The organism is uncultured Aquimarina sp., assembly GCF_947495315.1.
In the GTDB taxonomy this organism is placed as follows: Bacteria; Bacteroidota; Bacteroidia; order Flavobacteriales; family Flavobacteriaceae; genus Aquimarina.
In genome coordinates this window covers 461,371-545,811 of sequence record NZ_CANLYD010000002.1, presented here as the reverse complement: position 1 = coordinate 545,811, position 84,441 = coordinate 461,371, and the positions used below count along the sequence as shown (strand labels likewise).

The 84,441-nt window shown below is 33.3% G+C and carries 66 protein-coding genes and 1 tRNA gene (1 of these 67 only partly in view); 25 read left to right on the top strand and 42 right to left on the bottom strand.

All coding sequences use genetic code 11. The features are described 5' to 3' along the window. The first annotated feature begins 193 nt into the window (after positions 1-193). The 7 genes from Q0910_RS05810 to Q0910_RS05780 all read left to right on the top strand — a co-directional run bounded on the left by Q0910_RS05810 (position 194) and on the right by Q0910_RS05780 (position 7,872). Positions 194-1,060, top strand: a complete 867-nt coding sequence (locus Q0910_RS05810; RefSeq protein ID WP_299213483.1) for an oxidoreductase — start codon at positions 194-196, stop codon at positions 1,058-1,060. A gap of 61 nt (positions 1,061-1,121) precedes the next feature. Further along, a complete protein-coding gene (locus tag Q0910_RS05805; RefSeq protein ID WP_299213481.1) occupies positions 1,122-2,039 on the top strand; it encodes a response regulator transcription factor in 918 nt (305 codons plus the stop codon). A gap of 170 nt (positions 2,040-2,209) precedes the next feature. After that, positions 2,210-2,701 carry a hypothetical protein gene (locus tag Q0910_RS05800; RefSeq protein WP_299213479.1) on the top strand — a complete coding sequence of 164 codons (492 nt, stop codon included), beginning with the start codon at positions 2,210-2,212 and terminating at the stop codon, positions 2,699-2,701. A gap of 390 nt (positions 2,702-3,091) precedes the next feature. Continuing rightward, a complete protein-coding gene (locus Q0910_RS05795; protein WP_299213477.1) occupies positions 3,092-3,841 on the top strand; it encodes a DUF6794 domain-containing protein in 750 nt (249 codons plus the stop codon). Between the two features lie 184 nt (positions 3,842-4,025). Continuing rightward, the gene (locus Q0910_RS05790; protein ID WP_299213475.1) at positions 4,026-4,835 is read left to right on the top strand and encodes a CPBP family intramembrane glutamic endopeptidase; all 810 of its coding nucleotides are present in this window, start codon (positions 4,026-4,028) and stop codon (positions 4,833-4,835) included. A 258-nt stretch (positions 4,836-5,093) separates the two neighbouring features. Further along, positions 5,094-6,842 carry an alpha/beta hydrolase-fold protein gene (locus Q0910_RS05785; RefSeq protein ID WP_299213473.1) on the top strand — a complete coding sequence of 583 codons (1,749 nt, stop codon included), beginning with the start codon at positions 5,094-5,096 and terminating at the stop codon, positions 6,840-6,842. Positions 6,843-7,128: 286 nt separating this feature from the next. Continuing rightward, a complete protein-coding gene (locus tag Q0910_RS05780; RefSeq protein WP_299213471.1) occupies positions 7,129-7,872 on the top strand; it encodes a hypothetical protein in 744 nt (247 codons plus the stop codon). Positions 7,873-8,075: 203 nt separating this feature from the next. Here the strand turns inward: Q0910_RS05780 and Q0910_RS05775 are convergent, their stop codons facing one another. The 3 genes from Q0910_RS05775 to Q0910_RS05765 are packed head-to-tail and all read right to left on the bottom strand — an operon-like array spanning position 8,076 to position 14,360. Further along, positions 8,076-8,366 carry an antibiotic biosynthesis monooxygenase gene (locus Q0910_RS05775; RefSeq protein ID WP_299213469.1) on the bottom strand — a complete coding sequence of 97 codons (291 nt, stop codon included), beginning with the start codon at positions 8,364-8,366 and terminating at the stop codon, positions 8,076-8,078. A 16-nt stretch (positions 8,367-8,382) separates the two neighbouring features. Next, positions 8,383-8,775 (bottom strand): GNAT family N-acetyltransferase, encoded by a 393-nt coding sequence (locus tag Q0910_RS05770; protein ID WP_299213467.1) that lies wholly within the window; start codon positions 8,773-8,775, stop codon positions 8,383-8,385. 56 nt (positions 8,776-8,831) lie between these two features. Next, entirely contained in the window at positions 8,832-14,360 is a 5,529-nt protein-coding gene (locus tag Q0910_RS05765) for an MG2 domain-containing protein (RefSeq protein ID WP_299213465.1), read from the bottom strand. Positions 14,361-14,595: 235 nt separating this feature from the next. Here Q0910_RS05765 and Q0910_RS05760 point away from each other — a divergent pair, with 235 nt between their 5' ends. Beyond that, on the top strand, positions 14,596-15,564 hold the full coding sequence (locus Q0910_RS05760; RefSeq protein WP_299213463.1) for an MBL fold metallo-hydrolase: 969 nt from the start codon (positions 14,596-14,598) through the stop codon (positions 15,562-15,564). A 60-nt stretch (positions 15,565-15,624) separates the two neighbouring features. On the opposite strand, the gene Q0910_RS05755 is transcribed toward Q0910_RS05760, so the two are convergent. Continuing rightward, complete coding sequence (locus tag Q0910_RS05755) at positions 15,625-16,614, bottom strand: TIR domain-containing protein (RefSeq protein ID WP_299213461.1); 990 nt, start codon at positions 16,612-16,614, stop codon at positions 15,625-15,627. A 127-nt stretch (positions 16,615-16,741) separates the two neighbouring features. On the opposite strand from Q0910_RS05755, the gene Q0910_RS05750 reads away from it, so the two are divergent. The 3 genes from Q0910_RS05750 to Q0910_RS05740 all read left to right on the top strand — a co-directional run bounded on the left by Q0910_RS05750 (position 16,742) and on the right by Q0910_RS05740 (position 20,241). Further along, entirely contained in the window at positions 16,742-17,815 is a 1,074-nt protein-coding gene (locus Q0910_RS05750) for a PA0069 family radical SAM protein (protein WP_299213459.1), read from the top strand. 50 nt (positions 17,816-17,865) lie between these two features. After that, positions 17,866-19,617, top strand: coding sequence for an AraC family transcriptional regulator (locus tag Q0910_RS05745; protein ID WP_299213457.1), 1,752 nt, complete (start codon positions 17,866-17,868; stop codon positions 19,615-19,617). A gap of 243 nt (positions 19,618-19,860) precedes the next feature. Then, positions 19,861-20,241 carry a hypothetical protein gene (locus Q0910_RS05740; protein WP_299213455.1) on the top strand — a complete coding sequence of 127 codons (381 nt, stop codon included), beginning with the start codon at positions 19,861-19,863 and terminating at the stop codon, positions 20,239-20,241. Positions 20,242-20,398: 157 nt separating this feature from the next. Here Q0910_RS05740 and Q0910_RS05735 read toward each other — a convergent pair whose 3' ends face one another. From Q0910_RS05735 to Q0910_RS05720, 4 genes are all read right to left on the bottom strand, one after another. After that, on the bottom strand, positions 20,399-21,052 hold the full coding sequence (locus Q0910_RS05735) for an HD domain-containing protein (protein WP_299213505.1): 654 nt from the start codon (positions 21,050-21,052) through the stop codon (positions 20,399-20,401). A gap of 13 nt (positions 21,053-21,065) precedes the next feature. After that, positions 21,066-22,067, bottom strand: a complete 1,002-nt coding sequence (locus tag Q0910_RS05730; RefSeq protein ID WP_299213453.1) for an acyl-ACP desaturase — start codon at positions 22,065-22,067, stop codon at positions 21,066-21,068. Between the two features lie 10 nt (positions 22,068-22,077). Beyond that, on the bottom strand, positions 22,078-22,821 hold the full coding sequence (locus tag Q0910_RS05725; RefSeq protein ID WP_299213451.1) for a lysophospholipid acyltransferase family protein: 744 nt from the start codon (positions 22,819-22,821) through the stop codon (positions 22,078-22,080). 207 nt (positions 22,822-23,028) lie between these two features. Further along, complete coding sequence (locus Q0910_RS05720; protein ID WP_298542054.1) at positions 23,029-23,439, bottom strand: BrxA/BrxB family bacilliredoxin; 411 nt, start codon at positions 23,437-23,439, stop codon at positions 23,029-23,031. A gap of 209 nt (positions 23,440-23,648) precedes the next feature. On the opposite strand from Q0910_RS05720, the gene Q0910_RS05715 reads away from it, so the two are divergent. Both Q0910_RS05715 and Q0910_RS05710 read left to right on the top strand, forming a co-directional pair. Continuing rightward, entirely contained in the window at positions 23,649-24,383 is a 735-nt protein-coding gene (locus Q0910_RS05715) for a TerB family tellurite resistance protein (protein ID WP_299213449.1), read from the top strand. A 73-nt stretch (positions 24,384-24,456) separates the two neighbouring features. Then, positions 24,457-25,500: a transglutaminase-like domain-containing protein gene (locus Q0910_RS05710; RefSeq protein WP_299213447.1), complete on the top strand. Its 1,044-nt coding sequence runs from the start codon at positions 24,457-24,459 to the stop codon at positions 25,498-25,500. 1 nt (position 25,501) lies between these two features. On the opposite strand, the gene Q0910_RS05705 is transcribed toward Q0910_RS05710, so the two are convergent. From Q0910_RS05705 to crtD, 5 genes are all read right to left on the bottom strand, one after another. Next, positions 25,502-26,650, bottom strand: a complete 1,149-nt coding sequence (locus tag Q0910_RS05705) for a lycopene cyclase family protein (protein WP_299213446.1) — start codon at positions 26,648-26,650, stop codon at positions 25,502-25,504. A gap of 26 nt (positions 26,651-26,676) precedes the next feature. Next, on the bottom strand, positions 26,677-27,240 hold the full coding sequence (locus Q0910_RS05700) for a PIN domain-containing protein (RefSeq protein WP_299213444.1): 564 nt from the start codon (positions 27,238-27,240) through the stop codon (positions 26,677-26,679). Next, the gene (locus tag Q0910_RS05695; RefSeq protein WP_299213442.1) at positions 27,230-27,685 is read right to left on the bottom strand and encodes an excisionase family DNA-binding protein; all 456 of its coding nucleotides are present in this window, start codon (positions 27,683-27,685) and stop codon (positions 27,230-27,232) included. The genes Q0910_RS05700 and Q0910_RS05695 overlap by 11 nt, the downstream gene beginning before the upstream one ends. Before the next feature lie 90 nt (positions 27,686-27,775). Next, positions 27,776-28,402, bottom strand: coding sequence for a carotenoid biosynthesis protein (locus Q0910_RS05690; protein ID WP_299213441.1), 627 nt, complete (start codon positions 28,400-28,402; stop codon positions 27,776-27,778). A 4-nt stretch (positions 28,403-28,406) separates the two neighbouring features. Then, positions 28,407-29,888 (bottom strand): 1-hydroxycarotenoid 3,4-desaturase CrtD, encoded by a 1,482-nt coding sequence (crtD, locus tag Q0910_RS05685; RefSeq protein WP_299213439.1) that lies wholly within the window; start codon positions 29,886-29,888, stop codon positions 28,407-28,409. A gap of 127 nt (positions 29,889-30,015) precedes the next feature. Here crtD and Q0910_RS05680 point away from each other — a divergent pair, with 127 nt between their 5' ends. The 3 genes from Q0910_RS05680 (at position 30,016) to Q0910_RS05670 (ending at position 32,174) form a co-directional block, all read left to right on the top strand. Continuing rightward, entirely contained in the window at positions 30,016-30,528 is a 513-nt protein-coding gene (locus Q0910_RS05680; protein ID WP_299213437.1) for a GNAT family protein, read from the top strand. Positions 30,529-30,546: 18 nt separating this feature from the next. Further along, on the top strand, positions 30,547-30,963 hold the full coding sequence (locus Q0910_RS05675; RefSeq protein ID WP_299213435.1) for a hypothetical protein: 417 nt from the start codon (positions 30,547-30,549) through the stop codon (positions 30,961-30,963). A gap of 287 nt (positions 30,964-31,250) precedes the next feature. Continuing rightward, the gene (locus Q0910_RS05670) at positions 31,251-32,174 is read left to right on the top strand and encodes a DMT family transporter (protein ID WP_299213433.1); all 924 of its coding nucleotides are present in this window, start codon (positions 31,251-31,253) and stop codon (positions 32,172-32,174) included. A gap of 74 nt (positions 32,175-32,248) precedes the next feature. Here the strand turns inward: Q0910_RS05670 and Q0910_RS05665 are convergent, their stop codons facing one another. From Q0910_RS05665 to Q0910_RS05650, 4 genes are read right to left on the bottom strand one after another with little or no spacing between them, the layout of a single operon-like run. Next, positions 32,249-32,470 carry a hypothetical protein gene (locus Q0910_RS05665; RefSeq protein ID WP_299213431.1) on the bottom strand — a complete coding sequence of 74 codons (222 nt, stop codon included), beginning with the start codon at positions 32,468-32,470 and terminating at the stop codon, positions 32,249-32,251. Between the two features lie 7 nt (positions 32,471-32,477). Beyond that, complete coding sequence (locus Q0910_RS05660) at positions 32,478-32,630, bottom strand: hypothetical protein (protein ID WP_299213429.1); 153 nt, start codon at positions 32,628-32,630, stop codon at positions 32,478-32,480. Positions 32,631-32,670: 40 nt separating this feature from the next. Further along, positions 32,671-34,767, bottom strand: coding sequence for a ferrous iron transport protein B (feoB, locus tag Q0910_RS05655; protein ID WP_299213427.1), 2,097 nt, complete (start codon positions 34,765-34,767; stop codon positions 32,671-32,673). 14 nt (positions 34,768-34,781) lie between these two features. Next, complete coding sequence (locus Q0910_RS05650; RefSeq protein WP_299213425.1) at positions 34,782-35,009, bottom strand: FeoA family protein; 228 nt, start codon at positions 35,007-35,009, stop codon at positions 34,782-34,784. A 330-nt stretch (positions 35,010-35,339) separates the two neighbouring features. Between Q0910_RS05650 and Q0910_RS05645 the strand changes: the two genes are divergently transcribed. After that, positions 35,340-36,995 carry a hypothetical protein gene (locus Q0910_RS05645; protein ID WP_299213423.1) on the top strand — a complete coding sequence of 552 codons (1,656 nt, stop codon included), beginning with the start codon at positions 35,340-35,342 and terminating at the stop codon, positions 36,993-36,995. A gap of 75 nt (positions 36,996-37,070) precedes the next feature. On the opposite strand, the gene Q0910_RS05640 is transcribed toward Q0910_RS05645, so the two are convergent. Then, complete coding sequence (locus Q0910_RS05640) at positions 37,071-37,739, bottom strand: SCO family protein (protein WP_299213421.1); 669 nt, start codon at positions 37,737-37,739, stop codon at positions 37,071-37,073. A gap of 156 nt (positions 37,740-37,895) precedes the next feature. On the opposite strand from Q0910_RS05640, the gene rseP reads away from it, so the two are divergent. Next, on the top strand, positions 37,896-39,212 hold the full coding sequence (rseP, locus tag Q0910_RS05635) for an RIP metalloprotease RseP (protein ID WP_299213419.1): 1,317 nt from the start codon (positions 37,896-37,898) through the stop codon (positions 39,210-39,212). Positions 39,213-39,304: 92 nt separating this feature from the next. Then, positions 39,305-39,378, top strand: a tRNA-Asn gene (locus Q0910_RS05630). Between the two features lie 124 nt (positions 39,379-39,502). Here the strand turns inward: Q0910_RS05630 and Q0910_RS05625 are convergent. The 7 genes from Q0910_RS05625 to Q0910_RS05595 all read right to left on the bottom strand — a co-directional run bounded on the left by Q0910_RS05625 (position 39,503) and on the right by Q0910_RS05595 (position 58,178). After that, positions 39,503-41,227, bottom strand: coding sequence for a carbohydrate-binding protein (locus Q0910_RS05625; RefSeq protein WP_299213417.1), 1,725 nt, complete (start codon positions 41,225-41,227; stop codon positions 39,503-39,505). 350 nt (positions 41,228-41,577) lie between these two features. Next, positions 41,578-43,971 (bottom strand): Ig-like domain-containing protein, encoded by a 2,394-nt coding sequence (locus Q0910_RS05620; protein ID WP_299213415.1) that lies wholly within the window; start codon positions 43,969-43,971, stop codon positions 41,578-41,580. A gap of 16 nt (positions 43,972-43,987) precedes the next feature. Beyond that, complete coding sequence (locus Q0910_RS05615; RefSeq protein ID WP_299213413.1) at positions 43,988-48,262, bottom strand: glycoside hydrolase family 19 protein; 4,275 nt, start codon at positions 48,260-48,262, stop codon at positions 43,988-43,990. A 144-nt stretch (positions 48,263-48,406) separates the two neighbouring features. Further along, the gene (locus tag Q0910_RS05610) at positions 48,407-54,202 is read right to left on the bottom strand and encodes a glycosyl hydrolase family 18 protein (protein ID WP_299213411.1); all 5,796 of its coding nucleotides are present in this window, start codon (positions 54,200-54,202) and stop codon (positions 48,407-48,409) included. 291 nt (positions 54,203-54,493) lie between these two features. Further along, positions 54,494-56,302, bottom strand: a complete 1,809-nt coding sequence (locus tag Q0910_RS05605; RefSeq protein ID WP_299213409.1) for a sodium:solute symporter family protein — start codon at positions 56,300-56,302, stop codon at positions 54,494-54,496. An 89-nt stretch (positions 56,303-56,391) separates the two neighbouring features. Continuing rightward, positions 56,392-57,120 (bottom strand): LytTR family DNA-binding domain-containing protein, encoded by a 729-nt coding sequence (locus tag Q0910_RS05600; RefSeq protein ID WP_299213407.1) that lies wholly within the window; start codon positions 57,118-57,120, stop codon positions 56,392-56,394. Next, the gene (locus tag Q0910_RS05595) at positions 57,117-58,178 is read right to left on the bottom strand and encodes a histidine kinase (protein WP_299213405.1); all 1,062 of its coding nucleotides are present in this window, start codon (positions 58,176-58,178) and stop codon (positions 57,117-57,119) included. The genes Q0910_RS05600 and Q0910_RS05595 overlap by 4 nt, the downstream gene beginning before the upstream one ends. A 212-nt stretch (positions 58,179-58,390) precedes the next feature. Here Q0910_RS05595 and Q0910_RS05590 point away from each other — a divergent pair, with 212 nt between their 5' ends. From Q0910_RS05590 to Q0910_RS05565, 6 genes are all read left to right on the top strand, one after another. Next, positions 58,391-61,513: a SusC/RagA family TonB-linked outer membrane protein gene (locus Q0910_RS05590; RefSeq protein ID WP_299213403.1), complete on the top strand. Its 3,123-nt coding sequence runs from the start codon at positions 58,391-58,393 to the stop codon at positions 61,511-61,513. Positions 61,514-61,543: 30 nt separating this feature from the next. Beyond that, the gene (locus Q0910_RS05585; protein WP_299213401.1) at positions 61,544-63,079 is read left to right on the top strand and encodes a SusD/RagB family nutrient-binding outer membrane lipoprotein; all 1,536 of its coding nucleotides are present in this window, start codon (positions 61,544-61,546) and stop codon (positions 63,077-63,079) included. Between the two features lie 95 nt (positions 63,080-63,174). After that, a complete protein-coding gene (gene nagB, locus Q0910_RS05580) occupies positions 63,175-65,085 on the top strand; it encodes a glucosamine-6-phosphate deaminase (protein ID WP_299213399.1) in 1,911 nt (636 codons plus the stop codon). Between the two features lie 122 nt (positions 65,086-65,207). Then, positions 65,208-66,080, top strand: a complete 873-nt coding sequence (locus tag Q0910_RS05575) for an N-acetylglucosamine kinase (RefSeq protein WP_299213397.1) — start codon at positions 65,208-65,210, stop codon at positions 66,078-66,080. A 3-nt stretch (positions 66,081-66,083) separates the two neighbouring features. After that, a complete protein-coding gene (locus Q0910_RS05570) occupies positions 66,084-68,423 on the top strand; it encodes a family 20 glycosylhydrolase (RefSeq protein WP_299213395.1) in 2,340 nt (779 codons plus the stop codon). A gap of 341 nt (positions 68,424-68,764) precedes the next feature. After that, complete coding sequence (locus tag Q0910_RS05565) at positions 68,765-68,905, top strand: hypothetical protein (RefSeq protein ID WP_299213393.1); 141 nt, start codon at positions 68,765-68,767, stop codon at positions 68,903-68,905. Positions 68,906-69,027: 122 nt separating this feature from the next. On the opposite strand, the gene Q0910_RS05560 is transcribed toward Q0910_RS05565, so the two are convergent. The 17 genes from Q0910_RS05560 to Q0910_RS05480 all read right to left on the bottom strand — a co-directional run. Continuing rightward, positions 69,028-69,915, bottom strand: coding sequence for a thiopeptide-type bacteriocin biosynthesis protein (locus tag Q0910_RS05560; RefSeq protein ID WP_299213392.1), 888 nt, complete (start codon positions 69,913-69,915; stop codon positions 69,028-69,030). Continuing rightward, a complete protein-coding gene (locus Q0910_RS05555) occupies positions 69,915-72,149 on the bottom strand; it encodes a lantibiotic dehydratase family protein (RefSeq protein ID WP_299213390.1) in 2,235 nt (744 codons plus the stop codon). The genes Q0910_RS05560 and Q0910_RS05555 overlap by 1 nt, the downstream gene beginning before the upstream one ends. Positions 72,150-72,166: 17 nt before the next feature. Beyond that, positions 72,167-73,390, bottom strand: a complete 1,224-nt coding sequence (locus tag Q0910_RS05550) for a lanthionine synthetase C family protein (RefSeq protein WP_299213387.1) — start codon at positions 73,388-73,390, stop codon at positions 72,167-72,169. A gap of 146 nt (positions 73,391-73,536) precedes the next feature. Then, entirely contained in the window at positions 73,537-73,689 is a 153-nt protein-coding gene (locus Q0910_RS05545; RefSeq protein WP_299213385.1) for a hypothetical protein, read from the bottom strand. Between the two features lie 241 nt (positions 73,690-73,930). Continuing rightward, a complete protein-coding gene (locus Q0910_RS05540; protein ID WP_299213383.1) occupies positions 73,931-74,089 on the bottom strand; it encodes a class I lanthipeptide in 159 nt (52 codons plus the stop codon). A gap of 161 nt (positions 74,090-74,250) precedes the next feature. Beyond that, positions 74,251-75,879: a helix-turn-helix domain-containing protein gene (locus Q0910_RS05535; protein ID WP_299213381.1), complete on the bottom strand. Its 1,629-nt coding sequence runs from the start codon at positions 75,877-75,879 to the stop codon at positions 74,251-74,253. A 454-nt stretch (positions 75,880-76,333) separates the two neighbouring features. Further along, positions 76,334-76,492: a hypothetical protein gene (locus tag Q0910_RS05530; protein WP_299213379.1), complete on the bottom strand. Its 159-nt coding sequence runs from the start codon at positions 76,490-76,492 to the stop codon at positions 76,334-76,336. Positions 76,493-76,568: 76 nt separating this feature from the next. After that, complete coding sequence (locus Q0910_RS05525) at positions 76,569-76,724, bottom strand: hypothetical protein (protein ID WP_299213377.1); 156 nt, start codon at positions 76,722-76,724, stop codon at positions 76,569-76,571. 206 nt (positions 76,725-76,930) lie between these two features. After that, the gene (locus tag Q0910_RS05520) at positions 76,931-77,074 is read right to left on the bottom strand and encodes a class I lanthipeptide (RefSeq protein WP_299213375.1); all 144 of its coding nucleotides are present in this window, start codon (positions 77,072-77,074) and stop codon (positions 76,931-76,933) included. A 144-nt stretch (positions 77,075-77,218) separates the two neighbouring features. Further along, positions 77,219-78,943 carry a helix-turn-helix domain-containing protein gene (locus tag Q0910_RS05515; protein WP_299213373.1) on the bottom strand — a complete coding sequence of 575 codons (1,725 nt, stop codon included), beginning with the start codon at positions 78,941-78,943 and terminating at the stop codon, positions 77,219-77,221. Between the two features lie 223 nt (positions 78,944-79,166). Beyond that, on the bottom strand, positions 79,167-79,334 hold the full coding sequence (locus Q0910_RS05510; RefSeq protein WP_299213371.1) for a hypothetical protein: 168 nt from the start codon (positions 79,332-79,334) through the stop codon (positions 79,167-79,169). A 259-nt stretch (positions 79,335-79,593) separates the two neighbouring features. Then, on the bottom strand, positions 79,594-79,980 hold the full coding sequence (locus Q0910_RS05505; protein ID WP_299213369.1) for a thiol-disulfide oxidoreductase DCC family protein: 387 nt from the start codon (positions 79,978-79,980) through the stop codon (positions 79,594-79,596). Between the two features lie 27 nt (positions 79,981-80,007). Continuing rightward, complete coding sequence (locus Q0910_RS05500) at positions 80,008-80,676, bottom strand: ABC transporter ATP-binding protein (protein WP_299213367.1); 669 nt, start codon at positions 80,674-80,676, stop codon at positions 80,008-80,010. Continuing rightward, positions 80,673-81,887 (bottom strand): FtsX-like permease family protein, encoded by a 1,215-nt coding sequence (locus Q0910_RS05495; protein ID WP_299213365.1) that lies wholly within the window; start codon positions 81,885-81,887, stop codon positions 80,673-80,675. The genes Q0910_RS05500 and Q0910_RS05495 overlap by 4 nt, the downstream gene beginning before the upstream one ends. Positions 81,888-81,956: 69 nt before the next feature. Then, complete coding sequence (locus Q0910_RS05490; protein WP_299213363.1) at positions 81,957-82,790, bottom strand: phospholipase A; 834 nt, start codon at positions 82,788-82,790, stop codon at positions 81,957-81,959. Then, positions 82,766-83,896 carry an ABC transporter permease gene (locus Q0910_RS05485; RefSeq protein WP_299213361.1) on the bottom strand — a complete coding sequence of 377 codons (1,131 nt, stop codon included), beginning with the start codon at positions 83,894-83,896 and terminating at the stop codon, positions 82,766-82,768. The genes Q0910_RS05490 and Q0910_RS05485 overlap by 25 nt, the downstream gene beginning before the upstream one ends. A 32-nt stretch (positions 83,897-83,928) precedes the next feature. Continuing rightward, positions 83,929-84,441: the final stretch of an ABC transporter permease gene (locus Q0910_RS05480; protein WP_299213360.1), read on the bottom strand. The gene runs 597 nt beyond the window's last position; only the last 513 of its 1,110 coding nucleotides appear in the window; the start codon falls outside the window, past its right edge — the gene reads right to left on this strand; the stop codon is at positions 83,929-83,931.

Below are 84,441 nucleotides of genomic sequence, written 5' to 3'. Positions count from 1 at the left end.
CCTTGCCAACTAACTAGTTAGTTGAGGGCCAAGACGCTGCTGACCGCAGCTCTTGCCCACAACGTTGTGCTTAATTTGAAAACAGCAAGCGACACAACAAATAATTTTCAGCTACAACCATAAAGGATTTGGATACATTAAGCATAAATAACACAGATAAATTTGTCTTATTATTTAATTAAAAAAATAAAATATGAATTTATCAGGTAAAACAGCAATCGTAACAGGTTCAAACACAGGTATTGGATATGAAACCGCCTTAGACTTGTACAAAAAAGGAGCAAAAGTATATGTTGCTTGTCGTAATCAAGAAAAAGCAATAAAAGCTATCCAAAAAATGGAGGCTGACGGAGGAACAGGCGAATTAGTCTATGAACACTTGGATTTGGCTAGTTTGCGTTCTGTGAAAGCTTTTGCAGACAATGTGATACAAGCTGAATCAAGTCTAGATTTGTTGATTAACAACGCAGGAATTATGATTCCACCACAATCAACAACTGAAGATGGTTTTGAGATTCAATTCGGAGTAAACTTCGTTGGCCATTTTGCCCTTACGGGTCACCTTTTTAATTTATTAGAATCAACAACAGGTTCGAGAGTTGTCACATTAAGTAGTATCGCTCATAGAGGTGCAGCTATTGATTTTGATAATTTCCGATTAGAAAAAGAGTATAGCAATTGGAGAGAGTACGGACAAAGCAAATTGGCAGATATCATTTTTGCACTAGAATTTGACAAGCGATTGAAAAGTAATGGTAGTCAAATCAAATCTTTAGCTGCACATCCAGGATTTAGTAAAACAGATTTACAAGTGCATATGGATAAGGATATGCTTGCGTCTCTTGACCTAATGACTGCTAAAGAAGGTGCTCAACCTACATTAGCTGCTTGCTTACGTGAAGATGCAAAAGGAGGACAATATTGGGGGCCAGATGGACATAATGAACAAAAAGGGAAACCAGCTTTAGCAAAAATTGATGCAGCTGCTTTAGACGAAACCCTAAGTGCTAAATTATGGGATTGGGCTAAAGAAACAACAAAAGTAAATTTTCCTTTTTAGGTAGTTTTTGTAATTAAAACTGTACAATGAAAAAGTGTTATTAACTTTAATTATTTTATAAATGTCAATTCCAACTAGGCTAAAGACTATAAGTGAACTTCATCGTTTCAACAACATTTCTTCGCCTAATCATCCATTGATTAGTCTGATAGATTATAGCGAAATAAAACCAACACCTGTAAACAATGAATTGAAATGGGTACAAGAATTTTACACGATTTCAATAAAGCGAAATGTAGTTGGTAAATATCGTTACGGTCAAGAATCGTATGATTTTGATGAGGGGTTAATGACCTTTTTCTCACCAGAGCAAGTTATTTCAGTCGAACTTATAGAAGAAGATTTGAATAATAAACCTTCAGGATGGATTTTAGCCATCCATCCTGATTTTCTATTTGGGACTTCTTTATCAAAAAGCATAAAAAAATATACCTTTTTGAATTATTCCGTTCGTGAGGCACTCTTTTTATCCGAAAAAGAAGAAAATACAATCTTCGAAATATTTCAAAAAATAAAAGGTGAATATCAAGCAAACCTTGACCAGTTCAGTCAACAAATCATTATAAGTCAATTAGAATTATTACTTAATTATGCTGAGAGATTTTATCAGCGTCAATTTTTGACACGTAAAATTTCTAATCATCAAATATTGGATAGATTGGAAATTATTTTAGAAGAATATTTTAAAAAAGAAATTGTTTTTGACAAAGGCTTGCCTACAGTTCAAGATGTTTCACAAAAATTAAATCTTACAGCAGATTATTTAAGTACTATGCTAAAAAGTTTAACAGGACAAACAACACAACAACATATACACAATAAATTAATTGAAAAAGCCAAGATAAAGTTATCTACGACAAATTTATCTGTAAGTGAAATTGCGTATGAATTGGGTTATGAACATTCACAATCGTTCAACAAATTATTTAAATCCAAGACCAATCAAACGCCATTGGAATTTAGAGCTTCATTCAATTGAATAAAAAAACGAACGCACAACAATGTATATAAAAAATAGACGAAAAAGTACTGATTTCATGCCTTTGGGCTCTCATCAAACTTTATGTTTAACCGAAAGTTTTGTGCTTCGAAATCGCCTACTTTTCATATATTAAACGTACCACATATAAGCAAACTCAACAAACCTTAATGGAAGCATTTAAATATCTAATTTTATTAACAATTCTAATTATCATAATTGGTTTTGGATTTTATATTTTATTAAAAGGAGTTATAAAAAAAAATAACGGATTAAAATATTCTAGTTTAATATTTATTGGAATTCCTTTATTTGTTATACTGTATAATTTATTTCCAACCTTTTTGACTAACAAACCAACTGACAAAGAATTAATCGGAATTTATAGAATTGTGAGTGCTGAGAATGGAATTCCAGAATCTGACTACAATAAATACTCTCTAAGTTTAAAAAAAGACGGAACTTTTGAATTCACCAAAACACCTGGAATTAATCTTTGTGAAAACGGAAATTATGACCTCGATTATGAACTTGTAGGCAATGAGCTTTCTTTTCAATGTGGACAGAATTGGACATCTGCTTGTATAAAAAGAAAAATAATCGGATTTGAAATAGAATTTTTTAATAGTGAAAAAGAAATAAGGTTTAAAAAAAATGAATAAATCTCTAAAAAAAACATTCAGAATCTATAAATATTTTTCTATTATTTTTATAGTTGGTTTTTTAGTATTTGCTATAATTGATAATTATAATAAAATTATTGAGTATTGGAATACTAGTCCGTTAATTCTTATCATCATCTGGTATTTGATAGTTTACTTTATTGTTTTTTCAATTTTATTTTGGGCTTTTTCAATTATTACCGTTTTTATCTATCACAAAATGTTAAACAAATAGAAATACGTGGTACAAGCCGTGTATAATTAATTGCTTGGTCACTGCCAACTTACGAACATTCCTGCGGAATATTCTATCTGTGATTTATTTGCTAAATTAGTTGCTTAACCACGCAACTAACCATACACAAGACCGTTACCATTAATTAAAAACTATTGAAAAAATCACTATTCTTAATATTAGTTTTGACATTTTTATCTTGTCAAAAAAAGACAAAGATTCCTTCTGAACTAATATATTCTTTCCAATATTTAAATGACAATTGGAGCAAAAACGAGATTAACGAATTCAAAAAAATATCTGAAAATGATACCACTCCAAGGAATTATCATTTTAGGATTGGAATGCAGATAAGAAACAATCTTCTTAGACATAATCGAAAATCGGACTCAATAGTGAAATTTTTCAATGACCTAAAAATTGAACATTATGATTATATGTCTGGTATTATTTTGACATCCTATCACAGATATCTGAATAAAACAGATATCAAACTTATGGATCAAGTAAATGAAATTGTAGAAAGTCTTAAACCAACTGTAGATTGTCAAAATAGACGAAAAAGAAAAGCTGAAAAACTATATGCCAAATATAATATTAACGATAGCATTCGTATTCAAATGCCCGTAAGTGAAATGACAAAGAATAGTGTGGTTAGCTACGATTGTCCAAACGATGAATGGAAATTTGACAAGGAAAAACATTTACTGATTGATGGAATAATTACAAGAAAATATATTAGAAAGGACTCATTCTCTGATAATCCAAAAAAAGCATATAAAGATTACCACTTAAAATTGAGAATCTTAAAAATGAATAACCCCGAAATAAAATACTTTATAAATAAAATAGTTAAGGGTGACGAAATTGACTTTTCTTTAGAAGATTCATTTAATGTAAAATAAAAAATAATGGTAACATTATATCATCATAGCAGTTAAGTGATTAATCTAATGGTTGTTGTATTTTTGTTAAGGCGCAATGCTTACAATAAGGAAAAGTTAGCAACCAATGCGCAGAAAAATCGAAAAGCAGGGTAACATTTTGCCTTGCTACGGCACATATATTAAACGTTAACCACAATTATAAATGAACATCCTAAAAGCAATTTTACTTACTGCCTTATTAATGGGATTAGAAGTATTAATTTCTTTCGGAGTTTATGAATTCATAGAACCAAAAGTAACTAATTCTTTAAGTTCGAATAGCTTGATTCATTATTTCGGAATAACGGGACAAATACCAACTGTAATTGCTTACTTCATCGTTTTCTACTTGTCTTACAGAGCTATCTTCAGCTATAATAAAGGAATTGAAAAGGCGAAAGGCATAAAACCGAAACATCTACTTTATTTAATTTTAATTACCATTGGACTTGAATTCTTTGACCGACCATTATTTGACTTTAGTAAAATTTACGCCTATTTCAGTGATACGGAATTAGAACCATTCGAATTTTCAGAAAGTTCGAACTTGAAAATTTTTTATCGCGGAATATCAGTTCTAATAATTGCACCAATCTTCGAAGAACTTTTCTTTCGTAAATTTTTATTCGGAGAACTATTAAAAAAACACTCATCTATCGTTTCAGTAATCGTTTCGAGTATTTGTTTCTCTATCATTCATCTACCCAGTTATCGAAACTTGCTACCAACATTTATTTTTGGAATTATAGCCTGCCTCATTTATAAAAAAACTAGAAACATATTTTATACAATAATCCTACACTTTTTGACCAATTTAAGTTGGTTATTATTAGTGTCTTTTGGAAAATCTTATTATGAATGGAGTTATGGACTGAATTACAATTTCAATTATTGGTTGTTATTCATTTTTGGAATAGGATTGTCGTATATTGGAATTAAAAAAATAACGGTGGCTAACAAAGAACTAAGTTAGCACGAGTTGTGTACATAACCCTAAGTTTTTAGCTTTAAACTAAGTCCACCAAATCTTTTGATTTGGCTTTAGAACAAAAAAGAAAAAACAAAATAAAAAGTTTTGGCTAAGTGCTAAATCGAAAATTTACTACTTTTAATTCGCGTACTAACCATAGTAGAGACGTAATTGTAAAGAAGGTTGGATAAATATGTAGGCGTAGTCCTATTTTAAAAAATCCAAAACGTAAATCAAGTACATATCAAAACCAACAACAAAATGAAAAAACCTGACATCATATCCGCGAATGTATTCTTGTTTGTTATTTTACTCATTGCCCCATTTTTTTTCTCTTGTTCTAATGCTGATACTTCAGGAGACATCCAATTTTCCTTTCCAACGGAACATTACGATGAAGCATTGGATGGAAGATTAATCGTTTTGATTTCAAAACAAATCGAAACAGAACCTCGATTTCAACTTAGGGACGACTCCAAAACTTGTCAAGCTTTTGGAATGGATATTAACAACTGGAAACCTGAAGAGTCGCTACAGTTTGACACGGGAGCATTTGGATATCCAATTCGTAGCTTTAAAGAGTTACCATCAGGTGAGTTCTTCGTACAAGTCTTATTTCACAAATACGAAACCCTTCAACGGGCAGATGGGCATATAGTGAAATTACCTATGGATAGAGGCGAAGGACAACAATGGAACAAAGCGCCAGGCAATCTCTATTCTACTCCTCAAAAAGTCACGATCAAGAATGGGCAGTTTCCTTCTATCGCTATAAAATTAGATCAGAAAATACCTCCAATCCCCGAACCTGAGAATACAAAGTATGTAAAGCATATAAAAATTAAAAGCAAGTTGTTGAGTGATTTTTGGGGAAGAGATATGTATTTGGGAGCTCATATACTGTTGCCCGAAGGATGGGAAACACACCCTAATGTTAAATATCCGCTTGCTATCATGCACGGGCATTTCCCGAAAGATTTTGGAGGATTTCGAACGACTCCACCCGATCCCAATTTGAAGGCAGAATATAGTGAGCGTTTTAATGTTGAAGGGTATAATTTGATGGTCCAACAGGAAGCGTATGATTTTTATAAAACCTGGACAGGTCCTGATTTCCCTAGAGTCATTGCAATTAAAATCCAACACCCAACACCGTACTATGATGATTCGTATGCTGTAAATAGTGCCGCACAAGGGCCTTATGGAGATGCGATTACTTATGAACTTATTCCGCATATCGAGCAACAATTTAGAGGAATAGGAGAAGGTTGGTCACGATTTGTTTACGGAGGAAGTACAGGTGGATGGGAGTCTCTTGCTGTACAGGTAAAATATCCCAAAGAGTATGGGATGTGTTTTGCAGCTTGTCCAGACCCAATTGATTTTAGGGCGTATTGTTTGGTGAATATATACGAAGACAAAAACGCATACTACAAAGAAGGTACATTCAAAAAAACACTGGTCCCTGGTCATCGAGATTATTTGGGAAATGTAGATGCTAGCTTAAGAGATATGAATTATCGAGAATTAATATTGGGTACAAAAGCTCGGTCAGGACAACAATGGGATATTTGGGAAGCAACATATTCGCCAGTAAATGAAGAGGGGTATCCTAAAAGAATCTGGGATCGCCTAACTGGAGAAATAGATAAAGAAGTAGCTTCGTATTGGAAAGAAAACTACGACCTCTCTTATATTTTGAAACGAGACTGGGCAAAAAACGGTAAGGATTGGGAAAATAAAATTCATTTGTATTGTGGTGATATGGACAATTATTATCTCAACAATGCAGTATATCTCGCCGAAGAAATCCTATCAGAAACCACTGCTCCCTATTATAATGGTGAAGTAGATTATGGTGACAGAGCAGAACATTGCTGGAACGGCGATCACGATAATGGAAATCATATTAGTAGACTGCGATATCACCGTATGTTTATCAAAAAATATGTAGATAAAGTTCATAAAGTTGCTCCTAAAGATGCCGACTTGAAAAGTTGGAGGTATTGATTTTTTTTCTAAGTAGAAAATGTTTTGATGAAGGAGATATTAAGTATATAACTTTTTATCCCAATGAAAACTGTAAATCAATTTATGAACGATAAATGACATCGAAAGAAATTTGAAGGGAGCATAAACAACAAACTTACAATAATGTATAATCGGCTTTAAAACAAACGTTTATACCAAACATTGACCGTAATTAGTGCCAAAATCTTGTTCTTTTTTAACCGGACCAAACAATTTAAAATTGATAAAGCAGACAATATTGGCATTTAAGTATTAGTAATTACAAATGAACAGAAAAAATCTAATTTTAATAATTGTTATAATTCTAATGGTGTTCGGATGTAGCCAGGTGTTCAAAAAAAATACGAATAGTAGTTCTTCTGATTCAAGATCTGAAAAGAAACCTTATATGACATTAGATGCTGCAAAAAGCGTTGTTGATAATCTTGAAGATTTGGGTTATTATAAATATACCAACGCTATAGATTTGGACACTTTAAAAAATGACCTTATTTCTTCCCTTGCTGAATACGGAGTTTTATCTACTATTTATGACGAAAAGAATTTTATTCCTCTTGATAATCGTTTATTCCTTTTTGACGGAGAAACATTGTTCGAGGAAGGAGGCTTTATGGATGCGATTAATAGTATGCAACCGTTATTCAATAAACTGAATCTAAAATTGGAAATAACTAATCATTTGGAAGAATGGGATAATAATAATAAGTGGTTAAATCATAGAGTTACAATAAACGGAATTGAATATGTGATTTTTAGAAATTTTAAAGATTACGGATGGGGAGAAGCTGCACAAAGATTTGCAGAGATAATTAATGACCAATTAAAATCCCAAAACATTGATGAAAGACTTTATCTGATTAACGGAGCGAATGATGGTCAATCGATCTATTTAACAAAAAAAGAATATAACCTAATAAATAGAACAATAGATGATGATTTATGGAAACCACTTAAAGTAAATAAATGGTGTAAAGTTTTTCAAGTTGATCCATCGAAATATAAAAATTAACTACTTCCAACACTATGATGTCATAGAAAGTTTTAGTAATGGTTTTAAAAGGTTCTTGAATATTTGTTATGGAGTCAAGATTTTATGATAAGTAAGTTATAAAATCTGCGCAGAAAACGTAAATCGCAAGGTGCCATTTTACTCTGCTATAATACATATAGTAAACATGAGCTTCTAAAACAAATTCTTAGATCCGGTTCTTATCAAACAACCGATTTATAATGTTCAACTACTGGAAATGGATCATAAAAATGATGCAATAATCGTTTCCATTCCTGATATTCTGATGATTGTCTAAATCCAACCTCATGGTCTTCTATCGTTTCCCATGATACCAATAACAAGTATTTATCTATCTCTTCTACACATTTTAGCAAATCTAACTTAATAAACCCTTTCATAGAGGAAATAATTTTTCGAGCTTCGCTAAAGGTTTTTTCAAAAGTCTTAGATTCACCTTGTTTTATATATAAAATTGCTTGTTCTAATATCATTTTGTAAAATATAAAATCATAGGCTCATCGTTAATGCCTTAGTTTTAGTGAAGCCAAATTCATTATAAAAAACTTCTAATTCCGGTTTTGTATTCAAAAATACTTGTTCGACATCCTGTACCTGATCTAATAGTTCCTGAACAATACGTTTTCCCAAACCTCTTTTTCTGTAACTAGCTTCTATTACAATATCGTCTAACAAAGCACGATAAATTCCATCCGAAAGTGCGCGTCCAAATCCGATGAGTTGTTCCGTATCCGTATCTCGAACTACTACAAATACTTCTGTTTTTTGTAATAGCTTTTCAACACCTTCTAATGATCGATTCTTTGCCCAACTAGTTTGCTTAAAAAGATCTTTAAGTTCTCCCACTTCCGGAAGTTTTTTGTTGTTAATAGTATACTGCATCACTTTTTTATAGAATAACAGATGTAAGCTAACATCGACTACATACTACTTAACTTCTATTTCACTACCTCAATCCATTTACCTTTGGTACGCACTAGATAGTCATTATCATACATGGCTTCAGATTGAACACCTGGTAAATAATACTTTCCTAAATAAGAAGCATTCAATAGTAATGTTACTGTTTTACTTTCTTTTGGTTTTAGATCAAAATAGAAATTAACACGATCGTCCCGAATATCCGTATAGGTAACCTTATTAGTCCTAAAAGATCCAAAATCGGTGAAACGAGTATTGACTACTTCCCATCCCGATGGAAAAATTTCTGTCAAAGCGATATCTTTTACATTACTTCCAGAAGTATTGGTTATCGTTACCTCTGCAACAAAATCGGTTCCTTGGGATAACTTAGTAACATCAATGATGCTGCCATCTCTATTTTTATAATCTACAATCGCTTTAAAATTACTTTGTATTACTTTTTCCTCACCAACAGGTAGAATTCCGCTAGTTGCTAGTTGCACAAAAATGGTGTTATCCTTATTATTTTTAAGAAGCAACTTATTGTTTTTAGCAATAGACAATTCACCTGAGGATTGTAAAGTCTTATTGGTATTCGCACTATTGGATTTTCCGTTAAGTGTGTAATTAACTTCTATTCCCTTCCCTCCTACATAGGTTGCATATTTAGCCATAGCCATTAAAGCGTATGAACTAGTCTGGGTACTCATCCAACGTTTTGAAGACAATTCCTTAGCCAATGCTTCTGCCACTTTTTGTGCTTTTGCTTTTTGATCTAACAACACCAATGTCTCTAAAGCCATCGCTCGATTTCTGTTTGTAGATCCATATGTATGGTAATAGTTTTTTCTTGGCTGAAAATCAATATTGGAACTATTCAATAATTTGTCTGCTGCACTCTTCTGTCCAATCAATCCATAGGCTGCGGCTAATCTTAATTTAGCATCGTTAGAAAGGTTAGATGTCTCTCTTAATCGATTCATAGATGATAAGTCAGGGCTTCCAGCTAAAGCTAGCGTATACAATCTATATGCTTGCGCAAGATCACTGCCTCCACTTCTCCATCTTTTTGATTGTTGTTGTTGATAATTAATCCAATTACTTTTAAACCCAATTGGTAAGACGTATCCCTTTTTATTAGCTTCCAGTAAAAAGTGTCCTGCATAACTCGTTCCCCAATCATTGGCATTGCTGTATCCTGGCCAATATGACATTCCTCCATTTGGTTGGATAAAGCTTTTTAGCCTATAGATAGCAGCTTCCATATTACGTTGAATTTTATTTTTCTTCTCTGAAGGCAACGTAAACACATCACCTAAATACAATTGTGGAAATGCTGCTGATGTAGTTTGCTCAACACATCCATGAGGATATCTAATCAGATACTTTAATCTACCTTCAAAATTCATAGGTGGTAATGAAGAAAGTTCGATCGTAGTACTATTGCTTCCGTCAACTCCGAAAGATGCAAAATCCAACTCTTGCTCACTATTCGGTTCCAGGACTATCGAAGTAATCTCTGTAGTCATTGGATTTGGGTTGATAATATCAATTGGAACACTATAAGAAGCTTTTTCTCCATTTCCGCTGGCAACCACTTCTATATCTGTAATCGAAGCACCTTCTATCACTTCAATATCAAAATACACCATTTTTTCGTCAGGCTGCGCGAAATTAAGACGTTGGCTAGTTTCTCCGACAACTGTAAATCCTTTATTAGGTTTTAGTGTCACATTTACATCTTTCACTTTGTCTTCCATAGCAAAAACAGTAACGGGAATTGTCACTTTTTCGCCTGGTGTAATTTTTCTAGGAATTGAGGTCAATACCATTAATGGTTTTCTTACGGGAGTGGTTTTTTCAACACTTCCATACGCTGCATTTGTAGCGTCTGAAGCTACAATCATCGTTCTAACGGAACCAATATATTTTGGGATTTTGATTTTATGAGATTTAGTTTCTCCTTTTTTAAGCTCAAAAGGGCCTTTATAAACAACCATCGGTTTAAATCGATTTGCTTTTTTAGACTTACCGCCTCCAGCTTCTCCATCACCTCCGATGCTAAAGATTTGGTTAATACTTCCTCCGTAGGCTCCAATTACATCATCATATACGTCCCAGGTTTTTACTCCCAATGCTTCTCTGGCGTAGAAAGTATTCCATGGATTAGGTGTTTTGTATCTTGTTAGGTCCAATAATCCTTCATCCACAATCGCTATCGAATAGGTCATCGCTTTTCCACTTGTTTCGCTAATTTTCACATCAATAGTCTCTTCTGGACGCAAAACATCGGGCATTTTTACAACAGGTGTAACCCTTGTAGCAGGATTTTCTACAGAAATTGGTATAACACCATATAATCGTATTGGTAGATCATTAGCAGTAGAACTATGCGGTTGTAATAATGTTATGTGTATATATACATTTGGTGTATACAGATCCTCTATTGGTAATTCGAATTTGGTTTCTCCTTTTTGTGGAGTAACCCATAGTGATGATAATACTTCAGTACCATTTTCTACAGTAACCAAAGCTCTTCCACCTTCACTGGATGGAAACGTCACTGTTGCTGTTTCTCCAACATTATAAGTGCTTTTATCTGCAGAGAACATTAACATCGTTGCTGCAGATGGATCATTTTTATTAGCTCTGCCAGCCCAACCGGGCCAATCTACGTATATTGCCTTTCCGGTTGCATGGCCATCATTTGGATCTACAACTCTTACCAGGTATCTTCCCCATTCGGGATATTTAATTTCGAAATTAAAATTGGCTTTACCGCTACTATTAGTCGTTACTTTAGTTTTAAATACTTCATTACGATACGATCCTCGATTATAAGAGGATAGATTATCTTCTGAAGTATCCCACCACCATCTCCAGTTTACTTTGTAAACATAAACTTCAAGGTCTTTAACTGATTTTGGGTTCCCTTTTTTATCCACAGAGACTACTTCAAAATTGTGCTGTGTATCTGTAAGTAACATTCCTCTTGCTTTATCTCCTTTTGGAACGTTTAATCCAATATAGGTTTCATAAGGCGAAAAATCCTTCGAAATAACATCGGTACTAAAATCGCCACCGGTTTCATATACTTTGGTTATAAATGACGCTCTTAGCATTCCGGCTGCTTTACTCTCTAATGTCGGTTTTATAGAAAAGTTTACTTTTCCTTCTGAAGAAAGTTTACCCCTAAACACTTCTTGTTCATCTGTCCCAAATCTCCTTGACGGATCATCAAAGATATATCCGGGAAATGTCTTGAAACTGGTTCTCTTAGGGCTAAAACGAGCATTAATATCTGTTTGAAGGTTCTTAGCTATTGCTCCGTGCAGCCATAATACTTCTAAATCACCCGTTATACTTTTATTTGCTCCCAGTACTTCATCATCAAAATTTGCTTTAATCTTAAGGCGATTAGGTTTAATCGTTTCAATTTTTAAGGATTTAGAAAAGCTTGCTCCTCCAACATTTACCTTGGCCTGCCAGTTTCCGGTAGGTGCTTCATCAGACGTTTCTACTATAAACTTATAGAAATTACCAATTCCTTCTGTCTTGGTTTCCTGATGTATTACTTTTCCGTAAGGATCTTTTAATTCAAACTTAACCGGATGTCCTTTTGGTAGCTTATTAGCGTTATCATTTAGCATAAACGAAATGAATAATGTATCTCCAGGACGCCAAACACCCCGTTCTCCGTAGATATATCCTTTAATTCCTTTTTGTAATCGTACTCCAGAAACATCAAATTTACTAACAGACAATGCATTACCATCATTTAATTTAACATACGTTTGTTGCTTGCCTGATGTAGCAATAGCAAAAAACGCAGGTTTATCAGCATCATATCCTGACATACCTTGCGCATCTGTGGTAGCGACTCCAATTTCTTGTTGCTGATAGTTATAAAATGCAACTTTTACATTAGGAATCGGATTTGTGGTAAGGATATCATTAACAGTAACTGTATATGAGTTGTTCAATCCTTTTTTTATGATTACTCCCAGATTGGAAGCCAGTACATTTGCTGCAACCTTTTTATTTCTGTAAAACGAGTTGCTACAAGGATCATCTCTTTCGTTCCAATCATAATCATAATATTCATCATAGTAATACTGAGAACTATCCCAGAAGCTAGATTCTTCTTCCTCGTCATCATAATTCTCAGAAAGTTCATCAATAGAGGTTTCATCTGCAGCTGCTCCATCACATTTATAAAGAGAATATGCTTTCTTATACTTTAACTCTACTCTATAAATAGCTCCTGGATCTGGCGAAATCAATTCTTTTAGATCTATAGCAAAGGCGTTCCATTTACTTAAATTTAACGAGGCATTTTCCTGAAGGTTGATCAATTTTTTAGCAACCGGTCTAGCCACGCTTCTTAGATTACTCGAACCATCGAGATTGTTATTCTGTAAAAATTGAAGGACATTATTCTCAAATACTTTAACGACTTGAACCTCTACGGCCCGCAGGTTTATTGCTTCGAAATTAAACTTTAGATTCTCTGAAGTCGGCAGAATTACACCGCTCTGCAATAATTTAACTTCCGGTTTAGGTTGCTGAAACGAAATATTTTCGGAATAGGTATTCTTTAGTTTGTAGTTATCAACACTTTTAATTCCTTCAAAAACTGTTACTTCTAATGTTCCTTTTAACTCCTGTTTTGGATATACTTTTAGATTCTGACCTTTTACTGTATATTTTAGATCTTTCGCTCCGGCTATAGTGACTAACCCATCAAAGTTTTGATTTTTTTTCAATGGATCGGAAAAATTGATCTCTACATATTGGCCTTCAAAGTTAGAAACAGATACACTAATAACGGAAAAGTTATTCTTTCCAGGTATATTCAACACATCCTCTCCTTCTGTATCTATATCAAATGATTTTCCAGACCATTTTATGGCTACTTCTGAGTCTTCTTCAAAACGCTGTATACTGTCAATTCTAAAACTAAACTGACGACTCTTATCTAGTGACTCTCCAAAAGTAACAGGAACATTTTTGCCTTTTTGCGTAGCCGTAATTAACTGTTTTGCTGTATCAAAACTTAATTGATCGCTCGCAGAAATTGTTCCATTAACGTACTGCCAATCCTTACTATAAGATTGTAGATTATCCGTGATTACGGAAAACTGTTGTTTTAATGTTTTAACACTAAAAACAAATTCTCCATCCAGATCATCCTTTAAATCTTTCACTAAACCTTCTAAATTCAGTGTAAACGTATATTCTGTATCTTCTTTAAAACCTTTTTCTGGTTGAAAAGCAATCGTTTGATTATTTACAGCAAACACTCTTCCCTTTACATTTGGTGAAACCGAAAGTACTTTATCAGAAAGCTCTTGATTATCATCCCAACCTTCTACAGGTGTCTGCAAAACCACGTACACATTATCCAAAACCGAAATTACCCCTGTGGATACATCCGAAATATACTCCTGATATTTATTAAGTTCTGAGGCATTTGCTTCGGCTATGGCTTTGGCATCTTTCTTTTTACAAGAAAACAGAAGCACGGTAAATAAGAAAAGATACAGGATACGTGATAATCGCATATTAAATGATTTTAGTTGACTTTATAAATGTAAGACATTTTTAAACGCGGTTATCCCCTGAAAATAGTGAATTTTGGATTTTAATTAAAAAGAAGAGTTTATCTGCAGATTCATAGTTGGAAGTGATATGTATAATGATAAAGGATATATATATATGCACTCAATGTAAAGGGCAACGTATTTTTGTTGTATAAACCAAAAATACCAACATTTACACATATAATAAAATAGCATTATGAAAAATTCAATCGCTTTGATTATTGTTTTGATAGTAAGTTCTCTAGCCTTAGCTAGAACAATAGATAGCGACTCCTTACTTAGACCAAAGCAAGGTAAGTTTAATACAGAATTTATTATAACCAAAGAAATATCCAATATGGAAACAACAGATCAAAATATCAGGATTCCTAAAAATCAAAAAAGTATTGAAAGCATAAGGTTGCTTCGTAATGCAACTCTTGTTATAAACTTTGGTGGAAAAAAACTACTTATAGATCCAATGTTTGCTGAAAAAGGAGCATTTCCTGCATTTGATGGAGCTGGAAATGATTTCAGAAACCCAATGGTTGATTTACCAATCAGTGAAAAAGAAATTAAACATATTGTAGATGAAACAGATGCCGTTTTTGTTACTCATACTCACCTAGATCACTGGGATCCAAAGGCACAACAATTAATACCTAAGGACAAGTTGATATTTGTTCAGCCGTCCGATGAAGACTTGATTAAGAGCCAAGGTTTTACAAACGTAAAAGTGATTCAAAGAGAGACGATCTGGGAAGAAATTACTATATCGAGAACTGGAGGACAACACGGTTTTGGTAAAGTAGGTAAACTTATGGGAAAAGTTTCTGGTTTTGTTTTCGCTACATCAAATAAAAAAATATACGTTGCAGGAGATACCCGATGGACAAAAGAAGTAAAATCCGCAATATCGCAATATAATCCTGATATCATTGTATTAAATGCTGGTGGCGCGCAATTCATTGAAGGCAATAAAAAGGGAGATCCAATTACAATGACTCCAGAAGACATCATAGAGGTTTATAAAAATTCTGATAATGCTGAGATATTAACTGTACATATGAACACATTAAACCATTGCTTCGTTAAAAGAAGAGATCTTAAAAAACGACTTATCAAGCAAGGAATCGAGCAATTAATCCAGATACCGGAAGATGGAGAAACGTTCATAATCAATTGATAAAATTTCAATTCTTTATATCCATAGAGGACTTATAGCCTCTATGGATATTTAATTATATTATGATTTAATCGAGCTATTCTTATAAAAATCAATTAAAGCAATCCTACCCTGAAAAAACCGAAAGGTCAAATGCATGATATTTCCTCCATTATCTTCTAAAGTGATTGCTTTATTAAGTTCAAAATCATACGGTTGATCTTTTCCACCTTCGATAGCAATATTATCAGCATATAAACTCAATCCTTTATCAGGCTTCAATACGGGTTCTACTTTACCCGAGATACCGGGAATATAACCTGATTTATTGATAATAACCGAACCTGAGTTATTAGATTTTTCAATTGTAACTTTGATATCTTCCTTTGGATTCATGCTATGGAAAATTACGGCTGGATATTCTGAATGTGCTATAAGAACGGTATATAACTTTCTGGTTCTAATCACAAAATGAGCTAATCCATTCTCATCTGTATAACCTTCCAGATACGTAGAATTGTTTGCCACAAGTACCACTTTTGCGTGTTTAACCAATTGCCCCTTTTCGTCTACCACTTTAATTGTAAAAATAAAGGGTTTGGGGTTGATCATAGTAGAGAGTTTCGACCATCGGTTTCTGAAAAATGTCTGATCCTTCTTTAACTTATTTTCGATAAGAATGGCTAATTCTTCAGGAGTCTTATTTTCCAGATTAATATAACCGATTGTTTTGAGAATTCCAGGGATTTCTGTATTATCAAATCTAGCAGGTAATATATATTCTCTGCTTTCCTGAAATGCCCTCGCTTGCATCGAAACTCTCTCATGATTTGTCCATAATTTTTTATTATAAAAGCTAGATACAAACAGTACGGTATACCTTGCTTTATTTTGATAAATCTCTGATAAATATTCATATAAATTTTTTCCCCACAAATTAGCTTCCTCAAATAAATCATAAAACACTTTAATGCCTTTAGTCTTCAAGCTATTCGCTACCTCCTCCACATATGCTCTATTCTCTCCTGCGAAAGATAAAGCAACATCATATTCATAACTTTTATTCTTCATCACTGACTATTTTTTTAACCTAAATCTGACCTATTACAAAATTACTCTCTTTATTTGGAATTATTCCATTTTTTATTGGAAATATTCCAACAAAAGTTTTACTTTTAAACCGTAAAAATTATAACTTTTGGAACCAAAAAAACATATAAAAGGGAGAGGTGCGCAAGAAAAAACACATAATCGTTTTTCTGCCAACCACTATGAACTAAGGGATGATTTTCTTAATTACCTTCAAAAAGAAGGAGAGCCTATACACGATCATAAAACCACTTTTATCGAAACTTTTCCTAAAACGATCGTGAACAAAGTAAGCAGTCCTGATGTTGGTATGGTCTATTCTCTCAATCCATATCAAGGATGTGAACACGGATGCGTATATTGTTATGCTCGAAATTCTCACGAATATTGGGGATATGGAGCGGGGTTAGATTTTGAAAGCAAAATTTTAGTTAAGAAAAATGCTCCTGCACTATTAGAGAAAAAACTAAAAAGCAAAAACTGGAAAGCATACCCCATTGCGCTCTCAGGGAATACCGATTGTTATCAACCAGTAGAAAAAAAACTAAAAATAACTAGACAACTTCTTGAAACATTTCTGAAATATAGACATCCTGTAGGTATCATCACGAAAAATGCATTGATACAAAGAGATATTGATATTCTTTCTAAGCTTGCAGAAGCTAATCTGGTATCAGTGTTTTTATCTATAACATCACTTAATGAAGAAACCAGAAGAATATTAGAACCCAGAACTGCGAGTATTAGAAAGCGATTAGAAACCTTAGAAAAACTAAATGAATTAGGTATACCTACTAACGTCATGATGGCTCCAATTATTCCATCTATCAATAACCATGAAATACTAAGTCTTTCTAAAGAAGTTTCAAAACGAGGAGCAAAAAGTATAGGATATACAGTTGTACGATTAAACGGTGCTATTGGGCAGATCTTTACTAAATGGCTAGAAAACACACTCCCTGATCGCAAAGACAAAATTTTACATCAGATTATGGAATGTCATCAAGGAAACCTAAATGATAGTCAATTCGGGAGAAGAATGAAAGGATCCGGAAACATAGCCGATCAGATTCATCAAATGTTTGCCATTGCCAGAAAAAAATACTTCCCAGAAGAAAATAAAACATCTTTAAACTGCAATTTACATGAATCGTATAAAGATGGTCAATTGAAGTTATTTTGAAGCTTTTTTAGTTATTTTTGAGACTTCACCCAAGGTTATAGCCATTCTTTATGAGATTTCATCGTCTATTTATCTTTTCTGTTATATTATTTTTTAACAATATAATTGCCCAAGTTGATGATATTATAGTTGCAAAAAATGTGGAAGACATTCGTCTTCAAATAGAGGCACTGGATGAAAGTAACGTTGATGAAATTATTTCCTTAAGCAATATCCTATACAAAATAGCTTTTGACAATAAAGATCCTAAAGGAATGATCGATGCTCTGGTTCACTTGAGTGTTGCAAATCTCAATTCTGGAAATAATGAACTTGCCATAGAATACCTTGATAACGCCTCCTCAATTGCCCAGCAAAACCAGATGATGGATGAGGGTGTTTTGCTAATGAATCTTAAAGCGAACCATTATTTTGATATTGAAGAATATGATAAATCAAGTGCTGCCTATTCAAAAGCACTATCAATGGCAGAAGAGATCAAAAACCTGTCTTTTATGTCAGTAATCAAAACCAATCTTGCTTTTATAAAGCTTAGAACCAGCGACTACAAAACAGCACTTAAAGAACTAAAAGACAGTGAAAATGAACTTCTCTTAAACCCTTTTAAAAGAACAAAAAAAAGGGTGAACACCGGAATAATGTTGTTTAATGCCAGAATATCCGAAGCTTATATCAAATTAAATCAATTGGATTCTGCATTATACGCCAATGATAAAGGGTTAGCGCTTACAAAAAAAGTAAAGGTTAATAATATACATATTGACCTACTCATGCATCGGGGCATTATATATCAGAATAAAAAGGATTACCAGAATGCGTTAAAATTCTTGGAGCAAGCAAAAAGTCTTTGTTATGAAGCAAATGATATTGTTTTTTTAGGAAAGATTCTTAACCTAATAGGCGCGTGTAAGCTCAATCTCGGAAATAATGAAGAAAGCATTAAGGTTCTATTAGAATCTTTAGAAATTCTTACTCAAAAATATAGTAATTCTGATGAAATAAGCAGATGCTATAAACTGTTGGGACAGGCCTATAAAAATACTGGAGATCTGGAAAAATCCAATGCATACTACGAGAAGCATATTTTAAGTTTAAGTAAACTCAATAACAAAAAATCCTACGCATCTAGAAAAGTTCAGGATATCGCACTAAGCGATTATCAAAATGAGATTTCTAATCTCGAAAATCAAAAACAGATACAAAAAAATAAACTAACATATTCCCAAATTGGATTAGTCATAGTCATAATAGGATTAATTTTGGTGGTTTTCTTTTTTCAAACTGCAAAAAAGAACAATAAAAACAAATTTGAAGCCTTACTTGCCAAAATAGAAAAACAAGAAAGCGAGGACTCTTCTATTATAGCAATTAATGATGCGATGACTCCTATTATAGACACTAAAGATGCTAGATTAGAATCACAATCGAATCAATTAGACATTAGTGATGAGTTATATGAACAAATCCTTCTTGGATTAAAAAAGATGGAGTCACAAGAATATTTCCTAAAAACAGAATGTAATCTATACAATGTCGCTAAAAAGGTTAATACAAATACTTCGTACTTATCAAAAGTAATTAATAAACATTTTGGCAAAAACTTCAACACTTACATCAATGATCTAAGGATTAACTATGCCATCCTTAGATTAAAAAACGATTCTAAGTTTAGATCATATTCTATAAAATCGATTGCAGAAGAAGTAGGTTATAAAACTGCAGATTCTTTTTCTAAATACTTCAAAATTCATACTGGACTTCTTCCTTCTTTTTACGTAAAACAACTAAAATCCAAAAAATAGCTTCTTCTTTTCAGGATTAAAATCAGTTAAAAACACCCTATATTCATAAATTTAGGGCTTGCTTAGTTCTTTCAAGACCAAATATATTTTCCGATATCAAACTATTGAAAAACAAATGTTTACATGTTTAAAAGCAACCCGGTTTTCTTTAAAACGGGTTTCATTTCCTTGTTATTACTGTTTTTTTAAAGGTACTTTGACAAAGTAATAATCAAAACAATTATTACGCTAAAGACATTAATAATGAAAAAACAAGTTGTTTTATTTTCTATTGGAATAATAGCTGGAATTTTAGCTTATTCAATATTCTATGGACATAAAGTAGAAGATAAATCAAATGCGATTCTAAAGGTCTTACAATCAAATTGCGAATGTGACCAGGTCAAGCAATTCTTATATGTAAAAGGTCTAGCAAATTCTGAGAAAGGAATTTCTACGGAAACCGCAGAGTATGAATTAAAAAACTGTAAGTATTCTGATCTGAATTCTGAGGCCAACAGAATAAATCAATTATTAATAAAAAAAGTCGACGGATATCAAGAAATTGACAGATTTACTTTGGAATTTGTAAATCAATATTCTTCAAAACTTGTAACAATCAATAACGGAACTATAACTCACTAATCATGATAGCACTCACAAAAATTTTAATAGACTTCATCCTTAACTATTTTCTTTTTATCGTAGAGTTTGTAGTTAGCATTTTTGCATAATCAAAAAATGAACAATCAAATTAAATCAAAAAACGGATAGGTGCATACTATAATAGGTAGACAATTCATCAATGTCTGCCTTCCCACTCTTTATAGAACTGATTTAAAAAGACTTCCATAAAACGATGCCTATCCTCTGCCAATCTCTTACCGGTTTTGGTATTCATTCTATCTTTAAGTAGCAATAGCTTTTCGTAGAAATGATTAATCGTTGGAGCAGTAGAACTTTTATATTCTTCTTTTGTCATATTAAGATTAGGTACTATTTCTGGATTATATAGCGCTCTATTCTTAAATCCTCCATAGTTAAAACACCTGGCCACTCCTATAGCTCCGATAGCATCCAGTCGATCTGCATCTTGTATAACATCCAATTCGGGAGAAGTAAATTTTTGGTTAGTATTCCCTCCTTTAAAAGAAATGTTTTCTATAATAAGAACTACATGATCTATGATGTCTTTATCCACTTCTAGATTTTCTAAAAACTCACTTGCCACTTTAGGGCCAACCGTTTCATCTCCATTATGAAATTTAGAATCAGCGATATCATGGAGTAATGCTCCCAAAGAAACTATCAAAAAATCAACATCTTCATCTTTGGCTATGGTTTGTGATGTTTTAAACACCCTTTGGATGTGAAACCAATCGTGTCCTCCTTCTGCTCCCTCAAGTGTGTTTTTTACAAAATCAATAGTCTTACTTATGATCTGATCTTCAATCATACGCATTTACTACTTATTTAATCAATGCAGGTTGTACCCATTTGAATTCAAAAACTTCTTCTGGAATTACTAATCTTTCACTAATACGTTGCATTCTAGCAGGTAATCTCATCACAAAATCACGTGCTTTTTCAGCATCATCTGTAAGATCTACTAGTTTGTCAATCTCCCATTTATCAATCAGACGTTGCATAATGTCTATATAATCCTGAGCAGTATATACGCCTAATCGTTGAGCTGCATTAGAAAACTCTTCAAAAGCACTACCAATAGTATTCCCAGATTCTCTTAAAAACACTGCCGGCATTACAATTTTATGTTTCATCATATCACTAAATGCTACCATCATCTGACTAGGGTCTACCTCAAAAATGTTTTTTACAAACTCGCTATAGGCGTTAAAATGACGCATTTCATCACCTGCAATAATCTTACACATTTTAGCAAGCGATTTGTTTGAATACCCTCTGGCCAACTTAGCCACTCGACTATGAGAAATATTTGTAGCTAATTCCTGGAAACTGGTATATATAAAATTCTTGTATGGATCTCTATCCGTACCAATATCAAAACCATCATTAATTAGATGCTGTGTAGTACGTTCTACCTCTATCATATTTACTCTTCCTGACAGATATAAATATTTATTTAAGGTATCTCCATGTCGATTCTCTTCGCTGGTCCAATAACGAACCCATCTAGACCAACCATTTCCTCCTTCGCCTTCGTGCTGATTAACTCCCTCAACGTCCATTAACCAAGATTCGTAGGTTGGAAGTGCTTCTTCTGTAATAGTATCTCCCACTAAAACTACCCAAAAATCGTATGGAAGTTCTTTTGCTAACTCTCTCAACTCTTTAACCTCATCAAAGAAAGTATCTTCATTCTGTGAATCAGGCAAAAAATCAGTTGGTTGCCATACACTATCTATTGGAATCAAAAATTTATCGATAAAAGACTCTATCTTCTTTTCCAACAATTGCATTACTTCTAATCTAATATTATCTATAGCCATGACTATTTATTTACGTTTTTATAGTAGAAATCACTCTCTTTTCTGTAATTTCTAGTAATTCTTCTGTCGTTTTATCGGCAGTTTCTACCGGTTCTTGCACCTCTAAAGTAAGGTGTATTCCTGTTCCCATAGGAAAATTGCCAAATCGAACTAACTTCCAACTATTATTGATGGTAACCGGAACCACCAAAGCTTCTGGAGCATTCTTAAGTAATATTTTTAATCCGGTATGAGCAAATTGCTTTGGCTCTCCATTTCTGCTTCTTGTCCCTTCAGGATAAATTACTGCAGAAAATTTATTTTTAGCAATAAACTTTCCAAATTTAGAAATTGCTGGTATCGATTGTTTTGCATTCTTTCGATCAATTAATGCGTGTCCTCCATGTCTTAAATTAAAAGAAATACTTGGAATTCCTTTTCCCAATTCAATTTTCGAAATAAATTTTGGTTTATGGGTATGTAAATACCAAGATATCAAAGGAACATCAAACATACTTTGATGATTTGAAACAATAATCAACGAACGATCTCTGGGTAACTTATATTGATTTTTAAAACTTATCCTTACTCCCAAAACATGCAAACAACGCAACAAACAAAGATTCATCAAGTTTATTACACCTCTATGCCCTTTTGCCCCTCCTAGTTTAACTCCTAGCCATTGTAATGGATGAAAAACCAACAGTGTTAACCCAAAAAATAAATAGAAAACTATCGAAAGCGGATATGAAATTATCCTTTTTAATGCCCCCATACCTTCTCTTAGCAATTAATAATTTTTGACTTGTGTTACTATAGTGCAAGGTCTGATATTATTTTTAGTTAGCCAATTCTTTAGTCCATAAAATTACGATCACTAAAGGATTAGGAAATAATTCTTACCTTAAAAATGATATCAAACCAAAAACCACTTACAGCTGTAAGTGGTTTTATCTATATTTTAGAATCAACTTATAGTAGTCTAGCAATGCTCGTTATAAGCATCTTTTAAATTTTCTGCTATCATATCTGCAGGTCTTCCTTCGATATGATGACGCTCTAGCATATGTACTAGTTCTCCATTCTTAAACAAAGCCATCGATGGTGATGAAGGTGGAAATGGCACCATATATCCACGGGCTTTATCCGTTGCTTCACGATCAACTCCCGCAAACACAGTTACTAAATTATCTGGTTTTTTATTATTGGCCAAAGATGCTTTTGCTCCTGGTCTCGCATTAGCTGCTGCACAACCACAAACCGAATTCACAACCACTAGAGTAGTTCCTTCTTTTGTAATTGCAGCTTCTACATCTGCTGCTGTTTGTAATTCATCAAAACCTATATTTGTTAGGTCCTCACGCATTGGTTTTACTAAATCTGCTGGATACATATTTCTTAACTATTTTTTTATTTAAAACTTTGATGCAAAGATACAAATAATGTACCACATCCATATGACTGCCAAGTAGTCGGAAAAGATCTCCAATACTATCTTATTATTATTTTTAGTAACAAAACTTAATAGTATCTTACTAATAGTATATAAATGAAATTGTGTAAATAATTGAATTATCTTTACACCTTCAAAATTGACTATGAATGATTAAATGGATTGCCGCTTTAGTAGGAGGTGTATTTTTCAGATTCCCTGGAGCGATACTAGGTTTTATTTTAGGCAGCTTATTTGATGCCACAAGAAGCAAAGGAAGTAAGGGTTTTACTCAAGTATTCACTCAAGAAAAACAAGTAAGCCCGGGTGATTTCGAACTTAATTTGCTTTCTCTTTCATCTATCGTAATAAAAGCAGATGGTCGCGTTAACCAAACTGAACTAGATTATGTACGTCAGTACTTTGTAAGTGCTTACGGCAAAGAACGTGCTAATGCCACCTTTAGAACTTTTAATGAAATAATAAAAAACAGGGAGATCTCTGCCCAGCGAATTTGTATGTTTCTTACCCAACGTACCCGATATGCTGCCAGACTCCAGATTCTTCATTTTCTATTTGGAATTGCTAATGCAGATGGAAGTGTTAGCGAAGCTGAAGCTATAGAAATTCAAAAAATGGCTGGTTTTATGCGCGTGAATTTTAGTGATTTTGAAAGCATCAAGGCAATGTTCTTTAAAACAGGTGGTCACGCCTATAAAATTCTGGAGATTGAAAAAACTGCTTCGGATACAGAAGTAAAAAAGGCATATCGAACGATGGTCAAAAAATACCATCCAGATAAAGTACAACATATGGATCCGGTTCATATCAAAGGTGCTGAAGAAAAATTTAAAGAAGTACAAAAAGCTTATGAGCAGATCCAAAAAGAACGTGGCCTAATATAACTAATAGTTCTTTTTCAGAATTAAACTATTAATTGTAACTTATTTGGTTTAATAATTGATGCTAAAATAATATATGTATAAGCTGGTATTTCTTATTTTATTTGGCCTACTATCTTTTTACCAATCCAATGGTCAAGACTTTGATAGGATTGATTCTATTGTCAATCTATATCCTAAAAAATTTAAGACTTCAAAAAAGCTTGCAGATCAAATTTCAAAAGATTTTGATTCTGAATTAGATAAAGCGAAAGCGATATTTTCCTGGATAACAAAAAACATATCGTACGACTACAAAGAATCCGGAAAATATTATACCGATTATGCTAATACATACAAATCAGTTCGACATAATCCTTTCCCGAGTTTTCGTTCTACTAATTATATGGATTATGACAAAACAAAATCAGGATCCAAAAAGCATTTAAAGACTGAAAAAAAATACAGAGAAAAAATTTCTAAAAGAGTTATATCAAACGGAACTGCTGTTTGCGAAGGTTATACTCAACTTTATAAAGATCTTTGTGATCATCTTGAAATTACTTGTTTTTATGTTTTAGGAAAAGCTAAAAATCAAATAAATCACATCGGAAAAGAATACCGGATCGATCATGCGTGGAATATCGTAGAAATTAATTTCAAAAAGTATCTAATTGATGCCACTTGGGGAAGTACTGGTTATTACGATATTGATGCTAAAAAATTTGTAGAAAAACCTAATTATTTTTACTTCGGAACAGCACCTGAAGTATTTATAAAAGAGCATTATCCGGATTTTTATGAGAATAGTTTATTAACAGAAAGTATCGACAAAGAAACATTTTCTGATGCTCCATTATTATACAACCACAGAAAATCACAAGATTTTAATTTAATCACTCCTTCTACAGGAATTCTTAAGAAAGAAGATCACACCATTCAGGAGTTTATTGTTGAGTATAAGGAACCTGTGCACTCCATTATATACCTAATCAATAACACACAGTTCAATTATACAGGAGAAATATCATACAATGAAGGAAAAGTTGGATTCAACATTGATCTAACTGTTATTCCTAATGCTAAAGAACTTATCATAGTTATAAATGAAATCCCAATGGTTGGTTTTAAAATTGAATAAATCAATTCTGTTTAAGCAACCGATTCCAGATCATTTTTAAGAACTTTACTACAGGCATAGTCGACATAATCTTTAGATCTTCTAAAAAAGATGTTTCCTCATCCAAAAACTTAAGAATCTTAATTGTTTTATTTCTTCTAAATAACCTCGAAAATAAGGCAGCTCCGTTTTGATTTTCTTTTGACAAAAAATCCAGTAACAATAAATCATAGTACCAGAATTTAGTTCGTTTTTCGAATCTAGATAGGTCATCATTCTTCTTAAGAAACGCAACAAGTTTTCTTACCCTTTTCTCTGAATTATGAAATGTAAAACCGGTACTGGGTTTTGTCCATCCACCAGCTGTTCCTATATGAATTATATTCCTAGAATTTTGTTTTCTAAATTCATAACAGGTCATTGGAATACAACCTTTCTCTTTTTCCGTAATTTGGTATTCTTTGATTCCTTTGGACTCTAAATATACTTTGATTTCTGTTTCGTAAGCTGATTTAGAAAGAAGGTCCTTAGAGAATAATGTATATTCAAACAAAGCCTCAGTTTCAGAAGTTGGCAAAAAATACATAAACCGTGTATTACCCTTCTGATCTACTGTAAAATCCATAAAAGTAGCTGTTTCTTTATCAAAAACAGGAGTTTCAGTCTTTACGAACCATCCGATAAAATGCTGATTTAATAACGGATATTGTTGTTGTGTTTTATACGCTGAAGATAATAGAACACTATTGAAAACTTTGTCTCCTAAGTACTTTTTTCGATCTGTTTCTACTTCTACAACACCACCTTCATCAACAAGACCAATTAATTTATCTTGTACCAAAGTAACATTAGATTTTTCCTGTAAGAATGAAAAAACAAAATTGTAAAAATCCTTGCTTCGAATGAGTTTATATTGATATGGAGAAATATCTATAGCATCAGAGAATTCAAGGCTACCGAAGAAAATACGATTCCAATTTTTACTAACTATATCGTCCCAGGTTCCTTTTTCTTCTTCCCAAAAACACCAGGTACGATCATTTTGATTTTTTATTTCTTTATCAATTAAGAGTATCTGTTTTTGATCAAAAAAACCATCTGTCAACATATGATATACCAACATCAAACCCGATGCTCCTGTACCTGTGATGATGTAATCATATTTTTGCATATTATGAAATACTTGGATTGCTAATTTTAGAGTAATGAGTGTAAATAATCTGCCGTATTTTTAAGATTACGGTTTCGTAAAATATCCAAAACCTCATATTCATCCAAATCTGGATTTCTTCTATTAATAACTAATTCTCGAAAAGCCTTTATAGCATCTTTAGTATTTAAATCAATAATATCAGTTAGAAAATCATCTGCATCCTTAGCCACTAATCCAAAAGACTGAAGATATTCTTCGGGAAAATCTTTTAGATTATTAGTTACGATTACATTTGCATTTGTCTTTATTGCCGCAGCGAGAACATGTTTATCTTTAGGGTCTGGCAATTCTAAACCATCTATTAATGATGTATAATTATGGACTAAAGCATCAGGGAATGCTTCATTAGCTCTTTCAACTCTTTTTTTAATTTCATTCTCACTAACATTTTTCCTCCTCATAACTATCTCCCATTCTTCGAAAATATGTGCGCTCCATTTAGGGGTAAATAAATCATGATGAGCAAACCAAAATAATAGATCTCTAATTTCTACAGGATAAATTACATTAGTATCTAAAACACTAGTAAATCGAATACTATGAATCATATAATCCCAATTCCTCGTCCGACTTCATTATTTCTCGTAAAAGACCTTTTTGTTTAGCTTTTATTTTCCTTTTATAGTTTACTATATCTTCAAATTTAACGCGTCTATGCTTTCCAACTTTCGTGAAATTAATTTGACCTTCTTCCAATAGCTTTACGAGATGTGGTCTAGAACACCCTAAAAACTCAGCCGCAGCTTGAGTAGTCATTTCAGTCGCCATCGGCACAATAGAAACTGGCTTACCTTGACTTAGTCCTTTTAAAACTTTTGCCAATAATTTTAGTGCGTGTAGCGGAATTTTTATTTTTTCCCGTGTTTCTTCGATTTCAATTTCTGGATTCTCAGATTTTAACTCTTCTAATACAGCAGCAAGAGCATTGTAAGATTCTTTTGCTACTAATTGTTCGTCTTTAGATGGTTTTCTAATATCAATTAGGGATTCCATTTGGTTTATATTTTGTTATTAGCAAGACAATAATAATCGAAATAAACGAAACGGCCATATAAAAAAGGGTTAAATTTTTGTATGCTTGAATCAAACAAACAAAAATGTGGTAAAAAAGATAAATATAGCTAGGAAAACATGAATCGATACCCCATAATGTAAGATTTTATAAACTTTTTGAAATAAAAGATGTGCTATAAATGCAGTAACCAGCCATCCAACATAGTTTTGTAAAGGAACTACTCCATTCTTAAACTCCCAAAAATCAAATCTTGGTGCGGAAACTTCAATAATAACATCCAGAGCAACCATTAGCACTGCTCCAATAAATGAAGAAACTAACACATTAGGATGTATTTTTTTTGAAATAGCCGAAGTACAATAAACCAATAAAGCCCAATTTGCTCCTATAATCCATGGAACTCCCAAAATTTTAATCCCTAAGTTTTCACCATATTGATAATTGCCAAAAATCAATCCGTAATTCACCCCTAAATATTCTGTAATCATTCCGATACTAAAAGGAATTAATAGCCCTAAAATCAAAAATTTACTGAATTTAGAATTCCAAATAATCAGCCCTAAATACAATAACAAATTAAGGGGTGTTAAGGGCAAAAACCAATCTTGATATCCAATAAGAATCCCTATAATTCCCGAAATATTGAATAACCAAATCAGTATGATAGAAATAAGTAACCTTCTTTCTGGATGCATGTTTTTAGAATTTAAAATCGTTCTGGATTAATTCGGAAACTATTTTTCCAGACAGTAAACATAATGGAATTCCGCCACCTGGATGCACGCTGCCTCCACAGAAATAAAGATTCTTAATACTTTTTGAAAAATTAGGATGTCGCAAAAAAGCAGCATATTTATTATTGCTACTAGAACCATATAACGACCCCTGATATGATTGAGTGTTACGCTCTATACTTCTTGGATCCAAAACTTGTTCTGTTTGGATTAATTCCTCAATATTACAGCGTAAGACTCCTGAAAGTTTATCCAGAATATTTTTTCTAGATTGATCTATTATTTCATCCCATTTTTGCCCTTCGTTACCAGGAACATTGATCATTACGAACCAGTTCTCACATCCTTCTGGAGCATCATTTACTTCGTTTTTAGATGTAATATTGATATAAACTGTCGGATCATTAGAAACTTGTTTCTTTTCGAAAATATACTGGAACTCTTCTTTATAGTTTTTTGAGAAAAAGATGTTATGTAAATCCAATTTAGGAAACTCTTTTTTTATCCCCCAATAAAAAATCAGCGCAGAACTTGATCTAGGTTGTTTTAGTGTTTTTTCTGGAGGTTTCTGATCAGGTAGCAGTTTCCGATAGGTTGGAACTATATCCATATTTGATATTATGATATCAGCTTCCAAATACTTATTACCTATTGTAACTCCTATTGCTCTTTTCTTTTTTACAACGATTTGATCTACTTTGGATTCAAAATGAAAGGTAACACCAAGATCAAGTGCTAATTGATAAAGACTTTTGGTAATACTATGCATTCCTCCTTTTGGAAAAAATGTTCCGTAGTACTGTTCTAAATGAGGAATCATGGACATAATTCCTGGAGTGAGATAAGGAGAAGATCCATTATATGTTGCAAATCGATCAAAAAACTGAACCAACTTTGGATCCTTAAAACTGCTGCTATTAAGATTATGCAAATTAGTATTGATTCCCAAATTTCCTATTCTTGTAATCGCTTTTATAGTATCAAAAGATAGATACGTAGACAATTTATGTAGGGATTTTTCAAGAAATAGAGATGACGTTAAATCATATTTCAGCTTACTATTTTTAAAATATCGAAGTATTTCAGTTTCGTCTACATCGAATATCTTTTCTGCTTCATTTGCAAATTTTGTGGCATCTGCTAAAGCAGAAAATCTAGTTCCATCTTCATAAAAGTAATTGCAAACCACTTCTTTCTTTGAATACTCAAAATAATCTGAAACTTTTTTCTTAGAATCAGTAAATAACTCAGTTACGAATTGTGGCATCGTAAATAATGAGGGGCCACAATCGAAACGATAGCCATCCCTATGGATTTCGGTTAACTTACCACCAGGATACGTATTGGTTTCATGGACTTCTACATCAAAATTTTGGTTACGTAAACGAATTGCCGCAGCTAGTCCCGCAATACCAGATCCTATAATTATTACTTTCTTATTTGACATATTCTGAACGTAAAGATATTAGTAAAAAACAGAAAGTGATTATATTTTGAATAATTTGGTATGGTTTTTTATCTATCTTTAATTTAAAATATATGTCTAAGCACATTTTCTCAATAAATTTACTAATTTGAAGGATAAAAAGATTAAAATAAGAGGATTAGAATTATCAGATAAATCACAGCTAGCAAAACTTGCTAATAATGAAAATATCTGGAATAATTTAAGGGATTATATTCCACATCCTTATAACGAAAATGATGCAGAATCTTTTATTTATCTAACACAAGCACAAAATCCAAAGCAAAGCTTTGGCATTGAATTTAAAAACGAACTTTGTGGTGTAATAAGTTTAATAATACAAGAAGATGTTTACCGAAAATCTGCTGAAATAGGATATTGGATTGGAGAACCATATTGGGGAAATGGAATTGCTACGACAGCTGTAGCCCTAATTACCAAATATGGGTTTGAAAAATTAAATTTAATTAGAATTTTTTCAGGTATATTCGAGCATAACATAGCGTCTATGAAAACATTAGAGAAAAACGGATATAGCAAAGAAGGGATATTCCAAAAAGCTGTTGTTAAGAATGGTAGAATTCTAGACGAGCATAGATATTTTATATTAAACCAAGAATAAAATAAACACTTAATGATAATGAAACGATTCATCTATTTACTTTTAGTTTTTAGTCCTCTTTTTATAAAAGCTCAAAACACTACAAAAAAGGTAAAACCTCCCAAAATAATTACTAAGCTACAAATAGGTAAGAAAGCTAATTTTGAAACCAAGAGCATACAATTCATAAAAGTAACCGAAGATTCGCGTTGTCCAACGAATGTTACCTGTGTTTGGCAAGGACAAGCAAAAGTTCTCATTGGAATATATGAGAATGATACTCTTTTAGAAGAAAAACTAATGATTGTTGGAGCGAAAGGGGTTTCACCAGACAACAACAAAGAAATCTTAAAATCAGGAAATAAAACTATCTATGGATATAATCTAAGTCCATATCCATCCGGTGACCAAAAAACAGATCCTTCTGATTATTATTTGGAGATGATTGTTATGTAAATAATAGTTATTAGATATTACTTTAAGTATTTATATTTTATTGTGATATGATTAACTCAACAGCCTATTTAAATACTTTTAAAAAAATTAAAATAAGGTTTCTCACACTATATGGATTGGATCCCGTTTTTTAATGAGATTACTTCAACTAACTATTTTAAATGCGTTTTCAAACTTTTTAAAACACAGTACTGGGTGGATCCCGTTTTTCAACGGGATTAATTCAACCAACCATTTTAAATGTGTTTTTCAAACTTTTTAAAATCGGGTTTCATTAACTTTACAGGATGATTTCTAATAAAGCCAAAGCTCATATTGCATTATTATGTGTTAATATGATCTATGGAGCCAATTATCTTATCGCAAAAGGATTAATGCCGGATAAAATAGAAGCTTCCGCTTTAGTTTGCCTTAGAATTAGTGGGGCTGGCTTCTTGTTTTTCATCCTAAAGCTTTTTATCAAAGAACAAGTGCAAAAAAAAGATATCCCCAGATTACTGCTTTGCGGGTTATTAGGAGTTGCTACAAACCAATTCTTCTCTATGAATGGGTTGAGTTTGACTTCTCCTGTAGATGCGGCCATTATTGTTACGGCAATGCCCATATTTACAGTCATTATCAGCTACTTTTTATTAAAAGAACCGTTAACACTACCAAGGATTATTGGTATATGTATTGGTGGAGGAGGCGCGGTTCTGCTCATATATTTAGGTAACTCCGGTTTAGGAACAGGATCCTTAAAAGGAAATATATTCATAGGAATTAATGCATTAGCATTTGCTTTCTACTTGGTCCTTGTAAAACCACTAATGGCAAAATATAAACCTATCACTGTTATCGTTTGGACTTTTTTCTTTGGTTTTATCTTTATGTTCCCTTTTTGTATTAATCAATTACTAGAGACAGATTTTGGATCCTACGAAACTTCTAATTGGATATCCTTATTTTATGTGATAATTGGACCCACATTTTTAGCATATTTATTGAATATGTTTGCCTTACAATTTGTAAAACCTACTGTTTCTAGTAGCTATATATATGTCCAACCAGCTGTGGCAATGTTATTAGTTGCTGGTATAGCCTATTTTGTAGTTAACAGTCAATATAAAGGAGATATTACTGTTGCAAAACTGTTATGCTGTGTTTTAATTTTTGCAGGTGTTTATTTGATTAGTAGTAACGGCTCCTTAAAATGGTTACGAAAGAAATAGATTATACCATTTTTGACTTAAAATTACCCGCTAAAATTTGCTTTATTTTGAATATTTTTAAATCAGAACTGGTATTACTTTTTAATGAGATATTTTACCAATAAACTTACCGGAATCACAATTCCGATCGCTAAAACCGCATATAGAATTCCTAGATTTAGAACAAAATATAATAAAGAAAATATAAGAAATAATACTAGCAGAAATAATGATCCTCCTCTTAGATCTGAAATGAACTGCTTTTTATTTGACTTATAGTCAAACCAATATGCTATTAAAATAATTATAGTTGTCATGATTCAATTAGTGACAACCACAACCACCTTTAGCACAAGAACCAGGTGTTTTTTTATTTGCAGAAGAAACCTGAGGTTTCCAAAAGAATTTTTTAATCAAAAATCCTATTGCTATTGCAAATACAATAAGTACTAATATGTTTTGGATAAGAATATTCATATTCAATCTGTCGAATAAAGATACAAAAAACTAATATTTTTTATTTTAAAACTTGATATGCTATTAATGCTGCGCCATATGCTAAGATACTCATAAATATAAGTTGTGCCATCGGCCATTTCCAACTATTCGTTTCTCGTTTCACAATAGCTAAGGTACTCATACACTGCATAGCAAAAGCATAAAATAGCAATAAAGAAATTCCGCTAGCCAAATTAAATAGAGGTCCTCCGGTTATCGGACTTATCTCAGCAGCCATTCTGTTTTTTATGGTTTCCTCTTCATCACTACCCACACTATAAATTGTCGCCAGTGTTCCTACAAAAACCTCTCTGGCAGCAAAAGAGCTAATAATTCCGATCCCAATTTTCCAATCATACCCAAGAGGAGCTACAATTGGTTCTATAGCCTTACCTGCATAGCCAATAAATGAATATTCCAGTTTATAAGATGCTGTTTTTTGATCCAATTCTTCCTGTGAAACATCTGGATACTTTAAGGATACTATTTCTTCTGCATTATTAAAGTTTTCATTGGGGCCAAAACTTGCTAAAACCCATAAAACTATGGAGATTGCTAAAATTATTTTTCCGGCTCCAAAAACAAATGCTTTCGTTTTTTCGACCACATTAATAACTACATTTTTAAATAAAGGTATTTTATATCCTGGCATCTCAATAACAAAATAGTTTTTGCTTTTGATCTTAAGCATTTTATTCAATAACCAAGCAGACCCAACGGCTGCTCCAAAACCAATAAAATACAATAACATTAGTGTTAGACTTTGATAACTAAATATCCAGCCTACTTTCTCATCAGGAATAACTAATGCGATAATTATTAAATATACGGGTAGTCTAGCAGAACAGGTAGTAAACGGAACCACCAAAATCGTGATAAGGCGTTCTTTCCAGTTCTCAATATTTCGGGTGGCCATAACTGCCGGAATTGCACAGGCTGTCCCTGAAACTAAAGGAACTACACTTTTTCCGCTTAATCCAAATTTTCGCATTACCCTATCCATAAGGAACACCACGCGACTCATATACCCGCTTTCTTCCAAAATGGATATAAAAAGAAATAAAAAGGCTATTTGCGGAATAAAAATTACGATTCCTCCTAATCCTGGTATGATACCTTCTGTGATTAAATCTACAAACGGTCCAGATGGCAATGTTGATTTAGCAGCTTCGCTTAACCAGGCAAATCCTTCATCAATTAAATCCATTGGATACGAAGACCAGTCATAAATAGCCTGAAAGATTAATAGCAATATGGCAAAGAAGATAAAATACCCCCAGAATTTATGAGTTAACACTCTATCCAGCTTAGCACGCATTCCTGTTGCTGCCTTTTCATCAACGACTAAGCCTTTTTTAAGAACTCCATTAATAAATTGATACCTTTTAATAGTCTCTTTTTGTTGAAATCGCTTCAGTTCACTCTCGGATTTAATCTCAAAATCAGGCGCTACTGAAGGCTTCTGCTTATCAATTTTTCTGAAGTTTACGTCTTGTGTAATTACCAACCAAAGTTTATAAAGTGATTGATTAGGAAATGCCTTCTTAAGTCTGTCAAAATATTCAGGATCAAAAGTTAATGCATTAACACACGGTTTGGTTGGCAAAGAAGTATAAGAAAGAATTAGTTTTTTAAGTTCATCAATACCTTGATTTTTTCTGGCACTTACCAAGGCTATTTTGGTATTTAATTCTTTCTCGAGTAGAGGAATATCTAATGAAATTCCTTTTCTCTTCATACGATCTGCCATATTAATGACTAAAATGGTGGGGATCTCTAAATCTTTTATTTGTGTAAAAAGCAGTAAATTTCTTTTAAGATTTTCTACATCACTAACTACAATAGCCACATCCGGAAAATCTTTATCTTTTTTATTCAGAAGAATTTCTATGACAACATTTTCATCTAATGAGGATGCATTAAGGCTATATGTTCCTGGCAAATCCAGTATATGAGCTTTTACTCCACGAGGTAATTTACAAACCCCTTCTTTCTTTTCTACTGTAATCCCAGGATAGTTACCGACTTGCTGGTTTAATCCTGTTAGCAAATTAAAAACAGATGTTTTACCTGTATTTGGGTTTCCGATAAGTGAAACTTTAATCTGCTTGGTCATAAAAAGTAATCCTGTTAAATAATTTCAATCTCAATCTGTGAAGCAATTTCTTTACGAATGGCAAGATGACTACCATTGATAGTAAGGTACATGGGACATTGAAACGGTGCTGTCTGCAACAACTGCACTTCATTACCTGGCAGACATCCCATTTCTAATAGCTTAAGAGGGATAATATCCGAAGTTATTTCCTTAATCAACGCACGCTGACCCCGTTTGAGATTTGCAATAGTTATTTTCAAGTGTTTATTTAGATTAATTTTAAACAAGGCAAAAGTAGTGGAAAAATACGTATTGAAAAAGCTATCTTATCCAAAAACAGATAATAAATAGTTAAAAAACAACCTTTATTCTCTCCTTTCTATAATAGAACTTTCAAAATCACAGTTTTTAACCCTATCCATAATAGGGTGAATCACCCAAAATCAGTCCGAAATCTTTGAATTTCAAAATTATCGGACATTCATCAATACTTCTACTTATAATTTCGTCCTATCTAAATTTAGAAAAGGTGGAAACTGAAAAGCCTTACAAAAGAGTAAGTATATAACAACTCATAAAACCTTACAATAATGAGAAATTTAAAATATTGCATTTGGTTGTATTCATTTGTCTTGCTTCTGTTTTCTTGCGAGAAAACCGATGTTAATGAATCAAAAACCAACGGCTTAGAACAACTTTCAAAAATTTCAGATTCTAAAGCTAAAATCACCTTATCGAATGGAAATATAGTTCGCTTTCAAAAAATTGATGATGGAGAGCTTAAGGGAACCTTTATATTAGAAGAAAGTGATTGTAATGAATGTTCTGTATTAGAAAATATTACTAAACTCGCAGGAAAAGAATTATCAGACCAAGAAGCATTCTGGGCCCTTTCTGAACCGGGAACTCAGGTTCCATCTTTTCTAAAAATAGAAAATGGAGGAACATCTGCTAAAAATAGTGAATTGCAGGAGCAAGGATGGGCCAGAGGAGTTACTACAGACTTTCCTATAGGAAATGAGGGCAATCCTACTCGGGTAATTGCTTGTAAAAATAGTGATTTTACAAGTTCAATTGCTTATGGTTTTTTAGGAACCCCAGAATTTATAGCATTAGATAAGACTCCTAATAACTATTTTGGTTTTGTTAATGATTGTGCTAGTATACCGGCTTCATACTGCAATAAAGGACCAAGATATAAACTCCATGCTGTGATGAATGGAATCAAAAAATGGAAAGGTAAGATCTGTAGTAAAGCAGTTCAAAACAGGGACAATGATCATATTGCCTCCAATACTTCTGGTGGTTTTTGTCAAAGCCCTCCTTGCAATGCATATGTGGGTCCTGAATTATATTTTGAATACTATTCTGGTGGAAAGTGGAAATCAATGAAAAATCCAAATGGATTATATCCTGAAGGCTTCGAAGTTCCTGCAAATACAACCAAAGTATATACATATTCCTGGAATACAAAAACAAATACCTCTTTTCGTCTACGTGTAAAAAACGCAATGGGTAAAGATCAATTCGATTTTATGATGGATAAACCAGATCCAGTGATTGATCCTCCAGGAGGTGGCGGAAACCCTCCTACTCCCGAAGATTTTCCTCAATTACCAGATTATATTCAATTATCTTATGGAACTCAGGGGATGCAAAACTATCGTATCGAGTTAGATTTCACCAACATCATAGATGATAAACCTACTATTAAAATACCCGTTCAGTTTTTGCCTACACTTCCTGAATATGATGGAGAAGTAATTTTTCCAAATAATTTCTGCGGAATCAAAGTATCTAAGGCCTCGCGTTTTATTTGGTCCGATAATGGAGGCCAAGTAGTAGAAACTCATCCCTATAATTATGTTCCAGAAAACACATCTGTTCAGTCATTATTTGGCAATGAATATTATTTGAATGATGGGCAAGGAATAAGATTAACGGGGCCTATTGGAGCTTGTGAAGAAGCCAATGAAAATTGGGTATTCCCTTTCCCATTAACTCAAACAGAAACAGTAATGAATCAACCTCTTAAGCTAGTTATAGAGTTAGAACAAGATTCTGAAATTGAATTCCTGAATTACAATATCAAACCTCAGGAACCTCTTGATATTGATGAGTTATTTGAGGAAGTTGATTTTAATGAACTTATAGAATTCTTTAACGAAACATTTTATGAAGGATTCCAAGAATGGATTGATGAAGTATGCGATGAAAATCCCGCTGATTGTCCACTACAGGAATAATACATCTGATTCATTTTAATAATAAATCTATTTACTTATTGTCACATTAAACATTCAGGTGTTTAATGTGACAATTTATTTTTCCTTCTTTAAAACTGCTATATCTTCCAGCAAACGTTCTATTTCTTCTTCTTTGGTTCCATCATAAAAACCACGAATACGTTTCTTCTTATCTACCAATACAAAATTTTCGGTATGGATCATATCATAAGGACCGCCATCTCCATCAGTTTTTGCAACTAAATACGATTTTCTTGCTAAATCATAAATATGCTTTTTACTACCAGTTACCAAATTCCATTTTGTATCATCCACTCCTTTTTCTAAGGCATATTTTTTTAACTGTGGTACACTATCTGTTTCAGGAATAACGGTATGTGATAATAATAGGGTTTCCTGATCATCTTTTAATTCTTCTTGGATCTTTTTCATATTTCCTGTCATTATTGGACAAATCGTCTGACAGGTTGTGAAGAAAAAATCAGCTACATAGATTTTATTTTCATAGTTTGCTTGGGTTACTTTCTCTCCATTCTGATTCAACAAGTTAAAATCCCCTATTTTATGGTATTTTCGAACATGTTGTACGGTACTATCAACCAATTCTAGACTCACCATATCCGGTTCATACACTCTAAGGGCGCGCTTTGGTTTTAGAATAGAATAAATAATAGAAATAATAATCGCGGATAGAATAAATAAGACTATGGCAAAGAATTTGTACTTAGCAAAGAATCGAAGCATACTTATATTTTAGAGTTACAAAATTACAAGGATTATCTTTTACAGAATTACAGTTTTCCCTAAAAAAATATTAAAACCTGAATCTGTAGACTAGATTTCTTTCATAAGCTACTCTAAAAGGTTACTTTTGCGTGATTTAATTTTGAATAAGGCCATATGAGTCCCATTATTGTAAAAGCATTACAGCTACTATTAAGTTTGTCCATTCTAATCGTTCTTCACGAATTAGGGCACTTTATTCCAGCTAAATTATTTAAGACCAGAGTAGAGAAATTCTATTTGTTTTTTGATGTAAAATATTCGCTATTTAAGAAAAAAATCGGTGAAACGGTTTATGGTATTGGATGGCTACCTCTTGGTGGTTATGTAAAAATTGCCGGGATGATCGATGAGAGTATGGACAAAGAGCAAATGGCTGGTCCACCTCAACCTTGGGAGTTTAGATCTAAACCAGCTTGGCAACGATTAATTATTATGCTTGGTGGTGTAACTGTAAATATTGTTCTTGGATTTTTAATATATATGGCAATAATTTTTACCTGGGGGACTTCTTATGTTACTATAGAAGATGTTCCTGATGGATATGAAGTTGCTGAAATTTTTGAAGGGTATGGTTTTCAGGATGGTGACCGAATACTTCAAGTAAACGGAGAAGATTTTAAAGATGCCAGAGATATTAACATGTATCTTTTCTTAAGAGATGTAAAAAACATTACCGTTTTATCCGCTGACGGAAATACAAAAACAATAGATATTCCAGAAAATATTGGTCAAACAATGTTTGAGGAGGGCGTTATGAAGCCATTTGGTATTAGAACCAAAACTGTATTGGATACTGTAGTGGTTGATAGACCTGCATATGCTGCTGGACTTAGAAATGGAGATAAAATCTCATCTGTTAACGGAAAGAATATTACTTGGTGGCACGAATTTAAAAAAGAAGTGAGTGCTAACAAAGAAAAAGAAATTGATATCACCTACCTAAGAAACGGGTCTGAGAATACTATTACTGTAAAAACTGATGAAGAAGGAACAATAGGAGTATTACCTGTTTTTTACAAAATAAACCGAGAAGAATACTCGTTTGGTCAAAGTATTAGCAAAGGGTTTGATTATAGTTATTGGAAGCTTCATGACTATATCGCACAATTTAAATATGTATTCACTAAAAAAGGAGCTACACAGATTGGTGGTTTTGCTGCCATAGGCAATCTTTTCCCACCTGTATGGGATTGGGCTGCTTTTTGGAGTACAACGGCTTTTATATCGATTATTTTAGCCTTTATGAACATTCTACCTATACCTGCACTGGATGGTGGACATGTGATGTTTTTATTGTACGAAATTATAGCTGGTAGAAAACCAAACGACAAGTTTATGGAGTATGCACAACTTGTTGGTTTTGTAATCCTGATTGCTTTATTGCTTTTCGCAAATGGTAATGATATCTACCGCGCAATTTTCGGAAATTGATAAAAAATTAAAAAAATCTTTTTGAGTATCAAAAATTAGTATATATTTGCACTCGCAAAAGAGAAAAACACTTCTCTATTGTTAACCAAAATTCCTCCTTAGCTCAGTTGGTTAGAGCATTTGACTGTTAATCAAAGGGTCCTTGGTTCGAGCCCAAGAGGGGGAGCAAAATTAAGCCTTAACTTATTCAAGTTAAGGCTTTTTTGTTTTCACAACTTCCCTCACGCCATTAAGACTTAAAAGGGAAAATAAAGCAGGTATCTATTTTGAATCAATAATTAACTTTAGAATTATTGTTTTATGATCCTTCCGGAATAATTTTGATCAGCTCCTTTCACTTTATAGATGTACACTCCAGGTACCAATGAACTTAAATCTGCTTTAGCAACGTTTTCTGTTTTTGATTCTACTTTTAAGAGCTTTTTCCCGCTTAAATCATAGAGTTCGAATGTACCATAATTTAATCCCTTGATATACATAAAATCTCTTACCGGATTAGGATATAGTACTACCTGAGATGTATTTTCTTTTATAGCTTCTGTATTTCTTATTAAAGCTGGATCATAAGATCGGACATTATCCTGTTTTGTGATTTTTATCCAATTCACGTTCCATCCACCAGATATAGCATACATACCAAAAGGATAGGTCCCTGCATTTATATTAACTGTATGAGATACCGTAATCCAGTTTTGCCATCCTCCTGTATTAGGGATATTGACTTGTCCAAGAACCGTAGCACCTCCATTTATATCAGCAGATAAAATCCCTCCACCAACTGCACTGGCGACGCGATATTCTATTTTATAACTACCTGAAGAAGGAAAATTAATATTAGCATACGCTACCCAATCACCAGTATCGATATATCCAACATTTTGACCTCCTTCTGAACAGTTTTCATTCTGAACACCTGACATAGAAGTATAATTCTCTGCTTCAATTGTTTGACTAGATCCACCTCCATTTGATTTTGAAATTATAATAGAGGTAATCTGATCATTAAACCCATCATTAACAAGGCAACTCGTATCACCTGTTTTTATAATTGAAGTTCCTGTAAAGTTATCATCAAAGTATAATGTAGCTTGATATCCTGACTGTACTTTTACTGAAGAAATATCATCATCTCCAATTCCTAATCCAATTAATTGACCTCTTGTATACGTACCTTCTCCTAAACCTATAGCGTATCCGCCATACGAACAATGTTGATATACAGTAGCTATACCTCCTGTTGGAGGAGGATTAACTCCTGCTTGATATACTCGCACATAATCTACTGCCATGCGTGCCGGTAATTTGCCGTCATCAACTGAAAATCCGGGCCAATTACCTCCTACTGCCATATTGAGTAATAAAAAGTACTCGTTATGAAACTCGCTGGTCCCGTTAATACCATTGCGTATATCAACTTCATGATATTGATTTCCATCAACAAACCATTTAATACTACTCTCATCCCATTCTACCGAATACAGATGATAATTAGTAACATTTACTGCTGTATGCCCTCCATAATTTGCATAATTACCATTACTATCTTGCCAATGAATGGTTCCATGAACATCTGGTGAATCATTAATATGTTCCATAACATCAATTTCTCCGCATGCAGGCCAACCTACAGAAGAAATATTACTTCCTAACATCCAGAACGCAGGCCAGAGTCCTTGCCCCATAGGCAACGCTATCCTCGCTTCTATTTTACCATATTTAAAGTTTCTTTTGCCTTGGGTTTTCATTCGCGCAGAAGTATAGTTAGCTCCTTCAAAATTTTCTTTTCTAGCTGTAATAATTAGTTGACCATTCTCTACAGTTGCATTCTCACGACGATAATATTGCAATTCGTTATTTCCCCATCCAGAAGAACCTCTTCCAGTTTCAAAAACCCAATCGGAGCTGATTTGATTAGTGAACTCATCTTGCCAGACCAAGTTCCAGCTTTGAGCAACAAGTATAGGTGTAGCCCCTGTAAAAAAGGCTAAAAAGAGTAATGTGCTGATTGTTTTCATTTTAAAGTTTTTAGTTAGGTTAATATTTGATTGGCCATGTTAGAGATAAATAGGTAATACTTATACCCGTTATACTTTGAATTTACTGTAAAAGAAAATCAACTATTTTTTGTCTGTGTGAAGAAGAAAAAATAAGCATAGCCATAGCTACGGTTAATTTTTATTCTAAAACATAGGCGCAAAAGAGTATTTTATTGCCTTAAATTCAAAGTGTAAATGGTATTATATCCAATCTATTATCTCTGTCATTCTAATAGGAGAAGAAGGTTAGTTTAAATTTTTATGTTTAATTGCACTTCGACAAGCTCAGCATAACATTATAACTTCTTACCCTAAAAATATGGTTGTATTTATTCTTTTATAATTTTTCCGGAATAGCTTTTATCGGCCACTTTTATCTTATAGATGTATATTCCTGATTCTAATGTATCTATTCCCGGTATCTGAGATGAAGCCCTTTTATCGGTTTGCACTCCTATATATTCAAATACCTTTACTCCTATATGATTATACATTTCTAAGGTATATTCAACAGAGGCCTTTGCATCAAACTGCATCTGTAGTCTATCTTGTAAAGGGTTTGGATATAAAAGAGCTTTGGATTGTATAGATGTAGTTATTTGACGTGACTCTAATCCATCCAAGTATTCTCTTACTGGATTAGAAAAGGCAAAACTTCCGAATTGATCCCAATTAATGGACCAACTCATAACTCCTCTAAGCTTAGGATATGTTTGGGACAAAGAATACTGTCCTCCAAATGAATTACCTTTTATTATATAATCCAAAGCATTAATCACACCTTGTGAACCTGTATATCCGTTTCCTGCGTTTACAGTTGCAGGTACTCCTATAAGTATTTGATCCGATCTCAATGCTGGAAAGAATTTACTGTTGTCTCCGGTAATAGGAAACCCCTTTAGTAACATATCCACTAAAGAAACATAGAAATCTGCATTGCCCATACTGTAAAAACGATCATCTAGTGCTGTAATCGACCCCGAGTTATAGTACTGCACTTGTAAAAAGGTTAGCTTATCCCGCAATGCATGAATTAAAGGTAAATATGCTCCCGCCCGACGATCAGCTCCCTGCGAAATTCCACCATAAAATGAATATCCCAACTGAACAAAAAAGGTTTCGGGTGCCATCGTAAGGATGAAATTATCACCAAAATGATTGCAAACACTTTTTACTGCATTGATGGTATTTACTAATACAGGAGTTGTAGGATTTCTAAAATCAGTATCTCCTAGGTCAAGAGATAGTGATTGACCCTCAAAATCTATATCCATACCATCAAAATCATATTCTTCGATAATAGAGATCATAGAATTCACAAATTTATCTCTGGAAGAAATAGTATTTAAGCGTACTTGTCCTTCTGCTCCACCAATAGAAATGATTACTTTTTTACCTATTCCTTTCAGAAATTGGATGTCTGATTTAAAATCATTTTCGGTATAATTTATAGTACTAAACTCAGGAGCTAATTCAAAGCCTAGTTCACCATCCGTTGATGATATTTTTGGTTCTGCAAAAGAAACATTAATGACATCCCAATTGGAGGAAACATCTCTAAGACGAATTAAACCCGAACCATTCTGAAAATTATGCCAATATCCATTTAATATTCTTGCAGGAAGCCCTGTATCTGGAGGTAAAACATCACCTACAGAAATAGTAATTGGATTTGAATCACTTGCTGATCCTTTATCATCTGTTGCACGAACTGTAAGCGTATGATTCCCGGTCACAGCTGTCCAATTGGCTGTATAGGGTGTTGCGGTTTGTTCTTCTATTTTGTTTCCATCTACAAAAAATTCTACTTTACTAATGGATCCATCTGGATCACTTGCAGCTGCAGTAATAATAACGGATTGTCCTATTTCAAATGTTTCTCCATTAAATGGTTGCGTAATCTCTACTACTGGTGATTGGTTATCAGGTGGATTTACATCACAGGTACCAAGTTCTTTCCAAGCGCTTGGCCAAGCCCAATCTGCAGAGCCTCCAGGTGTATATACTCCTCCAATACTACACCATCCTCCGACCAGACACTCATATTCTTTTCCAAAATTCTGAACAATATCCCCAGTTGCGTATGATGCTCCATCTACGTAAGAAGCAGTATCACAATTTCCGCCATCTCCTCCTGAACTTTCTACAGTAATAGTAACTGGTGAAGATATTTGCGAAGCTTCATCATTGTCAAAAGCTTTAGCATTCAAAGTATAATTTCCGACAGTTAGATTATTAATCGTAAAACTAAAAGGTGCTGAAGTATCTTCTCCTAATAGTGTATTATTATTAAAAAATTCTACTTTGGTAATTATACCATCTGCATCTGAAGCATTTGCTGTGACAGTAATTGTGTTACCTTCAGAAAAAGTGCTTCCACTTGATGGAGAACTGATTGTTATGGTTGGTAGTATATTTGAATCTCCTCCATCACAAGTTCCGAGATTTCGCCATTCATCATCTCTTCCTGAATAGGTTTCTGGATTCCGGTTTTGATTCCACCATTTAGCTTCATAAAGCATCCCATTATAACTAACACGGTTTCCACCCACATAGGTTGCAGTTGCACTCCAAGTGCTAATTCCTTCGCAGTTAGCTATTATAATATCATCTTTTGGCTCATAACTCTTTGCGGATATACCGGAGAAAGACCATAGACACAGTATTACTATGACCCAAAATAAGTGCCTAGATAATTGTTGTTGATTATATTTCATTTTCATCTTATTAACTTTTAGGTTATCTTTTTACTATTTTAAGGGTTTTAACTTCCTCGCCTATACTAACCCTAAGAAAATATACTCCTGAAGGAAGTTCTGAAACATTCTCTACCATCTGTTGTTCTCCTTTATTTATAATTTTGGCGGGAATATGCATCAGGCGATGACCATTAAAATCCACTATATCCATTACTAGCTGCGTTTTATTTTCTGAGTTTATAACTACTCGGAGTTCATCTTGAAATGGATTTGGTGATACAGCAACTTGTACTTTATGCTTCTCTTTGTTCAAACTACTTCTTATTCTTAAAGTTTCTTGTTCTGGCTCTATTCCGAAATAAGATTGCATTGTAGCACAACCACATTCTGAGCAATCATCAGTAGTATCAAGATCATTATTTACATTTAAAATTCCGGTATATCGCTCATAAAAACCAATACGCCCTAAAACTTTAGGGATTTCAGTGCCACTACCACATTCTAATCCACCATTAATGATATTTACGGTCATACCAAAACCTGGTTTTCGGTTGCGTTCCTGATCATATACTGACGGCACCCAATTACTTACCATCACATCGTGTGCTGAAGGTTTAGGATATTGCGGTGTCATCCAAAACCAAATTGCTGTTTGAAATGCTAAAGCAGCATCCTGAAGTACCCGCTCTGGGTTATTAAGCATAACATTCTTATCACCAAACAGAAATTCACTTACCTGGCCATAATTATAATTCCAGCTTAACTGAATAGGACCACGACCATGATAGGATTTACCCGGAGCAGGCGGATAATCAATATTGCCTTCATCCCGATATCCAAGGTTACCAGTACCTTCATATCCTTGTTCTTCTCTAAAATGTAACCCCCAGGAATATGGCCCTCCCGGAGCAGTGGCCCATCCTCCTGTAGTCTCCTGAGAAATATTAGCCAGGAATGCAGCTAATTCTCTTTTTATAATGATTTCGTTTCCTTCACCAGCAAAACTTCCATAATCCACGACTTGAGTGATAATTGGTTTTGACTGATTCCATTCAGCATCAAAATCAGAATCTATACGAATTACAATGGATTGATTAGTACTTTTATCTCTTCGCGTTAATTTATATAGGTTTGTTCCTTTTCTGCGCTCAAAGGTAATTTCTATATTATCCATTCTTACTATAGCTTCGACAAAGGATTCATACGTGAAAAAATCTCTTGCCGGATCTATTTCATATGTACCTAAATCTGTACCATATCTATAAGGAAAGAACTCATTGTATTCTTCTTTTGAAATTAAAAAATCTCCATGCGATGTTTTTCTAACAGTTACTTGAATCGTAAAATTGGTAACTCCTTCTTCATTATCTGTTGCTTGTCCTTCATAAGTATATGTATCGTAATTGTTAAACCTCCAATCCGATTGATATATATCATTCTCTTCAGCTTGTAATGACAATGTACCACCTCCTGCTTCAACTGTAATAACATTAATAGTACCATCAGGATCGATCGCTTTTACTTGTAACGGAATCGTAATAGGTAAGGTTTCTGCATATATCACTGATGGAGTTAATATAGTCACCTGTGGTAGTTGATTAATCGGTGTTCCTGTACAAAGCCCTAATTGCTCCCAGGCAAAAGACCAAGCCCAGCCTTCTTGTGGAGTATAAGAACCTCCTACAGAGCACCACCCTCCAACTTTGCATTTATATTTATTACCTAAGTACTGTACTTCATCTCCTGTTTGGTATGTATTTCCATCGATATATAATTCCAGATTGCAAGTGTCACCATCTCCTGTATCTTCATTTACAACAATAGTTACTGGATTAGATGTTGTTGTACCACCCTCGTTATCTACTGCCATTGTTCTCAATTCGTGAGTTCCATCTATAGGAGAAAATGTAATTTCAAAAGGAACTGTATTATCTTGTCCTATCACCACATTATCCATAAAAAAAGTGACTTCACTAATACTACCGTCGATATCAACCGCTTCTGCTATAACTGTTACCTCGTCTCCCGATTGATATTGAGCTCCTTCAGTAGGGTTTACTATATTTACAATAGGCAACTGATTCTCTATATCTCCATCACAAACTCCTAATTCTTCCCAGGCACTTGGCCAAGCCCAATCTGCAGAGCCTCCTGGTGTATAGGCTCCTCCAATACTGCACCATCCTCCGACAAGGCATTTATATTTTTTACCAAAATTTTGCACCTCATCACCTGTTTGATAACTTGCTCCATCCTGATACGGAGGGATACCACAACCAACTCTTATCGCTTGTTCTGATTGCTCTAAACTATCGGAAATCGCATTGCAATTCCCAATTTCTTTCCAAGCATTGGTCCAAGCCCATCCTTCACCTGGAGCATAAGGCCCTCCAATACTACACCATCCACCAACAAGACACTCATATTCTTTGCCTGAATTTTGAACCTTATCACCATTACTATATACTGTACCACCAACATATTGTGGTGTATTACAGTTGCCTCCATCCCCGGATCCATTTACTATAATTGAAATTGGGGAAGAATTTGTAGAAGCTCCTTCATTATCATAAGCCTTAACTTTTAGAGAATATGTTCCTTCCTGAATTGAAGAAATCATATACTCGTAAGGAGTTGAAGTATCTGTATGAATAAGTATATCATTGCTAAAAAACTCTACTTTAGTAATATTTCCATCGTTATCTGAAGCATTTGCAGTAATAGAAACTAAACTTCCTTCGTCAAAGATTTGATTATTGGAAGGTGAAAAAATGCTACAAACTGGTAATTGATTATTAGGGGATGTATCTTGAGAAAAATCCAGTCGATTGAGATTAAAATCATCCGTATCCATTACAATTCGTAATACTTGCTCTCCTTTAGAAAGAGAGGCATTTACTGAAACGGTTTGCCAATTTTGCCATCCACCTGTATTCGGTACGTTTATTGGACCACTAATATTCTGTCCATCCAGTTCCAGGTGAAACTTTTTTCCTGAAGTAATAGCTGCTACTCGGCAATCTACTTTGTAATTTCCTCCTGTCTGAATATCAACCGTATATTCTAACCATTCACCTGTGCTTACCCATCCAACGTTAAACCCTCCTTCTGAACTGGATTCTATATCTACTGCTTCATTGCGGTAGGCACCACCTTGATTAGAACTTGAAGTATCATTATACGCAACTGATTGTCCACCAAGATCATAATTTTCTGCTTTAATAACACCGGGAATGCTAGCCGGACTTCCCAAATACGGAGATTGGGTATCACCCCCATCACCTCCAGGAAAATCATCCGCTGGGAATTTTATTTTATCTCTAATCCAACTACCTGCAGGCTTAAGATTTTCTGTAGTCCATATTCCACTTGAACATGTTCCTGATTGCCAAGAAGCTCCTGATCTAAAATCATCAGAGTAGTTCCAGCTTGTCCAGCTGATCTTCTTTTGACGCATCAAATCGATAAATTGTTGTGTCATTGCAAAATCATTTGGTCCATCACCGGTAAACTCCTGACTACCAAATTCTGTTACAAATACCGGAAGTTGATTAGAGGCTTGATCTAAAGTACTTAAGTATGCGTCTCTATGACTATTTGCATAAAAATGGAAGGTATACATTACATTATCAAACTGTAATGGATTGTTGATGACGTCTTGTAATGTTCCTTCTCCTGATACTCCAAAAGTTGCCCATCCATGTGTCCCTACAAGAACTACTGCATTATTATCTATACTCTTAATTACAGGGATGATTTGGTCTGCATATGTCTTGATACGATTCCAGGTGACACCAGAACCATTAGGTTCATTACAAACATCATAGATAATATTATTTTTATCTTTATGCTGGTTAGCAATATCTGTAAAGAATCGTTTAGCATTTTCCAAGTTTGCGTTTGGATCTCCAGGATTCAATTGATGCCAATCTACTAGAGCATACATTCCGCGTTCCGTAGCTTCTTCTATCAATCTAGAAACCTGATTTGTAAATCCTATCGGATCTGTCTCATAACCTCCTTCTTGTACGTATAATGAAATCCGGAGAATATCTGCTTCCCAATCATTGGCAAGTACATCTAATGAACTTTCCGTCAAGCAATTACCCCAACCATACCATTGAATTCCATGGGTACTCATACCACGCAGTTGTATCGGGTTATTATATTGATTACACAATTGAGTTCCGCAGACTTTGAGTTGTCCGTTTTTCTCTATTGGGCTTTGTGCTTGTATTTTTGCTCCAAAGAAAAGAATCCACATGAAAATATGGATCAAAATCTCATGTTTTGAAATTATAAATTGAGGTTTCATAAGGTTTCATTTAAGAGTATTAAGTTAAGTTCTTCTCTGATGAAGATGTTTACTCAAGAAGTAGTTGTTAATAGCAAAATTCACCTCTCATCATTTTTAAACGTAGACGAGAGGTAAATTTCAAAAAAACATTATGGGGAAATGTTACTGTTTAATCAGTTTCATTGTTTTTACTTCTTTACCCATCCAGATTTTCAAGAAGTAGATTCCATTTGGAATACCATCGGTATCCCACTGCATACTATGATTTCCAGAAGAAAGTTTTTCGTTTTCTTTTAACACGGCAATCTTCATACCGATCTGATTATATATAACTGCAGTAATTGGTTTATTTTTATTTAACTCAAATGAGATATTTACCTTTGATGTAAAAGGATTAGGATACATCTTCAAGCTTTCTTTTTCCAGTATTTGTTCTGGAGCTCTCTGATCCAAAGCATCTAAATAAGCTCTATGAGGATTAGAAAATCCAAAGCCTGCGACAATATCCCAGTTAATAGACCAAGTCATCAACCCTCTAAAGTTAGGATAACCTGTAGGGTTTCTAAGTTGATAACTTCCTCCAAAAGACTGACCTTTTATTAGGTAATCCAATGCTTTATGCACTTCTGCGGGTGCTGTATATCCACTTCCTGCCGCGCTTGGATTAGCTGGTAATCCTATGGCTACCTGATCTTGTCTTAAAGCAGGGAATTGATTTCCTCCAGCCGGAAACCCTTGTAACAGCATCTCTGCCATAGCTACGTGAAAATCAGCATTAGCTGACGAATAACAAAGCCCGTCCAATCCTAACATACATCCTGTATTATAATGCTGCACGTGGATATAATCCATCTCATTTCGTAATCCGTAAATAACAGGTAAATAAGCACCACTAGCTCCACCGTATGCACTAAATCCTCCTTGTACATATAAGGTTTCTGGAGCCATACTCAAAACAAAATTATCGGCACCTACATTATTTCGTACTTGCTTAGTTGCATCAATTAAATTAACGATCTTCGGAGTTGTTGGACTTCTAAAATCAGTATCTCCGGCTGCCAAAGAAAGTGAACTCCCTTCTAAATCAATGTCCAGTCCATTAAACCCATACGTATTGATAATAGTGGTCATAGAATTTACAAATTCATTCTTTTCTGATGCTGTGTTTAATTCTACTGTAGCATTTGCTCCACCAATAGAAATCAACACTTTTTGTCCTCTTGCTTGTACAGTTGCAACATCGTTTATAAATTCTGAGGCACTACCATAAATTTCATAAGGACTAAAAGTCATATCAGATCTACTGCCAAACTTTGGTTCTGCAAAGGCAATACAAATAACATCCCACTTCTCGGATACATCCCTTAGTTTTGGAGTCGAAGAACCATTATTAAAATTATGCCAGTATCCTACCAAGATTCTTTTTGGTAAATCACCAGGTATTGGATCTACAGATCCTACAGAAATACTTACTGTAGATTCCCCTGTAGCATCACTATCATCAGTAGCTTTTGCCATCAGTGTATAATTTCCTGTTGAAGCGTTGTTCCAAGTAAAACTATAGGGACTAGTTGTATCTTCTCCTATCAAAGTTCCATTTCTAAAGAACTCTACTTTTGTTACATCTCCATCAGTATCTGATGCTGAAGCATTAATTACAATTGTACTCCCTTCAGCAAATGACTGTCCGTTTGTTGGTTGCGAAATAAATACGGTTGGAGCTTCATTTCCTGTATCTCCATCACCACACTCTCCTAAAAGAGTCCATGCATCTTGCCAATAGGTTCCTTCTCCAGGGCCATATGCCCATGCGACACCGTTACACCATCCTGAATATGGATATGGTCTACATTCATATTTATTACCATTATTTTGAACTATACTGCCTGCAACATATCCTCCATTTTCCACGTATTGAGGTTCATTACAACCTCCTCCTCCATCAGTATTCACGGTTATATTTATTGCTGAAGATGTGGTTGATGCTCCTTCATTATCAGTCACCATAGCGGTAATAGTATGATTGCCATTCGTTGCTGTCCAATTTGCTGAATATGGAGCAGAGGTATCTTCGTTAATTATATTTCCATCTAGGTAAAAAGATACTTTAGTTACGTTACCATCAGTATCATTTGCGTTAGCTTCAATACTAATAGTATCACCAACGTTAAAAGAAGCTCCATCAGCTGGACTCGTTATATTTACTGTTGGTGAGGTGTTGTTATCACCAGTAACCGTAATAGAAATTGCTGTGGATGTTGTAACAGCGTTGTCATTATCTGTTGCACGTGTAGTAATCGTATGACTACCATTTGTTGCTGTCCAATCTGCAGCGTACGGAGCAGCGTTATCAGAACTAATCATATTTCCATCTACATAAAAGTCAACCTTGGTTACACTACCATCGGTATCTGATGCTGAAGCTGTAATAGTAACCATATTTCCTACAGTAAAAGTAGCCCCTGAATTTGGTGCAGTAATTGTTACTTGCGGAGCTACATTATCCGGCTCGCAAGGATTCCCTGCTACCTGATTGATTGCCGCTAATAAAGAGGTATTAGCATCTGTAGTATCATGTGAAATCTCCCACATCATAATACCTCCTGCACGATCTAATGCCATTTGTGTTTTCGCTTTAATAGTAGGAATTCCGTTATAGTTATTTCCTTGAAAAGTATCGCTATTCGGATCCGCTCCCTGAGCTAATAACGAAGCATAACTTTGTGCCTGTGGACGACTGTAAAAAGGTACACCAAGTACTGCTTTTTCTTTTGGCAATCCTCTTCCTAGCCAATAATCTAATCCACCTTGAGCCTGCCCCATTGAACCGTGATCTGGACCATCATACGCCATTATATTCAAGAAATCTACATCATCAAAAACTCCGCTTAACACTCCATCAGCGTTCCATCCTGAAACTACTACTGCAGCAGTTAACAATTTTCCTCTAGTATGCATTGCCTGACCCAGTTCTTGCATCAATAATTCAAAATTCTGAGGTTCATTACCTTCACGCGGGTATTCCCAATCCATATCAACTCCATCAAGATCATATTGATTTACAAAATTGACTAAGTTGTTTATAAAAGCTGTTCGGGTTGTAGGATTTGCAGCCAAAGTGGTGAATGCTGAATCATTACCATCCATCCATCCTCCTACTGCGATCAATACTTTTACTCCCTGAGCATGACCCAAAGAAACGAGTTGTTGCATTTTTGAAACGTTATCCAAAGGGCGCAGACTACCATCGCTGTTAGGTAGTAAGAAAGAATAATTGATATGAGTTAATTTATCATACTGAACAGCACTGGCGGCTCCTTGCCAACTAGGCATATATCCTACTACTTTAAAACTATTACTACCGGTACATCCGCCATCAGTTGTTACGCTAATACTTACAGCTGTTGAAGTAGTAGCTTGATTATCATTATCGGTTGCCTCTGCAGTAATAGTATGATTACCTAAAGTAGCAGCCCAGTTGGTTGTGTATGGTGCTGACGTATCTTCTGCAATCATAGTACCATCTACATAAAATGCTACTTTAGAAACTGTCCCATCTGTGTCTGAAGCATTTGCGCTGATAGTAACTGTACTGCTTTCAACAAAAGATTGTCCAGAAGTTGGAGAGGTGATAGATACTTGTGGCGCACTTTGCCCGCCACCGCAAGGACCTATTAATTTCCATACATTCTCGCGATTGGTCACAGGATCATTATTCTGTGTCCACCATTTAGCTTCATATTCGTTTCCTTGATACGATACTCGATCCCCTCCAACATATACCTGTCCAGCTACATACGCAGGTGCAGTACAAGAGTCTCCTCCTGTAACAGTTATTGAAATAGATGAAGTTCCTTCACCATTTTCATTATCAAAAGCTTTTGCAGTAATAGTATAACTACCTACTGATGGATTGATCCAATTGTAGTTATAGGGTTCACTTGTATCTTCACCAAGCAATACATTGCCATTATAAAACGCTACACGATTTATAGTCCCATCTGTATCTAAAGCATCCGCAGAAATTGCAACTGTTGCTCCAGCAGTAAATGATGCTCCCTCAGCAGGTGATGTAATGGTAACAGTTGGTAATTCATTTCCACCAATACCTGTTACGGAGATATTTACGGTTGTCGTAGCACTAGCACCTTTATCATCGTATGCTTTTGCAATAATTGCATGATTTCCTGCTGTACTATTGTTCCAGGTATAAGAATATGGCACTGTTGTATCTTCAGCTAATAGCGTTGTCCCTCTATAAAATTGAACTCTGGTAATGCTTCCATCAGCATCAGGATCACTAGCATCAGCTGAAATTTGAATAGTATTTCCAGCTTCGAATATAGCGCCATCTTCAGGAGATGTAATGCTTACTATCGGAGGTTTATTACCTACTCCACCACTCGCGAATACTTCGTTTAATGTATTTACTAAAGGTGATTTTACATTAGACCATCTTTTTAATTTTGTACCAAAAGATTGAGCTGAACCCGAAAATTCAAGATCTCCGAAAACGGTCCAAATAATAGTTCCTGCCAGGTCATTGGCATTAATAAATTTAGCTTTTTCAGTTATTGATTCTTCATCATCATAACTTAAAAAGAAATTGCCTTTTACCATATACGGTACTTTTGCCTGATCGTCCCATTTTCTAGTCCAACCGCTACCTGATCCAGTTTTTTGTTGGATAAAAAAGTAATTAGGTGTACCATCATATACTTCTTGAGGCCAGTTTGTATAATCGGCCGCTGTGCTTACGGGACCATCAGGCTGTATGGTTACATTTCTCTTTACAGTTGGAGCATTCAGGTCTGCTGCTCCATCCGTAACAACACCTCTGCCATAAAATGGAGCACCAAAATTAATCTTAGAAACAGGCACTCCCATTCCTTTCATTTTATCTAATAATGTTTGCCAGTTAAAATCAGGAGCTTCGGCTCCATCATAAGGATATACCGGTGCATTATGCCCGGCAATATTCGACCATCCTCCGTTAAAGTCATAGGTCATCATATTAAAGTAATCCATGGTATTGGCTAATCTAGACCAATTGAAACCTTCTAGTTTCTTATAATCAGCTGCCATCGCAGCCGTTATTAATTTATCCGGTCCTATAGCATCTCTAATCTCTTCTACTAGGTTTTCGAAATTAGCATAGTCTGCATTTGTGCCTGTGAAATTCATTCCCGGAAATGGTCCTGGATATTCCCAATCCAGATCAATTCCGTCAAATCCCATATTGATAAGCTTTTTACAGTCTTCGATAAAACGAGCTCTTTTTACAGGATCTGCTGCCATTTCGGGAAAATGTTTACACATACTCCATCCCCCTAGAGAAGCCATTACTTTTACTCCATTTGCTTTTGCTAGTTCTAATAAACCTTTGGCACCACTACCTTCTTTTGGTAAGGGTAATGGCAAAACACCACTAAGTCCCCATTCAGGATGGGACCAGGTGGTACCGCCTACTTCTACTACGTATCCCAGAGCTTCAGCTCTTTGTTTTACTTCTTCGTTGATCCATTGTATAGGCTCTATTTCACCAAAAAGGATATGAAAATCCCAACTACTATAAACATCTCCGTATAAAAGATCGCCTGGTTGTTGTATAGCTCCAGGCTGCCAGATATCCTTATTTCTAAGATCTCCACTATGTAAAGAACCATCTACAGCTACTCCAAAAAAAGAATAGTTTAAAATAGTGTATTTCGAGTAATCTATATTTAATTGTGTTAATGCTCCTGCAGAGGGAACTCCAGCACTAGCTGCTTTCCAGGCATCCCAGTTTGTAATATATCCAATCACTTGCTTTTGATGATCAGAAGTTGTCGCTGTTCCTCCTGTATTTACTTGCCCCCATGTTAAACTTACTAACAAGGAGCATACGATTAGTAATGGTATTTTTCTGTGGCCGAAATAAAAAGAAAATCTTTTTAATAAAGGTTTTAATAGCTTCATAATGATTTGTGTTTAAGTTTGTGAAAAGTCTATGTTAAACTGATCTTAAAGTATAAAGAACAACTTGACTCTAAAAACTAATTAGATAAATGACATCATTTTGTAGATATTATGAGGCAAAAATCCTATAACCGTTATTTTTATGATATTCTAATAAATTACTTGATATGGTATCATTATAATTAGTTAATTCTAATAAAAATCATAAGAAGTGTACTTGTAAAAAAGAAAATAGCACTGAGAAATATCAGTGCTATTTATTGCTAAATTTATAAAAATTCTATTCTATTATTAAACAACAAGATTCTTACCAATCCTTTTCCACACCATGACTAAAAGAACACCAGAAATGATGGTCCCTGATCCTAGAATCAATGATTCTTGTAGATTTCCATAAATAATATGCCCTGTAGTAAATAACACTCCGTATACTAGGAAACATCCTAGTAACAACGCTAAAATCCCGGATGGTACACTCCAACCTTCTATATTATTTACAAGTTCAATATTGTTTTGCTTTGCTTTGACAATAACACCTTTCCAGCCAGGTCCTCCTGGTTGTATTTTTTTGTAGAAATTCTGTAAAACACTATCGCTTTCAGGTTTTGTTAAAAACGTTACACTTATCCACATAATGGTTGTTATGAGCACAATACAAGGAAGTTTTGCCCAACTTGGCATTATTGCATCATCACCAAATACATAATCACCAATTGATGAAGAGAATATTAACGAAACAATTCCCGAAATAATCATTGCAGAGATTTCACTCCAAGAATTGATTCGCCACCAAAACCATCTTAGAATAAAAATAAGTCCAGTTCCTGCACCAAACATTATAATGATATCAAAAAGTTGTTTTGCATTCTTAAGATATAATGCAAACAAAGCACTCAATACCATTAAAACAACTGTTGATATTCTTCCAATCATTACCAACTCTTTCTCTGATGCATCTTTCTTTATCTGTTGCTTGTAAAAATCATTAACAATGTAAGAAGATCCCCAATTAAGATGTGTAGAAATGGTACTCATATATGCTGCAATAAGCGAAGCAAATACTAAACCTAATAACCCACTTGGTAATTTTGCCAACATCGCCGAATATGCCAAATCGTGCCCTAATTTATCTTCGGATACGTTTGGAAAAGCCTCTTGAATACTGGCGATATCAGGAAACACTATAAGCGAAGCCAATGCAACTAATATCCAAGGCCAAGGTCTTAGTGCATAGTGCATTATATTAAAAAAGAATGTTGCTCCTATTGCATGATTTTCATTTTTAGCAGCAAGCATTCGTTGCGCAATATAGCCTCCTCCTCCAGGTTCTGCTCCTGGAAACCAAGAACTCCACCATTGTACCGCTAATGGTATAATTAATAATGTGATGAGTGCTTCTTTATCATCAAAATCTGGTAATAAAGATAATTTATCAGCCACATTAGGATGCTCCATTAAGCTTTTAAGCCCACCAACTTCTGGTATATTCACTAAATAATATGCTGCTCCTATTGCACCCGCAATCGCTATAAAAAACAATAAAAAATCTGTGTACACGACACCTTTAAAACCCCCTAGAGCACTAAAAACTACAGTAATTACTCCTGCATACACAATAGTCTCCCACGGTTCTAAACCGAGCATAATACTGCCTATTTTAATCGCAGCAAGAGTAACGCCTGCCATTGCAAAAACATTAAAAACAAGACCCAGATATAGAGCTCTAAATGATCTTAAAAAAACAGCAGGAGCTCCACCATAACGTAACTCATAAAACTCAATGTCTGTACTCACATTAGATCTTCGCCAAAGTTTAGCATAGATAAAAACAGTTAGCAGACCCGTAATCAAAAACGCCCACCACATCCAGTTTGAAGAAACACCATCCTTTCTCACAATATCTGTTACAAAGTTTGGTGTATCTGTAGAAAATGTAGTTGCTACCATAGAGAAACCTAATAACCACCAAGGCATATTTCTTCCTGATAAAAAGTATTCTGAAGTATTCTTTCCTGCTTTTTTTGATACTATCAAGCCTATCAAAAGTGTAGTAAGAAGAATAACTATTATAATTGAGTAATCAAGTGTGCTTAGTTTCATGTGAATGTATTTGCTATATTATTGGTTATGCCAATTGTATTGAAAAGGCTGTTCTTTTTGTATTATATAGAATTGGATTAAGATATTAGTTATTCATTAAATAGATTGCCTTTGTTTTTTAATATTTGTTTTTTAGCGTGAATTGAATAGTTACGGCCTATCGGGATTCTTTTATCTCCAATCTCTACAAGATTACCTTCTACAGATTTTACTTTATCTATTGCTATGGCATATGATTTATGTATCCTAATAAAATTTTCGGATGGTAATTCCTCACTTATACTAGCCAGTGATTTATGAGAAATATAGGTTCCCTCTACACTTCGTAGTTTTATATAATCTTTTAGGCTCTCTATATAAAGGATATCACGAAGAAAAATCTTGATTAGTTTTTTATCTACTTTCAAAAAAACATGGGGAGCTTGCTCAAAATCAGCAAAAGGTTTTCCTTTATCTAATGTTATAAGTCTTGCCATTAATTTATTAATTGATTTTAAAAACCTGCTAAAAGGTATTGGTTTTACCAAATAGTCAAGAACCTCTAGCTCATAACTTTCGATTGCATACTCTTTGTATGCTGTTGTAATGATGATTTGCGGATACTCTTTAAGAGTTTTTAAAAACTCTAGACCATTCATTCTTGGCATATTAATATCTAGGAAGATCACATCAATACCTCCATTTTCTAATAAGGGTAAAGCTTCCAAAGGGTTTTTAAACACACCAATAACCTCAATGTTTTTAAACTCCTTCAGGTACGATTCAATAATACTTATTGCTAAATGTTCATCATCAATTATGATACTTTTTATGGTCATGTGGTTGGGATTTTAAGGGTAATCTTATATAGGTTACTATCATTTGATATCATTAATTCGTAGTTTTTGTTATACAAAAGCTGTAATCTTCTTTCAACATTTTTAATTCCGATTCCATTTTTAGATTTTAAAGATGCATTCTCATCATAACTATTCTCTGACATAAAAATCAATGTTTCATTTCTTACTTCAAATGAAACCAATAAACTCATTTCGCCTTTATCCTTAAAACCATGTTTGAAAGCATTCTCTACAAACGGCAAGAACAAAAGTGGAGTTACTAATACATCATCGATACATCCTACAATATTAATTTCTGTTTCAATTTGATTTCCATATCTTATATTTTCAAGCTCTATGTAATTATCAATATATTGTATCTCTTGTATCAAAGGAACTTTTCTTTTACTTGCATCATATATTATATACTGCATAAATTCAGATAATTTGACAACTACTTCTGATGCCTCTGAAGATTTTTGTATAGTTAACGCATATAAATTGTTTAACGTATTAAAAAAAAAGTGTGGTTGGATTTGTGCTTTGAGATATTGTAATTCCGTTTTGTACTGTAGTGCTGTTAATTGTTGGTTTTTATTTCTTTCCATAATGAAATCAACACTAATCTTTATAGAATACGTAAGCGCAAGAACATATAACTCACCTAATACAACTGCTATTATGTGATTAAGACCAAAAGGTTCATTTTCTCCTTGAGCTTCTGGCCAAATATTTTCTGCAATTAACCAATAATTCAACCCTGATCTTACCGCATAATGCAACCCTAAACTAAAAAGTAAAAAAGCAACGTACATCGTATATTTCTTCCTTAATAAGTACCTTGGTATTAGATAATATATGTTAAAATAAACTATGATTAAATGTAATGGAAATTCTATCAAGTTAGATCTAAATGAATACCAATAATCGTTAAAGTAACTCCCCCATCTAATTACATTAAAAAGAAAGTATATTATCCAAAAATAGAAATGGTACTTCTTCTTAATCACTCTTTTTGCCACATCCTCGTGGGTTACATTTTCTTCAATTTTTGACACAGAATGATATTGATTTAGTTAAAAAACTGTGAAAAAGTATCATTAAATAACATAAAAAACAAAAAAAAGTTTAGCAACAAAAACTTATGACAACGGTTATCTACAGTTATATGTCGTTCATTATCAAAATGCTGTTGTTGGGATAAAAAAAAAAAAAGAAAACCTTCAAACGATTAATTTAGAACAACACAAATAATCAATAAAAGGAAAACATGAGGCAAAAAAAATTCACTTTAATTTCATTTTTATTTTTAGTAGTTGGAGTTATCGCTCAAGAAAAAAAGATGTCGGGGACAGTAATTGATGCTGTTAACGAAACTCCTTTACCAGGAGTTAATGTGATCGTAAAAGGAACTTCTAATGGAGTACAAACTGATTTTGATGGTGCTTATTCAATTAACGCTTCTCCGGGAGACGTTTTAGTATTTTCATACATTGGATTTACGACTATAGAAAGATCTGTTGGTTCATCAAATACTATTAATGTTCGTTTAGAACAAGATACAGAACAATTAGAAGATGTAGTAGTAACTGCTTTTGGTATCCGGCAGGAATCAAAAAAATTAGGATATTCAGTACAACAGATCAAATCTGAAACAATCGCACAGACGGCAGATCCTAATGTAGGATCCGCGATCCGTGGAAAACTAGCGGGTGTTAATATCAATTCTAATTCGGGCGGAATTGGGTCTTCAGTTTCTATTAATGTAAGAGGAATTAGCTCTTTAGGAACTAACAACCAACCTCTGATAGTACTAGACGGAGTTATTATAGATGATAATCAAGGGGGTCAAGGAGATTTTGCTTCAGGGCTTGATTACGGTAATACTTTATCTAATTTGAATCCTAATGATATTGAAAACATATCTCTGCTAAAAGGTGGAAATGCTACTGCATTATATGGGTTTAGAGGAATCAACGGAGTTTTAGTAATTACTACAAAAAAAGGACGTTCTGATAAACCAACAGTAGAAATAAACGCTGCAGTCACAGCTAATTCTCTGTTAGTATCTCCAAAATTTCAGAATGAGTACGGTCAAGGTTTGTTTGATACTTCAACAAATCAATTAGTATATGATATCACTAATGGTAATAGTTTTGGACCTAGATTAGACGGATCACAAAGAGAGCGATTTGATGGTGTAGGAACTGCAGCCTATTCTGCTAATGATAATGATTTTAAAGATTTTTTTAGAACAGGATTCTCTTTCTTGAATTCGGTTTCAGTTTCGCAAGGAACAGAAAAATTCGATTATAGGTTTAGTTTTTCTAGATTAGACGATGAGTCTATAGTACCTGGAAGTAATCTAAAACGACAAAACTTTAGTATCAAAGCTGGTGCAGCAATCACAGATTGGTTAAAAATTACGGGGAAGATAGATTACATTCATCAAGATGCTCAAAATCGACCAGAACTAACTGGTGGTCAGACAAACATCACTAGAGCTCTTTCTCTAAGACCAAGAAATATTTCTAACAATTTATTAAGAGATAATTTTTTAGAACCAGATGGTACACCTAATAACTGGGCTGGAGCTTTCATTACCAATCCCTATTACACTTCTAAAACCCTACTTAATGAAGATGAGGTAGATCGATACATAAGCCTTTTAGAACTTAATGTTGATATATTACCTGGACTAAAAGGTCTGATGAGGCTTTCTCAGGATCATATCACAACTAGTCAGCAAATATTCAATCCATTTGGTGCTTTTGATATTGCTGGAAACGGAAGGTTTTCTGACACAAACTCTACTGCAAGAACAAATAATTACGATCTTATTTTTACATATAATACAGACTTAGGCAGTAATTTTAACTTAGGAGCTACATTAGGTTTTAGTCATTCTGATGTATCATTTAAATCCATACAAGCTATTGGAGAAACGTTTTTACTCCCTAACTTTTTCTCACTTAACAACTTCGAAAGTATTAGTGTAGTACCTGGCAACGCCAGAAACTCATCTAATTCTGTATTCGGATCTATGACTATAGGGTTTAATAATTATTTATTCGCAGAATTTACAGCCAGAAATGACTGGAGTTCTACATTACCAATAAATGATGCCTCGTTTTTCTATCCATCTGTTGGTTTAAGTTTTGTAGTAACAGATGCCTTCCCTTCACTACAGGATAACGAAATACTATCTAATTTAAAACTAAGAGGAAGTTTTGCGCAGACGGGTAATGCCACTGGTGCTTTTTCTTTGGTAAACACCTATAATGTATCCTCTAATCTATTTAACGGCCAACGTTTTTTCTTTTTCGGAAATGCAGAAGAAGGTGCAGGAATAGGTCCTGAACTTAATAATCCAGATTTAATTCCTGAAATATCAAACGCCCTCGAATTTGGTTTAGATGCTCGCTTCATTAATAATAGAATAGGACTTTCTGCCACGTATTATACCATAAGAACTGAAGATCAAATACTACGTTTAACACTTCCTCCGGCAAGCGGAGCGGCAAATCAGATTATCAACGCAGGTTTAGTAACTAACAAAGGACTCGAACTTTCTTTGAATGCTGATATCCTTAAAACCGATAATTTTAGCTGGTCTACGACAGTAAACTTTACCACCAATGAAAATAAAGTTGAAGAATTAGCACAAGGAGTAGAAAGAAACATATTAGTACGACAATTTAATGACGTTGTACAAGTAGCTGCAGAAGTAGGTTCTAGTGCTCAGGGATTATTTGGTACTACATTCACCAGAGATGATAGTGGAAATATTGTCTATGACACCAATGGGCTACCAGTAATTAATACTGAAATATCTCGGATCGGCGATGTTGCTCCAGATGCCTTTTTAAACTGGGGGAACACTTTTACTTATAAGCAATTCTCTTTAAGTTTCTTATTTGATGCAAGATTTGGTGGTGATGTATTTTCACTATCAGAAATACAAAGACATACACAAGGTACAGCTATAGAAACACTAGCAGGGAGAGAATTCTTTTCTGGTGGGCAAGGTATCGCATTACCCGAAAATGCTGTTGTTGATGGCACATTGGACCCTGATGTACAACAAAGAGGAGTAAATCCTCAAACATACTGGGGTAGAGTCGGTCAAATTTCAGAAAACTGGGTCTATGATGGAAGTTTTGTCAAGTTTAGAGAATTAACCTTTGGATATAGTTTTCCTGAGAAAACTATTCAGGGACTACATCTGTCTAAGCTATCTATAAGTTATGTAGGAAGGAATCTAGCTATACTACATAGCAATACCGACAATTTTGATCCAGAAACAGGATTTAATACAAGTTTTGGAGGTGTAGAGTTTTTTGGAATTCCTTCCGCTAGTAGCCACGGACTTAGAGTAAACCTTACTTTTTAAATGAATATTGATATTAATAAACAAAGAATTATGAAAACTCAAAAACACATTGTAAAACTATTTGTAGGTTTTCTTATACTGATAATTGCACCTATTTCGTGTACAGAAGATTTTGAAGAAATAAACACTAATCCTATTGACCCAGAAACTGCCACAGTAGAGGGTATTATGGCTGGAGTACAATATTTTGAATTCGCAGAACCTCGATTCCTTACCTGGAGAGGGAATTTAATATATACAAGTCAATTTGCACATCAGTTTAGTTACAATGCAGAAGGTTCTTGGTTCGCAGGTGATGCTTATCAAAATAATCAAGGCTGGACCAATGCCATATTTGATGCGTCTTATCAAAAAGTCTCTCTAAATATTAGAAACTTACTTGGTACTTATAATGATTTAGGAGATGAAAATGGTGCGGCTGTTACAAAAATCATGATGTCTTGGTTTTATCAAAAAATGACCGACATTTATGGAGATATCCCTTATAGTGAGGTTATTGGAGACCAATTGATCCTAGATGATCCGCAGCCCAAATACGATACTCAAAAAGAAATTTATACGGGTCTTATGAATGATCTCAAAGCACAAATGGATCAAATTGGTTCATCATCAGAAATAATCGCTGGCGCCGAAGGAGATTTTATTTATGCCGGAGATCCTCAAAAATGGAAAGCATTTGCCAATACATTACGACTACGAATTGCCATCAGATCCAGAGATGCCTTTATACAAGCCAGTGAACAGTCATTTATAGATACTGTTATTAATGATTGTCTGAGTAATACTTTAATAGATGGCTCAAATGAAGCTCTAGTAAAGAAGTCGGAATCTGCATTGATATTATCATTTCTCGATGGAAGTTTTGAAGACGTTTATTGGGGGTTTGGTGGATTAGGCTCTAAGTGGGTATTCTCAGATCGTTATATGAATTTATTAAATGACAATAATGATCCTAGAATTTATCAAATGGCAGATCCATCTCCAAATGGTACTTATGAAGGGACAGCAATCTCGATGCGAGGAATCATACCGAGAGATAATCTTGCAATTCCATCTCAAAAAATCATCGGGACTTCTACAACCGATATCGCTAATGTTCTACCAACACAAATACTAACCGCAGCCGAATCTTATTTTTTACAGGCAGAAGCAGCTCTTTTAGGGTACTCAGGAAATCCACAGGCGCTCTATGAAGAAGGAATTAGAGCAAGCATGAATTTCTGGGGTGTAGACGCTGCTGATATCGAAACCTTTATAACTAACGAATCTATCGCTACTTTATCCGGATCCACTGAACAACAATTAGAAGTTATCTGGAACCAACGATGGTTAGCCCTATTAATGAATGGATATGAAGCCTGGTCTTTAGTTAGAAGAACGGAGCTTATTCCGGCATTAACAGATGATACCACATTCTTCGTTTCAGAACCTAATAACGGAAATGTGCCCAAAAGGTTACAATATTCAACTACAGAATTAGTAGCCAATGAAGCAAAAGTAAAAGAAGCTATAGAAAGACAAGGACCGGATGTAATGACTACCAATATATGGTGGGACATCGAATAGATCTAATATGGAACCCCCTGTAACCATCCATAAATTAGTATCATAACATTTTGAAAAATAAAATTTAAATCATCTTAAAGCTTAAAAAAAGAAAAATGATTAAAGAAATTAAATTCAGGCAAGTTGGCAAGTTTGAGGATACCAAATTCGAAAAAATCCATAATGAAATATTTCAGGATTCTTCTTATGCATCTAAACTAGTAGCTGTAGAAATTTCAGATTTAATAAAACAAAAACAAAAAGAAGGTAAGCCCTGCATATTAGGTTTAGCTACAGGATCCTCTCCGATAAAAGTATATGAAGAACTAGTAACAATGTATCGTTTAGGAGAACTCAGTTTTAATAATGTGATCACCTTCAATCTGGATGAGTATTATCCAATGGATACAGATAATCAACAAAGTTATCATCATTTTATGCATCAACATCTGTTTGATCACGTTGATATAAACCCAGAAAATATAAATATTCCTTCTGGAAATATTAACACAGAAGAAATTGATCAATATTGTATCGACTATGAAATGAAAATAAAAAAACTTGGTGGATTAGATTTTCAATTACTAGGTATTGGTAGAACAGGACATATCGGTTTTAATGAGCCAGGATCCCATCGCAATTCTGGCACCAGAATTATAACCTTAGATCACATAACCAGAAGAGATGCTGCCTCAGATTTTAATGGTTTAGAAAATGTTCCCAAAAGAGCCATAACTATGGGGATTAGCACGATTATGAAAGCTAAACGTGTTCTTCTACTTGCGTGGGGACATAAAAAAGCATCCGTTGTAAAAAAGACTATTGAAGGCGAAATAACTTCCCATATCCCAGCTTCTTTCTTACAAGAACACAAAAACATAACCGTCATTTTAGATAGTGAAGCTGCCGCTGATCTTACCAGAATTAAAACTCCTTGGTTAGTAGATCAATGCATATGGACCCCAAAACTTAAGCTGAAGGCAGTAACCTGGTTAAGCCAGGAAGTCCAAAAGCCTTTATTAAAACTAACTGATAAAGATTATAATGACCACGGTATGTCTAGTCTTTTAACATTAGAAGGATCCGCATATGAATTAAACATCAAAATGTTTAATCATTTGCAAAATACTATCACTGGATGGCCAGGTGGAAAACCAAATGCCGACGACACCAAACGTCCCGAAAGAGCCAATCCTGCTCAAAAAAGAGTACTTATTTTTAGTCCGCATCCTGATGATGATGTAATTTCTATGGGAGGTACATTTTCTAGACTTATTGATCAAGGTCACGATGTACATGTGGCATATCAAACCTCTGGAAACATTGCTGTAACTGATCAAGAAGCTTTAAAATTTGGTGAAGTAGCACAACGCTTATCTGAGGATGATACCATTTTTAATACTATAATAGATGCCATAAAATCGAAAAACATTAATGATATTGATTCTGCCGAAGTAAGATTAACAAAAGGACTTATCAGAAGAATGGAATCTTACGGTGCTACCAGATATTTAGGGCTTCCTGATCATAAAGTTCATTTCTTAAACCTTCCTTTTTATGAAACCGGAAGGGCGAAAAAAAATCCTATTGACAATGCTGATATTAATATTATAAAAGATATTATAACGCTCATTAAACCACATCAAATCTATGCTGCAGGAGATCTCGCAGATCCACACGGAACTCATAAACTTTGTCTTGATGCAATCCTCGAAACAGTTTCTATATTGAAACAGGAAGAATTTATGAAGGATTGCTGGCTATGGTTATATCGAGGAGCTTGGCACGAATGGGATATACACGATATTGAAATGGCAGTACCCTTAAGCCCAGATGAAGTAAACCGAAAGACCAACGCAATTCTTTTTCACCAATCACAAAAGGATAAAGTGATGTTTCAAGGTGAAGATTCTAGAGAATTTTGGTTAAGAGCAGAGGAACGAAATAAGAACACGGCAGAATTATATGACAGCCTAGGGCTAGCTGATTATGAAGCTATTGAAGCTTTTAAACGATACTATTTTTAGTGCTTTTATCAATAGTTAACTACCAAATAAATTAAAAACACCTTTCGAATAGAATTGATCTCGAAATAAGTTAAGAGTAAACAAATATTCCATTTAGAATTAAATTATAAAGATTAGAATGTATGATATTAATAGCTGATAGTGGTTCTACGAAATGTGATTGGATTCTAATTGACAGATTGGGAAATCAATTGTGTTCACAAACAACAATAGGTATCAACCCTCTAAATATATCAGAGAGTACAATTAAAAACATAATATTAGAGGTTTCTGAAGTATTAGAAAAAAGAAACTTGATCGAGGAAATACATTTTTATGGAGCAGGTTGCGGCACGGAAAAATCAAATCAAAAAATCAAATCATCTTTCCGTTCTATCTTTAATAATTTAAAATTAATAAAGGTTGAAGAAGATATTATTGCCGCTGTACACGCCACTACAAGGACTTCAGGAGTTATTGCTATTTTAGGCACAGGATCTAATTGTTGCTACTTTGATGGTAAAAAAATAATACAGCACGCTCCATCTTTAGGGTATTTACTTGCCGATGAGGGCAGTGGTAATTACTTCGGAAAAGAGTTACTGAAAAGCTTTTACCTACAACGTATGCCTTCTAGTCTTGCCAAAGAATTTAAGATAATGTTTGGGTCAGATTTAGAATCACTTTTTTATAATTTATATGATTTACCACAACCTAATGCATATTTGGCATCCTACGCAATCTTCTTGTTTCGACATCGAGGTCATCCTTTTATAGAAAACTTGTTATATCACGGAATCGAAGTTTTCATTGACAATTATTTAATGCTTTATACCAAAGAATTAGAAAATCACCCAATACATTTTGTAGGCTCTATCGCATATTACACACAAGACATCATCAATAAGATGCTGATTTCCAAAGGCTTTTCGACAAAAAGTTTTATCAAAAAACCTATCAATAACCTTATCAAGTATATCATTTCTAACGAGTATTCATTACAAAAAACAATATAATAAATGAAGAGATCCATTTTCTACATAGTATCAATTCTTATATTTTTAATCTCTTGTCAGGAAAAAGGCAAAAATACAACTGCTGTAAATACAACTCCCAGAATTACGCCAATGCCTTTGTCATTGCTGGAGAAACAAGGGAGTTTCACTATTGATAAAGAAACCTCTTTATTTATAAAAAAAGATGAAACAAAGGCCATAGCATTATTTTTTGCTGATATTATCCATGAAAAAACAGGATTACGTCTTAAAACATCTGATCAAAAAAAAGAAAACTCAATTCATTTATTAATAGATACTTCACTAGAATTAAATGAAGAAGGATATTTGTTAAAAACCTTTGAAGATCACATCTTGATTACTTCAAAAACTACTAAAGGGTTATTTTACGGAGCTCAGTCCCTAATGCAATTGCTACCACTTATTTCAAATGATAATTTTAAAGAAGATCTGCAAGTTGTAATTCCTTCTGTAGATATAAAAGATCAACCAGCCTTTAAATGGAGAGGGGTATTACTTGACGTATCCAGACATTTTTTTACCGTAGAATTTATCAAAAAACAATTGGATTTTCTGGCAACATTAAAAATAAATAAATTTCATTGGCATCTTACGGATGATCAAGGTTGGCGAATAGAAATAAAACAATATCCTAAATTAACAGAGATTGGTGCTAAAAGAGGAGATACAGAAAGCGATGTTTACCATGGGTTTTATACACAAGAAGAAGTAAAAGAGGTTGTTGCATATGCTAAAGAACGATTTATTGATGTAGTCCCTGAATTTGATGTGCCTGGACACGCTAGGGCAATTCTTGCTTCATATCCAGAATTTGCTTGCGTTGAAAAGTCCTTTGAAATAAGAGAAATATGGGGTGTAGATTATAACATTTTATGCGCAGGAAAGGAAGATGTATATGTTTTTGTTGAAAATGTAATACAAGAAATGGCAGCTTTATTCCCATATAAATATTTTCACGTAGGAGGTGATGAAGTACCAAAACGCAATTGGAAGGAATCTGAATTATGTCAAAAACTAATGAAAAGAGAAGGACTAAAAGATGAACAAGAACTACAAAGTTACTTCATGGCTCGTGTAGAAAAAATACTTCACAATCATAATAAAATAATGATCGGATGGGATGAAATCCTAGAAGGAGGAATCACTGAAACTACCAATATAATGTCTTGGCAAGGTGAAAAAGGAGGTATTAAAGCTGCAAATGAAGGCCACGATGTAATCATGACTCCGTTAGACTACGTATATCTTAATTTTTATCAAGGTAGTAAACAAGTAGAACCAATGGCGTTTGGTGGACATACACCACTACAAAAAACATATCATTACAATCCTATTCCCAATGCAATAAAAGAAGATAAAAGACATCACATTCTTGGATTACAAGGAAATTTGTGGGCTGAACAGACGGATAACGATAAAATTGCAGAATATCAATTATACCCTCGATTAATAGCTATCGCAGAGACAGGATGGACTATAGAGAACAACAAAAATTTTAATAGTTTCTTAAATCGCTTAAATAGTATATATCCAATACTTGATCATCATAACATAAATTATCACATCCCGTTACCAGAAGGGCCTTCATCCGATCATATCGCATTCCTTGATACTGTAACCTTACCTTTTAATACAACACATCCCGTAAAAATGGTGTATACTACTGATGGATCAGAGCCTACTAATGATAGTAAAGAATATTCAACAGCGCTTACTTTTAATACAACTACTACTTTAAAAATAGCCTCAGTATTGCCTCATGGTAAAATCAGTAAAACAAGAACTATTAACATTGCAAAAGAATCATATCTCCCATCAATATCAGAATCGATGGATTTATCTCCAGGATTGAAGATCAAAACAATAAAAGGTCATTTTTTGAGCATAGATGAAATTCAAACGAAAATTCCAACTGAGGTAACAGTAGTTCAGAATATTAAAGAGGCAAATCATACTTTTGATTGGGGACATGAAGTTAAAAAGGAAAATTTTAAAGCAGTATTCTTAGAAGGATATATTGACATCCCAGAAGACGGAATATATTATTTTTCTAGTACACAAGATCAAATATGGATTGGTGACAAATTAGTTATCGATTATAAAAAAACGATAAAAAAACATCCCGAAGAAAGCTCTATCGCTCTTAAAAAAGGAAAACACAAACTTAAAATAATTTACCTTAATAATGTTGTAAAAGGATGGGCATCAGACTGGAATACGGTAGAATTAAAATACCGAAAAGAATTTGATAGAGAATACAAGATAGTAAATGAAACAATGATTTTCCATCAAAATTCTGAAGGAGCTCTCTCACTAAAATAAAAAGTAATGTAAAATATGAATTAAAAGTCTAATTAAATTTAAAACCAACGTAAGACCGTGGGAGTTTAGAAGAAATTGTAATTAGCCATAATTAAAAAAAACATTTCTCTCAACTAAGTACGTATTGCTATATTTAGTAGTAGAAAAAACCATCTAAAAATGATTTAGATGGTTTTTTTACATTAGTTGCATCTCATAATACATACTAAAGGATCCGTTAGTTTTACTTCGACTATTAATCAAAAATTAATACAATTGAAAGAAATATTCGAAATTGAATATAAATAGATAAACAAGCTAAGTTTAATTTATTAACTTTCAGTTTATTAAAATTCATTATCATGAAAAATTTAAAAAATATAAGACCCTTAAATAGAGAAGACTTAATAAAGATAAACGGTGGCACGCTTCAAAATGCAGGAGATTGTAGTAATTTTATTTCTATGCCTGAACCAGGAAGATATTGCAAAAGCGATACATGAGTATAAAGAACATTTAAGAGAACTATCTTAGCTCCAAAATTTCATACATATAATCAGCACTTAAGAACTTTACCTTTCTTAAGCTATACTCCTTAACCTTATACTACATATAGGATGTAGATTTATGATACCTTATTTTTAAACTTTCTAATTCCCCAAGCTACTTTATAGGTTCTATATAGCAGATCATAGATTACCATTTCGTGTAGGCGGTTTTTGGACCTAAACAACCTATTCATAAGCATATGAATATAACTACCCATCATATCATCTAATTCAGATTTGTTTACAACAGACAGAATCTTTCTAACCAAAACTTCACTATTCTTACTCTTTTCTGCTAAAACATCAACAATAGGGGCATAATCAGCATCTGTTTCTCTTTCAAAATTTAAAAAACTCTTAATCTTATCATGCTCATTCCTGAACTTCTTATCCATCTGCTTTTTTAGACCTTTATTCATTCCAAACTCAGCACCAAAACCTAACTTTAATCGTTCCATTAAAACCATTTTCTCATCTTCATTATAGCCAAAATCTCGGAGTTTTTGATCTATTGCTCTTGCTCCAAATAACCATCTTAGCTCTTCTCCTTCATCTCCATCAATCATATCCAAAAAATCTACGATCATCTTACTATCCAGAAAAAATAGTTCTTCAGATTCACTCATAGTCTTTACTCCATAGCGTTCTATTTCTCTTTGATATGTATCCAGTTGTATTTTCCAGATTAGGTCTTCGTCAGAAAACTCTTTAAGTGAAGTATATAAGGCATTAATAACTCCAGCCACGTTCTTAGGATTTTCATAATGGAATCTAACTCTAATATGATGCTTTGGGTCGTTATACCGAATGAAAAACCATTTATCAATGATATTATTTTCTAATAAATGCATCGCAGTAGGCTTAATAATATCTGTCAGAACCAAATCTGAGGTTTTTGGTCCAGTATATATTTTATAATACAACCATTCACTACCCACTATAAAAGATCTTTGTACGTCCATCATTAATTCTGCAAGTTTTTTAATTTCTTTTCATTATAAAATGACATAACAATTTGATTTGTAAATACTTTTTCTCCTTCTTTTATCAAACTTTCATTGACGTGCAAAAATTCTTTAAGCTTAAATCTACTCCTCTTTTTTACAGTATTCAATAACATTTTTACAGCTGTAGTATTTTTAGAATTAATTAGTAATTCATTATCTCCATCTACCAGAAGTACAAACTGAGGTAAACTTTTACTTTCTACAAAGATCTCTAATTCTCTACAAAATTTATTTTCATCATTCAGATTCTTTAATAAAGGTTGAATTTCGGATGATGTAATATTCCAAATTGCATTAGAAAATATAATATCTTTATATTCTACTCTTGGTAAAAAATCATACTCTTCTGCAAATGGTCCCCAATCAAAAGCGATGCCTCCTCTCTGATTTTGAGTTTGCATATTGGCTAAAAACTGATAAATGGGTAATGCGTTACTGGAAAAATTATGTGCATTGGTTAAGTGTGGAACTACTTCTTTATTAAACTTTTTGGACCTCAACGTTACCTTTCCGTTCGGACTGGCAGAAATCATTAAGTCATCTAATAAAAGTTGATGTTCATCATTCAGAATAGACTTTGCCAGATATGGTATTTCATACTTTCTAAAGCTAGGTCTCATCAAAATATTTCCTACTCGAGACTCTGGTAAATGCACAATTTCTGCAAGAATTTTATCAGGATTTAACTTTGTTTCTAGATCAATTATTTCTTTCGTATAGATATCTAAATCTTCATCTCCGTGGCAAAAACGTCCTAAAAGGTTTGCGGCGCTTGAACCTCCACAACTAGACATAATAATTTTTTCGGCACCATCTACCTGCGCCAATTCTATCATAGAAGAAATAGTATCTGGTAAATCTTCCCAGTTTTCCTCGAAATCATTAAAGTCTTTGTCTGTTAATACCAAAGTACTCCTCTGTTCCTTAATACATTCTAATAACCTTTTATTCAGCACTGCATGTATGGGTGACCATCTAACATCCCTGGCAGCTATTTTTTCTTGTTTGAATGGTAGTACAAGATCATCAATTATTTGACTTACATCTCCCGAATCTTTATCCTGCAAAAACCCAATTCCAAGTTCTACATCGAGTGCTTTTGATAAAGAGACTTCTCTACTCTCGTATCGCTCATAAAATGCTGCTTTAAATCTGGAATTAAGTGTTTCTTTTGGTGGTAATGTAAGTTTATTAAGTAATGATAATCCTTTCTTTATCTTCCTTACGGTTTCGTGACTAATTGTATTTGTTTCTAAAGAAAGGTTCATGTCTGTCTGAAACATATACTTCAATTCGAAACCGGTACCTAATTTCTTTAATGATTCACTAAGATCAATATATTCCTTTGCTGGGTTTCCTATATTTTTATCTATTCGATGCAATGTTAGTTGTACACTTTCTAGCTCAGAAATGATTCGTTCAGTGCCTGATAGTTTTTTAAGAACTGGTATTATTTGATCCAAAAACTCAGGACCAGAAACGGATGGTTCTAACTCACTAATCAACAATTGACTTTCTACTAGTTGATCTATAAACCCAGACGCTTCTTCATTACTAATCTCATCATCTACTAACAATTCTGCTAAATCACAAAGCTGAGATCCTTTTCTTGCTTCAGAAAGCACTTTTTGTAAATATTCAGAATCTTCTACCGCTACGATATGATGTACTCTTCTACTTTCTACATAGGTATACTCTACATATCTGAGTTGTTTACCGGCTTTATAGACACTGGTATTCGGATAAAAAAGAAGTTGATCCCTAATCACTTTATCTTTAACAATATCCTGAGATAGTGCTACCAAGTAATTCATATCCAATCGCGTATGACGATTATTTTTTGATTTATCCAAAAGCTCAATCCTGGTAGTATCCGAAAAATTTCCAACTGCAGTTCCAGCAAAAATCCCGAAAGGTGTGCAGCGTGAGGACATTCTACTAATGTATTTTAATACAGAATACATCATACGCTCTGATACTGCCTTTTCTTTGATATCTCCTTTCAACCATTTTTCAAACTCCTGATATAAAGAAGGTGATGCTAAAAAAATAGCTTCCTTGATAATTTCATCAGAACAAATTTGTTTTAACTCTTCTTCTTTTAGCGTTTTATTTTGAGTTAGCTCTTTATAGAATGAAAAGGAAAATAGAGGAGTACGTAAAACGTATTTTGGAAAATTTTTATAGCTCATAATATTGCTATTCGGAATTAACTAATTAGTAAACATTCATCCCACTTCGTTTCGAATGGTGCCAAATATGAGATGATACATAGCCCTATTCCTGCAATACCTTCGAGTAAGTTCATTTCGTTTCTCCAACTTTCGTTTTCTCCTCCATACCACTGTTTATATCCAACATATCCATCTGTATGTGTATCCATTTTAAGCCCTTGTTCCATCCAATAATCAGCTGTTTCTTTAAATATTAATTCTTTTGTTTCTTTATACATATAATTATAAATCTGAACCATACCGAAAGTACCATGGCATAAACCATTATCTCTTACCTTAGTTTCTTCAAGATCTCTCCTTTTACAGGAATTTTTAACCGTATTCATTCCTTTTTGTATAATTTTTTCATCTCGCAAGACTTTTCCTGCTTTCCACAATGTTAAACCAATTCCTAAGTCTCCATAACACCAAGCCAATCTTTCATTACTCTTTTTATCCATACCATCATAAACCCAGCTAGGAAACATTGAAGGAGAAGATACATCTTTATCTTCATTACTTAGAATAAATTGGGTCGCTTTATGTAATATGGGTGTTACTTTATCATAAAAATCATCATAAATTGCTAAACGGGATAAAAAATTTATGATACTAGCCATTCCATGAGATAGACTTAGATTATATCCCCTAAGTTCTTCTTTTTCATTAAGATTGCTTTCCCATTTTATCATATCATCCTCTTCAATCGAGGATCTTTTAAGAGAGGCAACAATTTCTAGAAGTTTTACTTTATAATCATTTTTTAAGGCTGTAGACTTTGTCCCTTGATATCTTTTAAAGAAATAAAAACCAATCCCAATTGCTCCGTGTAAAAAATCATAGAAATTATCTTTCTCTCCCATCTCTTTAGTAGCAAGGCTTAAATAATCATCTAAATCAGATAATAAGTCATCACTATCAACATCGATAAAACCTTCTTCATCCAATAATTCTATAGCCCAACCTGCTCCTGCTATTCCAGTACAAAAAGTAGGAAAGCTATATCCTTCGTTAATTTTTTCTATAACAGAAGATATCATTTCTACTCCTATATCCGCGTGTGATTCTTTTTCAATAAACTTAGAATAATAAAATTGAAACAACGCAATTCCGGAAATCCCCGATAAAACACCAACATGTTCATTAGTATTATAATTTTCAGAAAGGATATTGCTAATTTTTTCTAATTTATCTAATAATATAGGTTTCAAATTACTCATTTTTTTTCTTAAAAAACTGCGATAAAAAAACTGCCTAAAATCTAGGCAGTTTTCGTGTTTAAAGTATTAAAAAAACTTGTATTAACATTATATACTATGAGATTATTTTAAAAAAGCATTTCACAGCATACGCTCTTTAGTTTTTTTTAGAAACATTGCATTCCTTGAGGAGGACAACTATTAAGAGCATCTAATGTAGGACAACAGTGCGTTGGATCAATACCACCTTTGATCTTGTTTAGATTTAAGTCACTAATTGTTTGTTTTTTAAGCTCCAATTTTTTCAATGATTTTTTCATGATACTTATAGTATTTTAAAATTACCTACTCTGTTTAAGGTTTTCGGCTTTCCCTTTTTTTAGAATTAGTTTTAACTTAATACTTGTTGTTTTTTAATTCTAATCAAGAATTTCTCTTCTCTAAAACTATTGACAAAATAGGGTGATATAAAATTTAACATACGTATTTTAAACAAAATAAGGCATAAAAAAAGCCTCATTATTGAAGCTTTTTTTATGCCTTATTATTTGTACAATGATCCTAAAAACGATGTTGAGTTGGTTGACAAACCACATGTGAATTACCTTCGTGTTCTGTAGGCAGACAGTCTCCTCCTTTTACTTTTCTCATAGCATCTAGGTTGATCCTAGCTATAGTAAGCTTTTTTAGTGTAATTGTGTTTCTTTGTTTATTCTTCATGAGTGTACATTTTGTGCTTTATTCATTCTCCTAAAAAAGGGTACTAATAAATAAAAAGTTAGATACAAGAAATATACTTTTAATAGAGGTTAAATCATAATTAGCAAACCTCATTTTGTTCAAAATGAGGTATTTTTTTACTGATGTTAAACATGTAAAGCTTAATTATTCAATTTTTCTATATTCTTGATATAATACGAAGGATTAAGTCCTGTTTTAGCTTTGAAATGTTTTGTAAAAGAATTATCGCTTTTATATCCTATTTCTGATGCTATTGAAGTAATTGAAAATGACCTGAATTTTTTATCGTTCTTTAATCTTTTAAGCACATAATCAATTCTTAAATCATTGATATAATCATTAAAACTTTTCCCTTTATACGTATTTATTATTTTAGATAGGTATGTAGCATTTGTCCTAACTTTTTTTGCAATAGATCTTAGATTACACTCTAAGCTTAAAAAATATTCTTGTTGTTCAATCTTACTCAATCTTTTCAATACTTCATTAATTTTTTCATCATCAATGACTATTTCTTTACCTACATCTTTTGTTTCTGTCGATTCTGCCTTGTCCTTAGTTTCTAAATCAGATATTTTTTTAATCAAATCGTTAAATACTATTTTATTAGCTTTTTGTTTTCTAAAATACGCTATCAGGATAATAACCATTATAAAAAATACTATCGAAAAAGCACCTAAAATATACTTCTTATACTTTTGTTCTTTTATTCGTTTGCTTTCTAGTTTTTTAATTTTATCATCTAATTTTTGTGTATTCTGATCATATATTTTACTTACTGTTTCATCTTTGTTTTTCTGAAATTGATCTTGTAATTCCTGATGTGCAGTAAACCAACGTATAGATGCTTTTATGTCACCTGTTTCCTTGTAACTCTTGGCTAGAAGCATATGAGCATCTATTACTCTATTTTTTCTTAAATCATTTTCTTCTAATACATTTAATGTTTCATTTAGATACCCAATAGCTTTATCATAAGATTTTACTTCATAAAAATAACTTGCTAGAAAATAGTTTACATTGATAGATTGGTTGGATCTACCACTAATTCCAAGCCTGGTTAAAATATCTTCTGCTTTGTATAAAAAATCTAATGCTTGATCGTAGTTTTTTCTTTGGTAGAATACTATTCCTTTTTTAATATACAAATCAGCAATTCCAATCTGATAATCTAAAGATTCACTTATTTTTAAACCAATTTCAGCATATTTCAGTACTGAATCAAGTTTTTCTAAATCTAAATATACTTCGCTTATAATTGTAAGCACATTTACATGGTTTTTACCATTCTTGAAGGATGTTTTGTCAATAAAACTCAATAATTTATTACAATCTTCTCTGGCTTTGTCTAATTGATTCATTCTTCTTAGAACAATCACTATGTTAGATTTAGCAACAATCTCATTCTTAAGATCGCCTTTTTCTTGTGCAATTTCCAAAACATTTTGATAAGAATCCAATGCTTTTTGATTTTGCCAATCTTTTAGATACGAGTTTCCTTGCCTTAAATAAGCCTTGCAAAGAACTTCATCCAATTCACTTTTTTTAGCGATCTCAATAGCTTTATTTAGATATGAGATACTTCGTTCAGATTCTTCTTGCTTATAAAAATGATATCCAATTTCAGAATATATTTGAGCAAGATTAACGTTTAGGTTTTGATGGTTTATAAGAACATTTTCATAGACAAGACTCTCATTGGGAGTAGCAATTTTTATCAACTGAATTAATTCTTCAATTGTTTTATCTTTCAAACTATCAGGGGTCATTACTCGCTGTTCTTGCCCATAGGTCTTTATTAAAAAAAATACAGATATAAATATGTAATAAAGTAAATGTCTCGATACACATCTGTTAACAAAAAAAATCATTTGGATAAATATTGTGTGATTATCCAAATGTAACGATTAGATTATGTATCAAGCAATTAAATTCCACAAGCACACACAACTAAAAAAGAAAAGATTCTCCACCTATTGAAGAATCTTTCTAAAAATACAAGACGTATTATGGGATTAATGCATATGTATAGGGTGACAATCAAGACGTCCTAACATTACGCAGTTTAGATAATCGTTTCCGCCTTTTACAGATTGTTGCTGTTTCTTTTCTATGATTGAGACATTTTTCATCTCTAAAATTTTATCTAGCATAATTATACGTTTTAAGCACCTACTCTATTGAAAGGCTTTCGGTTTCCCTTTTTTTATATAATTCATAATATTAATGTTCCATACAAACTGGAACTCCATTTGTTCCTGTTCTGGCAGTATTCCCACATAAATAATATGTTTGTAAGCCCACACCTCCTTTTACTTTATCAAGTTGTAAACTACTAATCGTTTGTTTTTTTAATTCTAAATTTTTTAATGATTTTTTCATGATTTATTGTGTGTTTTAAGTATACTATTAAAAATAAAAATCCTAAAGATCTTCTTGACCTTAAAGAGTAAGAGGATTAATGCAAATTTTGATAACAATATCCACCTAAACAGTTCCCATCACAAAGCACCAAACATGCTCCACCAAGATAATCCACACCTGCCTTAATAGATTGCTGTTCTTTGTTATTTAACTTTTTAACTCCTTCTAAATTTAAAATGTTATTAAGCATAATTATATGTTTTAAGTACCTACTCTGTCTTAAGGTTTTCGGTTTCCCCTTATCAAAATCAAGTGTCGACATTACTTTGATTATGAGGCTAAACTAGATTGAAAAAAAGAAGATTAAAAACAAAATAACCCTGTTTTGGATAAAACAGGGTTATAAAAAACCCTGCATATTTTGCAGGGTTTTTCAAACAATTTTATTAGTATTAATCAAGGTTCTATATTACATTTATCTGGAAATGTTTCAAAAGTAGGAAGGCTACTACCTCCTTTAATTTGGTGCATCGCATCTATATTAATCCTAGCAATCGTAAGCTTTTTTAGACTGATTTTGTTTTTTTGTTGTTGTTTCATAAACAAGGTGATTTAGTTAGTGTTTCTTACTCTTTTGATGGATTTTCAGAATCCTCCATACCTATATTCTTTATTGAAATATATTTTATCTGAAAGACTAATCACAATACTAACACCCTATATTAGATAAAAACGGGAATGCTTTTATACGCTTTTCGTAATACTATTCTCTTGTTGTAGTTTTTCTATATTCTTAATATAATACGACGGGTTTAAACCTGTTTTTGCTTTAAAACGTTTCGCAAATGCATCATCACTTTTATACCCTACTTCTGCAGCAATAGATTTTACAGAAAAGGCTCTGAATATTTTATCATTCTTTAATCGTTGCAATGCGTACTCAATTCTTAAATCTGTGATATACTCATTAAAGTTCTTTCCTTTATGTGCGTGAATAATCTTGGTAAGATAGGTCGTATTCGTTTTTACCTTTTTGGCGATTGTCCTTAGGTTACATTCCGTTTTTAAAAAATATTCTTGATCTTCCAACTTATCCAAACCTTTTAATATGGCTGTAACTTTATCATCATCAATTACAATTGTTGCGCTATTATTTTTTGAGTCTTTTTCACTTTTTTCTACCTCCAAAAGATTGATTTTGTCAACCAATTCTGAGAACATTAGCTTATTCGACTGTTGTTTTTTATAATATGTAAACCCTATTAGTAATAAAGTTAAAGAAATGGTAATAGAACCAATCAATAGATAACTTGAGATGTTTTCTTTACTTTTTAGTTTTGCTATTTCTTTCTCATACTTTTCAGTTTCTTTCTCATAAATTGTATCTACGGTTTTATCTTTTTCTTCCTGATAATTCTCATTTAAGTTTATATAAATACGCTCCCAATAATGTCCTTGTACAAAATCTTTCTTTTTAAAATAACAATTGGCTAATAACAAATGTGATTGGATTACTGGTAGTTTACTTACATCCTCTTCTTTAATAAAATCCATGGTGTTGCATAAATACGAAATTGCCTGGTCATAGTTTTGCTCCTCATAATAACAACCAGCCATATAATAATTTACTTTTACAGTTGGGAAAAACTTATTACCAATGTCATAATTATCCAAAATATCTTTGGCTTTATATAAATTATCAAAAGCCTGATCAAAATCTTTTTTGTAATAGTAGACAATTCCTTTTTTAATATATAAATCCACAAGACCTTCTTTAAAATCAATAGATTTACTTATATCAATCCCTTTATCTGCATAATATAGCACAGAGTCGTATTGCTCCTTGTCTAAGTATACTTCATTAATATTAGTAAGTATTCTCACATGATCTCTGCCGTTTTTAAATGAGGTTTTATTAATACCTTGTAACATTTCTTTAGAAATTTCCAAAGCTTTATCCAACCTATTCATTTTATGTAATACTAATACAAGGCCTGAATTTGCAATAATTATATTTTCAGGTTTTTCTTCTTTTTTTGCAATGCTTACTGCTTCGTAATAATTGTTAAATGAATTCTGATGTTTTCCTTCTCTAAGAAATGTAGCGCCATTTAGTATATAACTCCAAAATAACAGGTTTTTATCATTTAGTTTATTTCCTATTTTATGTACCCTATTCGCATATTTGATACTCCTTTTAAAATCTTCTTTTCTATAAAAATGAAACCCCAATCGAAGATAAAACTTGGCTGAGACTGAATCGTTCTTATGAAAACTCTCCAATATTTCTTCATAAACTTCTATAAAATCAGCCTCGGAAGATCTAATTAAATTCACCAGTTGTTCAGGAGTTTTAGTTTTTAGGCTATCGGGAATGATGAAGTTGGTATCCTGCGCATGAATGGTAAAGGATATTAAAGTAATAATAAATAGAATGAAGAACGATATCCGTTTTTTTGGAAAAATCATTTGATCTAGTATGAAGTATAGAACCAAAAGTAATGATTCTTTTTATTCTGCTTTTTTTAGTCAAAATTAAAAACCGCTTAAGTGAATGAATCGCGTAAATAAAATTAAGTTACTATAATCATAATTACATACCATCCAGCATTTAGTCCCAAAATATTATTGTCATTGGACATTTTTAGTCTGATCAGGGTTTAAAGACGGCTATAACGCTCTATTACAGATACTAATACATTTTGTTTTTAATTGTTGCGAGTTCACAATCTCTATTTGTATCGCAAGATACCATAGTCAAGCAAAACATAGAATTGACTACACCTCCACGAACCTTATTAAGATTTAAACTACTGATCGTTTGTTTTTTTAGCTCTAAATTTTTTAATGATTTTTTCATGATACTATTTTTTAAAACACCTACTCTAGATAAGGCTTTTCGGTTTCCGCCAGATATCCTATGGATAACGAGGTCTAAACTAAGGAGCACAACTAAGTATTAAAAATAAAGGATCATCAGTTTTATAAATTTGATGCTATTGAAAAACATATTATATAACTTCTTAATGATTATCAATAAACAAGACTTAATGAAGGCGATTCAATCACTCTTTATAATTAAAACTAAAAAGGAAGTATATTTATTTTTGACTGGAAGCTTATCTAAAATTAATAGTACAACTCTGTGATTGACCAAACCATTTTACTCGATTACGAGAAGCTAATCTATAGATCCCATCCCGAATCATTCTCGGAACAAATGCCAACAAGGCTGCTACACGTTTCCATTTTGGAATTTTAGATACTATTTTCAAGAAACCATCCGAATGGGTATGTGATCCATTTTCGTCAATAAGAATTACGGTATCTAATCGTTGCGTAGGATATCCATGTTCTTTTAGTAGTTTCTGACCTTGAGGAGATTGAAAAGGAATAAAATGAAAAAGATCTTCTGGAGCAAACTGCATTAACCAACCCACAACGCCATTACATAGATTACACTCACCATCGAATATAATAATACTTTTGTCTAAAGAAGTTTCCATTTTATTGATTTTTAAGTTTTTACTCGATTATAGTCGTATAGAACCATCAATCATTTCAATACTACGGTGAGAATTATGATAAATTTTAGGATTATGAGTTGCGATGACCACTGTTTTATTTCTAGATTCGGTAATTTTTTTTAATAATTCGAATATTAGCTCTGAGTTTTTTTGATCTAGATTTCCGGTAGGTTCATCAGCGACAATTAAAGAAGGGTTATTAATCAATGCTCTAGCGATCGCTACTCGCTGTTGTTGGCCACCAGAAAGCTGATACGAAGGTCGCTTTGCAAAATCTTTCATCCCTACTTCATCTAACAAAGACATAGCGTCATTTTTAATTTCCTTATTGCTTTTTTGAGATAATTTCATAGCCGGAAGCATTACATTTTGTAACACATTAAATTCCGGTAGCAAATAGTGAAATTGATATACAAATCCAATGTGTTTATTTCTAAAATAGGTAAGAGCCGAAGATGTTAAGTTTTTAATGTTCTGATCATGTATGCTCAAGTTTCCTTCGAAATCGGTATCTAAGGTTGAAAGAATATACAATAAGGTCGACTTTCCGCTTCCGGATTCTCCATATATGGAAACCAGTTCCCCTTCAGAAATTGACAAAGAAATATCTCTTAACACCTTATGTTTTTCAGGTTCAAAAAAATATTTATCTACATGTTGTGCCTCTAAAATCATATTCCTCTAATAATAGTTACAGGATCTACTTTACTTGCTTTTCTGGAAGGAAAATATCCTGCAAAAATGGTCGTCAATACTCCAAAGAAAAATCCTAACACATAATATGACATCTTAAAATTAATCGGATAAGTATCCACAATAATAAAATCTGAAGTATCCAATGGTGTGGTAGAAATTAAATAACTAATTAGATATCCAAAAAAACTTCCGAAAACTGCGCCTAACACACCAATAATTATGGATTGAACCAGAAAAATGAAAATAATATCATTACTAGAGTATCCAATGGTTTTTAGTACTGCAATATCTTTTCTCTTTTGGATCACTGTAATATTAAGAATATTATAAATTCCAAATCCTGCTACTAAAAGTAATGCAAAAGAAACAGACCAGGTAAGAATATCACGAACCTTATTCCCTATCACAATCGTCTTGTTACTATCTTTCCAATCTTCTGTCGCAATTCCATCAATATTATCAGTTAAATAGCTTTTTAAACGAATATCATCTCTATCTTTTAGTTTTACGTGAATATTCGTAATACTATTTTTTTGATCTAACAAATTCTGTAACGTGCTTGCAGAAACATACGTTCTTACATTATCAATAGTGGTTATTCCGAAACTAAATATGCCCGTAACTTTTAGTGTCGTATTCTTTCCATTAGGAAGTATCATTTTTATCTGATCTCCAGCAGAAACTTGTAATCGTTTGGCCAGACTAACTCCTAACAGAATCGAATTTTCTTTTAACAAGCTCTGAAAGCCTTCTCCTTTTATTAATCGCCTTTCTAAATCAACCATCTTACTTTCTTGAGTAGGAAAAACACCATTAATACTACCAGGAAACTGTTTAGAGTCGCTAATTAAAATTGCTGGCGAAATGATTTGGTAGGCAAAGGATTGAACATTATCATCTACTTTCAGGACATCATCAATTTTGTTACTATTTTCTATATAATTGAATAGTATATTGGAAGTTGTGGTAGATTGTTTTTTAGACTTTGCACTAACTATTATATCTGGACTTCCGTTAAAGACTGCATCATCCAGAAAGTCATTCACTCCTGTCATAAAATTGATCATGACAATAAAAGTAGTCACACCTAGTAAAACCCCTATTGCCGCTAAAAAGCTTTGCTTTTTTCTTGCAAATAAGTATTGTAACGCTATGAATATGTTTGTTTTATTAAAAACTTGCTTAGACATATCACATAGGTCGAGAAAGCAAGGATAGGATTACAGAAGTCTGTTAAACAGTTTATAGAATCTTTTAAATCATTTAAATTTGAAAGACAGATCCTTAAAAGTTATTCCTATTCTTAATCTACTCACACTTTCTGTATAATTTATTAGGTCTTCTGCATAGCCCAGATAGTATTGTAAGTAGATAAATTGATTGCTATTTTTGGATATTTTATAACTAACTCCTAGTTTCAGGCTTCCTCTCCAATCCGAACTAAAACTCTTTCTAAAATCTCCTTCAAAAATTAAAGATTTCCAGGGTCTATAAGATATTCCTCCTTCAAAATATCCACGATACTCTAATAAATCAGGATTATCTCTAATACTTCCTATTGGCGCCCACCCTTTAATTCTGAATTGCCATTGATTCAAATATGGTTTTATATAAAGGAGTGAAAAATAATTCCAACTTCTTGAGTTTTCTCTATCTCTTCCATTAGATTCATGCTCAAATTGAAACCATAATCCGCTGGATATTTCATTATTTTTAAAAAATAATTTTGCAAATCCCAAACCAGGATTGTAGTTACTTTCTCTGAATGGAAAGGACTCCTTATAAACATTCCAGAATGATTTCTGACGATATGTAAAAAACAAAAATGCATCCCAAGGTAGATCAAGATTGGTTATCCTTTGTTTAAAACCCAACTGAAATTTAGCATCACTATTATCAGAATCTGGTTTTTCATTTAATGCAGTTCCTGTAATGATGTAATTATCTCCAAATATGGTAAATGTAGGAAGTGAATGGATTATCTCTTTATAATTTGTACTATCAATCTTTGTAGAAATCCTTTCTTGTGCTTTGGAGAGCGTAGCTATAAGAAAAATTGACACAAAAGTTATTCTTGCTTTTGGTATGTCCATATTGCAAGTGAATTAAAAATTATAGCTAAGATGAAAGTGTAAAAAAACTCTAATTTAACATCCATAAATCCGCTTCCTTTAAGCAAAACCTTTCTTGTTACAGAAATAAAATGAGCTAGTGGATTTGGGATTGTAAAATATTGAGCCCATGTAGGCATGCTGTCTATAGGTGTAAAAAGACCACACATTAAAATAAAAATCATTACAAAAAAGAAAGCAATAAATATGGCTTGCTGCTGGGTATTGGCAAAATTGGAGATAAGCAATCCCAATCCCAATACACAAATAATGTTAACAAAACCATAGCCATAAATAAGTAACAAACTACCTCGCATAGGAATGTCAAATACCAATTTAGCAACCGTAAGACCAACCGTTAAAACAAACATACCAATGCATAAAAACGGAATTAATTTACCAACAATGAGTTGCCATTTTTTTATAGGTGTTACGTTGATTTGCTCTATAGTGCCGACTTCGCGTTCTTTTACGATATTCATAGCCGAAAGAATAATGGTTAAAAGCGCTGTTAACTCTGCAAGAATGCCAGGCGCCATAAAGTGTGGATATTTTAATTCTGGATTGTACCATGTATTATTTGAAACTATAATGGTTGCATTACTATTGTTATTAGAATTTGAATTGAATAGCACAGGTTCATTAAGCACAATCTCTTGATTTAAAGACCCAATAATAGAACTTAAGTAGCCTGAACCTATTGTAGCTTGTTGTCCGTTAATGGCGTTTACCAACATTTGTAATTTTGGTGCTTCGCCTCGATAAAATTCTTTTTCAAAATTTTGTGGAACCTCCAAAATAATATCCACTTTATCTGCCTGCATCAAATCCATTGCTTGATTATTGTTAAATGGTGCCGCTACAATCGAAAATCTATCATTAGCCACAACCTTATTGGACAATTGTCTTGACATTTCCGATTGGTCTTTATCCACAATAGCGAGCCTTACATTCTTCACTTCATTAGAAGCTGCAATTGATAGTAAAATCAGCTGAATTATCGGCAAAACGGTCATCATTGGTAGCAAGGTCTTGTCCCTTAATATTTGAATGAATTCCTTTTGTATAAGATATTTTAATAATTTCATTTCAATAGGTGTTACAGATAATCAATTCCATCTTATTCTAAACGGATTTTAAAATTCTTCATAGCCAAAGCCAGCAGGACGACTGTCATTAATATTAAAACACCAACCTCATATAAAATGATGTTTAACCCAGCACCACGTAACATAATCCCTTTGAGTATATTGATGAAATAAGTAGCAGGTACAATATTTCCGAGATATTGAAGCACGATTGGCATACTTGCCAATGGGAAAATGAATCCAGATAATAACATAGATGGCAACATTAATCCCATTAAAGATTTCATCATGGCACTTTGTTGGGTTGCCGATACTGTTGAAATCAATGTGCCAAGCGACAACGCTGTAATAACATATAAAAAACACATTAACAGTAGTAAACCGAGGCTACCTATAATAGGCACATTAAACACAAAATAGCCAATTAGTAATACGATAACAGCATTGATGAAAGACAGAAAAGCATAAGGTGTCACTTTACCGAGAATAATTAATAGAGGTGGTAAAGGCGATACCAAAAGAATTTCCATGGTTCCTAATTCCTT

Excerpts from the sequence above, each read along its gene's own strand:
- Q0910_RS05810 (WP_299213483.1), top strand. The coding sequence starts at position 194 with ATGAATTTATCAGGTAAAACAGCAATCGTAACAGGTTCAAACACAGGT.
- Q0910_RS05805 (WP_299213481.1), top strand. The coding sequence starts at position 1,122 with ATGTCAATTCCAACTAGGCTAAAGACTATAAGTGAACTTCATCGTTTC.
- Q0910_RS05800 (WP_299213479.1), top strand. The coding sequence starts at position 2,210 with ATGGAAGCATTTAAATATCTAATTTTATTAACAATTCTAATTATCATA.
- Q0910_RS05790 (WP_299213475.1), top strand. The coding sequence starts at position 4,026 with ATGAACATCCTAAAAGCAATTTTACTTACTGCCTTATTAATGGGATTA.
- Q0910_RS05785 (WP_299213473.1), top strand. The coding sequence starts at position 5,094 with ATGAAAAAACCTGACATCATATCCGCGAATGTATTCTTGTTTGTTATT.
- Q0910_RS05780 (WP_299213471.1), top strand. The coding sequence starts at position 7,129 with ATGAACAGAAAAAATCTAATTTTAATAATTGTTATAATTCTAATGGTG.
- Q0910_RS05775 (WP_299213469.1), bottom strand. The coding sequence starts at position 8,366 with ATGATATTAGAACAAGCAATTTTATATATAAAACAAGGTGAATCTAAG.
- Q0910_RS05770 (WP_299213467.1), bottom strand. The coding sequence starts at position 8,775 with ATGCAGTATACTATTAACAACAAAAAACTTCCGGAAGTGGGAGAACTT.
- Q0910_RS05765 (WP_299213465.1), bottom strand. The coding sequence starts at position 14,360 with ATGCGATTATCACGTATCCTGTATCTTTTCTTATTTACCGTGCTTCTG.
- Q0910_RS05760 (WP_299213463.1), top strand. The coding sequence starts at position 14,596 with ATGAAAAATTCAATCGCTTTGATTATTGTTTTGATAGTAAGTTCTCTA.
- Q0910_RS05755 (WP_299213461.1), bottom strand. The coding sequence starts at position 16,614 with ATGAAGAATAAAAGTTATGAATATGATGTTGCTTTATCTTTCGCAGGA.
- Q0910_RS05745 (WP_299213457.1), top strand. The coding sequence starts at position 17,866 with ATGAGATTTCATCGTCTATTTATCTTTTCTGTTATATTATTTTTTAAC.
- Q0910_RS05740 (WP_299213455.1), top strand. The coding sequence starts at position 19,861 with ATGAAAAAACAAGTTGTTTTATTTTCTATTGGAATAATAGCTGGAATT.
- Q0910_RS05735 (WP_299213505.1), bottom strand. The coding sequence starts at position 21,052 with ATGATTGAAGATCAGATCATAAGTAAGACTATTGATTTTGTAAAAAAC.
- Q0910_RS05730 (WP_299213453.1), bottom strand. The coding sequence starts at position 22,067 with ATGGCTATAGATAATATTAGATTAGAAGTAATGCAATTGTTGGAAAAG.
- Q0910_RS05725 (WP_299213451.1), bottom strand. The coding sequence starts at position 22,821 with ATGGGGGCATTAAAAAGGATAATTTCATATCCGCTTTCGATAGTTTTC.
- Q0910_RS05720 (WP_298542054.1), bottom strand. The coding sequence starts at position 23,439 with ATGTATCCAGCAGATTTAGTAAAACCAATGCGTGAGGACCTAACAAAT.
- Q0910_RS05715 (WP_299213449.1), top strand. The coding sequence starts at position 23,649 with ATGATTAAATGGATTGCCGCTTTAGTAGGAGGTGTATTTTTCAGATTC.
- Q0910_RS05710 (WP_299213447.1), top strand. The coding sequence starts at position 24,457 with ATGTATAAGCTGGTATTTCTTATTTTATTTGGCCTACTATCTTTTTAC.
- Q0910_RS05705 (WP_299213446.1), bottom strand. The coding sequence starts at position 26,650 with ATGCAAAAATATGATTACATCATCACAGGTACAGGAGCATCGGGTTTG.
- Q0910_RS05700 (WP_299213444.1), bottom strand. The coding sequence starts at position 27,240 with ATGATTCATAGTATTCGATTTACTAGTGTTTTAGATACTAATGTAATT.
- Q0910_RS05695 (WP_299213442.1), bottom strand. The coding sequence starts at position 27,685 with ATGGAATCCCTAATTGATATTAGAAAACCATCTAAAGACGAACAATTA.
- Q0910_RS05690 (WP_299213441.1), bottom strand. The coding sequence starts at position 28,402 with ATGCATCCAGAAAGAAGGTTACTTATTTCTATCATACTGATTTGGTTA.
- crtD (WP_299213439.1), bottom strand. The coding sequence starts at position 29,888 with ATGTCAAATAAGAAAGTAATAATTATAGGATCTGGTATTGCGGGACTA.
- Q0910_RS05675 (WP_299213435.1), top strand. The coding sequence starts at position 30,547 with ATGAAACGATTCATCTATTTACTTTTAGTTTTTAGTCCTCTTTTTATA.
- Q0910_RS05670 (WP_299213433.1), top strand. The coding sequence starts at position 31,251 with ATGATTTCTAATAAAGCCAAAGCTCATATTGCATTATTATGTGTTAAT.
- Q0910_RS05665 (WP_299213431.1), bottom strand. The coding sequence starts at position 32,470 with ATGACAACTATAATTATTTTAATAGCATATTGGTTTGACTATAAGTCA.
- Q0910_RS05660 (WP_299213429.1), bottom strand. The coding sequence starts at position 32,630 with ATGAATATTCTTATCCAAAACATATTAGTACTTATTGTATTTGCAATA.
- feoB (WP_299213427.1), bottom strand. The coding sequence starts at position 34,767 with ATGACCAAGCAGATTAAAGTTTCACTTATCGGAAACCCAAATACAGGT.
- Q0910_RS05645 (WP_299213423.1), top strand. The coding sequence starts at position 35,340 with ATGAGAAATTTAAAATATTGCATTTGGTTGTATTCATTTGTCTTGCTT.
- Q0910_RS05640 (WP_299213421.1), bottom strand. The coding sequence starts at position 37,739 with ATGCTTCGATTCTTTGCTAAGTACAAATTCTTTGCCATAGTCTTATTT.
- rseP (WP_299213419.1), top strand. The coding sequence starts at position 37,896 with ATGAGTCCCATTATTGTAAAAGCATTACAGCTACTATTAAGTTTGTCC.
- Q0910_RS05625 (WP_299213417.1), bottom strand. The coding sequence starts at position 41,227 with ATGAAAACAATCAGCACATTACTCTTTTTAGCCTTTTTTACAGGGGCT.
- Q0910_RS05620 (WP_299213415.1), bottom strand. The coding sequence starts at position 43,971 with ATGAAAATGAAATATAATCAACAACAATTATCTAGGCACTTATTTTGG.
- Q0910_RS05615 (WP_299213413.1), bottom strand. The coding sequence starts at position 48,262 with ATGAAACCTCAATTTATAATTTCAAAACATGAGATTTTGATCCATATT.
- Q0910_RS05610 (WP_299213411.1), bottom strand. The coding sequence starts at position 54,202 with ATGAAGCTATTAAAACCTTTATTAAAAAGATTTTCTTTTTATTTCGGC.
- Q0910_RS05605 (WP_299213409.1), bottom strand. The coding sequence starts at position 56,302 with ATGAAACTAAGCACACTTGATTACTCAATTATAATAGTTATTCTTCTT.
- Q0910_RS05600 (WP_299213407.1), bottom strand. The coding sequence starts at position 57,120 with ATGACCATAAAAAGTATCATAATTGATGATGAACATTTAGCAATAAGT.
- Q0910_RS05590 (WP_299213403.1), top strand. The coding sequence starts at position 58,391 with ATGAGGCAAAAAAAATTCACTTTAATTTCATTTTTATTTTTAGTAGTT.
- Q0910_RS05585 (WP_299213401.1), top strand. The coding sequence starts at position 61,544 with ATGAAAACTCAAAAACACATTGTAAAACTATTTGTAGGTTTTCTTATA.
- nagB (WP_299213399.1), top strand. The coding sequence starts at position 63,175 with ATGATTAAAGAAATTAAATTCAGGCAAGTTGGCAAGTTTGAGGATACC.
- Q0910_RS05575 (WP_299213397.1), top strand. The coding sequence starts at position 65,208 with ATGATATTAATAGCTGATAGTGGTTCTACGAAATGTGATTGGATTCTA.
- Q0910_RS05570 (WP_299213395.1), top strand. The coding sequence starts at position 66,084 with ATGAAGAGATCCATTTTCTACATAGTATCAATTCTTATATTTTTAATC.
- Q0910_RS05565 (WP_299213393.1), top strand. The coding sequence starts at position 68,765 with ATGAAAAATTTAAAAAATATAAGACCCTTAAATAGAGAAGACTTAATA.
- Q0910_RS05560 (WP_299213392.1), bottom strand. The coding sequence starts at position 69,915 with ATGATGGACGTACAAAGATCTTTTATAGTGGGTAGTGAATGGTTGTAT.
- Q0910_RS05555 (WP_299213390.1), bottom strand. The coding sequence starts at position 72,149 with ATGAGCTATAAAAATTTTCCAAAATACGTTTTACGTACTCCTCTATTT.
- Q0910_RS05550 (WP_299213387.1), bottom strand. The coding sequence starts at position 73,390 with ATGAGTAATTTGAAACCTATATTATTAGATAAATTAGAAAAAATTAGC.
- Q0910_RS05545 (WP_299213385.1), bottom strand. The coding sequence starts at position 73,689 with ATGAAAAAATCATTGAAAAAATTGGAGCTTAAAAAACAAACAATTAGT.
- Q0910_RS05540 (WP_299213383.1), bottom strand. The coding sequence starts at position 74,089 with ATGAAGAATAAACAAAGAAACACAATTACACTAAAAAAGCTTACTATA.
- Q0910_RS05535 (WP_299213381.1), bottom strand. The coding sequence starts at position 75,879 with ATGACCCCTGATAGTTTGAAAGATAAAACAATTGAAGAATTAATTCAG.
- Q0910_RS05530 (WP_299213379.1), bottom strand. The coding sequence starts at position 76,492 with ATGAAAAAATCATTAAAAAATTTAGAATTAAAAAAACAAACGATTAGT.
- Q0910_RS05525 (WP_299213377.1), bottom strand. The coding sequence starts at position 76,724 with ATGCTTAATAACATTTTAAATTTAGAAGGAGTTAAAAAGTTAAATAAC.
- Q0910_RS05520 (WP_299213375.1), bottom strand. The coding sequence starts at position 77,074 with ATGAAACAACAACAAAAAAACAAAATCAGTCTAAAAAAGCTTACGATT.
- Q0910_RS05515 (WP_299213373.1), bottom strand. The coding sequence starts at position 78,943 with ATGATTTTTCCAAAAAAACGGATATCGTTCTTCATTCTATTTATTATT.
- Q0910_RS05510 (WP_299213371.1), bottom strand. The coding sequence starts at position 79,334 with ATGAAAAAATCATTAAAAAATTTAGAGCTAAAAAAACAAACGATCAGT.
- Q0910_RS05505 (WP_299213369.1), bottom strand. The coding sequence starts at position 79,980 with ATGGAAACTTCTTTAGACAAAAGTATTATTATATTCGATGGTGAGTGT.
- Q0910_RS05500 (WP_299213367.1), bottom strand. The coding sequence starts at position 80,676 with ATGATTTTAGAGGCACAACATGTAGATAAATATTTTTTTGAACCTGAA.
- Q0910_RS05495 (WP_299213365.1), bottom strand. The coding sequence starts at position 81,887 with ATGTCTAAGCAAGTTTTTAATAAAACAAACATATTCATAGCGTTACAA.
- Q0910_RS05490 (WP_299213363.1), bottom strand. The coding sequence starts at position 82,790 with ATGGACATACCAAAAGCAAGAATAACTTTTGTGTCAATTTTTCTTATA.
- Q0910_RS05485 (WP_299213361.1), bottom strand. The coding sequence starts at position 83,896 with ATGAAATTATTAAAATATCTTATACAAAAGGAATTCATTCAAATATTA.